Raw genomic sequence first — 115,343 nt, 5'->3', positions numbered from 1 at the left:
GAACAATGTGATGTAAATGATTGGAATAATGTTGTAGCGGTTGCGGCAGGGTGGCGTCGTACCATTGGCCTTAAACCGGATGGCACAGTAATAGCAGTGGGGCGAAATAAAGAAGGAGAATGTAATATAAGTAGCTGGAGAGATATTGTGGCGGTCACGGCGGGTGACTGGCATACAGTCGGTCTTCAAATGGACGGCACAGTGACGACTGTGGGTAATAATCGATATGGCCAATGCAATGTAAGTGGATGGCGTGGTATGGTGGAGTTGGCGGCAGGTTATCTTCATACTGTTGGTTTGAAATCGGATGGCAAAGTGATGGCAGTGGGTAATAATAAACTTGGTCAATGTGATGTAGGCAGCTGGAAAGATATTATGGCAATAGCAGCTGGTACGAATCATACAATCGGACTTAAATCAGACGGTACCGTGGTGGCAGTTGGCTGGAATGAGTATGGTCAATGTAATGTAAGCGATTGGCGTGATATTGTAGCGATAGCGGCGGGTTGTGCGCATACGGTCGGTCTGAAATTAGATGGCACGGTGGTAGCAGTAGGTGATAATACATACGGTCAATGCGATGTAGGTAGTTGGCGCAGTATCCGATTGCCCGGTAAATAGTTTTTAATAACTATTTGTTGATAGATAATTTACAATAAATCACTAGTAATATTATTCTGTTTTAGGAGTAATTATGGAATAGGATATGTAGATAAGAATCCCTTTTTAAAAGAGGTTCTTATTCTTTTTTCGTAAAATGAGTGTCTAAATGGAATTTTTGAACAAACTTTATTTCAAAGCTACAGTAGAAAGTATAAATTACAAATAAAGCATAGGAGAGCTGAAGAAATGCTTAAAAAGTTTTTGCTTTCTTTACCGGATGTTTTACTTGTATGCATTGTTATCTACATAACATACACAACTACTCTTAGTTTTGTACAGATGTTAGTAATTTCAATTGCAATCGGAATCGTCGGTGGTTTTGTTATAAGAATTTGTAAGGATGTATTCACGTATATAAGGTGGACAATTAAACAGAGGAAATCTTGAATACGTTGTATTGCTATTAGGAGGAGAGGAAATGACTAAGAAAAAAGTAGAGTGAAAAATGAAATAGCACTTTGGACATTAACAGCGGTTGTTCTCATCATTGTATGGTACTTTTTTCAAAGATAAAAATGCATCGTATTTAAAAGGTACGATGCATTTTTATTATTATTTTTGCCAATTTTCTTTTATAAAGTCTTCACGGCCAGATTCTTTTTGCTCAGTAGCATATTTCTCTGGATTCTTTTTATAGAAATGCTGGTGGTATTCCTCTGCTTCATAAAAAGGTGCAGCTGAGCGAATTTCAGTCACAATAGGACCTTTAAACATACCGCTTTCTGCTAGAGTTTGCTTTGATTTTTCTGCAAGCTCTTTTTGTGTTTCATTATGATGAAAAATTGCTGTGCGGTAAGATGGACCACGATCGAAAAATTGTCCGCCGTCATCAGTTGGATCAATTTGTGGCCAATATAAATCTAGTAATTTTTGATAAGGAAAAATAGAAGGATCGAATGTAATTTGTACAACTTCTAAATGTCCAGATGTTCCAGTTTTTACTTGTTCGTATGTTGGGTTTTCTACATGACCACCTGCATAGCCGGAAAGTACTTTTTGAATACCGGGAAGCTCATCAAATGGTTTTACCATGCACCAAAAACAACCGCCTGCGAAGGTTGCGAGTTCGTATGCTTTTTCAGACATTGCTGTAATCCTCCTAAATATATATGTTTTATACAGTATTATATAAAATGTTTTATTGCGCAATAAAAAAGATTTAGAAGTGAATAAAAATTGAAATATATTTCTTTATAAAGTCTTTAAAATTCCTTCAAAGTTTCTTTTTTTCTGAGTGTTATGATGTAAATCGAAGTGAATATGTGAGGTGATAGGCAATGAATCCACGTATGAAAATTAATAGTTTACAACAAAAAATGAAAGAGAGACTAATATGAAAAAGGAATTTATACAAAGTGATTTAAGAAATATATTGATTGCGGCATGCTTACTATTAGGGTTAGTTATTTTTGGATATTTTTTAATTAATAATTACCCAGGTACAAATGAAAAAAAGAAGTTAAGAGACGTAACATCTACTTCAGAATCAATTACATCTCTTACGAATTCAGATGCAGAAAATAGGGTTACAAAAACTTTTAATATTACGGCGAAAGTAGCAAGTGTAGATTTGGGAAATGGGAAAAAGGTAGATGCATGGACCTTTGATGGAACATCACCGGGTACTCAAATTCGAGTTAAACAAGGTGAACGTATTGTTGTAAATTTGAAAAATGAATTGCCAGAACCCGTTACAATCCATTGGCACGGATTAGATGTTCCTGCGGCGGTAGATGGTGTTCCAGGTGTTACGCAAAATGCTATAAAACCAGGTGAAACATATACATACGCATTTAATGCTGATCAGGTGGGGACATATTGGTATCATTCACATCAAAAAAGTGCAATACAAACGGAACGGGGACTATTTGGAACCATTGTTATTGAACCGAATAAACCAGCTGTAAAATATGAAAAGGATTATACAGTGGCGATCCATGAATGGAAAACAGGAGCCATAAAAACCGGTAAGCATAATGGCGAACAAGATAAAGATTGGGATAGCTATCCTAGCAATCATATTCGAAATGAAAAGGCGCAAACTTTAGAAGGACCGTTAATGATGCCAAGTAATGATCAACTCAAAGATTTATCTGATGAAGATGATTACGATGTATTTACATTAAATGATACAAGTGAGGGACTACGATTGGATGCAAAACCAGGTGAAACAGTACGCCTTCGCTTAATTAATGCTGGGAATAATACGCATTTAATGACATTAGTTGGGGCGCCATTTCAAATTATTGCATTAGATGGTCGTGACATAAAAGGTGGGGACGAGCTAGATAAAGCAATTCTTCCGATGGGAGCTGCACAACGTTATGACCTTGTTTTTAAAATGCCAGAAACAACGAGTGTAAAACTTATTAATGTTGATCCATCTAAGAAAATGAATCGAATGTTAACGACGACTATTGGGAACGGTTCTTTGCCGAAAAAACCTGTTGATATAAAGAGTTATCCATGGTTTGACTTTACGAAATATGGAGAAAAAGAAGTTGGCAAGTTTACGATAGATTCAAAGTTTACAAAAGTCTATGATATGGATTTGGCAGAAGGTGTGAAAGATGTAAATGGACAAGAAAAATGGGTGTATACGATTAATGGAAAGACATCACCTGACATTCCACCAATTAAAGTAGAGAAAGGGGATAAAGTTAAGATTCGATTTAAAAATAAGGGGGAAGAAATTCATCCAATGCATTTGCATGGACACACATTCCAGGTTATTTCTAAAAATGGTAAACCAATGGAGGGAAGTCCGATTTACTTAGATACAGTTAATGTTTTTCCGGGAGAAGAATATGAAATTGCTCTAGAGGCAAATAATAGTGGACTATGGATGGTTCATTGTCATCATCTCGTTCATGCGGAAAAAGGAATGCATACGATGATGAATTATGAGGGGGTAACTACTCCGTTTTCTACAGGAGATCACGCGGGTAATCATCCAGAATAATAATACGGAGGTTTTCATGCTTTATAGAATGATAGTATTTATTGTAATAAGTACAAGTATATTTTTATTTTCTCATAGTAGTGTATTTGCTCATACAAGTGTTGTAGGAGCCACCCCTAAAGAGGGTGAGGTTCTTACAGTACAACCGGAACAGATTATTCTTGAATTTAGTGAACCAGTTGCGGGAAATGTAGTTAATATTGAATTGCTAGATGCAAGTGCAAAGAGAGTGCAAGTATCAAAGGTTGAAATATTAGATAACCCAGCAAAAATAAAAGTGAAAATACCAAACTTAAATAATGGTACTTACACAGTAAGGTGGTCTATGATTTCTGCAGACGGACATCCGAGTGAGGGAGGCTATCCCTTTTCAATTGGAGAAGAAGTACAAACTAATGTAGTGGTAGAGGAAAATGCGAGTGGGAGTGGCTCAGTATTTTCAGATGTTATGATAGTAACACTACGCTATATTGTAGAGGGAATGATTTTAATTGGAGCAGGAGTAAAGTGGCTCGATATGTTTGTAAAGCGTTATAGATTACCTTCCATATTGCAAAGAATGAAGAATATGAAAAAGATTTTTTTCTCTATACTTGTAATAGGATTAATAGCCGAATTAATAGTGTATAAGTCAATTATTCCGAAGGAGAGTTTACTTATTCATTCGCCATTTTCAGTTATTATTATGATTCAACTGCTATTATTGATTCTTATGTCTTTGCGGCATATGGGGAACGAATGGTATGCGCTAATTTGGGGATTTCTTGTTGCGAGTTTTTCTTTCACAGGTCATGTATGGATTACTAATCCAAATTGGGCAGCAGTTATAATTAGAATGGTCCACGTAATGAGTATTGCAGTGTGGCTAGGAGCACTTATTTATTTAGCTCTTGTTATAGCGTGGACAACATTATACAAAATTACATTTGATCAAAAGAGTTTCCGTAAGCATTTTAGCATTATTGCTGGTACTTCATTTATTCTAGCATTTCTTTCTGGGGAATTAATTGTGTTTTTACAGACGAGGAATTGGGTACTTTTTAATTTTAATTCAATATGGACGAACCTTTTAAATATAAAGATTTTTACTGTATGTATAATTACAATTGTAGCATGGAGACAAACGAAAACATGGGGTAACGATATCGGAACAGTTAATCGCCGTTTATTGCTCTTAGAAATTGTTCTAGCTATACTCGTATTATTAGCTGGTATTTGGATGAGTCAAGTTTCGTTTCCGGTGAATTCTGTAACTAGCTAAAATTATAATGTTCATAGGAGTTCTGTAATGTCAATCCGTATTAGATTGCTGTTGTCGTATGTTGCGATGGTAATTATTCCAATCGTTTTTTGCGGTATAGCAGTTATGTTAATTAGTGTTACTTTATTTGGTGATATTCGTATTGCAAAAGCAATCATTGGTCTTGATCAAAATAGTCATTCTCTCATTGATAAAGAGCAGGAGGGAGCTATTCGTACAAAAGAAGATGAAGATGATATTTTTAGTAGGTTGAAAATTCTTTCATCGTATGCTCCAGATAAATTGGAGGATATAAATTTTTTAAAGGAAACTGATAAAGAATTAAATGATAATCAAGCAGGATTACTAATTCGAAAAAATGATGAGCTTAAATATTCATCCCCATATTTTAAAATCTCTTCGTTTGATAAATACCTACCCGCATTTGAAACGGAAGGACAAAGAAAGGGAATGGATGTGAAAATAGAGGGTAATTCTTTTTACTATAAGCAATTTGATTACTACGATGAAGAGAAGGATAAGGTTAGTATTTTTGTATTTGAGTATGTAAATCCTTTAGAAGAAATGATTAGAGAATTTTTCCCGTATTTCGTATTCTCTTTAATACTTGGGTTAATTATTACGAATGGAATATTAACATATTTTATATCACGGAGTATTATTAAACCATTGCATTCATTAAAGCAGGCAACGGAAAGAATTCAAAAGGGTGATTTAGATTTTCAAGTAAAGCCACTTGCGAAAGATGAAATAGGTGAATTAAGTTTATCGTTTGAAGAGATGCGTGGCAGGTTGAAGGAATCGGTCGAGTTGCAAATGCAATATGAAAAGAATCGTAAAGAGTTGCTTTCAAATATTTCTCATGATTTACGGACGCCAATAACGGCTATTAAAGGTTATGTACAAGGAATTAAAGAAGGTATCGCTCGAACTCCAGAACAATTAGATAAATATTTAACGATTATTTATCATAAAGTGTTTGATATGGATCAATTAATTGACGAGCTTTTTCTCTTTTCAAAACTTGATTTGAAAGAGGAACCGTTTCAATTTGAAGAGGTTGAAATTAATCAATACTTATCTGATTGTATAGAAGAACTACAGCTTGAATTGCAAGATAAGGGAATTGCAGTGAGTTGGGATGCTCAAAAGGATACTTCTATTTTGGTAAAAGGTGATCGTGAAAAATTACGTCGTGTTATTACAAATATCATTTGGAATAGTGTGAAGTATATGGATAAAGAAGAAGGATATATAGGAATTCGCATGACCGAATCTATTGATTATGTAACGATTTACATAAAAGATAATGGGATAGGAATAGAGGAGAAGGCGATGCCTTATATATTTGAAAGATTTTATCGTGCAGATCATTCTAGAAATTCTAAAACGGGTGGAAGCGGACTTGGTTTGTCAATTGCACATCAGATTATCACACAACATGGTGGTGATATTTGGGTAGAAAGCAAAAAAGGTAAAGGAACGACGCTGGCATTTACATTACAAAAAATCAATTAGAAAAAGGAGAGCATCTTGAAAAGAATTTTAATTATTGAAGATGAAGCTATTATAGCAGAGTTAGAAAAGGATTATTTAGAGGTTGCGGGGTATACAGTAGATATTGATTACTCTGGCGAAAAAGGTTTACAAAGAGTTCTTCTGGAGGATTATGACTTGTTAATTTTAGACATAATGTTACCGGGAATAGATGGATATGAAATTTGTAAACAAGTTCGATTGAAAAAGGACATACCAATACTTATGGTGTCCGCAAAACAAGAGGAAATCGATAAAATTAAAGGGTTAGGTTTTGGAGCAGATGATTATATTATAAAACCATTTAGCCCAAGTGAAATGGTGGCGCGTGTAAACGCTCATCTAGCCCGTTATGATCGTTTAACAGGGAAGCGAGAACAAATAAAAGATGAAATTCGTATTCGAGGATTGCTTATTGATAAATCGGCACGACGTGTATTTATAAATGGAACTGAGGTCATGTTAACAGGAAAAGAATTTGATTTATTAACTTGTATGGCGGAACATCCAAACCAAGTATTTAGTAAAGATCGTCTCTTTGAAACTGTCTGGGGGATGGATGTAATTGGTGATGCAGCAACGGTTGCTGTACATGTGAAAAATATTCGTCAAAAAATTGAACTCGATCCATTTGATAAATCATACATTGAAACAATTTGGGGAGTAGGATATCGTTTTACACACTAATAAAAAAGCCAGCATTTTTGCTGGCTTTTTTATTGTAAATGAATTTACAAACAAGATCCTCCGCTAACATCAATCAATTGTCCAGTAACCCAGCGACTATCAGGAGAAGCGAGAAATGCAGCAGTGTCGGCAATGTCTTCTACTTCACCTAATCGATTGAAAGCTGAAATGTTAGTAGCATATTGTTTCATCATTGGATCGCTCAAGAGTTCCGCATTCATATCTGTTTTAATGAAGCCTGGAAGTATTGCATTTACAGTAATACCTCGTGCGCCAAGTTGTTTTGCTAGAGTGAAAGTCATTGTGTTAATTGCACCTTTCGTCATACTATATGCAACGAAATCAGGTAAAGAAATGCGAGTTGCGGCTGATGAGATATTAACAATCCGGCTATTGTCACGTAAACGCGGTAGAGCTTGTTGGATGATGAAGAATGGTGCTTTTGCATTTACTGAAACGATTCTATCAAAAAATTGTTCAGTCGTTTCTTCAATAAAAGCACCAGGTCCAATTCCAGCGTTGTTTATTAAAATATCAAATTCCGTTCCACCAGTTCGCTTTTGCAATTCAGTATCTAAAGAATTATATAGGTTTTCTACACCGTGTAAAGATTCAAGATTTGCACCGATAGAAAAAGCTGATCCGCCATTTGATTGAATTTCATGAACAGTTTCTTCAGCATCTTCTTTTCGGTTACCATAATGAACAGCAACTAATGCACCATCGTTTGCTAAACGTTTTGCGATAGCACGTCCGATTCCTCGGCTTGCTCCAGTAACTAATGCTATTTTACCTTTTAACATAGTTCCCTCATCTCCTCATGAAATTTTTATATGTTTTAAGTTGTTTTTCTTTATGTAGAAAAGCAAACATACTTAAGTAATATATGAGTACGTGTAAGAAGTTCATTCCAATTTTGTTTTGAGAAAAATAAACAACCTTTTAGTGTATGAATTGAACTTTAAAAATGAATTTTTAAAAAAATGTTGACAATGAAAAGAACAAAGTCCTATAATACGTTTAACAAATAAAAGTCAATTATGAATTTTCAGACTTTATATTATGTATATGCAAAGAAGAGGAAAGTAGATGATTATGATCGTTTCAGAGAGCTACTCCAAGGCTGCGAGAGTAGTAAGCATCTAATCATTGAATATCACCTCGGAGCATCGCTTGCGAAAGGGAAACTGAGTAGAGGGCGGCGGTATCGTCTCCGGTAAAAGGACGGGGGTCTGGTTGGACCTACAAAGCTTATATTTCGTGAGAAGTGTAAGGAAGCTGAGTGGTAACGCGAAACTCTCGCCTCAGCAATCAAAGCTACTATTAAGTAGTAGTTGATTGCTGAGGTGAGAGTTTTTATTTTAAAAAATAGATTAAGTAAGAGAAAAAATGTGTAAGAAGGGATTTGACAAGATGAGAAGTGACATGATTAAAAAAGGTTTTGATAAAGCTCCGCATCGTAGTTTATTAAAAGCAACTGGTTTGAAAGATGAGGATTTTGATAAACCGTTTATTGCGATTTGTAATTCTTTTATTGAAATTATTCCAGGGCATAAGCACTTGAACGAGTTTGGGAAACTTGTTAAAGAAGCCGTTCGTGCGGCAGGCATGGTGCCATTTGAATTTAATACAATTGGAGTAGATGACGGTATTGCGATGGGTCATATCGGTATGCGTTATTCGCTTCCGAGTCGTGAAATCATTGCAGATTCAGTAGAAACGGTTGTAAATGCACACTGGTTTGATGGAATGATTTGTATTCCAAACTGTGACAAAATTACACCAGGTATGATGATGGCTGCACTTCGAATAAACATTCCAACTGTTTTCGTTTCAGGTGGTCCGATGGCAGCGGGGAAAACATCTAAAGGGGAAGTTGTCGATTTAAGTTCTGTTTTTGAAGGGGTAGGAGCCTATCAATCTGGGAAAATTTCAGAAGAAGAATTAAAGGATATTGAAGATCATGGCTGTCCATCTTGTGGTTCTTGTTCCGGTATGTTTACAGCGAACTCTATGAACTGTTTATGTGAAGTGTTAGGTTTAGCTCTTCCTGGTAACGGGAGTATTTTAGCGATTGATCCAAGACGTGAGGAGTTAATTAAACAAGCAGCAGAAAAATTAAAAATTTTAATTGAAAGAGATATTAAACCACGCGACATTGTAACAGAAGAAGCAATTGATGATGCGTTTGCACTTGATATGGCGATGGGTGGATCAACGAATACAGTATTACACACGTTAGCACTAGCACAAGAGGCGGGGTTAGATTACGATATGAACCGCATTGATGCAGTTTCAAGGCGTGTACCGCATTTATGTAAAGTAAGTCCAGCTTCTAATTGGCATATGGAAGATATCGATCGCGCAGGCGGGATTAGTGCAATTTTGAAAGAGATGAGCCGAAAAGAAGGGGTACTTCACCTTGATCGTATAACTGCTACTGGGCAAACATTAAGAGAAAACATTGCTCATGCAGAGATTCAAGATAAGGAAGTTATTCATTCTCTAGAAAATCCTCATAGTGAAGAAGGAGGATTACGTATATTAAAAGGAAACCTTGCGAAAGACGGAGCGGTTATTAAAAGCGGAGCAACAGAAGTAAAACGATTTGAAGGACCTTGCGTTATTTTTAATTCACAAGATGAGGCGCTTGCCGGCATTATGCTTGGGAAAGTTAAGAAAGGAGATGTAGTTGTTATTCGCTATGAAGGACCAAGAGGCGGACCTGGTATGCCGGAAATGTTAGCACCAACATCAGCAATTGCTGGTATGGGATTAGGAGCAGATGTTGCACTTTTAACTGATGGTCGCTTCTCTGGTGCTTCACGTGGTATTTCGGTAGGGCACATTTCACCAGAAGCAGCAGCTGGCGGAACGATTGCACTTCTTGAACAAGGAGATATTGTATGTATTGATGTTGAGGAACGCTTGTTAGAAGTGAGAGTTAGTGATGAGGAATTAGAGAAGCGTAAAAAAGGGTGGAAACGACCAGAACCAAAAGTGAAAACTGGGTGGCTTGGACGTTATGCACAAATGGTAACATCGGCGAATACAGGTGCAGTTCTGAAAATCCCGAATTTTGATTGAGCCAATATAAAAAGAGATAAGGATGATATAAAATGGTGCAAAATGTAAAGGAGAGAGTGAAAATTGAAGATATCTTAATGGCTCATAATTGCATGAAAGATATCGTTATTAAAACACCGTTACAACGAGATTCAGTTTTATCTGAGAAATATGAATGTGACGTATATGTTAAGCGAGAAGATTTACAAGTTATTCGTTCTTTCAAAATTCGTGGTGCGTATAATTTAATTCAAAGTTTACCGAAAGAAAAGTTACAAAATGGTGTTGTTTGTGCAAGTGCTGGTAATCATGCACAAGGAGTTGCTTATACGTGTAATTTATTGAAGATTCCGTCAAAAATTTTCATGCCGACAACGACACCTAAGCAAAAAGTATCACAAGTTGAATTTTTCGGTGGTGATTTCGCAGACATTGTATTAGTTGGTGATACATTTGATAGTTCTTTCCAAGAGGCGCAGCGCTATTGTGTAGAAAATAGGATGACATTTGTACATCCGTTTGATGATCCGTATGTCGTTGCTGGTCAAGGAACAGTCGCTGTTGAAATTATGCATGATATGGAGAAACCAGTTGATTATATATTTACAGCAATTGGCGGTGGTGGATTAGCATCTGGTATTGGTACATATGTAAAGGGGGTTAGTCCTACTACAAAGGTAATCGGTGTAGAACCGATGGGAGCTGCATCTATGAAAGAAGCTTTTCTTCAAAATGAAAATGTTGCATTAGATAAGATTGATAGTTTTGTTGATGGTGCAGCAGTTAAGAAGGTAGGAAAGTTAACATTTGAAACGTGTAAAGATGTAATTGATGACATTGTTTTAGTACCGGAGGGAAAGGTTTGTACAACGATTTTAGAACTGTATAAGAAAAATGCGATTGTAGCAGAGCCAGCTGGTGCGCTTTCTATTGCGGCACTTGATCTATACAGAGATGAAATAAAGGGAAAAACAGTTGTATGCACGTTAAGTGGTGGAAATAATGATATTGATAGAATGCAAGAAATGAAAGAACGATCCCTTATTCATGAAGGATTAAAGCACTATTTCATCATTGAATTTCCGCAACGTTCAGGAGCACTACGAGAGTTTCTTGATAAAGGATTAGGACCGGAAGATGATATTACTCGCTTTGAGTATATTAAGAAACATAATAAAGAAAATGGTCCAGCTTTAGTGGGGGTAGAATTAAAGCATAAGGAAGACTATGAAGCTTTAATTACTCGTTTTCAAGAAAATAACATTCAATTCGTGGAGCTTAATAAAAATCCTGTGCTGTTTGATTTACTTATTTAATAAAAGAAAAGAGTTAACATACAATTCTACTTGAAATAAAAAAGATAGATACAGGAGGGAAATCCTGCTTGTTCTATCTTTTTTATTCTTTGAAAGTTAAACGAAATACGCTCCATATTCAAGAAGGATAAAGCTAGTTAACCAAAAAAGTATTGCAATACGAATGATTACATACATTGTAAATTCAAAGGGAGTAAGTTTTCTCTCTCGCTTTATTTTTCTTAGAAGTCTAACAGAAAAAAATGAACATAAAAGCAGGATCGCTATAGATATTTTATACACGTTTTCTAACAGACTTATATTTTCTAATAAGTTTTTCAGCATATTCATCACCTATCCCGTAATGTATGTTACAGAGAAATGAATTTCGTGCTGTTTAGTTGCGTTTGTTTATTATTTTCCCAGTATCATCAATTTCTACATCAGTTGAAACCGTTTGTAAATATTGCAGTGCTTTTTTCTTTTCTTCTTCATTTACAGGAGAAACTTGGTTGTTGCGAATGATGTAAGGATTGAATGACATTTGGACATCCTTACCTTTAAAGGTTAAAGTTAATACGCCTGTTTCGGCACTCTTTCCATTTACATAATTCGGGAATAAAAAGTTTCCTAACGAGTATGCGATAGGAACTTTATTGTAATACTCAAATCCTTGTAACCAATGCGGGTGACTTCCAACGATTGCATCAGCACCCGCCTCTACCATTTTTGGAACATATTGTTTCTGGTATTCTATTGGACGATTAGATTTTTCGACGCCCCAATGCATATAGACGATTACATAATCAGCATCTTTCTTTTGCTCTTGAATCGTTTTTGTTACAAGATTTAGGTCATATCCGTTTGCAACGCCGGGTTTATTGTCACCAGCTACCCAATTAAAGTTGGGCATAAAGCGTACAAAGGAAAGAAATTTAAACTTTTTTCCTTTTACAGTTAGTTCACGAGCAGTATAAGCATCTTCAGCATTTTTTCCGGCTCCAGTGTAAGGTAGTTTTAATTTTTCGACGTGAGAAATGGTGTCTAGTAGTCCATCTTGCCCATAATCAAGCGTATGGTTATTGCCAATGTTCACGATGTCATATCCGGTGTTTTTAATGGCTTGTAGAGTGGATGGATCACTTTTAATCCAAAATTGTTGCCCAGGTACTCTTTTTTCTCTCGTTGTAAATGCTGACTCTAAATTAACAAAAGAAATATCAGCTTTCGTTATTTCTTCTTTTACGTGTTGGAATGGATAATCAGCCCCATTTTTTTCGATTACGGGACGTAATTGCCAATCGAACATTGTATCACCAGAGAAGGTGAGTGTGATTTCAGGGTCTTCGGTTTTCTTTTCGCTTTTTGAAGCTGTTTTACTAGATTTGTTTTGCATATCAGGTTTGTCTTTCGCTTTTGAAATAAAAGAGTAGTTGATTAATAAAACAATTGGTGTAATGAAAAAGGCTATTAACAGAAATCGTTTTAGTAAAGTTTTCATAAATACCTTCCCTTTTGAGTTTATCCCGCAATTAGATTAATAATGAATCTACTAAAGGCAATCGATCTTTGTATAGTTACAAAAAAATAGCGGGTTATGTAGTGAAAAACGTTTGTTAATATTCACAATATTACGTTAACATATAGGTAACCTGTAAATCAATGTATAAACCAAAATATAGAAATAAAGAATTCGAAGGGTGAAGAATGAGAAATGGTTATATTAGGAGCAGTTGTAAATGGGATTTGTATTATATTTGGTACTTTACTTGGTAAATTATTTAGTGTGATTCCAGAAAGTATGAAGGGAACAATTATGCATGCAATTGGTTTAGCGGTTACTGTACTTGGACTTCAAATGGCATTAAAAAGTGAAAATTTTCTTGTTGTCATACTAAGTTTAGTTATTGGTACGGTAATCGGAGAATGGCTACAATTAGAAGAAAGGTTAAAACTGTTAGGGGATTGGCTAGAAAATAAAGTTGGATCGAAAGGGAAAGGGAGCATATCAGAAGGCTTTGTAACAGCCACGCTTATTTTTGCAATCGGAGCGATGGGGATACTTGGTGCATTGGACAGTGGGATTCGCGGAAATCATGATATTTTATTTACAAAGGCGATTATCGATGGATTCATTTCTATTATATTAACGACAACTCTAGGAATTGGAGTGGTATTTTCAGCAATTCCAGTGATTTTATATGAGGGAGGTATTGCAGTTTTTGCAACACAAATTAATAGTTTTGTACCAGAGAAATTAATGAATCAATTTATAGTTGAAATGACAGCAACTGGTGGTATTATGATTTTTGCAATTGGATTAAACTTACTTGGATTCATTAAAATTAAAGTAGCAAATTTACTTCCAGGGATATTAGTAGTTGGAATAATTGTTTCAATTATATATATTTACGGCTTGATATCAAGTTATTAGGGGGAAGGGATGTATATGGAGGAATTTCAATTTACAAAACGTGCACATAAAATATTGGAGATTGCAACGCGAGAGGTTGAGTGTAATAAAGGTATTATTCATCCTATGCATCTATTTATAGGAGCTTGTAAGGAAGGTAATGGAGTTTGCGCGGAGTTACATATGTATTTATTTCACACGGTGGGTATGGATTTTTTAGCAAAAATATCATTGCTCCAACAATATTATGCAAATGAAATAGAATACATAAATGTTGGGGAGTTTAAAGTTTCAAATAAGACGATAGAAGTTTTACAAGTAGCAAAGAAACGGATGGACCGTTTTCAGCAAGTATTAATAAATGAAGGGCATGTTTTATATGCACTGTTTCAAGTTGATACAGTTATTGAAAAGGTTATAAGTAAAAACGTGCAAAAAGAGCTGTTGAGTATTACATCTGAGTCAAGAGACTTAACCGTTGATTTAAAAAGATTTAATCCTATTTATAATAATTTTAATGTTAGAAGAGCTGTCTTTTCTGATTTTGAAAAGTTGGCACGTTTTGTTAAGGATGAATTTGGTGAACGTTGGTTAAAATCTTTAGATTATGGATTTCGGACATATAAAGAGGAGTTACCTATTTTTATTGCTGAGCAGGAAGGAGCAATCATTGGTTTCGCTTGTTACGATGTTGTGAGAGGAAAAAAAGGGTTGTTTGGCCCGATGGGTACAGCGAAACATAATCGTGTGAACGGTGTTGGGAAGACGTTATTGAATCATTGTTTATATAACATGAAGAAAAGCGGATATGATTATGCAATTATAGGACAAGCAGGTCCGATTGAGTTTTATGAGAGGTGCTGTAATGCACGTTTAATACCCATAGGAGATAATTAACTCTATCCCTTTGCAAAGAATGCAAAGGGATAGAGTTTTATTATGTATAAATCAAATTACTAAACTTTTTCCAGGAAACGGTGTAGAATGGGTATCTAATGAAAGAAGGTGTGAAAATGGCCAGCTGGAAACGAAATTTAATGATTTGTTGGCTAGGTTGTTTTACCACTGCAGCCGGTATGAGTTTAGTAATTCCTTTTTTATCTTTTTATATTGAGGAATTAGGAGTGACTGGCACTTCTAGTATTGCACAGTGGTCGGGACTTGCATTTGGTGTAACATTTTTAATGGGTGCGATCGTATCACCGATATGGGGAAAGCTCGGTGATATACATGGACGGAAATTGATGCTTATACGTGCTAGCCTTGGTATGGCGATAATTATGACGCTTATGGGGTTTGTGACAGATGTGTATCAATTAGTCGCACTTCGGTTTTTAATGGGATCGGTATCAGGTTTCCTTTCTACAGCGATGACACTTATTGCTGCAGAAACTCCGCAAGAACATTCAGGTTGGGCAATTTCTACAATTTCAACTGGAGGCGTGAGCGGTTCATTACTTGGGCCGATACTCGGAGGTTATTTGTCAGAGTTAATTGGAATGCGCCATGTTTTTCTAGTTACAGGAGCTTTCTTATTCCTTTCCTTTCTTATCGTCTTTTTCTTCTTACATGAGGAGAAACATTCTGCTAAAGAAAAAAAGGCACAGCCGAAGAAAGTATGGACGATGGTCCCTGCAAAACATTTAATAATAAGTTTATTTGTAGCAACGTTTATTATTCAGCTTGCAAATATGTCGATTCAACCTATTATTACGTTGTATGTAAAGCATTTGGCAGGACCAGGAACAGATCATATTGAAATGCTTGCAGGTGCAGTCATGTCTGCGACAGGATTAGCAGTTATTTTAGCAGCTCCTAAGCTAGGAAGATTATCAGATCATATTGGACCTCAAAAAACGTTAGTTGTAGCGTTGTTTGCTGCAGGAATTATTTTTATTCCGCAAGCATTTGTAACCTCAGCTTGGCAACTATTAATTCTTCGCTTTTTATTAGGTATTGCACAAGCAGGACTATTACCTTCCGTACAAACTCTACTAAAACAACATACGCCAACCCATGTAACGGGACGAATATTTGGATATAATCAATCATTTCAGTTTTTAGGAAATATGATTGGGCCAGTACTTGGTGGACAAATTGCAGCTCATGCAGGCTTCCAATATGTTTTCTTCTCTACATCATCACTATTATTTATTGCGTGCATTTGGGTTTATTTTCATAGTAAGAACGAAGAGGTATCAGAGAAACGACATTTGGAAGTTAGTTAACTATGTGAATGAAAAACAGAAAAAGGATGAAGCAATATTGCTTCATCCTTTTTCATTAAAATTGAAGGCAAAGATAACTTAATGTACCAAGCTCGTAGCTACGGTGAATGACCGTACCGTCGTTCTCACCACTACCCATCGCGATAAATAGAGGAACAAAATGTTCCGCTCTTGGTACAGCTAATTGTGCATGAGGAGCATTTCTTTCCCAGTTAAACAATGCATCTTTATCGCTAGTATGCATATGATTTATAATCCAATCATCAAATTCAATCGCCCATTGTTCCGGAGTTGTTTCATTCCATTTTAATGCTCGTAAATTATGAACAGTAACTCCGCTGCCGATTACTAAAATATCTTCTTGTCCAAGTCCTTTTAGTGCTTCTCCAATTTCAAATTGTTCTTTTGCAGGAAGGAATGGATTTACTGATATTTGTACGACAGGAATATTGGCTTCTGGGTACATACGATGCAGGAGTGTCCATGAGCCATGATCTAAACCTCTCGTCATATTATGATGGACTGGAATGCCTTTGTTTTTAAATTTTGTTTCTAGCATAGACGCAATGCTAGAAGAGCCTTTCGCATGATATTTGATTTCGTATAACTCAGGAGGAAAACCTCCAAAGTCATAAATTGTTTCATATACTTCATCTGAAGAGGAGATCGTTAATACTTCACTTTCCCAGTGAGCGGTAAAAATAACAATAGCTTTCGGTTTATATGTTTCTCCAAGTGTCTTTAAAAAGCGTGTATAGTCTGTATCTTGAATAGCAAGCATAGGTGATCCATGTGCTAAAAATAGTGAGGGCATCATGATTAAAACCTCCTAAAAATATATTAATTACTTTATGTAAGTAACTATATAATTTTATTTTAAATTCGTCAAGATAATAGTTTAATATGTAATCGGAAAAATAGATCATTTGTCATAATGAAAGCAATTGCATATAATACATAATAAGAATAATGAATGTTTATTCATTATAAAAAAAGATATACATAATAGATTTGGAGGCTGTCGGAATGAGCATACAGGAAAATTTCGTTACGGCATTGGATAAATCGGAAATTTACTTGCGTAAATGGTTACCAGAAGGAAATCCGCGGGGAATTGTTCAAATTGCACATGGTATGACAGAACATGCAGGTGTTTATACAGAATTTATTGATGCTTTATTAGAAGCAGGATATGGTGTTTATGCTCATGATCATAAAGGGCATGGAAAAACAGTGAAAAGGGAAGAAGACTATGGTCATTTTGAACCAAATGTAGGTTGGAATCAGGCTGTGTCTGATGTTATCTTTGTTTCGGAAATGATAAAAGAAGAGCAGACATGCCCGTTATTTTTACTTGGACATAGTATGGGTTCTTTTTTATCAAGACGTGCTGTACAACTTAAAGGTGAATTATATGATGGATTCCTTATTTCAGGAACTGGTGGAAATCCAGGGCTTTTAGGAAGTATCGGTCATAAAGTAGCGACAATTGAGATGAAACTTCGCGGAAAGAAAACGAAAAGTCCGATGCTGAACTTCTTATCTTTCGGAAACTTCAACTCACACTTTAAGCCAAATCGTACGAAATTTGATTGGTTATCTTCAGATATTCATCAAGTTGATAATTATATTGCGGATCCGTTATGTGGATTCATTTGCACGACTAGTTTTTACCGAGAATTGTTTCATGGAGTTCTAGAAGTAAATAAAATAGAAGAATACAAGAAGACACCAAAAAATCTTCCAATACATATATTCTCTGGTGATCGTGATCCTGTTGGGGATATGGGGAAAGGTGTAAAAGAAGTATACGAAAACTATAAAAAATGTGGTGTGAAAGATGTAACACTTCGTTTATATGAAAATGGTAGACATGAAATGTTCCATGAAGTGAATAGAGAAGATGTATTTCAAGATTTGATTTCATGGTTAGATGAGCATATTGTATAAGAAGAAACCTCACTTCATGCTGAAGTGAGGTTTTTTGAAAAATTGGAGGATTGATTATGAGTGAATTTGTAAATAAAGAATATGTAGAAATAGATTTTCAAGATGTCTGGATAAAAGACGAGGAATTGAAAAATTGTACCTTTATAAAATGCCGTTTTAGAGGGATAGATGCATCAGAAGTTTTTACTAAAAATTGTAATTTCATAGAATGTGATTTTACTGGTACTCTTTTTAATGCTTCTATCCATCAAGGAACTACGTTTGCTAATTGTAGGTTTTTTGGTGCGAATTTATTTGTATCTAAGTTTGAAGAATGTAAAATGACTGGTTCGGATTTCGAAGAGGCGAATTTAGACGGAATAACAATTATATCAGGCGATTGGTCATATACGAATTTAAGGTTTGCAAACTTAAGTAAACAAATGTTAAAGGGTATTCGTTTAATTGAAGCTGACCTATATGAATGTAATTTAGAAAAAGCAGATTTGCGTGAAGCGGATTTAACGGGCGCACAATTAGGTAAGGTGAAACTTAGTGGGGCGGATTTAAGAGGAGCTGTAGTTGATAGAGTTGATTTTAAAGCTTTTGATTTAAAAAACGTGAAATTAGATATAGCGCAGGCGGTTGCAGTTGCGAGATGTTATGGAGCAAAGGTGAATTAAATCATTTGTAACACCGTTCAATATATTGAACGGTGTTACAAATAGTAATGATTTTTAAAAATTGCCTTTTACCGCTTTTATAATATGATGTGTGAAATTGCTAATGTCAGGAGATGCTGAATATGGATAGCATAAAGATTAAACAACTATATGAAGCATTAAGAAAATCTTGGTCAATAGAAACGAGTTCTAAGTGGACGAGCGAAAGCCCAGCAAAGGGACAATGTGGTGTAACGGCCCTTATTGTCCAAGAATTGTGCGGGGGAGAGATAATAAAGACGAAGATAGGTGAAGTATGGCATTTCTACAATAAAGTAGATGGGAAAAGGTATGATTTTACTAGGACCCAATTTCATGAAACATTAAACTATATGGACATGAAGTCGAGCCGTGAAGAAGCATTTGCAGATACAAATGAAAAACAATATAGCATTTTGAAGGAAAAGACAACGAAAAAATTAAAATTATCTTTTGACTCTTAATCTTCAATAAGTTACTATAATGGTGGTAACTAATTAAAGGGAACTTCATAGAGTTGAAAGGGGAAATACTTTTGAAAACAACTTATGTAAACGCTACAATTGCAACGATGAATGAACAAAATGAAGTGATAGAAAATGGATATATCATTGTAGAAAATGATCAAATTATAGATGTAAATAGCGGAGAATTCGCTAACGATTTTGAAGTAGATGAAGTAATTGACATGAAAGGAAAGTGGGTTTTACCAGGGCTTGTCAATACACATACACATGTTGTTATGAGCCTTTTGAGAGGTATCGGAGATGATATGTTATTGCAGCCATGGCTTGAGACGAGAATTTGGCCACTTGAAAGTCAGTTTACGCCAGAGCTTGCGGTCGCTAGCACGGAATTAGGATTACTTGAAATGGTGAAAAGTGGTACAACATCATTCTCTGATATGTTTAATCCTATTGGAGTAGACCAAGATGCAATTATGGAAACGGTATCAAGGAGTGGAATGCGTGCTGCTGTTTCAAGAACTTTATTTAGCTTCGGAACGAAAGACGATGAAAAGAAAGCAATTGAAGAAGCTGAGAAATATGTGAAGCGTTACTATAACGAAAGTGGTATGTTAACTACGATGGTTGCACCGCATAGTCCATATACATGTTCCACAGAACTGTTAGAAGAGTGTGCTCGTATTGCAGTAGAAAATCAAACGATGGTTCATATTCATCTTTCTGAAACAGAGCGTGAAGTACGTGATATTGAAGCACAGTATGGGAAGCGTCCAGTAGAATATGCAGCAAGTTGCGGATTGTTTAAACGCCCAACAGTTATTGCGCACGGTGTAGTATTAAATGAAAATGAGCGTGCATTTTTAGCAGAACATGATGTTCGAGTAGCTCATAATCCAAATAGTAATTTAAAACTAGGTTCTGGTATAGCGAATGTAAAAGCGATGCTAGAAGCAGGAATAAAAGTAGGAATTGCAACAGATAGTGTGGCGTCTAACAACAATTTAGATATGTTTGAAGAAATGCGTATAGCGACTTTATTACAAAAAGGTATTCATCAAGATGCAACAGCATTACCAGTTGAAACAGCTCTTTCACTTGCGACGAAAGGAGCAGCTGAAGTAATTGGTATGAAACAAACGGGATCACTTGAGGTTGGTAAGTGTGCTGATTTTATTACGATTGATCCATCTAATAAGCCACATTTACAACCGGCAGATGAAGTGTTATCACATCTTGTGTATGCAGCTAGTGGAAAAGATATAAGCGATGTAATTATTAATGGTAAACGTGTCGTTTGGAATGGTGAATGTAAAACATTAGATGAAGAGCGTATTATATTCGAAGCAAGTCGTTATAAACGAGGTTTACAAAGATAGGTATTTATATATCAGTTGAGAAAGCTATCCTCTTTTAAAAGGATAGCTTTTTTCTTGAACGAATAAATATTCAAAAAAATGTCGCATCTTTCTGTTAGTATTTCTGCTATAATATATAACGTTTTACAATATTATATTTTTAAGGAGAACAACTCATGAAGCGAAAAAAGAGCCATTTAATGGTAATGGCACTTGTTACAACTTTATTATTAACAGCTTGTAATAATAAAGCGAATAAAAGTGACACAGAGGCAAAAAAACAAGTATTAAATGTAACGGTATCAGAAGAAATTCCTTCTCTTGATACTGCGAAAACGATGGATGGTACGTCAGCGCACGTTATGCAAAACATATTTGAAGGGTTGTATGTATTAGATGATCAAGATCAGCCTATTCCAGCAGTAGCAAAATCGTTTGAAAGAAGTGAAGATGGTAAAAAATATACATTTGATTTGCGTAAAGATGCAAAATGGTCAAATGGAGACAGTGTAACAGCCAATGATTTTATGTTTGCGTGGAGACGTGCAGTTAACCCTGAAACGGCATCTCAATATGCATACATGCTCTTTTATTTAAAAAATGCGAAAGAAATAAATAAGGGAACAATGCCTCTTGATGAACTTGGGGTTAAAGTCATAAATGATTATAAGTTAGAAGTTGAACTAGAACAGCCAATTCCGTATTTTTTACAGTTGTTAGCGTTACCTATATACTTACCACAGCACGAATCATTTTTAAAAGAACAAGGAAAGAATTATGCATTGGAACCTAGTAATCTCATATATAACGGTCCATTTGTATTAGAGAAGTGGAAGCATGAACAAGAATTTCAATTAAAGAAAAATGATACATATTGGGATAAAAAGAAAGTGAAATTAGAAGAAATAAACTTTCAAATTGTGAAGGATACAATGACAGCAGTAAATTTATATGAAGCTGGCGATTTGGATCGAGTACCAATTAATTCTCAATTTGTAGACAAGTATAAAGGGAATAAGCAATTGCATATGTCGAGCGATCCTGGAATTGCAATGCTCCGTTTTAATGAAAAAAATAATGCGTTAGCAAATAAGAAAGTGCGTCAGTCTATCTCATTAGCGTTAAATAAAGAAGATTTTGTAGCTCACTTTATTAATAACGGGGCAAAACCTGCAAGTGGACTTGTACCAGTTGGTCATATAAATGAAGCGACTGGCAAAGATTTTAGAAAAGAAAACGGAGATATTTCTCCATACGACTTACAAAAAGCGAAAAAGATTTGGGAAGAAGCGAAAAAAGAACTTGGAGTAGAACAAATAAAACTCGAGTTTTTAACGTTTGAACAAGATAACGCAAAACGTATGGCGGAATATATAAAAGGTGACTTAGAGAAGAATTTGCATGGATTAACGATACAAATTAAACAACAGCCATTTAAGCAAAAGTTACAATTAGAACAAACAGGTGATTACGATATATCTATGGTAAATTGGGGACCAGATTATAAAGATCCAATTAGTTATTTAGAGCTATTTACGACAAGTAATCCAAATAATAAAATGAATTATTCTAATCCTCATTACGATGAGCTAATAAAAAAAGCTAAAAATGATCTTATACTAGATCAAAAGAAAAGATGGGAAGCGTTGCGAGGAGCTGAGCAGGTCATATTAGAGGATGCTGCGGTAGCACCGCTTTATCATATTGGTTCCGCTTATGTACAAAAGGATTATGTAAAAGGAATTGAAAAGCATCAATTTGGTGGCGTTTATACTTATAAGAATGCTTATATCGATAATAAGTAAAACTATTAATCAAAAAAGAAACCTTACTTTTAAAAGTGAGGTTTCTTTTTTTGGAATTATATCTATTAAACGGATTTTAATAAAGAATAAAAATTCGTATCATAGGGGATATCATCTTGATACATATAGTTTTTTAGAACTCCTTCTTTTTCAAAACCTAATTTTAATAGCACTTTATTTGAAGCCTCATTTTCAAGAAAGACAATTGCTCCGATACGTTTTAAATGAAGTGTGTGGAAACCGTATGATATAACTTCAGAAACCGCTTCAGTCGCATATCCATTTCCCCAGTGTTCAGGCAAAAAGGCATAACTTATATTTGCTCGTTTATGTTCGGAAGACCAATCATGAAAACCAATTGTTCCAATGAGCCCTTTCTTGTCTTTTAATTCGATTCCCCATTTAATGCCGCCTCTTGCGTTGTACCCCAATTTAAAATTAGTAAGGATTTGTTTTACTTGATCCAAATTTTGCAATGGTTTTTGGCCATAATGGCGCAGGACATCAGTATTAGAAAAGCATTGTAGTATACTCGGTGCATCTTCGTCGGTAAGTTCTCGTAAAATGAGTCGGTTGGTTTTTAATATAGGAAACATGCTTTCACTCCATTTCTTCTGAAACTAGAATGTGTTGTTATTATATAATCTAATCTGAAAATAAAGATTATTCAAGGGGTAAGGATGATTTTGAATCTATGGCTGTTAATCATATTTATTTACGACTAGATGAATCGGGGGTATTTTTGTTTCTTACACAAGTCGGTAACTCAGGAAGTTCAAGTGAACCACATTTACATATCCATCATCAAAGGCAGGATCCATCCAAGGTGAGTATGTTTTTCACGGAAGGCTTGCCACTTTATTTTCGAACTGAAAAACATAAGTGGTAAGTAGAAGGAAATCATTTCATACAAAAAGGGTATTCCAAATCAAATTTGGAATACCCTTCTTCATTACCCTACAAATGTTTGATACAGTAAGAAAATATTTAAAACGATAATAAGTGCAGCGATTAACCACGCGATAAATGTTGTAATGCGATGGTTGACGAGTGCACCCATAATCTTCTTATTACTTGTAAACATAATAAGTGGTACTAATGCAAAGGCAATACCGAAAGATAAGACAACTTGACTCATAACGAGAGCGTAAGTTGGATTTACACCTAAAGCGATAATAACGAGAGGCGGAATCATTGTTATAAATCGGCGTAAGTATAACGGAATATGCATTCGAATGAATCCTTGCATAATAATATCACCAGACATCGTACCAACAGAAGAACTAGATAAACCTGCTGATAAAAGTCCAATCCCAAATAATGCAGCCGATACAGGACCGACTAAATTACTGAACTGGTTAAAAGCAACATCAAGGTCTTCAACGTGCAAGCCGTTTTTAAAGAATAGTGCAGCTGCTACAATTAACATACTTGCATTAATTGCTCCAGCGATAACCATTGCAATAATAATATCGATGAATTCGAAGCGGAAAATCTTTTTCTTTTGTTCATCATTTGTTCCGACTACACGGCGCTGCGTTAAGGCCGAATGTAAATATATCGCGTGCGGCATTACTGTCGCACCTAAAATTCCAGCTGCTAAAAGGATGCTATCTACACCTTGGAATTTTGGAGTGAAAAGTCCTGAGAGTAGAGGGCTTAATTCCGGTTTTGCGTAAAAGACTTGGATACCAAAAGCGATAACAACGATAAAAATCATACCTGTTATGATAGCTTCTAATGGACGAAAGCCTCTGCGTTGAAATTCAAGAATAATAAATGATCCAACTGCTGTAATTAAAGCAGCTGGTAACATCGGAATTCCAAATAGTAAGTATAAGCCAAGTGCTGCCCCGATAAATTCAGCTAAATCTGTAGCCATAATAACGAGTTCCCCTTGTATCCATAAACCGATGGAAACTGGTTTGGGGAAGTTTTCGCGAGCTACTTCAGGAAGATTTCTCCCAGTAGCGATTCCTAATTTAGCTGATAAAGTTTGAATTAATACAGCCATTAAATTAGAAGCGAGTATTACCCAAAGCAATAAATACCCATATTGTGATCCAGCTGCGATATTTGTAGCGAAGTTCCCAGGATCAATATAAGCAACTGATGCGATAAAAGCAGGTCCTAAGAATGGTAACAGTCTTTTAAAGCCTTTTGTTTGTCCACTTAACGCTAAATGGGCTGATTGAACTGTTGTACTTTGAGAAGGGACTTGTTCATCTTTTGTTATATCTTTATTCATAGTAGTATTCCCCTTTGAAATCTTAACTTGATTAAAGTTTCACTTTATTCTTACTCGTTATTTCAATACGTTTAGATATATGATGTGGCAATTTCATTTGAACATAAAAGTTTCCTTAATGCAAATTATATGACTGTGTGCAATGAATGGTGTGACGATGCAAAAATATTTTGGGAGTTTATGGTTGCTGACTAAGGGAGAAGATAATAAATTATAGGGTTGTTTTTGAAATTTATGTGAACATACAGCCTATATTACAGCATATTAATTGATGGAAATGAAATTGTATGATATATAATATATTGGGATTACAACCTAACCGTAGTGTTTTGTTCTGTAATCTTGTTTTTATTTCTGTTAACTTATAGAAAAAATTGTAAATAGAAGAAAATAGGCTAAGTACAATTTAGTATGTATTTTCTTATTATATATGTTTTGATATGAACGTTAACTTATACATGATTTTAAAATTTAGATAGGTGGTAGAAATACATTGGCAACTACAAAACCATATAGAGTATTACTGTATTACATGTACACAACAATTGAAAATCCAGAAGAATTTGCTGAACAGCATTTAGAATTTTGTAAATCACTTGAGTTAAAAGGAAGAATTCTTGTAGCGACTGAAGGAATTAACGGAACTTGTTCTGGAACTGTTGAGCAAACAGAAAAATACGTGGAAGCGATGAATAATGATCCACGTTTTGCTGGAATCGTATTTAAAATTGATGAGGCAGATGAACATGCATTCAAGAAAATGCACGTACGTCCTCGTTCAGAGTTAGTTACACTTCGTCTAGAAGACGACATTAACCCGAAAGAAATTACTGGGAAGTATTTAGAACCAAAAGATTTTTATGAGGCAATGAAACAAGAAGATACAGTTATCATTGATGCACGAAATGATTATGAATTTGATTTAGGACACTTCAAAGGTGCGATTAAACCAGATATTGAATCATTCCGTGAATTACCAGATTGGATTAGAGAAAATAAAGAAACACTTGAGGGTAAAAAGATTTTAACGTACTGTACAGGTGGAATTCGTTGTGAGAAATTCTCAGGTTGGTTAGTTCGTGAAGGTTATGAAGATGTAAGCCAGCTTCATGGCGGAATTGTAACGTACGGAAAAGATCCAGAAGTACAAGGTGAACTTTGGGATGGTCAATGTTACGTATTTGATGAGCGTATCGCTGTACCAGTAAACCAAAAAGAACATGTTATCGTTGGTAAAGATCACTTTACAGGTGAACCTTGTGAGCGCTATGTAAACTGTGCAAACCCTGAATGTAACAAGAAAATTTTATGTTCTGAAGAAAGTGAAGCAAAACATTTACGTGCATGTTCTCATGAATGTCGTGTACACCCACGTAATCGTTATATCGTGCAACACGAATTAACAGAAGAGCAAGTAGCTGCTACATTAGAAAAAATCGAAGCAGGTAAGTAAGCATAATAGAAAACAGATGGTAGCATCGTGCTGCCATCTGTTTTTTAGTTACTTTGTACTATCCTTCTCTTTCACAGCAGATAATACAGTTTGTTTTACCCATGCTTTTCTTCTTTTATGTTGTACACTCCATTGGTATAAACTTTGTATACCTAAAATAAGTGAAATGACTATACCGCTAATCGCTATTAATAGAGCGAAAAATTCAAAAGGCGATGATATTTTGTTTGAATCGGTGTTTCTTAAAAGGTCAATCATAGTAAACCCTAACATTTGGCCTACAACAGAATAGAGCGTTAAAATTAATAATAAGAGGCTATCTTTTTTTGAAGCAACATTTTCTTGATATTTAAATAAACTATCGAGATTTTGTTTCGCGTTCGTGTACAGTACTTCAATGTTAAAAAGTTTTCTTAGACGAAAGAAAATATCTTCACTTTGTGATTGGGATACTAATTCTAAAGAAAAATAATTAGCTGTAAACGAATTTATTGAATAAATTAATTTCTCTATCTCATTTGTATCTTGTTCAATATTTAGTTCAGCATAAGCGTTTGCCATCTTTAATAAAACAACTTTATGAAATAAATTTAATAATAAAGCGTAATAAAACTCCCCGTACATTTGACTAGCAAGTTTAGTGACTGCTTGTTCACCTTCATTTGTAATACATGTGAAAATATGTTCTTCCATAATAAAGTAACGGTTAGGAGCCCATCTTTGATAAGAATGTTTTGTTAAATAATCGTGAATATAAGGAACATTATTTGCACTAATATATGGCTTACCATCATCTGATAATCCGGAAAGACTGGAAGTTCGATATACATCGATTATATGAAGGTCTGACTCTTTGTTTATGGATAATAGAGTTTGTACATACATTCGCTGGTCTTCAAAGAAAGGGAATGTTTGAAAATAAGAACTCCGCAATCTCTTGTTCTCAAAGAAGTCTGTTAAACCATGAAATAAATCACCGAATATAAGTTTTTCTACTTGTGAATATTTTTTTCCATCACATTCAATACAAATAGTCTCAGTCGTATCACTTTTAGTTTCAAGTACACGGAAGCGAGCCGCGAATTCAATTGCTTCTGATAATGTCATGTTAGGAGCGGTTTTTATTTCTGTCCGAATTGTTAAGAACCCAAGCTCATAAGGACAAAGTGTTACATCAATAGAATGTATCTTGAATGGAACGGAAATAAGGTTAGTTGTTAAATGTCCATTTAAATTAAGGTCTTTAGAATAGCGCTGTAATCCTTTTTGATGTTCTGAATGAGGAAAGAGAATTTTATTTGTAAAGGAAAGATAGTATGCTTCCATATTTTGATGTGAAACTTGAAATTTCCCGTAATATGTATTTTCATCTTCAAGATGATCGAGTCGAAAAGGTCGAAAATCATTTTTTTGTAAGAAAGGGAACATATTTTGTTCATATCCAGTTTTAAACGAAAACGGGAATATAAATTGAAATATAGCTGTTGTTACATCTTTTTCCTCGATTGTTTGTATTGCCTCCATTTACATTGTTTCCTTTCCGTATAAGCTATAGAAACAACATGCCCAATTTTTCTTGAAAATAACCTCTCTTGTTCATTAGATTAAGAATGAAAATTCAGCTTATTTAACAAGGGACATGTATAATGTTATGTATACTAAAATTAGTATAATTGTGTTAGAAAAAGGGGGATGTTGTATGCGTATTTTAGTATTAGGAGCTGGGGGCGTTGGCGGATTTTTCGGTGGCCGATTAGTAGAAAAGGGAGAAGATGTTACATTTCTCGTTCGCAGCAAAAGAAAACAGCAATTAGAAGAAAAAGGCCTTGTTATTCGTAGTGTTAATGGAGATTTTTCATTTCAACCGAAATTGGTAACGAAAGAAGATAGAACGACTCCATTTGATGTGATTTTATTTTCAACAAAAGCGTATCATTTACACGAGGCGACCATAGATTTAAAGCCGTTTGTAGGTAAAAATACTGTAATAATCCCATTGTTAAATGGTATCGCTCATTTATCACTATTACAAAAGGAATTCGGTGAAGAAAAAGTAATTGGCGGTCTATGCTTTATCGAGACGACATTAAACAATCAGGGAGAAATTGTACAAACGAGTGCTGCCAACAGACTTGTATTTGGAGAAATTAAGTCTCAAGATTCAGAGAGAATCAATCATATTTCCAAAGCATTTGCAGGTACGAAATCTAGTTTTGTTTTAAGTGAAAATATTACGCAAGATATGTGGCATAAATATTTATTTATTACTGTAATGTCAGGTGTGACAACATTAATGCGTGCACCAATAGGACCGATTCGCGAAAGCGAAGGTGGACGCGATTTTATCCAAAACTTATTTGAAGAATCTGTGCAAATCATGAGGGCATTAGGAGCTCCGGTAAAGGAAAACATTGTTGAGGAACATATGAAAACAATTGATAAAATTTCGTATGATATGAAGTCATCGATGCAGCGTGATATGGAAAAAGGTTCGTCCATTGAAGCGAAGTACTTACAAGGATATTTACTGGATTTAGCAGAGCAATTTTCTAAAGAAGCACCATTATTAGGAGCAGTATATCAAAATTTAAAAGTGTATGAAGAAATGGTCTTTAACAAATCGGCAATAGAATTGGATGTATGAAAAAATAAAAAAGAAAGCAATATATAAATGTATTGCTTTCTTTTTTATTTTTTATGACAAATTATTTATTTCTTTTAACTCTTTCTGTCAAGTTTATTTCTTGTTCGCGTTTCCCATACAACTGATTAATTTCATTTGCTAATGCATCTAAATAGGAATCGGAAAAAATAGGCTTCTTTTCTTTAGACATACGGGTCTCCTTTGTGGATTTTTAGTATTCATTATGTATATTTTTCGGTGGATTATGCGCAATCGTTTTAATTTTTTTCTTTTTTAAAATTTTTGTTTACTTTTTGAAAATAAAGGAGTATTATAATCCACAGTTTCAATTTTCTAAATCGCTGAAGCCGCATGGTGCGGGGGACCCGTTCTTATGGATTAGTACATAATCCAATGGGGTGAATCCTTGAAAAAGGTAGGGCTACTCATAGGCCCGAATCCGACAGCTAACCTCGTAAGCGTTATATTGAGAAGGAAGGTGGAGCTTGTGCGACAAAAAAAATAATGTCTACAAGTCTATTTCGTTATGGCTTGTAGACATTTTTTGTTTTCTGAAGAAATAGTTTATCCGCTGTAATTAGCAGAAAAATTCGTGCAAAATTATTGGAGAGTGGACAGCGTTGGTTTCATCTATCAAAAGGTTTTTAATTGGAAGACCGTTAAAATCAACTGAGTTAGGAGAGCAAAAACTTAATAAAACAAAGGCGCTAGCCATTTTATCTTCTGACGCATTGTCATCGGTCGCATACGGACCAGAGCAAATATTAATTGCACTAGCAGGCCTTGGAGCGGTAGCTTATTGGTATTCCATTCCGATTGCAATTGGGGTATTAGTATTATTGACAGCTCTTATTTTATCTTATCGACAAATTATTTTTGCTTATCCTCATGGCGGCGGAGCATATGTTGTATCAAAAGAGAATTTAGGGATGAATCCAGGCTTAATAGCAGGAGGATCTTTATTAGTTGATTACATTTTAACGGTTGCAGTAAGTGTATCTGCGGGTACAGATGCGCTCACATCTGCTTTTCCTAGCTTACATGCACATAATGTAATCATTGCGATTATATTTGTCATATTGATTACCATCTTAAATTTAAGAGGCGTAACGGAATCAGCTTCCGTTTTAGCATATCCTGTTTATTTATTCGTTTTAGCACTATTTATATTAATTGGTGTAGGGATATACAATATTTTAACGGGACACGTTTCGCAGGCTTTGCATTCGCCAATTGGAACGCCAGTTGCAGGAATTAGTTTGTTCTTACTGTTACGAGCATTTGCTTCAGGAAGCTCTGCTTTAACGGGTGTTGAGGCGATATCTAACGCAATTCCAAACTTTAAAGATCCTGCACCTAACAATGCAGCGAAAACATTGCTTGCAATGGGTGCATTACTTGCAGTTTTATTTTCTGGAATTGTCTTTTTAGCTTATTATTACGGAATTAATCCAAGTAAGGAAGTAACAGTCGTTTCACAAATTGCTGAACAAACTTTTGGACGTAATTTCATGTACTATTTCATACAAGGTACAACAGCTTTAATATTAATTCTTGCGGCTAACACAGGTTATTCTGCATTTCCACTATTAGCGGTTAATCTTGCAAAAGATAAGTTCATACCGAGAATGTTTACGATTAGAGGAGACCGCCTAGGTTATTCAAACGGTATTATTATACTTGGGATTTCTTCGATTATTTTAATTGTAGCTTTTCAGGGGAAAACAGAACACTTGATTCCGCTATATGCAGTAGGGGTATTTATTCCGTTTACACTTTCTCAAACTGGAATGGTACTAAAATGGCTTCGTGAAAAGCCTGAAGGATGGGCTTTAAGATTAACGGTTAATTTAATTGGTGCAGTCATTAGTTTTATCGTTATGAGCATGTTCTTTTTAACTAAGTTCGCACAAGTTTGGTCAATCCTTATTTTCTTACCTTTCATTATCTTCTTGTTCCATCGAATTAAGAAGCATTATGATGCAGTGGGCGATCAATTAAGTTTAAAAACTTGTGAACCACTTGTTCCGATTGAAGGGAATGTAATTGTCGTTCCTGTAGCTGGTATGACTCATGTAGTAGAAAATTCATTGAACTATGCTAAGGCTCTTTCTGCAGATCAAGTTATCGCTGTATATGTTGCTTTTGACAGAGAAGAGGAAAAGAAATTTGAAGAGAAATGGGAGAAGTGGCAACCTGAAGTAAGGCTTGTTACATTACATTCTCATTATAGAAGCATTATTCAGCCGCTTACAAAATTTATTGACACAGTGCAATATAAAGCGAGTGAATCAAATTACCGAGTTACGGTCGTTATACCACAGTTTATTCCGAAAAAAGGTTGGCATAACATTCTTCATAATCAGTCTAGTTTACTCATTCGTGCGTATTTACTCTATAAAAGAAATGTTGTTATTACGACAGTTCCATATCATTTGAAAAAGTAATAAGATTTTTTAAGGATAGCTTCACGAAAGTGAAGCTATCCTTTTTGTGTATATGCTATGCATAATTGCATATGGATTTAAAAAATATATTAGTATAATTTTAATGGTTATGAATATGTAGTGTTTCCTGTTGTGGTATATAGATAGTTTAATCGAGAAAGTGAATTGAATTTTATTTTGGGATAAGGACATGAGAGCTTGAAAATAAAGGGAATTAAAATACTTCTTTACGTTATATAAATAGCTGTGTTTAAATGACCTTACAGTACAAAACTTACATGAAAACAAAACGAAATTTCATACTTTCACACGTTAATTAGTTTAAAATGAATAATATTTTCATGTAATATATTCACTGTGTGAATGTGGAAATCGCAATAAAATAGAAAATTTATACAGTTTTATTCATACTAAGCACATATGAAAAGTTATGAAGTGTTTTATAACAATAAGTAAGTACTGTAGAAATAAAGTTTGAGAGAGGTGGTTCGTACATGACTCACGGTGAGAACGTTCTCTATTTTTAACCATCTCAAATCAATTGCAAGAAAATAGAATAATAAAATGCGATAGTAATAGTTGCTAATACATAGGAGGAGTTAAAGTGAAAAAGACTTTAATTACAGGGTTATTGGTTACAGCAGTATCTACGAGTTGCTTCGTTCCTGTAAGCGCTTACGCTAAGGAGGGGCAAACAGAAGTGAAAACAGTATATGCGCAAAATGTAATTGCTCCAAATACATTATCCAATTCAATTAGAATGTTAGGATCACAGTCACCGCTTATACAAGCATACGGATTAGTTATTTTGCAACAGCCAGACATTAAGGTAAACGCTATGAGTAGTCTAACGAATCATCAAAAATTTGCAAAAACGAATGTACGAGAGTGGATTGATGAATATAATCCGAAGCTAATCGACTTAAATCAAGAGATGATGAGATACAGCACTAGATTTAATAGCTATTATAGTAAGCTCTATGAACTAGCAGGAAAAGTAAATGAAGATGAACAGGCAAAAGCAGATTTTACAAACGCATATGGAAAATTACAATTGCAGGTCCAAAGCATTCAAGAGAGTATGGAGCAAGATTTATTAGAGTTAAATCGATTTAAAACGGTATTAGACAAAGATAGTAGCAACTTATCAATTAAAGCTGATGAAGCAATAAAAACACTGCAAGGATCAAGTGGAGATATTGTGAAATTAAGAGAAGACATAAAAAGAATTCAAGGGGAAATTCAAGCTGAACTAACTACTATTTTGAATAGACCACAAGAAATTATTAAAGGTTCTATTAATATCGGTAAACAAGTATTTACAATCACAAATCAAACTGCACAAACGAAAACAATCGATTTTGTTTCTATCGGTACTTTAAGTAATGAAATTGTAAATGCTGCAGATAGTCAAACGAGGGAAGCTGCTCTTCGTATTCAACAAAAGCAAAAAGAGTTATTACCACTTATTCAAAAGTTATCACAAACTGAATCAGAGGCAACACAAATTACATTCGTTGAAGATCAAGTAAGTAGCTTTACAGAACTAATTGATCGCCAAATTACAACTTTAGAGACGTTATTAACGGATTGGAAAGTTTTAAACAATAATATGATCCAAATTCAAGCAAATATTGAAGAAGGCACGTATACAGACAGTAGTTTACTTCAAAAACATTTCAATCAACTTAAAAAAGTAAGTGATGAAATGAATAAGCAAACAAATCAATTTGAAGATTACGTTACAAACGTTGAAGTACATTAAACAGAAAAATAATTAGCGATATAGGGAGAGAAGAAAAATGACAAAAAAACCATATAAAGTAATGGCTCTATCAGCACTTATGGCAGTATTTGCAGCAGGGAATATTATGCCAGCCCATACGTATGCTGCTGAAAGTACAGTGAAACAAGCTCCAGTTCATGCTGTAGCAAAAGCATATAATGATTATGACGAATATTCATTAGGACCAGAAGGCCTTAAAGATGCGATGGAAAGAACAGGTTCTAACGCTTTAGTAATGGATCTGTACGCTTTAACAATTATTAAACAAGGTAATGTTAACTTTGGGAACGTAACGTCAGTTGATACATCTTTAAAAGGTAAAGTGATTCAGCATCAAGATACAGCTAGAGGAAATGCGAAGCAATGGCTAGATGTATTGAAGCCACAGCTTATTTCAACAAATCAAAATATCATTAATTACAATACGAAATTCCAAAACTATTATGATACTTTAGTTGCTGCGGTTGATGCAAAGGATAAAGCAACTCTTACGAAAGGTCTAACTAGATTATCAAGTAGTATTACTGAAAATAAAGCGCAAGTAGATAAGTTAGTAGAAGACTTAAAGAAATTCCGAAATAAAATGACGTCGGATACTCAAAATTTCAAGGGAGATGCAAATCAAATTACATCTATCTTGGCTAGTCAAGATGCTGGAATTCCGCTTCTGCAAAATCAAATTACAACGTATAATGAAGCAATTAGTAAATATAATGCAATTATTATCGGTTCATCTGTTGCGACAGCTTTAGGCCCAATTGCAATTATCGGTGGTGCGGTTGTAATTGCTACGGGAGCAGGAACTCCGCTAGGAATCGCATTAATTGCAGGTGGAACAGCAGCAGTAGGTGGTGGTACTGCAGGAATCGTCTTAGCGAAGAAAGAGCTTGATAATGCACAGGCAGAAATTCAAAAGATAACAGGACAAGTTACAACTGCGCAATTAGAAGTGGCAGGACTAACGAACATTAAAACACAAACTGAATATTTAACAAACACAATTGATACAGCAATTACAGCGTTGCAAAACATTTCAAATCAATGGTACACAATGGGATCAAAATACAATTCTTTACTTCAAAATGTAGATTCAATTAGTCCAAATGACCTTGTTTTCATTAAAGAAGATTTAAACATTGCGAAAGATAGCTGGAAGAACATTAAAGACTATGCAGAAAAAATCTATGCTGAAGATATTAAAGTAGTAGATACGAAAAAAGCATAATCGAATACGAATCGTTAGAGCGTTAAGTATTGATGAATGAGTTGAAGCTCCTGTTCAGTTGTGAGCAGGAGCTTTTTTATATCCTTATAAAGAGAATGGGTGAAAAGTATGCAGAAAAGATTTTATAAAAAATGTCTTTTAACGATCATGATTGCTGGGGTGGCAACGAGTAATGCACTTCCTTTACATCCTTTTGCAGCGGAACAAAACGTAAAAACATTACAAGAAAATGCAAAAAATTATTCTCTCGGTCCAGCAGGATTCCAAGATGTAATGGCGCAAACGACATCGAGCATATTCGCAATGGATTCATATGCAAAATTAATTCAAAATCAGCAAGAGACTGATTTGAGTAAAATAAGTTCAATTAATAGTGAGTTTAAAGGAAATATGATTCAGCATCAAAGAGATGCAAAAATTAATGCGGCGTATTGGTTAAATAATATGAAGCCTCAAATTATGAAAACGGATCAAAATATTATTAATTACAATAATACTTTTCAAGCGTATTATAATGACATGTTAGCAGCGATTGATCAAAAGGATAGCGGTAAATTAAAAGCGGATTTAGAAAAGTTGTATGCGGATATTTTAAAGAATCAAAATGAGGTAGATGTACTATTAGGGAATTTGAAAGCTTTTCGCGATAGAATGGCGAAAGACACAAATAGTTTTAAAGAGGATACGAATCAATTAACCTCGATTTTGGCGAGTACGAATGCTGGTATTCCAGCTCTAGAGCAACAAATAAATACATATAACGATTCGATCAAAAAGAGTAACGATATGGTGATTGCTGGTGGTGTACTTTGCGTAGCGTTAATAACTTGTCTTGCGGGGGGACCGATGATTGCGATTGCGAAAAAAGATATTGCAAATGCAGAACGAGAAATAGCCAGTTTAAAGAATAGAATTTCTGGATCGCAAGCAGAAGTGGCAATTTTGACAGATGCAAAAAATAAAACAACTAATATGACAGAAACAATTGATGCAGCAATTACAGCACTGCAAAACATATCAAATCAGTGGTATACGGTAGGTGCGAAATATAATAATTTACTACAAAACGTAAAAGGAATCAGCCCTGAAGAATTTACCTTTATAAAAGAAGATTTAAATACAGCGAAAGATAGCTGGAAGGATGTAAAAGATTATACAGAAAAATTACATGAGGGTGTGACGAAATAAACAGTGGACTAGTTCCGCTGTTTATTTTTTTATCCCGTTTTTTGTGAGAGCCGAGCTTGTAATTTTACCCATAAGTTTGCCGTGTGTTTTATCAATGTAACTTTAGGATAATGTTTGGTCAAATTGATACTAATAACCTCGATAAACTCCTGATCACGCTTTTTATATTTAATATTTTAAGTAAAAAAGCTATACTATAGGCAAAACTGAAAATTGGAAAGGAGATACTAGAACATGGAAAATTATTTGTTATTTATCCTCACAGCAATCCTAATCATAATAATGCCTGGTCCCGGTTTTGCCTTAGTTACAAAAAACACTATCTCGCATGGTAAAAATGGTGGGATAAAGACCGTCTTAGGAACGGTATCTGGAATGATGATTCATACAATAATGGCTACACTAGGACTTTCTGCCATCCTAATGAAATTCTCTATGTTATTTACATTTATAAAATATGCTGGGGCTTTTTACTTAATTTACTTAGCTGTAAAGTCAATTAAAAGTGCCTTGTCTAAAAAAGAAGATATGTCAGGTTCAGTGGAAATGAACTCTAAGGATATTGGAACGATTAAAAGTTTTAGACAAGGATTTACCACGGCAATCTTAAACCCAAAAACTGCTGTGTTTTTCCTAAGTTTTCTACCCCAATTTATTGTGAGCAATCAAAGTCATCTCTTCCAATTTCTTTTGTTAGGACTCACATTTACGACTTTGACAGCAATATGGTATTTACTTTATATCTCACTAATACGTCAATTAAGAACTTTTTTAAGAAAAGAAAAAGTGAACCGTACAATAGAGGGTATTACTGGCACAGTATTATTAGTATTTGGAGTTAGGTTATTTTTCCAAAAATAAATATGTATATGAAAAGAGAAATAATCAATGGTGGTTATTTCTCTTATTCACTTATTCTAAAACTACCATTATAGATTTCTAGAGGTGAGATGATTTTTTGTTGGGTATTTATGTTACTATCACTGTAAAAATTGTGAAGAAATGTACTTAAACTAACGGGGCAGGATAGTTGAATAAGAATAAAAATATTTTTATAAGTTAAATTTATTGAATATCATAAAATATTTATAATTAAACTTTTTTCTAAATCAACACTCGATGGCGAGGTGGTGTTACCTCAAATATAATTATTTTATTTGAAGATTTCATTTTAATTTTTTCAAATCTTTTCATAGGTTGATATACAAAGACGTGTAGTGATAAGCCTATAACTGCAGTAATGTTTAAAATAATACTTATAATCATTAAAGACCATTCTATAACTGGAGAAAAGTATCCGTCCGTACTTAATGTAGAAGAACTTACATCTAGTATTAAAATAACTATTAGTATAAAGGTAAGTTTTTAACCAATTTGAATCCCCCCCTTTTAAGAGTAATATCTTTATATTATTATATTTAAAAAATAAATTATATAATTAATTATAAGATAGTTATCTATGAGAATTTAACTTGTTTTTTCGTTTTGGGGTGTTAAAAAATTCTTAAGTTGATGGGCATGGGATAGCACACCATGCCTATGAACTTAAGAACAGAAACTTACGCTTGAACATAATATCAAATTTAGATGAGCAAAGCTATTTCAAGTGAATAGAATCCACTCTTTAAGAATACATAAAATATATACATACAAGCTTAGTCTGATCACTACATCATTAGTGAAAGTAGGATTCTATAGATTTTGGAGGAAGAGATATGAAAAAAAAGGTTCTCCTGTTTACAGATTTGGGGATTGATGATGCGTTTGCTATACTGTACACTTTTTTTCGTAAAGACATTCAACTTGTAGGAATTGTAGCCGATTATGGAAATGTATCCAGAGAAAATGCAATAAGAAATATTAACTATTTGAAGTACATTGCGGGAAGAGAAGAGATACCCGTGTTCCTTGGTGCTTCTGTACCGTTGACAGGTATATTGATTCAGTATTTCCCTGAGGTACATGGGAAAGTCGGATTAGGACCTATCATTCCCCCTGAAATTTCATATCCAGTTTATCCTTTAAATGATATTTATCAAATTATAGAATCAAATTTAGAAGATCTTACAATTATCAATTTAGGAAGACTTTCTTCGCTAGCTACGACTTTTGTGTTGAATTTAGAAACAATGCGAAACGTAAGAGAATGTATTTGCATGGGGGGAGCTTTTTTCTATCCAGGTAACGTAACTGCTGTGGCTGAAGCTAACTTTTACTCAGACCCTTATGCAGCAAACTTAATTCTGCAGCATGCAAAGAACTTGACAATTATTCCTTTAAATGTGACTCAACATGCGATTGTTACACCCGAAATGGTCCAGCAAATCGATGCATTTCATCGGAATACACAGGATCTTGCAGGACTCATCATCAAACCTATGTTAGACTATTATTATAAATTCTACTCTAAGTCTAATCCTGGTATAAGTGGAAGCCCTATGCATGATTTTGTAACAGTGTGGTATTTGCTGAATCAAGAGGCTGTTGGCCTTTCAAGAGTACCCATTAAAGTAATTCCTGATCAAGGAGAAGGATTTGGTCAAAGTATTGCAGACTTTCGTTTTGCTACTAATCCAGGCTATAAAACGCATAATGTAGCTTTTCAGCTTGATTATAAAAGATTCAAGAAGGATATTATGGAAACGTTTTTAAAGAAGAGAGTGTAACAGACTTTATTAACTTCAGATAATAGGGATTATGTGAATGAAATGCCACTTCACTTAACGTACAGGAATTCGACTTTTTTAGGTTAAAATTCGCTTAGCATATAAAACTTCCAAAATGTTGGCTGTATCCCATCACTATCAAGCTAACAAAACAAAATCCCCCTAAAATGAAAAAATCCGCTGACTTCTCAAAGTAATTAACTGTAGTGAAAGAAAATTTTTATTTTTGGGGTACATTAAAACTTTAGCTTGACGGGCAGGGGGTCTCGTCACATAGCTTATCAAGCTAAGAAATTAGTTGTTCTCCAAAACGAAAAAATTAACTAAATCCCCATAAATAACTATAGGAAGATAAAAACACTGTAGCTTTCGAATAAAGTTTGATCAAAATTATGTAGTTGTTTGGTGATAATAAAATTGTTTCATTTATAATAAAATCATTTAAAAATTAATAGAGTTATTCAATTTATTCTGACGGTAATAATAAAGTAATTAAAAAGTGAAAATATTTGTTTGGAAAATACGGTTACTCATTTGCGATATTTACGTACCATGAAACAACTAATTACACTGTCTATAACTGAAATTCTCTTTGATTTCGAATGCTTTACAAACAAAAAAATAGCACGAATGTTCGTATGAAGGTATAATTATAAGTATCTTAAAATCAAAGGAGGTCTTGCCTTATGAGTCAAAGAATTTCCTACTATGATGTTGCACCTGATGGCATGAAAATTATGATGGATATGGAGAAGTACACTAAGAAATCTACAATTAATCGAATTACTAGAGAACTTATAAAGATTAGAGTCTCTCAAATTAACGGTTGTGCTTTCTGCATGGATATGCATACATCAGATGCCCGTAAGATAGGTGAAACCGAACAACGAATTTATTGCTTGAATGCTTGGAATGAATGTGATTTTTATACACCTGAAGAGAAAGTTGCTCTTGAACTATCTGAGCATATTACTCTAATTCCCACTAAAAGAGTTCCTGAAGACCTATATAAGCGAGTACGTGAACACTATGACGAGAAACAATATGTTGACCTTGTTCTGGTAATTAATCAAATCAACAGTTGGAATAGAATTTCTATTGCAATGGGAAATACAGCAACTAAAAAATAATTGCTCTCAACGAACGGTAAATAAGAATAAAATTAAAGATGTTTAAAAATCACAATACAATTGTTTCATTTTTCTTTATTACGCAGTTATCATAAACTGTAACATAACCAAATTTTTGAAATTTATTGGTTCATCCTTTATAGCTTTTATAATAATATTATCTTGAAACACGAAGGGACTGAACTATGCGCAGATATCAATATCTTGACCCCAAAATAAAAACATAATGGAGGTAAAAATATTGATTACAGAACTACAAACCGAAAGATTAGTTTTAAGAAAAATGAAAGTATCAGACTCAGCTAGCATGTTTACAATTTGGGCGGATCCAGAAGTTACAAAATTTATGAATATCAATAGTTTTACTGATGAAAGCCAAGCGGTAGATATGATTGAAATGCTTGATAAGTTATCTCGGGAAAACAGAGCTATTCGTTATTCAATAATTGAATTAGAATCAAATGAAATTATCGGTTCTTGTGGTTATAATTCATTTGATTTCAAAAACGCCAAAGCAGAAATTGGTTACGATATTAGTAAAGCTTTTTGGGGTAAGGGGTATGCGCCAGAAGCCATTCTCTCTTTAATGGATTATGCGTTTAGTACTTTAGAATTCAATAGAATAGAAGCAAAAGTTGAATCTGAAAACATCAATTCAATAAAAGTTTTACAAAAGTTAAACTTTACATTCGAAGGGACAATGAGAAAGTGTGAAAAATCTAATGAAAAGTTTATTGATCTAAGTATTTATTCAAAATTAATAACAGATTAACTTATATTACTTAGCCTACATTCCTTAAAATGTAGACTATTAAATACCCTCGAAGCATCCTTAATTGCTATTAATTGAAAGTGAGGGCTACGGCTCTCTTTTTTAATTCACAATTTCTAGTACAATTGAAATAATTAAGAAACGTATAGAGTAATCCGTCCGATCTTAACCACTGAAGAAAAATTAACAGAGGAAGAGATCATGAACTTTGCTGTTGAAATGAGGGAAAAGAAATAGAAGGACACAACTATATAATAAGAAAAATCTAGAAGATACGTAATATTTAAAAATGAACCGTCTCATAAAGAACATGTAGTAATTTCTACGTGTTCTTTTTTAATAAAAATGAAAGTAAACTGTTAAATAAAAATTTACTTTCAATGTCATATAAGAAGAACAAAAAATAAGTCGTCTTTTGCTCTTAACAGGGTCTTACCAGCAGCATCCGTTACTTTAGAAACACTCCTATGAGATATAATTATTGATGGTACTTTTTAGGTGATATACTGGAGGTAGATTACTCATCTAATGATGAAGGGAGGTTTACGCGTATGGAAGTAACATTTACAGTAAGTAAATGGGATGAAAAGCCAGTCAATGACACTAGAAAAGATTTCCCTATTAATATTGCCCATGTCGAATATGATATTGACGGTGAATTAAAAGGAAAAGCTTTTGTTGAATATTTATTATATTATTTAGAATCAACTATAGATGATGGTCACTTGGCTACTGCTAAAATTTCTGGATTTTTACATTTCGAAGGAATTTATAAGGGAAAACGAGGGACATTTATAGCTATAGAGCAAGGGATATTTGATAAAGGAAATCTAGATTCCCCTGCAACAATCATCAAAGCTACTGGTGAATTAGAAAGCCTGAAAGGGTCCTATAATTATAAGTTTACAGGTCAAACCAGTAAAATGATTCTAGACTTTGAATTCTAACAAAATATCTTATAATTTAGCAAAAAGGGCATCCACTGTAATACCAGGAATGTCCTTTTTAAAACTAAATTATACCGAAAAACAAGACTCAAAATTTTCAATGGGAGGAAATGATATGAGGATCACGATACAAGAATATGTGGTCAATGAAATAGATTCAGGACCATATGGAATAACCGTAGGAAAAGACGGAGCATTGTGGTTTACGGAACAGAAAGGGAATCGAATTGGTAGAATAAATGCTACTGGTGAAATAAATTCTTTTCCCATTCCGACAGCAAATGCAGGAGCTATGTCAATTATCTCGGACCAGACCGGTGACTTATGGTTTACGGAATATAACTCAAGCAAGATCGGTAAAATGTCGATGAACGGTCTTTTTGAAGAATATGTACTCCCTACAACGAACGCTGCACCTTTTGGCATAACGGAAGGCCCAGATGGAGCAATATGGTTTACAGAAATGAATAATGGTAGGATCGGAAGAATAACAAAGTCAGGGGAAATCACCGAGTTTGAATTGCCTAACTCCAAATCATTTCCCTCTTTTATTACTCTGGGATCAGACGGTGCATTATGGTTTACACAGAATCAGAACAATAGGATTGGGAGAATAACCACTAAAGGTGAGGTCAAAGAATATCCAATCCCAACACCCAACTCCGGGCCAGTTGGAATTGCGAGCGGCCCAGATGGAGCAATATGGTTTGTGCAAATCATAGGCAATAAAATTGGTAGAATTACGTTCGAAGGTGAGATCAAAGAATTTGTTATACCGACGCCGAACGCTCGTCCTCATGCCATAATACCTGGGAAGAACAGAGATCTTTGGTTCACAGAATGGGGAGGTAACCAAATCAGCCGTATTACAGTTGAAGGAGTTATTACGGAATATACGATACCTACAAATAATGCAGAGCCACATGGTATCACGTTTTGTCCGGATGGCGATCTTTGGTTCGCTGAAGAGTGTAATCAAATTGGACGTCTAACAATCATTACGTAATAGGGATATCGTCCATCGCTATCAAGCTCAGAAAAGTAAATATCCCATCACCATCAAGTTAAGAATTTGGTTGCTCCCCAAAACGAAAAAATGTGCTTTTTTGTTACAAGTAGCACAAAATTTCGTTCTGGGGGTACTATAAAATTTTAGCTTGATGGCGATGGGGTCTCGCCATCAAAACGTGAATTTCGCACGCTAAGGAATTTCTATATTAAAAAACTTGGCTTTACCGTACGTTAAGGAAGTTCCATAAACGATATTTAATGTTTGTTATTGTTACTACAGAAAGAACAAAAAGAATGAATTAAATATGAATCGATTTATCCCGCTATTTGCGGGCAGTAAGACTCCCAACTCAAAATTCGGCGAATACGAGGGAGTTAGGTGGGAGTCGGACTGCCCGTAAAAGCCCGATTGGTGAGGGCTAATAATCAGTGGGGGATGAACAAAACCCCCACTGATTAAAGTTTCACTTTATCTGATTCAAGATCATTTGTATCGAGTGTATGAAGCTAAAAAATAAAAGTTTCATTGTAAATCCTAAGTGGAGTAGAAGTTTAGGTTGATAAATAAGGGAGTCGAAATTTCTTGCATAAAGCTGTATAATGCTTGTAACGAAAAGGAAATACAGGAAAGGATATGTAATGAGTTACTATGGATAAGGATAAACAACAATTAAGCGTTGAAGTTGCAAGATTATATTATCAATCAGATTATAGTCAGCAAGAAATTGCTAACAAATTAAATATCTCAAGACCGACAATCTCTAGATTATTAAAGTACGCGAAAGAAAAAGGATTTGTTCAAATTAGTATAGCGGATCCATTTGCTGATTTAGATAACGTCGGGAACTTACTTAAAGAAAAGTACAACTTGTTAGAGGCGCATGTTGTATTTTCTCCAGTGCCAGAATATGCAACGATTACGGAGTATATTAGTAAATATGCAGCTGAGTATATGGAAAAGACAGTGAAAACTGGTGATATCGTTGGTGTAAGCTGGGGAATGACGATGTATGAAATCGCTAGAAAAATCGTACCGCAACATGTGAAAGGTGTAGAGGTTGTCCAGTTAAAAGGTGGCATTAGTCACTCAAGTGTAAATACATATGCGAATGAAACGATCGCGTTATTTGCAGATGCTTTTCAAACGACGCCAAGAAATCTACCTCTTCCAGTTATATTTGATAATGCGGTGACAAAAGAATTAGTGGAGCAAGATAGACATATTCATCACATTATTGAAATGGGGAAACAAGCAAATATTGCAATTTTCACTGTTGGAACAGTGCGTGATGAAGCGTTATTATTCCGATTAGGATATTTAGATAAGGATGAAACGAACATTTTGAAAGAACAAGCTGTCGGTGACATTTGTTCACGTTTCTTTGATGGAGACGGAAATATTAGTAGCGAAGAAATTAATAAGCGTACAATTGGAATTGAGTTAGAGGAACTTAAATTAAAGAAACGTTCTATTTTAGTTGCAGGTGGTAATAGAAAAATAAAAGCAATTGACGGTGCGTTACGTGGTGGGTATGCAAATGTACTAATTATAGATCAGCATACAGCGAAAGAATTGTTACATTATCAAAAAGGTTAGAAATAAAAGGCTTTCTCAAAATATTAATTTTGAGAAAGCCTTTTATTTTTAGTATGAATAAATCAATGTGTAGTACCTTGTAAAGTATTTGTAAGGAACGCTCTTTGATTGATCTTCTTTTTCAAAAATTAGTGAGTTAGCCATAATATCTCTATCTACAAAACTCCAGCCATCTTGCTCCATCATATCGATAAAAGGTTCCATTTTTCCGCGCTTTACTAAGTAGGGGTATTGATTATCTATCGGTTCTACTTCCACCATTTCTTTATCTTGAATAACCATCTTAGACATAGCTAAAGCAAATGGAACTGGGTTTCCTTCTTGGAAAATAACATCCCTTTTATAAAAAATAAATATGGATAGTGAGGTGCATACTAGCAATGTGAATATAAAGAATTTTGACTTAAACAAGTGGTTCACATCCTTTATTTACAAGCTTATACTACTTTCAATGTATTACTAGAAATTCCCTTCTAAAAAAGAATGAACAAAAGTTCAAAAGTGTATTTACATTTGTTCAACTAAGGGTTAGAATGAAGTTGTTAAAAGATATGAGGAGTGAAGATAATGAACATTGCAAAGTTAATTGATCATACAATTTTAAAACCAAATTCTACAAAAGAAGATGTTATGAAAGTAATCGAAGAGGCAAAGCAATACAAATTTGCTTCAGTTTGTATTAATCCTACATGGGTAAAGCTAGCTGCTGAAGAATTAGCTGGACATGATGTAGACGTTTGTACTGTAATCGGTTTCCCATTAGGAGCAAGCACTACTGAAACAAAAGCATTCGAAACAAAAGATGCTATCGCAAAAGGTGCAACTGAAGTCGATATGGTAATCAACGTAGGTGCTTTAAAAGATGGCGACAATGAGTTCGTTGAAAAAGACATTTATGAAGTAGTACAAGCAGCAAAAGGAAAAGCTCTTGTAAAAGTAATCATTGAAACTTGCCTTCTAACAGATGAAGAAAAAGTTCGTGCTTGTGAATTATCAGTAAAAGCTGGCGCTGATTTCGTAAAAACTTCAACTGGATTCTCAACTGGCGGAGCAACTGCAGAAGATATCGCATTAATGCGTAAAACAGTTGGACCAAACGTTGGCGTGAAAGCATCTGGCGGCGTTCGTACACGTGAAGATGCAGACAAAATGGTAGAGGCTGGAGCTTCTCGCGTTGGAGCAAGTGCTAGTGTTGCAATCGTATTAAATGATGCAAAAGGTGCTACAGATAACTACTAATTAATAAAGAGTGAAGAGCAATAGATACACAACGTATAGTGTATCTATTGCTCTAACAATTGAAAAAAATGTAAGCGGATACGAATGGGAGGAGACGGCTTATGAAATACTTAATCGGTGTTTTTGGCCTCGTATTGATTTTAGGTATCGCTTGGCTTGCTAGTAATGATAGAAAGAAAGTCAAATATCGCCCAATCATAACGATGGTTATATTACAATTCATTTTGGGGTTTTTATTATTAAATACAAGCGTAGGGAATATATTAATTAGCGGAATAGCAGATGGTTTTGGAGAATTATTAAAATATGCCGCTGATGGTGTGAATTTCGTATTTGGTGGATTAGTAAATCAAAAAGAGTTTTCATTCTTTTTAAGTGTATTAATGCCAATCGTATTTATATCAGCTTTAATAGGTATTTTGCAACACATTAAAGTATTACCTATTATTGTGAAATCTATCGGTCTAGTATTAAGTAAAGTAAATGGGATGGGGAAACTCGAATCATATAACGCGGTAGCTTCTGCGATTTTAGGACAATCTGAAGTGTTTATTTCAGTTAAGAAACAACTAGGATTATTGCCAGAGAAAAGAATGTATACATTATGTGCATCTGCAATGTCTACAGTATCTATGTCTATCGTTGGATCATATATGGTGTTATTAAAACCGCAATATGTTGTAACCGCTTTAGTGCTTAACTTATTCGGTGGCTTCATTATTGCTTCTATCATTAACCCGTATGAAGTTACTGAAGAAGAAGATATGTTAGAAGTACAAGAAGAAGAGAAAAAGACATTCTTTGAAGTATTAGGGGAATACATTATAGATGGATTTAAAGTTGCGATTACAGTAGCAGCTATGTTAATCGGTTTCGTTGCCCTTATCGCATTCATTAATGCAGTATTTAAAGGTGTAATCGGTATCTCATTCCAAGAAATTCTTGGTTATGTATTTGCACCATTTGCATTTATTATGGGTGTTCCATGGCATGAAGCAGTTAACGCAGGGAATATTATGGCGACAAAACTTGTATCAAATGAATTTGTTGCGATGACAGATTTAGCAAAAGGAAACTTTAATTTCTCAGATAGAACGACAGCGATTATATCTGTATTCTTAGTTTCATTTGCAAACTTCTCTTCAATTGGAATTATTGCTGGGGCAGTTAAGAGCTTAAATGAAAAACAAGGGAATGTAGTCGCAAGATTTGGTTTGAAATTACTTTTCGGTGCAACATTAGTAAGTTTCTTATCAGCAACAATCGTTGGCTTATTATTTTAACAGATTCATATAATATAAAAAGGAATGGTGATTGTAATGAGAATGGTAGATATTATTGCGAAAAAACGTGATGGAAAAGAATTAACAACTGAAGAAATTAATTTCTTTATTAACGGTTATACAGATGGAAGTATTCCTGACTATCAAGCGAGTGCACTTGCAATGGCAATTTTCTTTAAAGATATGACGGATCGTGAACGTGCAGATTTAACGATGGCAATGGTTGAGTCTGGAGAAACAATCGACTTATCAGCAATTGAAGGCATTAAAGTAGATAAGCATTCAACTGGCGGTGTTGGTGATACAACAACATTAGTATTAGGACCATTAGTCGCTGCTTTAGATGTACCAGTAGCAAAAATGTCTGGTCGTGGTTTAGGACATACGGGCGGGACAATTGATAAATTAGAAGCGGTAGAAGGATTCCACGTTGAAATTACGAAAGAACAGTTCATTGATATTGTAAACCGTGACAAAGTGGCTGTTATCGGACAAACAGGAAACTTAACACCTGCTGATAAAAAGATTTATGCATTACGTGATGTAACAGGAACAGTAAATTCAATTCCTCTAATTGCAAGTTCAATTATGAGTAAAAAAATTGCAGCTGGTGCTGATGCAATCGTACTTGATGTAAAAACAGGTGCTGGTGCATTTATGAAAACCGAAGAAGATGCAAAAGAATTAGCTCATGCAATGGTACGTATCGGAAATAATGTTGGACGTCAAACGATGGCAGTAATTTCAGATATGTCACAACCTCTTGGTTTTGCGATTGGTAACGCTCTAGAAGTGAAGGAAGCAATTGATACTTTAAAAGGCGAAGGTCCAGAAGATTTAACAGAATTAGTACTTGTATTAGGAAGCCAAATGGTCGTACTTGCGAAAAAAGCAAATACATTAGAAGAAGCTCGTGAAATGCTAATTGAAGTTATGGAAAACGGAAAAGCAACTGAGAAATTTAAAGAGTTCTTAAGCAACCAAGGCGGAGACAGCTCAATTGTAGACAATCCAGAAAAAATGCCACAAGCGAAGTATGTAATTGATGTACCTGCAAAAACTTCAGGTGTTATTTCTAACATTGTTGCAGATGAAGTCGGTATCGCAGCTATGTTATTAGGTGCAGGTCGTGCGACAAAAGAAGATGAAATCGATTTAGCGGTAGGATTAATGTTACGTAAAAAAGTTGGCGATGCAGTAAAAGAAGGCGAGCCATTCGTAACGATTTATGCAAATCGCGAAAATGTAGAAGATGTAAAAGCTAAAATTTATGAAAACATTTCTATCGCTGAAACAGCAGTGGCTCCTAAATTAGTTCATACAGTTATTACTGACTAATCATAATTACATTTACTTTGAGGAGGAAATAATATGGATAAGAAAAAATATATCGAAGAAGCAAATAAGATGTTGTCAAAAGCATATATTCCGTATTCTAAATTTCCTGTTGGTGCAGCATTAGTTACGAAAGAAGGTAAAATTTATACTGGTTGTAATATAGAAAATGCTTCTTACGGTTTATGTAACTGTGCAGAAAGAACAGCGATCTTTAAAGCCGTATCAGAAGGTGAGCGCGATTTTAGTTACTTAGTCATTACAGGCGAAACAGACGGACCGATTTCACCATGTGGTGCTTGTAGACAAGTTATTGCTGAATTTTGTGATCCGAAAATGCCTGTATTACTAACGAATGTAAAAGGTGATGAAAAAGAAGTGACTGTAGAGCAGTTACTGCCTGGTGCCTTTTCAATTGAAGATTTAAAATAAGTTAAAAGGCCATTCCGCAATGAATAGTTGTGGAATGGCCTTTTTTATTTCAAATAATAGAATGTAATAATCTGTTCATATTCCGTTCATAAACTTTGCGTAAAATGATTGCAGTGAATATGGAAAGTTTACAGCAGGAGGAATATGATGAAGAAATTATATAATGCAGCATTCATTTACTTAATTATTGGTTTATTATCAGGTGTATTTGCTAGAGAGTATACGAAAGCGCAAGGAATTAAAGGATCCACTATGTTGCAATTAGTGCATACACACGTATTAGTGCTCGGCTTCGTATTCTTTTTGATCGCTTTAGCTCTATTTAAAGTATTTAATGTCCGTGAAACAAAAAGTTTTCGTGCGTGGTTTGTTGTTTATAACATAGGACTTATTTTTACAATCGCTACAATGGTATTTAGAGGTATTCTACAAGTGAATGGAACTGACTTTAATGGTTTAAGCCATATGGCTGGATTAGGTCATGTCATTATAAGTGTTGGGCTCGTTTGGTTTATGATTTTGCTCAAAAAATCTTTTAAATAGATAGGAGTGGAGAGTATGAGTTTAGCACTTTTATCAAGTATAGTAGCGGTTTGTATGGCCGTTGGAGTTATGTTTCTTCGCTTTAAGTCAGCGAAAAAACCGGTAACGAAAAAGAAAATTATATTACCGCCAATTTTTATGAGCACTGGTGCAATGATGTACTTCTTACCAGAGTTTCGATTAACGTCTTTAGAAATAGTAGAGGCAATTAGCGTAGGACTTATTTTCTCTATATTTCTTATTAAAACATCTAAGTTCGAAATAAGAGGCGAAGACATATATATGAAACCATCAAAAGCGTTCATATTTATTTTAGTTGGTTTATTAGCTGTCCGGGTAGCATTAAAATCATATTTAAGTCAATCAATTGATTTAACCCAATTAAGTGGAATGTTTTTCTTACTCGCTTTTGCGATGATCGTATCGTGGAGAATTGCGATGTATCGCTCGTATACTAAATTAGAAAAGACAATAAAAAGAGCTGGAATTTCTATATAGGAATTTCAGCTCTTTTTATGTTTTATACGATTGTTTTTTTAGCTTTGATTTCATTTGCTTAATTTTAAACGGATTTGAGCATCTTGTAATGCAACTGGTGTAACGTTAAGACCATTTTGATCAACGATTTTTGTGTTTAATAAAATGGAATCTAAGCTCCCGCGAAATGTTTTTGTATAGTTTTGACGCAACATTTGTTGTTCTTGTTTTTCATCAACTGTTAATCCAGATGTTCTTTCTTTTTTTGATAATTCGTTAATACGGAATAAAATGTTTTTCATTTGTTTTCACCTCTAGTTAGATTTAATTACATTAGTTACTTACTAATGTATAGTTATTGTAACGTATCTTTTAATAAGTGTCAATGCCTGTAAACATGCCTTGTTTTGTAAGTGTATGGGGTGATAAAGAATGAAAAAACTACAAATACTTGAAATAGAAAAGATGTTAATATACAATACCTAAGTAGGGTATATAGGGTATTGTTTTAATTTATGAGAGTAATAAGCAAAAAGGAGTATGTAATAATGAATTCAGTAATTTCAAGGAAAGAAACAATCATATCATATAGCATTGCAATTCTATTTATATTAGCGATGGTTACAGCTGGTGTACTATTAGATGATCCAGAAGTAATTTTGCCGGAAATAGCTGCGATGGCAATAGCTTTATGGGTATATCGTGAGCCGGGATGGCTAAGACAACCAGAAAAAATCTTTATTGCGCCGTCAATAACAGCTGTTATTGGTTTTGCAGTGAATCAAATGGATATTTCCTATATAGGAAAAGTTAGCTTAACACTTATATTAATGATGTTGTTTTTACGTGTTATTCAATCCAATTTAGCACCATCTATTGCGACAGGTTTATTACCATTAGTAACAAATGCGACGGAATGGTCATTTGTTATCTCAGTCTTCGTTTTGACATTTATTTTAATGATTGGTGTTCTTATTTTTAAATTGAATAACGGTATTGAGAGAAAAGTTAAAATCCAATATAAATATATGGTTGTATTTCTATTTTTAAATTTTGTATGGATCAGTTTATGTTGGATAACTGGTTATGAACAATTAGCGGTTATTCCGCCAATTCTAGTCGTTGTGTATGAATCACTTCAAAAACCGATGTACAATGAAAAAATGGCATTTAAACAAATACTAGTATTAACTACATCAGCAACTGTTGGAACGTTATTGTACTTTGCGATTGATTCATGGATTGTAGTTACTTTATTAAATATGATATTAATGCTAATTTTATTAAAAATCGTTGGAGTGCGTATTCCAGCAGCTTATGCATTTCCATTACTTCCGCTCGTATTTCCTGATGAAATGATAAAAATGTTACCTGTAGGCTCATTCATTGCGGGGGTATTCTTATTTGGGGCAGTACTACTGTATAAAAAGTGGGAGATGAAGAAAAAGGGAACGCAAATGTAGAGAAGAAAATACAATCCCTAGTTAGCATAATAAATAGACACCCGCGGGTGTCTATTTTCATTAAATGAAATTTAGCTTAACTCATTTAAGCAATTCACAAGTTCTGTTGTTTTAGAAAAGAATGGTGAATGATCAGCTTCCAAAGTAATTATTTTTGTGCAAGTAGTTTCTGTATGCATTCGGCGCTGAAAATCAATCGGAATCGCTCTATCTAGAGTTGTTTCGATATAAATACGATTTACAGTTCCAAAGTTCTCTTCTGATATTTTCAGCTCTTTTTGGAACGGTCCTAGTGGTTGAGGACGCATTTGATTAAAAGATGCTCCTTTAATAGAACCGTCTTCTGTAGCATTTAAAAATGTTTGTTCAATCAACTCTGGTATAAGTTCTGCGGTCATGTCATTCTCATTTATAGAGAATTGTGGGCCAGCTTCTCCGTCTAACTTACTACCAAGACTTTCTCCATTTTGTGGCAAGAATGCACAAAGATATACTAATTTATCGATTTTATTTGGTATAAGCTCAGCGGTTTGAGTGATCACAATTCCACCCATACTATGTCCAACAAGAATAACTTTTTCATTTTGTTGATTTATAATAGTTGTTACTGCATTAACATAGGAATCTAATGTTATATTTTGTGATGGAGTTGTATCTTTCCCACTTCCAGGTAAGTCTAGTGTAATAACTGTATGTCCGAAAGCCTCTAGTTGAGGTTTTACTAAATCCCATGCCCATTCACCTTGCCATGCTCCATGTACTAAAACGTAAGTACTCATTTAATCAACACTCCTCTAATGTTTATATGTTTATTTTTTCGTAATATTGATGATGTATAATTAGTGTATATGAAGTGGGTTAATAAATATAATGAAGCTTATTTATAGATGATATAAATAACTTTTATATAAGGAGAACAGAATGAACGTTTTTGATTTTAAAGTTTTTAAATACGTGGCTCGTTTGAACAGCATTAGTTTAGCAGCTAAGGAGTTACATATGACACAGCCGGCCATAACTCATATCGTAAACAAATTAGAGAAACGATATGCTATAACATTATTTGATCGCTCTAGACAAGGAACTGTTTTAACTGAAAATGGAAAAGAATTTTTAGTTTGTGTAGATCGACTTCTAATGGAGTATGAAAACCTTGAAGAAACAGCTTTACAATTAAAAAATAATAACTTGTATAAGATTGTATTAGCTACATATCCTTCAGTTACTGTATATTGTTTGGCGGAGTGTATCGAACTAGGTAATTTTGATCAAAGTCAGTATGTGCTTGCAGTTCGAGAAGGAAGCTATCAAGAAGTGTTAGATTGGCTGTCTTCTGGAAGTGCAGATTTTTCTATTTCTATAAAAGAAAATTTAATACCAGGATTTCATTATGATGTAATTGGTGAAGATCCGTATGTTATGGTTTCTTCTAAGTCAGTTCCATCTGGTCTTACAATGAAAGAGTTGAAAAATTATCCTTTTATAATGCCGCTCTCTGGTTGTAAAGAAGTACTTGAACCATATTTGACGAAAAATGAAATAGTAGTTAATAAAGTGATGGAATCAGAGACCATTAGTTCAGCATTAGCACTGGCTTTACAAGTTAACGGTATAACAATCGTTCCGTTATCAGGACTTCATAAACAAATTATTCATGACTTCACCGTGCAACCGATTGAAATTAAAATTCCACGGCAACTAATAATGCAATGGTCACCTAAAAAAGAAAATGACCCATTGTTTCTGACGTTTGCTATGAATTTATTAGCGCAGTTACAAAAAAAGAAAAAATAATAACATGTTTGTAAAAAAGGTAAGTTCGACTCACTTGAACTTGCCTTTTTTATTTATACCCAATATAAGGATATATCATAAAGTCCGATTAAAATGAGTAGTACCCCTGCTATACGCTGAATGTTTTTTCCTGTTTTTCGGCTCTTTTTAAGTAGTGCTCCATTTAATCCAAGGTAGGAGATGATGAACATAAGTACAACGATAGGTAGAGCAGTTCCTATCGAAAAGAATGTCGGAAACAAGTATCCATAATTAGATGAGAAAGATAAAGGGATTAACGTTCCGAAAAATAGAACGAACATAGTCGGACAGAAGGCTAAGGAAAAAAAGAATCCAAGTAAAAATGAGCCAACCTCATTTTGTTTTCGTATAAATTTGATTGAGAAGAAACTTCTTCCTTTTATAATACCTGCCAACATTAGCCCCATTAAAATTAATAAAGGTCCAATTATTTTTCGTAACCATGGGAAATACAAAGTTAATATTTGCTGAATCTCTTTTCCTAAGAACCATACTAATAGTCCAAGTGTCGTAAAAGCTATTATTTTTCCTAAAATGAATAACAATATATGTTTCCATGCATGTCCCTTTTGTAAAGATTGATTGCCATAAAGTGAAACTTTGATCAGTGGGGGTTTTGTTCATCCCCCACTGATTATTAGTTGAACCAATCGGGCATTTACGGGCAGTTGATATCCCACCTAACTTCTTTGTACTATCCGAATTTTGAGGTGGGAGTTTTACTGCCCGTTAATGCGGGATAAAGTGTAATAGCGCTAATGTTTCCTGTTAATTGGCAAGGAGCAAGGGTACCTACAATGCCTAATAAAAACGCAAATAAAAGAGGAATTGATTTCGTAGCATTCGCGATATCCATTAAAGGAGACATGAGTTGATAACTCCACTCGCTAACTGTTGAAAACACGTTATATTCACCTTTCTAACTAGTTATATTGTAATGTTCCATTTTTAGTAATCTGCTTCCACGTTTTACCGTCATCCATAGAAAGAAAGACATTTGCTTTCATTGTAGCAAAAACTATTTCAGCTGAATTTTGAGGATTTTGTGATATGTACATAATTGTATCTTTAGAATCTAAAGATGGAATCTGTAAGTTTGTTTCTTCATTTGTAGCACTTGATTTCTTCGTAATCAGTTGCTCAGTTTGCTTATTAATAGAGGCATAGATAATGTCTTCATTACTTAATGTAACTGCGGTCGATTCAACTGGTTTAGAAAATAGTTCAAATGTATTTCCATAATCTGTAGACAAATATACACCGTCTTTAGCACTTACCGCGACTACACTAGATTGATCTGGATGTGCTGAAAAGGAATGGATTGTACTTGAAAGACCGTTTAATTTACTATTTTTCCAATCTTGTCCGTTGTTCGTACTGAAATAAAAACCTTGTTGTAATTTAGAATTTGGACGCTCATTGTATAAATAAATTGCTTCCGTATTATATCCGACAGCAAGGTTATGAAAATCAGATTCTCCATAAAACGCTAGCTTTTCGAGGGTATTACCGCCATCAGAACTTTTCATTAGCCCTAAAGGATTTTTTAAATTTGCACCTGGTTCAGGATGACCGCTGGCAACGAATCCATTCTTTGTTGCCTGAAATCCCATGTAATCATGTAGCTCAGTCGTAGTTTCAAACCATTTACCATCTTGATAAACTTTTATACCACTGTGAGTTGCGATAGAAACCCCAGGCATATTTCCCGCGTAGCCAATTCCATGAATGTGCTCGATTTTTCCAGAGGTAATTTCTTTATAGAAGTTTTGTGGAATCGTATTTGCTGTTTCTTTATTTTTTGGCTGAGATTGCACCGTTTCTTTTTTAGCTGGTGCTGTTTCAGCATTGCTAGAACATCCTGTAATTATTAATAAAGAAGTAATTGCTAACCCTGTTGCTACATAATGTTTCACTTTTGTAGACTCCTTTCCATATATATGAGATTTTAAGTATATGGAATAAATGTCAAGAAATTGTGGAGTGGTATGCATAATTTAGAGTGGAAGGGGCCCTAGTAATGAAGATTTTCTTTTCTCTATGAGCACTATTAATTGACGAAAAATTATAACAATAATAGAATGAATTATATTGGATAATCAGTTTCAAAATTATACATAGAATGCTAGGGGGATTATTATGAAATCAACATTTTTTGCTCAAAATAGAGAACGATTAGTAAACACATTACCGGATGAATCTATTACTATTTTATTTGCTGGGCAAGCACCTCATATGTCAGCCGATGCACATTATAAATTTGTGCCGAATCGAAATTTTTACTATTTAACGGGAATCGATGAGCCAAATGTTATTTTCATGTTGAAAAAGTTTGGAAATAGTGTGGAAGAAACTCTTTTCATTGAAAAATCAGATCCAGTAATGGAAAAATGGGACGGTAAAACAGTTTCTAAAGAAGATGCAGAACAAATTTCAGGCATAAAAAAAGTTGTATATATAGAAAGCTTTGAGAAGACAATGGCAAATACACTTTTCACAGAAAATGTGAAGCATCTGTATTTAGATTTAGAGCGTCGTGAGTGGAAGGGTACTGAGACGAAAACGTTAGCGTTTGCTAAATATGTAAGAGAACAGTATCCACACGTTTTAATTGGTAATGTATATCCGTATATTTGTGAATTACGAGTGTTTAAAACGGAAGAAGAAATTGAAATCATTAAAGAAGCGATTGTTGTAACTAAAGAGGGTATTTATAACGTGCTGAAGCATGCAAAAGCAGATGTGATGGAATATGAATTAGAAGCTCATTTTGATTTTACGCTTAAATCATCTGGAATTAAACATCATGCATTCAATACAATTTTGGCGAGTGGTAAAAATGCTACAGTCCTTCATTATGAAGATAATGATGCACAAATTCAAAATGGTGATTTAGTGCTGCTCGATTTAGGTGCTCAAAAAGATTACTACAACGCTGATATTAGTTACACATTCCCAGCTAGTGGAACATTTTCTAGTCGCCAAAAACAAATATATAATATAGTGTTAAAAGCATTGAAAGAAACAACTGAGCTTATTAAGCCAGGATTAAAGTTTACGGCATTAAATGAGCATACAAAAAAGGTACTGGCAGAAGAGTGTAAAGCAATTGGTTTAATTCAAGAAGATGAAGAGTTATCAAAATACTATTATCATGGCGTCAGCCATTTCCTTGGTTTAGATACTCACGATGTAGGAACATACAAAGATAGAGTGTTAGAAGAAGGTATGGTTATAACAATCGAACCTGGTCTTTATATTGAAGAAGAATCAATTGGAATTCGTATTGAGGATGATATCCTTGTAACAAAAGATGGGTATGAAAACTTGTCAAAAGATATCATTAGAGAAGTTGAAGAGATTGAAGAGTTTATGAGTGAAAATAATGTGAATGTAAAAGAAGATGAAGTTGTTACGAAATAATTATTAGAAGAGGCGCTCAATTTTGGGCGTCTTTTTATTTGGGCCGTTTTAAACCTCCATATTTTCTTGAAAATTGTCTTCTATAATAATCTTGAAAAAGAAAAAGGAGGGATTTTCAATGAAGAGATTTATATTAACAGCAGTTACAGTCTCCGTAATATCTTTAATTGCTGCATGTTCTGCGACCACAAATACAACAAATGATCATAAAAATATGGACGATAAAAAAACAACACAGACTGAAACGGCTACAAAACCATTGAAAGTTGTAAAAGGGCCAGAAGTTACTTTAGTAGCGAAAGAAGAAAAGCAAAAGCTAAGTAACGGTGTTATTGTTCCAGTCTGGACATTTAATGGCTCATCCCCAGGTCCAGAAATCAGAGTGGAAAAAGGTGAAAAGGTTAAAGTGACATTAAAAAATGAATTATATGCACCAGTATCTATTCATTGGCATGGGTATCCTGTCCCAAATAACATGGATGGAATTCCAGGTGTGACGCAAGATGCGGTTGAACCTGGAAAGAGTTTTACCTATGAATTTGAAGCGAACGTACCAGGAACATATTGGTATCATTCGCATCAAGATTCTGTGAATCAACTAGATAGAGGTTTATATGGTGCTCTCATTGTAGAAGATACTAATGAAAAATATGATAAAGATTACACATTAATGTTGGATGAATGGGTTACAGATAAAGAAGAAATTAATAAGCAGTTAAAAGAAATGACAAAAGGGCCAACAGGTAATAAATCTAAGGGTAATGAAAATACGAAAAAGAATGATGATATGAAAGGCATGGATCATTCCGGTATGGACAGTGATAAAAAAGACTCTAGTAATATGGCAGGTCATGATATGAGTATGTATGACTTATTCACAATCAATGGTCAAAGCGGAGATTTAGTAGAGCTGTTAAAAGTGAATGAAGGGGATAAAGTTCGTCTTCGACTCGTTAATGCTGGTTATCTATCACATGATATACATGTTCACGGTCATGATATAAAAGTAATTGCGACAGATGGTCAACCAATTAACGATCCAAAAGTTATAAAAGACAAAGTAATTTCAATTGCACCGGGTGAACGTTATGATATTGAATTTACAGCTAACAATCCTGGGAAATGGTACGTTGAAGACCATTCAGAAAGTAAAGGTGCAAAAGGAATGAAAGCTATTATTGAATATGATGGCAGCAAAGAGATGAAAGACAAAGCAGATGAAAAAGAAAAATTACCGAAATTAGATATGACGAAATATGGTGCTAAAAAATTAGGTAGTTTCACGTTAAATCAACAGTATATTGCCACATATAATATGGACTTGAATACACAAATGAATGGAAATGAAATGGTATATACAATTAACGGAAAGGTATTCCCAGATATTGACCCAATTTCAGTGAAAAAGGGTGACTTAGTAAAAGTAAAATTAGTAAATCGCTCTAAAGCGGACGATCATCCGATGCATTTACACGGTCATTTCTTCCAGGTGTTAAGTAAAGATGGAAAACCGGTAGAAGGTTCTCCAATTGTTAAAGACACTTTGAACTTAAAACCAGGAGAAGAATATGAAGTAGCCTTTGTAGCAGACAATCCGGGTGAATGGATGTTCCACTGTCATGATTTACACCATGCTTCAGCGGGGATGGTAACAGAAGTGAAATATACAGATTATAAATCTGATTATGTTCCAAACCCTAACATTCCTAATAAGCCAGAATAATATGAAGCAGTTATCCTATGGATAGCTGCTTATTTATTTTCGTTGCAAGTGTTAATGCATATGTTGATCGTGCCCGGATGAAGATGGGGGAGTATGGTCGGGGAATGTCACGAACACGGCAACGATAATTACCACACTAATTGAAAGTAATAATAAAAAACGCCGTTGGATAAAAGTAGAAAAGGTTTCTGATAAAAGTTGAATTATACATGACATAGTTATTGTTATAGTAAGTAAAAGACTAATGAACAGTATACTGTGGGCTTGTTGAGCGTTTAACATTTCTGTAATCATAGCTCCCATCATACTTGCCATTAATCCAGAGAACAGTCCTTCTAAAGCAGTATATAGGTGAAAACGTAGACCGACTAAAAAACCGATAAACCCACTAATCAAAATAGCAAGTAAAGTAGAATATAGTAATTCTCCTTTGAAGAGAATCCCTAAATAAAAACCTATACTTAAACCGATACACATACTAAAAGACATAATAAATACCATATACTCCATTAGGGTACCCTTACGTTTAGAAATATATGATGTAATAATAATCGAGATACAACAAAGTGTTAAGGCAGTTAACGTATAAGCGAACATCATGATACCTCCCTGTCCTATCATTCACTTCATCATATGTTCAAATGGAGAGTACTTATGCTAATATATATCTGCAAATTATCTGCACAATTTAAAAAAGGTAAGTTCAATATAATTTTCAAATAATGATGGTTCTCTTAGTGGACGATGCTTCATAAAGAATTGTTGTATTTTTATTTTGAAAGAATATATGTAAGCAAGTAGTAGTGAATGGAAAAGATGTTCGATTTTTGAGCATCTTTTTTGTCTATAAGCATGAGAAAGAAAGTGTTATATAATGAGTTTCTATTGTGAAGCTATAAAGAATAAGCGTATAATATTATAGGTCTCCCATTTGTGAGGCAAACCGCGAATGATAAATAAGATGGTTGTTTTATCATCGCTTCTAAACAGATAGACAATGAAAGTAACACTGGAATACAGATAGGGAGTTAGAAGATGAAATTAATTATTGCCGAGAAACCAGATCAAGGTTTGGCTCTTGTTTCACAGTTTAAATATCGCCGGAAAGATGGGTATTTAGAAGTAGAAGCAAATGAGTTATTTCCAAATGGAGCGTACTGTACATGGGCAATTGGTCATTTGACGCAGTTATGTAATCCAGAGCATTATCACGCTGAGTGGAAGAAATGGTCACTTAATACATTGCCGATGATTCCAGAGCGTTTTCAATTTGAGGTAACAAAGTCAAAGTATAAGCAATTTAACGTTGTGAAACAGCTGTTACATAATCCACAGGTAACAGAAATTATTCACGCGGGTGATGCTGGGCGTGAAGGGGAACTGATTGTAAGAAATATTATTAATCTTTGCAACGTGCAAAAGCCAATGAAGCGTCTTTGGATTTCATCTTTAACGAAGCAAGCTATTTATCAAGGATTTAAAAACTTACTAGATGAAGCAGATACGATTAATACGTATTACGAAGCATATACAAGATCTTGCGCTGACTGGGTCGTTGGTATGAATGCATCGCGTGTCTTTAGTATTTTGCTAAAGAAAAAAGGAATGAATGATGTGTTTTCCGCTGGTCGTGTACAAACACCAACATTAGCACTCATTGTAAAGCGTGAAAAAGAAATAGAGAACTTTAAGTCAGAGCCGTTTTGGGAAGTGTTCGCAACCTTTAATATAGAAGGAAAGAAATATGAGGGGAAATGGGAGAAAGATAATGAGTCCCGCTTAAATGACCCTGATTTGGCAAATAAAATTGCAGCGTTTTGTCAAAACAAACCGGCTGTAGTAAAAGAAATGAAAACGGAGCGTAAAGAGTTTCAGCCGCCGTTTTTATTTAATTTATCAGCACTGCAAGCGACAGCGAATAAAGCCTTTAAATTTTCACCAAAAAAGACACTTGATATAACGCAAGCACTATATCAAAAAGGGATTGTCTCTTACCCTCGTTCGGATTCTAACTATGTAACACAAGGAGAGGCAGCGACGTTCCCTGATATTTTACAGAAGTTAAGTCAGTTTGATGAATATAAAGGTTTATTGCCAGCACCAATTGAATCGATTATGAATAATAAGCGTTATGTGAATGAAAAGAAAGTTACAGATCACTACGCAATTATACCGACAGAGCAAGTTACAAATCCAAGCAAACTATCAGGTGATGAAAAGAAAATTTACGATATGATTGTAAGAAGGCTGATTGCGGCGCATTATGAAGTAGCAATCTTTGATTACACAACGATTACAACTCTTGTAGACGAACGTGCTGCGTTCATTTCGAAAGGAAAACAGCAAATTCAAGAAGGTTGGCGTAAAGTTATTTTCCAAGACGATAAAGATGACGAAACGATTCTTCCAATTGTAGCTGAAGGTGAACAAGGAAAAGTTGTAAAGGTGAAAGTGAAAGAAGGAAAAACACAGCCACCGAAACGTTATACAGAAGGACAACTCATTACGTTAATGAAAACGGCCGGTAAGTATTTAGAAAATGAAGAGCTTGAGAAAGTATTGAAGAAAACAGAAGGTTTAGGTACTGAGGCCACTCGTGCTGGTATTATTACGATGCTGAAAGACCGTAAATATATAGATGTACAGAAAAACCAAGTGTACGCAACCGATAAAGGGAAAGTATTAATTACAGCAATCGGTGATAAAATACTGGCTTCACCAGAAATGACAGCAAAATGGGAGCAACGCCTTGCGGAAATTGGAGAAGGTACAGCTTCACCAGCGACATTTATGGAGCAAACGAAAAAGCTATCAGCTAAAATTATTGAAGATGCGGTAGAAATGTCGGAGAAATGGGATTTCACCGGATTACATGTTGAATCGATTGAGCGAAAAGGATCGAAATTTACAACAGGTAAAAAGGTCGGGAACTGTAAAAAATGCGATGGCGATGTTATTGATAAGTCGACGTTTTACGGTTGTTCTAACTACAATACAACACAATGTGATTTTACCATCTCGAAGAAGATTTTAAGCAAAGCTATTTCGCAAAAAAACATGACGAAACTATTAAAAGGTGAGAAGACCGATTTAATTAAAGGCTTTAAAAAAGGCGAGAAAACGTTTGATGCGAAGTTAGAGTGGAAAGATAATAAGATTAATTTTGTGTTTGAGAATTAAGTGGTTTTAACAAATGAAAAAGCTCTTTCCCGAGTAAGATGTGCTGTATTAGGTTTGAAAATATAGATAGAAAAGAAAAAGCATGACAATTTTATGTCATGCTTTTTTATTTTATAATTACAGAGTTTTGTATACTAGCACTAAAATTTATTTGAAATAATTGTTTGAAAAGATGGTATGAAATAGTGTTAAGTAGCAATAAAGTCTTTTAAAATATAAAAAAGTTGTTTAAAGATCCTTCTTTAACTAAACGGCAGGTTAGTTTTAATACAATATTTGTTTTATCATTTAACCAAAGTGATAGAAGGTCAAAGAAAAGGCAGTAATAAAGAAGTGCCATTCCTAATGTGGACTGGCACTTGGTAAGGTGTAAAATTCATTATTTGATTTCGGCTGAGGAATTTGATTCATCTATTTTTCCTGTACTTTATTATGATTCCTTAGACAGCCTTTTCTGTTTTAAATACCCATTGTTGGAGAGGTGGTTGATAATACGGTATCATCCACCCTAAAATTTTGCCGATAAAATAGGCGGCAATTAGTGTGCCGATTCCGATTGAGCCTAATGATTGAATGAAAACTATACAGATTGCACCAGCCACACAAATGTTTATTAAATCGCTCAAAATTTTTGCTTTACCGAATTTTAAATTAAATTTTTCACTAATTGCATAAGTTAACGCATCATACGGCATTAATGGCAGTTTCGCTGTTGTATAGCCCATTAAACCGACCGCTATAACAAATAAACTAACAATCAAATATACACTTCGAGCAAGGAGAGTTTCAGGTGCAGGGAAAAGTTGTACAAGGAAGAGCGTTGCATCCATGAAAAAACCAAATAAAAACGAAATAATGAATTGACTCACAAATTCATTTAACTCCATTCGTTTACTTAATATCACTTGAATAATAATGTATAAAACATTTGCAAGCGCCATTGTCACACCAACCGATAAACCAATCGTTAGCGTACTTGCATATGCTAATGATGACACAGGCGATACACCAAATCCTGCTTGAATCGACATGCTAATGCCAATCGACATAAAAAATAACCCGAGCACGTATAAGATGATGCGCTTCAAGGTTCTACTCCAATGATTCATAGTATCTCTCACTTTCTAGTTAATATTATCAATATAAAGACTATAGCTATAGAATTAAATATAACGCTAAATTCGACATATGAAAAATATATATATGATAAACTAATTATATCAAAAAACATATGACGGAGAGATACAATGGATTTCAGGCAATTATATTACTTTAAAGAAATTGTGAAACAAGGAAGCATTTCTAAGGCAGCAGAAGTGCTCCATATCGCGCAGCCCCCACTTAGCCAATTATTAAAAAAGCTTGAAACTGATCTTGGCACAACTTTAATTCATCGATATCGTCAAAAATGGGAGCTTACAGCAACAGGTGAAATACTATACCAATATGCCAATCAAATGTTAATGCAAATTCAAGATGTAAAGCAGCAAATTCAAGAAATTGAACAAGGTATAGGCGGAACAGTAAGTATCGGTGTATCGTCTACATGTTCGAATATGCTCATTGACTATGTTAGTACGTTTAGAACACAATACCCTAATGTCAAAATAAAAATAGTAACTGGAAATTCAGAAGAATTATTAAAAAGACTAGAACAAAGAGAAATTGATGTTGCCTTACTTTTAAGATTGGGCAATAGTGAACAATATGAGATGAAAATATTAAAAAAACAACCAACCGCTGTGATTATTCCATCAAGTTGGGCAACATCGTTTTCATCACAGCATGTGACGATTGAACAGATTGCCCAGTTTCCATTCATTATGCTAGGAGCAATGGAAGGACTCTCCTTCAATGAAGACCTTTTCAAAGTATTTGATGAACATCAAGTCAAGCCAAATATCATTATCGAGTGTAAAGATATAAGGATGGTTGTAGCACTTGTTAGTAGAGGACTAGGATTATCCGTTATTCCAAGAATGGATTACACATCATCATTTTTAGAACATACAACGCTTTTTGAATTGAAACAATTTGATTTTCAGTTAGAGCCTGTAATAGTAAAATTAAAAGACCAAAGAATTTCCAAAGTAGCATCTCAATTTTGGGAAATGGTTGATTAGGAGATATGAACAAAGCAAAAATAGCCTTCAATCAAGTAATAAAGACATCTTACGAAAAATTGAGCCGGGATAAAAAGTTCTTTACTTGAGGAAGTTTCAAAACTGACTGTAGCTATATAAATAAAAGGTAAAAAGTTCTTTACTAATTTGAAAAACGCAGTAATTACATTACTTATTAGTAAAGAACTTTTTATACAAGGACATAAGTGGTTTCAACAAATGAAAAAGCTCTTTCCTGAGTAAAATGTGCTGTATTAGGTTTGAAAATATAGATAGAAAAGAAAAAGCATGACAATTTTATGTCATGCTTTTTTATTTTATAATTACAGAGTTTTGTATACTAGCACTAAAATTTATTTGAAATAATTGTTTGAAAAGGTGTTATTAAATTGGACGTTTATATCATTTTGATCATTTCTTTGAATGAGGAATGCTTTTTGTTTTTGCTTGGAATAAAAATATACAACAAAAATACTATCTAAAATAATAAAATTTTATTGCAAAACGATAAATTCTATATTAAAATCAAAAACATAATAAATAAGTGTGGTGCTTTTTATGGAAAAGGTAACAACTTTATTTTTTAAAATAGAGGAGGTATAAATATGGAGGTTAACAATTTAATAATTGAAAATATGGATAACCCTCATGAGTTGGAGAGACTGTATAGAAAAGACCCGAAAGCTTTTAAAAAGTCATTCTCACAAGCATGGGATGAAAACCCTGATTCTCAGCTTCTAGCTGCTTGGTATGAAAGGATGCATTTCAAGGAAACGGAAAATGCAGAAAAAATATCGCTGTTTCAAAAAGGTTTCTTATTCATGGGCATGTTAGCTATTCTAGCTGGGCTAAGCACCAGAATCATTTTTCACTTTGTCGAGCAGGAAGCAATTGCTCCAATTAACCTAGCTTTTGGTGTAATTCCTTTTATTGTTGCTTATTTTATTTACAATAATACTCCGAAAAAAAGTATTATTTATTTCCTTGCGGCGTTGTTCCTAATTTCCGGGTTGTATCTTAATATGTTGCCATTAACTTATAAAGACAGCATTATCCTTGCTTATTTACATCTTCCTATATTGTTATGGGTCTTAGTAGGGTTTGCGTTTACAGGAAATGAATATTCAAAAGGAAGTACGAGATTAGCTTATATTAAATTTAATTTGGAATATGGTATTCTCTACGCCAGCATGGCAGTGAGCGGAATGGTACTAGCAGCATTAACCATGCAGTTATTTAGGTTTGTTGACTTGAATATAGAAGACTTCTATTTTAGTAATGTTATTTTATTTGGTGCTGCCGCTCTCGCTATTGTGGCTGCATACTTGGCATCAATGAATCTTAAACTTGCTAAGAATATTACACCATACATATCTAAAATTTTTAGTCCTCTCGTCCTGATCACATTGTTGATTTATCTTATAACGGTTATATGGGTCGGGAAAAATCCGTTCTTGGACCGCAATTTCCTAATGGCCTTCAACGGAATACTCCTTGGTGTATTGGCTGTTACCATATTTTCCATTGTTGAGAGTGAATCAGACGAGAAAAAGAACATTTCAGATTATATCAATTTTGCCTTAATTGTTCTTGCGCTTATTATTGACACTGTAGCTTTGTCAGCCATCGTATTCAGACTTTCTTCTTATGGGATTACACCTAATAGACTTGCTGTTTTAGGAGTAAACATACTGATTTGGGCAAATCTCATTTGGATTATGTTATCCTATATGCGTTTTCTACAAAACAAATCAGGACCGACAGCTATCCAAGACGCCGTTACGAAGTATTTGCCAATCTACGGACTTTGGGCAGCTTTCGTTATATTTACTTTTCCTATAATTTTTAATTAGAAAGACTTTGTTAACGTAACGACAAGCTAATTTTCTATAACGTATAAAATCCTTAGAGCTGATAAGTATCGTTACTTCTATACTTTCTCGACAATAAAAAAAACGTCCCAAAGTAGGACGTTTTTTTATGTGTATTGCTGTTTTTTCTTAATAAGTAATAACACTTGTGACACACACGCTAGTACTGGTAGTTCTATTAACGGTCCAATCACTAATGCAAGCGCGATAAGAGGTTCGTCTGGAAAAGCTGTTACAGCAATAGCGAGTGCAACAGGCGAGTTTCTCGCTAATGTTGTTAAGCTTAGGCTTACAGTGTCTTCATAGGATAAATGCATCATACGTCCTACAAACTGTCCTAGTATAAAGTTAATTATGAAGAACAGTAATACTGGTATAAGTAACAATAAAACAACATTCATATTTTGTAATAAGTACTTACCTTGTGAGGCAAACATCGCTACTATTGCTAAACTTAAAAATACAATTTGCGCAGAGCTGAAAAACGGAATGAGTTTATTCTCGAGTGTTTCAGCTTTTTTCATTTTATTCATAATGAATTTTGTAGCGTGTGCAAGTACAAATGGTAAGACGATTACGATAACAATGCTTTCCACTAAAACAGAAAACGCTACAGTCTTCATGACACCAGCAAATAAAAATAAATAAATGGGAAGGAGTAGTACTTGCAATATTAAATTTACAGGTAAAATTGCAGTAGAAAGTGCTACATTTCCTTTTGCTATTTCAGTAAAGATTAAGTACCAATCTGTACATGGAGTAACCATTAACATAATAAATCCAACCCAAAGTGCCGGGTGATCTGAAAGAAATAGTGCTCCTAACCCCCAAGCGAGTAAAGGTGTCCATAAAAAATTAATGGTGAGGCTCGTTCCAGCGAATTTTAAATTACGGAATCCATTTTTTATTTCTTTCAATGGGATGCTGAGGAATAATCCATAAAGCATGAAAAATAAGAAGGGAACAATAAATTTTTCCGAATACATATGTATCATATTAAATTGTCCTAATATAACCCCGAATATAACAGCTGCAAGAATGATAAAGGTTTGAATCTTTTCTAAAGTACTCATTAATAAATCCTCTCTATAGATGAATTTCTCTCTCTAGTTGTATTATACAAGGGATTTCACTTATGTGTTTTTGAATTAATCATTTTGAATGAGGAAATATATTTCTTTATTCTTTTTAATCCGAGATATTTTTCTTTTTAAGAAGTTACTTGACTAAAGTAAGTGAATGTATTACAATCACTTACATAAGGTAATTAAATAACAAAAAGTTTTGAGTTACTTAGGTTAAGGTATCTATTGGAACTTTTTATTAGAATAAGAATTTTTATGATGATGAATAATGAATATGATAAGAAAGTTTAGGTGAAGAAAATGGGATTATTTAGCTCGTTATTTGGTAAAAAAGAAGAAAATACAAAAGTAGAGGAGAATAAAACAATGTCAAAAGTATTATTTGTAAAAGCAAACGATCGTCCAGCGGAGCAAGCGATTAGTTCAAAAATGTATGAAACATTTGTAAGTGCTTATAAGGAAGCAAATCCGAATACAGAAATTACGGAGTTAGATTTATTCGCATTAGATCTTCCGTATTACGGAAATATCGCTATTTCAGGTGGATATAAACGTAGTCAAGGAATGGAGATAACAGCTGAAGAAGAGAAGGCAGTTGCTACAGTGGATAAGTACTTAAACCAGTTTTTAGAAGCTGAAAAAGTAGTATTTGCATTCCCATTATGGAACTTTACAGTACCAGCACCATTAATCACGTATATTTCATATCTTTCTCAAGCGGGAAAAACGTTTAAATATACAGCGAACGGTCCAGAAGGTTTAGTTGGTGATAAGAAAGTAGTTGTTTTAGGTGCTCGTGGTTCAGATTACTCTTCTGAACAAATGGCTCCTATGGAAATGGCTGTTAATTACGTTACAAACGTACTTGGGTTCTGGGGAATTGCAAATCCAGAGACAGTTGTAATTGAAGGACACAATCAATATCCAGATCGTTCACAGCAAATTGTTGAAGAAGGTTTAGATAACGTTAAGAAAGTAGCGGCGAAATTTTAATTAATGATAGTAAATGTAAAACCAACATGGATGACCATGTTGGTTTTTTAGTCTAATTTCCATGTTAAAAAATGTATATTCATAAAATAAATGAAAAGTTTGAAAATAGTATTGCAAAATATTATATAACAAACTATAATGAGTTCAAGAATAGTTGATACTTAAATTAAATATTCAGAAAATTCAATTAGTTAAAATTGGAAATGAGATAAGGAAATTTGAATGGGGGTTATATTATGACGAATAAAGTACCGTTTTCGTTCATAGTAGTTATCGGATTAATGTTATTTGCACTATTTTTTGGAGCAGGAAATTTAATATTCCCAGCGATGCTTGGTCAATCGGCAGGAGAGAATGTATGGATTGCTAACGCTGGATTTTTAGTAACAGGAGTAGGTTTACCATTACTAGGTGTATTAGCATTTGGGATTTCAGGTAAAGAAGATTTACAGTCATTAGCAAGCCGAGTGCATCCAGTATTCGGAATTGTATTTACGACAGTTTTATACTTAGCAATCGGTCCGTTATTCGCTATTCCTAGAACAGGAAGCGTTTCTTATGAAATTGGTATTAAACCTTTCGTGCCAGAAGGCTTAAGTTCTACAGCGCTAATTCTTTTTACAATTGTATTCTTTAGCATCACTTGTTTTTTTTCGCTAAATCCTGCGAAAATTGTCGATATTGTTGGAAAAATCTTGACGCCAATTAAATTAACGTTTATTGGAATTTTGGTAGTCTTTGCTTTTATTCATCCAATGGGAGAAATGCAAGCACCTGCAGAGGCTTATACATCACATGCGTTCTTTAAAGGGTTCCAAGAAGGATACTTAACAATGGATACGTTAGCATCATTCGTATTTGGTATTATCATTATCAATGCTATTAAAGAAAAGGGCGCAAAAACAAAAAAAGAAATTATGATTGTTTGTGCAAAAGCAACATTGATCGCTGCATCTATTTTAGCAATAATTTATTCAGCACTTTCATTTATGGGAGCTTCAAGTGTTGCAAAACTTGGTCACTTAGATAACGGTGGTGCAGTGTTAGCAAAAGTTTCAAGCTATTATTTTGGTTCATATGGCGGAGTTATATTAGGTATAATGGTTATAGCAGCGTGTTTAACAACTAGTGTTGGACTTGTCTCAGCGTGTTCTTCATTTTTCCATAAGCTATTCCCAAGTATTCCATATAAAACGATTGCAATTATGTTATCAGTTTTCAGTGCAGTTGTTGCAAATGTAGGTTTAACACAATTAATCTCAATTTCAGTTCCTGTATTAACAGCGATTTATCCATTAGCAATCGTATTAATTTTCCTAACGTTCCTTCACCCATTGTTCAATGGAAGAGCTGAAGTGTATCAGGGAAGTTTATTAGTAACATTTATTGTAAGTATGTTTGATGGATTAAGTGCTGCTGGTGTGAAATTAGCAGTAGTGAGCGATATTCTTACTAAGTTACTTCCAATGCATGAGGTTGGATTAGGCTGGGTGTTACCAGCAGTAATTGGTGGATTAATTGGATACGGCATTAGCGTTGTGAAAATGAAAAATGGAGTTCGCCCAGCAGCTAGTGCGAATAAGAAAATAAGTTAAATGAAAAAAGTTATAGAATTTGATTCTATAACTTTTTTTGTTACTATTGATAAGAATAGAAAAAATAAAGTAATAGGGGAAATAAAATGAAAAAAACAATTGACCATATCGGGATCGCAGTTCGTGATATAGATAGTACGATACAGTTTTATGAAAAGGTTTTATCAGGAACTTTAATAGATCGATACGTAAGTGAAGCACCTGGTGTTGAAAGCGAAGTAGCTATTCTTGAAGTTGATGGTGATAGAATCGAATTACTTGCGCCAACGAATAATTCGACTTCTCCAATAGCACGATTTATAAAGCAAAAAGGGAAAGGTGTCCATCATGTTGCGTATCGTGTAGACGATTTAGATGTAGCTTTAGAAGAATTAAAGGAACAAGGGATTCGAACGTTAGAACATACGCTTCGAATTAATAAACATGGTAGACGATTAATTTATCTTAACCCAGCGGATACAGAGGGAACAATCATTGAGTACTGTGATTATCCGGAAGAGAAGTAAAGGAAGTTTATCCTTGAGAAAAGGTGTTACGTAATAACGTAACACCTTTATAATGTGAGCTTTTAATTTTTAGTTTTTTAATCATCCCCTTTGTAGAGGAAGAGTGCAGCAGCGAAAAGATCCGCCAGATTTTATAATTTCTCCAAAGTCGATTTCAATAACCTCATAACCTCTAAGTCTCAGCTCTTTATTTGTTGTAGTATTAATGGGTAAACTAATCATCTTTTTATTGCCTAAAGATAATACATTGGTTGCTAAAGTAAATTGCTCTTTTTTAGATACTTCTATTAAATTATAACGATCTGATAACATTTTTAATGTACTATTACTAAATGCATGTGGATATATTAAGGCTTCTTCCTTTGAAATGATATTAAAAACACAATCTAAATGTAAAAAATCTTTGGAAAAAGGAACAGGAATTATTTTATAGTGTGTGAGCAACTGTTGAAGTTTTATTACAGAGTTAAATAACGTTCGATTGCTTACGCCAATATATACAATATCTTGATCGATAATGACGTCGCCGCCTTCTATATGACTATTAATACAATCTATATAAGTAATATCTTTTTCTAATAATATTTTCTTGAAAATTTGCTCTTCTCCTTTACGAACTTCATTTTTCATGTTAGAAATGAAAACAGTTTCCCCTACAGTAAAACCGATATCTCTCGTGAAAACTTGTTCGGGAAAGCGTACTTCAGGAGGTAGCATTAAAGTGTGTATTCTATTTTCTTTAAGTATATCAATAAATTTTGAGTATTGTTCTCTCGCTAGATTTACATTAAAGCCTAAATTGATAAAATATTTTTGGGTCTTGTTTATACCGCTAGAAATATTCATATATAATGGTTCGCATAGTACAACTTTTTTTAACGTACTATATTCACTTGAGCAATATGACTTTAAAATACTCATTCTAATAATCCTCCAATATAGGTGATTTTTAAATTGTTATACGATGATTGAAGCTTAAAATATTTTTGGATACAGAAGATAAAACGTAATAAAATATGAACTTAAAAAAGATTGAGCTTATAATAATTAAAGTGATTATTATAAGTTGTTATTTTTCTGTATTTTCAGTTTTTTATAACGGCGGGTGTATCATTGCTCTAGAAAAAACGTAAAATAATTATAGGAACTCAGAATAATCTAGTATCTTTATAGATGAATTGTTTATCTGTTCCAAATCTGTATAACAAACCGCGATAGTGTAATTTTGCTCTAACCGATTTAGGCAGAAATAGAATTGACTAAAATCGGAATTAGTGTTCCGTAAGGTTATTTTATTTTGGGACCAATCGTCCATATTGAAGCCAAAACTATCTAATGGATATAGAAGTCCTTTTCCAATTGCTTTAACAAATGATTCTTTTAGAGTCCAAATATCAAAGAAAAACGATAACTGTCTATCGTGAGGAATATACTGAAAATAGTCAATTTCTTCTTGAGTAAAGCATAGTTCGGTTACGGAAAGATCTATAGGTTGAATTTTTTCAATGTCTACACCAATTCGTCCAGTTGAAGCAAGTCCACATATAATCCATTCTTCAGAATGAGATAAATTAAAATCCCCCTTCCAACCATGATATTTATTTAAAAAAGGGCGGCCTGTTCGATCTCTTTTAATAGAGATAGTATCTGCAGGTATGAGCAATAATCTTTGCAAACGTTTTCTGATGCATAGATGAGCTAATAATGTTCTTTGTTGATCTTCTAATTTATGAAATCTTAAAATTCTTTCCCTTTCATTTTTAGGTAATTCTGTGAGTTTCAGCTCTATGTCTTTGTAGGGTAGTAAAATTCCTAATTTAACTGCAATAATTTCTAAGTAACTATCAATTTTTTTCATAATGACCTCACTAACAATATAAATAATAGTCTCAAGAGAATTTAAATGTATAATTAATTTTATTATTTATCAACTACCATTAAATTATAGAGAGCGATATAAGATTTATTGAGAAATCATGTGAATTATATTAAGTGTTATTGTATAGCTATTTTGAAGAAATGAACAAACTTATGTTTTATTTTTTTTTTTTGAAGTCAATTCAATTATTAAAAAAGTTTCTCAAGGTTTGTTATGTATTTTAGATTGCTTTGAAAATTAAATGAAGTTACAATTAATCCTGTTTAATAGTTGGAAAAATCAGAAAAATAAAAGGGGATTGGGTAAGTGATAATTTCTGGAGAAATAAAAGAATTTATAAAGAATTATGATGATAAATTACCATTCTCAGGTGCGATTTTAATTCAAAATAAAAAAAAGATCTTTGAAGATGGATTTGGATATGCGAATAGAAGTGAACAAATTTTTAATACATCACGTACTCGGTTTGGTATGGCTTCTGGGTGTAAAATTTTCACTGCAGTGGCAATATGTCAATTAGTTGAAAAGGGTGTTTTAACTTTTGATACCTGTTTGAAAGAGTGTTTAGAAGACTCATTCCCACATTTTTATGAAGGCATTACAATTCATCATTTATTAACTCATACTTCGGGCATACCAGATTATTTTGATGAAGAAGAAATGGATGATTTTGAAGATTTATGGAAGGATACCCCAATGTATTCTATTAAATCTCCTGCAGATTTTCTGCCTATGTTTCAAAATTATCATATGAAGTTTAATCCTGGAAGTAAATTTTCTTATAGTAATGCAGGTTATATTTTACTTGGGTTGATTGTAGAAAAATTGACAGGGATGAAGTTTGCAGAATATGTAAAAGAGAATATATTTCAGGTTTGTGGCATGTCAGATTCAGGATATTTCCGGATGGATCAACTGCCGGAACGAACTGCACTTGGATATATAGATAATAAAGATGATAACACTTGGAGAACTAATATCTATTCGGTCCCTATAGTTGGTGGGCCAGATGGAGGGGCTTTTACAACAGTTTTAGATTTAGGAGAATTTTGGAATGGATTATTTAATGGGAAACTCCTAAATAAAGAGTACACTAATCAGTTGTTAACTCCTTATGTGAAAAATAATAGTTTACATTATGGATATGGTGTTTGGATTTCAATGGAAAATGATGAGATTCTCAAATATTTTGTATTTGGATTTGATCCAGGTGTGAGGGTTCATTCATCTGTAAATGCAAAGTCTAAGATACAATTCCATATTATGTCTAATGTGGAACGAAATGTAGTTCCTCTTAAAAGTGGGATTGATAAATTAATTTCTGAAAAAAAGATTTAGTTTTTGAGATTCATGGATGTTTTTTGATACCTACAAAATAAAAAAGGATATGAATATTTAACTAAGAGTTAATATGCTTATAAAAACTGTTGGATTGTTCGCTTTAAATGATTAATTAGAGTATAAATTTTGAGAGCCTAAGGGTGTTTGTTAAGGATTTAAATGAAGGATTCCTGATATAAATCAACAGCATTAATTTCTATATAAAGGAGTTAATAATATGATTAGAGGAACTACCGATTTAGGGGAAAGTCAAAAGAAAGAGTTAGAGAAGCATCGTTTTTCGAAAGAAATCAACTTGGAAATTCGCGAATTACAAAAAACCAACAATTGGTATAATTTTTTTGCCATAGGATTGGATTGGGGTATTGTGTCCTTAGTAATTGCATTGAATTATTTTATCCCTACTATGTGGATGTATTTGATTAGTATTGTTATCATTGGTAGCCGTATGCGTGGCCTTGATATTATGATGCATGAGTCAAGTCATCGTATGCTTTTTAAAAATCGTAAATTAAATAAGTGGGTTGCATGTTTCTTTGCTGCTTATCCGATAATGATTTCTTATAAAGCATATTGTAAGAGTCACATGAATCACCACAGGTATTTATGGAGTGAGATAGACCCTGATAAGCAAAGGTATCAAATTGTTGGGTTAGATAAACCGACTAAAAATAAAATGGAATTTTTTATTCAGCATTGCTTAAAGCCTTTGTTCTTAGTACATGTGCCGAATTATTTGATTGGAATGATCAAAGTAACAGCATATGCAAAAGAGGAACCTAGATTTGATCAAATAATCAGGACTCTATATTGGGGCGCTATCATTATTTGTTCAATTGTTTTCGGTTTCTGGCAAGAGTTGATTTTATTTTGGGTAGTTCCGTTTTTAACAACTTTTCAAATGTTAAAATATTGGGCTGAAATGGCCGAACATGCAGGACTAGAATCGGAAAATGAGATATTTGCATCAAGAAATTCTTTTGGGAATTTTTTTGAGCGTTTTCTCATTCATCCTCATAGAAACTCATACCATTTGGTACATCACTTGTTCCCTGCTGTTCCACACTTTAATATAAAGAAGGCTCATCTTATTTTAATGAAAGATGAAGAATATCAAAAAGCGCATCATTGTACAGGGTTCTTTTTTTCCACTGCACCAGGATTCTCTTCTGTAATAGATGATATACAAGGACGTATACCATTTTGGAATAAAGTGAAAGGGAAATAGATCATTATACATGTTGTGCTACATAGGCTGTATGGAAATTTAATGGTTTACCAAAGATAATTCCTGATTGCACCCTAAAATATAAATGGGAGCTAGATTAATAAAAAAAATTGGGAGATGTTAGGTGGCTAATTAAGTTCTATAGAGCCTTTTAAAATTTAGTAAATAATTTTGATTCATAGGAAAGGAGAGTATATGAATAATACGATTCTTTTTTGTTTTCCTTATGCTGGTGGATCCGGTTCGATATATAGTAAGTGGAAAAATTACTTACATCCTAGTATTGAATTGAAACCAATTCAATACGCAGGAAGGGGTAAAAGATTTCAAGAAGATTGTTATGATGATATGAATCACGCGATTAATGATATATTCGAATGTATATATAGAGTTGTAGGTAATTGCGATTACGCGTTTTTTGGTCACAGTATGGGCGGGCTTATCGCTTATGAACTTTGTAAGGAAATAGAAAGTAGAAATCTTAATGCTCCTGTGCATATTTTTCTATCAGGTGTAAAGCCCCCAAATTTTATTAGAGAACAAAAAGTGTCTAACTTACCAGAAAAAGAATTTAAAGATGTGATATTAAATTTAAATGGTACTCCAAAAGAAATTCTTAATAATCAGCAGTTAATGGATATATTTATCCCAATTTTAAGATCTGACTTTAAATTGATAGAAGAATATAAATTCAGTAATGAATTGTACAAGTTAAATACGTGTATTACTGCAATGTACGGTAAGCTGGATGATGTTACTGAGGAATACATGAAAAAATGGTGTGAGTTTACTTCGAGAGATACTATTGTTTATGGCTATCCAGGAGATCACTTTTTTATTAATGAAAATTACATTGATATTATAAATCTTATTAATTCAACATTGGTTGGGAGAGGAGATTATTATGAGCAATGATGTTTATAATGCAGATTTGTTAACTAAAGAGGAGAAGTTTTGGTTGGATCAACTATCAACGGATTTAGAAATGAGTAGTTTTGTAAATTTTAATAAAAAAGTTGGTGTGAAAAATCAGGAAGAAAAAATATTTACATATAGATTATCAGAAAACATATCACATAAAATTAGTGAAATAAGTAATCATTCTGAATATGGAATGCTTATCATTTTGATTGCTAGTGTGAAATATTTGCTCTCAATATACACGGATAGTAAAGATATTTCTATTGGAACGCCAGTAATTCAATCAAAATCTGGCACAGCATATTATGATCATCTTTTGATTATAAGAAGTAATGTCCATAGTAATATGACATTTAAAGAGCTTCTATTAAAAGTACAACAAAACATTACAGAGGCAAATAAAAATCAGAAAGTATCGCATAAGCGATTAGCAAAACTTTTAGGAGATGAGAATGCAAATTCTAATAAACTGAATCCTCGTACAGTCATACAGTTTGAAAATATTCAACATAATATTTCTAATCATTATACAAATGCAGATACCGTCTTTAATTTTACATGGCATGGAGATAAACTAGAGTGTTGTATCACTTGTAAAGAAAGTGTAGGAGACTTGATTGAAAGAGTTATAAATCAATTGACTCATTTGTTAAAAGCAGTAGTAGCTAATCCGAGTATAAGGCTCTCTGAAATTGATATTTTATCCAATGAGAGAAATCGTATTCTAAATGAGTTTAACAACACAAAAACAGGTTTTCCTAAGGATCAATCTGTTGTTGACTTGTTTGAATTTCAAGTAGCTAAAAGTCCCCATAAGCTAGCAGTCTTTTACCAAAATCAAAATTTAACTTACGAGGAATTAAATATAAGAGCAAATCATATAGCACATAAATTAGTTGAATTAGGAGCTAAAAAAGATTCTGTAATAGGAATTATGTTAGATAGATCGCTCGAACTTCCAATTGGTATATTAGGTGTTTTAAAGGCAGGAGCTGCATATTTACCCATTGATCCAAACTATCCAAATGAACGAATTAATTATCTTCTAAGTAATTCTAATGTAGATATCATATTGAAGTACAGCAATAATGAATTTAATTTTATAAATGAAAACACTAGATTTATTGATATAGATACAACTTTGAGAGACGGTACACCTATAGAAATGAGTGGGAATTTAGAATTGAAAATCCCATTAGAGAGCTTAATGTATGTTCTTTATACATCTGGAAGCACTGGTGACCCTAAAGGAGTTATGGTGAAAAGAAATTCATTTATGAATTTGCTCAACTGGTATACCAATGAATTTGATATGAATCCAACCGATAATGTATTATTAATTGCCCCAATTAGTTTCGATACAGCGCATAAAAATTTATTTGCTCCATTGATAAAAGGGGGGCGATTGCACCTTTTTGAGTCAGGTATGTATGATTACAATAAAATGTCTGATTATATAAATATTCATAAAATCACGAGCGTTAATTGTACCCCAAGTGGTTTTTATCCATTGGTTGATTATAATGAGAGAACTAATTTTAGCAGGTTAATCACGTTGAAGCGTATTTTTTTAGGTGGTGAATCGATAAATTGTAAAAAACTCAAACCTTTAGTTAAATCAATAAATTTCAAGAGCGAAATTATAAATACGTATGGTCCCACGGAATGCACGGATTTAGCCGCTTTCTATAGAATTAGTAATCAAGAGATAGAACAATTGAAGGTGATTCCAATCGGGAAGCCTCTTAATAATGTCGAAATATACATTGTTGATCAAGAAATGAATCTTGTACCTATTGGTGTAACAGGAGAACTGTGTATTGCTGGGGTTGGATTGGCACGTGGGTATTATAATGCTCCAGATTTAACGAGAGAAAAATTTGTAGAGTTTCCGAAAATTACCGAAAAAAAAGTTTATAAAACAGGAGATATGGCAAGGTGGATGCCTGATGGGAATATTGAATTTATTGGAAGGAAAGATAATCTTACGAAAATAAGGGGGTTTCGGGTAGAAGTTGGGGAGATAGAGACTGGTCTTATGAAGCATCCAGATGTAGATGAGGTTGTTGTTGCAATCGAAGATACTTTCGGTACGAAAGTATTAAGTGCTTATTTTGTTGCCAATGTGAATATAACAAACTCAGAATTAAGAAATTTCCTTATTAAAAGTTTGCCGAATTTCATGGTGCCAACCTACTTCACTCAACTGAAAAAAATGCCACTCAATCAAAACGGGAAAATTGATCGTAAAGCATTGCCAGTGTCCAACTTGGATCCAGTATCAGACTTCGACTATGTTGCACCAGAAGGCGAATTGGAAAAAAAGGTTGCACATATATGGAGAGATGTTCTTAATATTCAAAAGATAGGAGTGTATGATAATTTTTTTGAGTTAGGTGGGCATTCTTTAAATGCTGCTTCGATTATATTGAAAGTTAACCAAGAATTTGACGTGAATATACACTTAAGTGAAATGTTTAAAAAGCCAACTATAAAAGAATTTACAACTCTAATACTGGATGGGGAACAACATAAAAGTTCAATTATATTACCTGTTGAAGCAAGAGAATACTATCCTGTTTCATCACAGCAAAAAAGGCTATTTATTATGTGGCAACTTAATCGTGATTCAGTAGCTTATAATTTACCGTCGGGGACAATCATAGAGGGTGATCTCGAATATGATATGTTGGTGAGAGCTTTCCAACATCTTGTTGATCGTCATGAATCTTTACGTACATCGTTTTCATTCATCAATGGACAAGTGGTGCAGTATGTACATCCTAAATTAAAGGTTATTGTTGATATCGTTGAAGCATCGGAAGAAGAATTAATGGAGTATGTACATGGGTTTGCTACACCTTTTAATCTGGGACAACCTCCTCTATTTAGAATCAAAGTTATTAAAATCAGAGAAAATAAGCATTTGCTGTTAACTGATGCTCACCATATTGTCTTTGATGGTATATCGATGGACATAATTATGGAGGAATTTTATGATAGTTATTTAAATAAAGATTTGCCTCCGATTAAATTACAATATAGAGACTATGCAGTATGGCAGGCAGAATTTTTTCAGACTGATGATTTTAAGAGTAAAGAAAAGTATTGGCTAAACATATTTAAAGATGAACCTCCATTACTGGAGTTAAATACAGATTATCCACGACACCCGGTGCAACTTTATGATAGTGATTATGTACCAATTATGGCGGGATACGATTTGACAAAGCGTTTGAAAAAGATAGCGAAGGAGAATGGGACAACCCTATATACGGTGCTACTTGCTGCTTTAAATGTATTGTTTTTAAAATATACGGGTCAAGAAGATATTACGATTGGTACCCCTACAGCTGGCCGATCTCGTCCAGGTTTGGAACGGACTATTGGTATGTTTGTGAATACGGTAGTAATAAGAAATTTCCCATGTCGCAAAAAAACATTTCTGAATTTTCTGGATGAAGTGAAGGATAATACAATAAAAGCCATTGATCATGAGGAATATCCGTTTGAATTGTTAGTAAATCAAGTAGATGCTTATCGAAATACAGGGAGAAATCCAATATTTGATATTATGTTTTCTTTGGATAATGATGAGTATTTCTTTAAGGATAAAGGGGAATTAACTTTCCGAAAATTCCCATTTGAAAGTAGTATGACTCAATTTGATATGTTCATTCATGTATTAGAAATTAATGAAGATATGCATTTTAAGTGGAAGTATCGTAAGGATATATTCAAGAAGGATACAGTACAAAGATTAGCAGAACATTTTATTTATCTACTTGATGAGATTACCGAAAAGATGGATATACCATTACAAGATATCCAGATGATGTCTGAATCAGAGATGAAAACCGTTCTTTATGAATTTAATAATACGACGGATGAATATTCGTATCAAATGACGGTGCATGAGATATTTGAGCAGAAAGTGAAAGAAGGTCCATCAGAAAATGCCATCGTGTATAAAGAAATGACACTAACGTACTCTGAGCTGGATGCAAGGGCAAATCAACTGGCCCGCACTTTAAGAAAAAAGGGAGTGCAAAGAAATAGCGTTGTTGGACTTATTGCAGAGCCTTCCTTAGAAATGGTCATAGGAGTTCTCAGTGTGCTAAAAGCAGGAGGGGCATTTTTACCGATTGATCCCACTCTTCCAATAAGCAGGATAAAATATTTTTTGAGAGACAGTGATTGTCAGTTGGTTCTGGCCCGAAATAATATGAAGGAACGCTTTACTTTTGAACAGGAAGTAATTAGGTTGGATGATGAAATAAACTGTAAAGAAGATGGTTGTTATCTTGAAAACATAAACCAGCCCGACGATTTGGCATATGTAATTTATACCTCTGGAACAACCGGTAACCCTAAAGGGGTTATGGTCGAACACAAGAATATTGTGAATCAGTTGATAGGACTCATTCGGAAATTAAAATTTAATCAAGAAATGAATCATTTATTGCTAGCAAAAATCACATTCGATGTTTCTGTTCAACAAATCCTTCTCCCGATTCTCTCTGGGGGTAGGTTATATATTCCTGAGGAAGAGCTAATCGCTGAGCCAAGAAATATGTGGAACTTTATTGAGAAAAACAAAATTAATGTCTTGGGCGCTGTACCTACCCATTTGAAAGTTTTAATAGATAATATTGTCATAAGTCAACCTCTTAACTATGTTCTTGTAGCCGGTGAGGTCTTTACAAAGAGTCTTTATGATCAATTAAAGAGTACTGTTAATGCTGAGATGATTATTAATCTGTATGGTCCAACCGAGACGACGATTTTTTCAACATACTATATTTGTCGTGAAAATGAAGAGGGTTCGAGCATACCAATAGGTAAGCCTCTAAGTAACTATAGGGCATATATTTTAAATCAAGATTATTATCCTGTACCTATTGGTGTGACTGGGGAATTATATATTGCTGGGGCAGGTGTAGGAAGGGGATATATCAATAAGTCAGATTTGACAGATGAAAAATTTATGTCCAATCCATTTATTCCAGGTGAGAAAATGTATAAAACGGGAGACCTTACAAGGTGGCTCCCTAATGGGGACATTGAGTATCTTGGAAGGATTGACCATCAGGTAAAGGTTAAGGGAGTCCGAGTAGAGCCAGATGAAATAAAAAACCACATTTTAAATCATGAATATATTGATAACGCAATTGTTGTTGCGAAACAAAATCAAAGTAATGAAAGCTATTTGTGTGCGTATCTAATTACAAACCAAGAGGTTACCAGTACAGAATTAAGGGAGTATTTGAGGAATAAGTTACCTGAATATATGATTCCGTCACATTTTGTGCAATTAGAGAGTATGCCTGTAACGAATAACGACAAAGTCGACGTAAGAGCCTTGCAAGAAAGGGATGATGAGAATTATATATCGTTAGGTACTACTTATATAGCACCTGGAACGAATCTAGAAAAAATGATAGCGGAGATCTGGAAACAGGTACTTGGGGTAAATCAGGTCGGTATTTATGATCATTTCTTCGAACTTGGTGGGAATTCACTGAATATTATTCAAATAAATGAACGGTTGAAAAATGATTTGAACATCGACATAACTGTAATGATGCTATTTAGATATCCTACAATTTATTCTCTATCCCAGCAATTAAAGATGACCGCTGAGAGCAGGGTACAGGAAAAAATGAATTCAAATAGAGTTCAGGTAATAAAGGAATCGAAAAATAGGTTAAAACAAAGACGTCAAAGAAAGAGGGATTCGAATGAATGATAGTGCACAGGAACCGATAAGAAATGGTATAGAGATTGCTATTATTGGAATGTCTTGCAGATTTCCTGGTGGAGATACTATAAATGAATTCTGGGAAAATTTGAAGAATGGTGTAGAATCGGTAACCTTCTTCACAGATAAGGAGTTACAGAATGGAGGAATTGATCTAGAAACGATCCAAAATCCCAATTATATAAAGGCTGGTGGGGCTATTACAGGAACAGAATGGTTCGACAATAAATTATTTAATTACTCACCTAGGGAATTAGAGGTAATGGATCCACAGCTGAAAATTTTGCACGAGTGTGCCTGGGAAGCATTAGAGAGTAGTGCTTACTTTTCGGATAACTTTAATGGTTTAATTGGTACTTATATTGGAGCATCTACAAACTTATATTGGTTAGAAGCGGTATATGATGGAGCGAAAGATTTTATAAAAGAAGCAGAATTTTTAAATGGTTCTCAATTTTTCGGCACCAGATTATCACATAAATTAAATTTGAAAGGTCCTAGTTATACAGTTCAAACTGCATGTTCCTCTTCATTGGTTGCTGTGCACTTGGCATGTCAAGCTCTATTAAGTGGAGATTGTGACATTGCTTTGGCTGGAGGGGTTTCACTTACATTACCTGAGAAAAGAGGGTATTTATACAAGGATGGCATGATTCTTTCACCAGATGGACACTGTAGACCTTTTGATGATAATGCTAGGGGAACGGTCAATGGAAATGGAGCGGGAATTGTTGTTTTGAAGCGTATGGAGGATGCGATTGCTGATGGAGATTTCATCCATGCTGTTGTGAAAGGATCCGCAATAAATAATGATGGCGCTGATAAGGTTAGTTTTAATGCGCCAAGTGTAGAAGGACAAGCTGCTGTTATTAGAGCAGCTCATCACATGGCCGAGGTAGAATCTGAAAGTATATCATATGTAGAGGCTCATGGTACTGGAACAATGCTAGGTGACCCGATTGAGGTTGAAGCCTTGAAATTGGCATTTAATACAGAGAAGAATAATTTTTGTGGTATTGGATCGGTTAAAGGGAATATTGGTCATCTTGATAACGCTGCAGGTATAGCAGGTTTGATAAAAACTGTAGTTGCTTTGGAGAATCGCATGATTCCACCAAGCATTAACTACGAGAAAGCAAATGAAAAAATTAATTTTGGTAATAGTCCATTTTATGTACAGGATACATTGGCGGAATGGAAGAACCAAGAGTTTCCTTTAAGAGCAGGAGTAAGTTCATTTGGTATGGGAGGAACAAATGCCCATGTTGTACTTGAGGAACCTCCCCAAAGAGAAGCTTCTGAGCGGAGTAGGAGATATCAATTACTTTCTTTTTCTGCACAAACGAAAAAATCTCTTGAAGAGCAAACTGAAAAGTTAGCTGAATATTTAAATCATAACAATAATGTGAATTTGGCTGATGTAGCTTATACACTTTTAAATGGAAGGAAAAATTTAAAATATCGAAGAGCATTAGTGGTTTCGGATATAGAGGAAGCGAAGCGAGAATTTTTTATTCAAAATTCTGCTAAGGTTCAAACTAACATTTGTGATGGCGGTAGTAAGCAAATAATTTTCATGTTTCCCGGGCAGGGTGCACAATATGTAAATATGGGATTGGATTTATATAATGAAGAGAAGAGATTTCGAGATGAAGTGAATCTTTGTTGTGAGATTTTAGAAGAGATTAGTGGGATTGATTGGAAGGAAGTCTTATATCCAAAGGACCTGGAAGCTAGAATGAGAGATGATATAAATCAAACATCTAATACACAGCCTGCAATATTTATTTTTGAATACTCATTAGCAAAAACACTAATGGAATGGGGCATCTATCCGGACGGCATGATTGGACATAGTATAGGGGAATATGTGGCTGCTTGTTTGGCGGGAGTGTTTTCATTAAAGCAAGCGCTTCAGTTGGTGTATGAGAGGGCGACCTTAATGCAACAATTACCTAAAGGCAGCATGATAAGTGTAATGGCTTCGGAAAATGAAATTTTACCACTAATGAATCAAGATGTATCTATTGCCGCAGTGAATAGTCCAATATCATGCGTAATCTCAGGTTCTGATGAGGCAATCTATACTTTTGAGGGGGAATTGATTAGGAAAGGTTTTCAGTTTAAAAAACTTACAACTTCCCATGCCTTTCATTCATCCATGATGGACTCAATTTTAGATACCTATGGAAAGAAGTTAAAAGAAATTAATTTCCAGGACATTAAAATACCATTTATATCCAATTCTACAGGAGAATGGATTACGGAAGAACAAGCAAAAAGTGCAGATTATTGGGTGAATCATCTGCGAAATGTAGTGGAATTTTCTGAGGGCATTAAGCATCTACTATCGGGTACGGAAAGTATTTTTGTGGAGGTTGGACCAGGTAGAACATTAAGTAGTTTTGTTAGACAACATACTCAAGGAGAATCAAAATGCCCAATTATTAATACTGTAAGGCATCCTAAAGAAAAAATTTTTGATGACAATTACTTGCTTCAAAATATTGGTAAGTTGCATATTCATGGCGTGAAGATTAACTGGTCCAAGTATTTTTCGCAAGAAAGAAGATATCGTGTTCCACTCCCTACGTATCCTTTTGAACGGCAGTTCTTTAGCCTTTCTAAGGATATTGAAATGGAAGAGAGTTCCCCTTTATCGCAAAGTGACTATGTAGAAGAGCTAAAGAGGAATGTTGTTCCGAAAGATGATAAACAGCGGAAAATTATAGAATCATATAAGAGAGTTACGGGAGTAAAACAAGTTAGTATCCATGATGATTTCTTTGAATTAGGAGGTAGCTCATTAACGGCTATCAATGTTGTTTCGAGCTTACAGAAGGATTTTGATATTTCTATTAATCATTTATTTGAATACCCTAGAGTCTCTGATCTAGCGCAGCATATGACATATAAAAAGGAGAAGACCATTCCAGATGCATTAGCAACTTATCTGATTGCTAGAGGAGAAAGGCATCGGTTAATGGAGGAGAAGATAAGAGGCGACATAGCGATACGAAGTTTATATGATGATAGAAACAAAAAGTATTACGAAATCAACCTTTCTTGCCAAACCGGTTATAAGGAAGTTCTATTGACAGGAAGCACGGGATATTTGGGCGTTTACTTATTACATGATTTATTAACTGAATTAGATTGCAATGTACATTTGATTGTAAGAAGTGACAATTGTATAAAAGCAGAAAATCGCATTAAAGAAAAAGTTTGCTCTTATTTTGGAACATCTTTTTATGATAAGTATAAGAAAAGAATTTTTGTATATAGTGGCGACCTGACAAAAAAATATATGGGCTTAGATTTGCCGAACTATCAATATTTGAGTGAAACAATCCAATGTATTATACATTCAGCAGGCAGTGTTAGTCATTATGGGAAATATGAAAAATCCTATGAAGCAAACGTTCTAGCTACGAGAAATGTAATTGATTTTTCGCTTAAGGGAGTAAAGAAAGATGTGAATCATATTTCTACATTGGCTGTAGCTTCTGGTGTAGTAAAGAATAACGAAGATATATTGTATACGGAGTATGATAATGATTTAGGGCAAATTATTGAAAATCCTTATCCAAAGACAAAGTTAGAAGCTGAAAAGATTGTACTGGAAACGAGGGATAAGGGAATAAATGTAAATGTTTTTCGAGTGGGAAACATTGGTTTTGATTCTAAAACAGGAAGGTTTCAAGAAAACATAGAGCAGAATGCATTATACTCAATGATGAAATCATATATAAGAATTGGATTGGTTCCAGAAATGGAAAGAGATATAGATTTTGCATGTGTGAATGATGTTAGTCAGGCAATTATTAAGTTGTTTAATAAAAAAGAATTAATGAATGAGACTCATCACATTTTCAATCCTAACTATGTAAGCTTATCAGCTCTTTTAACAACGTATGGATTAGACATAGATGTAAAAGAAACTTCAATTGATAAATTTATAGATTATATCTTTGATGAAAAGCAATTTAATCAATATGCATCAGATATATATAATTTACAGCTGCATTGTATAGGAGATGAATTGAAAACATTTAATGATGTCGAACAAACATTATTCCATATAATGGGGGATAAAACGAATATGCTGTTAAGAAAAACGGGTTTTGTATGGAATAATATTACGGATGAAATGACGAAAAAAATGATTAGATATGGTCAAAAAGTTAATTATTTCGAAAAACATTAAATATAAAGGGGTGATAATTTGAAGTATAGAGAATATTTTTCACTAACTCATCCTCAACAAAGGATTTGGTATATGGAGAAAATTAATCCTCATCAGCCATTGCATAATATTGGGGGAACAGTAAAGATACAAGGAGAAGTGGATTTTGATTGTCTTGAGAAAGCAATTAATTATTTTATAAAAAAAAATGATGGAATCAGGCATCGATTTGTAGAATCGGATGAGAAGGTTCATCAATATGTGGAGAAATATCATAAATATCAAGTTCGATATACTATTTTTAATAGTCAGAAGGATTTAGATGCCTGGGTTCAGCAGGAAGCTGCAAAACCTTTCGATATCAATGAACAAGACTTATTTGATTTTGCTTTGTTCAAGTTACAAGATACTAAAGAAGGGGGATATTTCGTTAAGGTCCATCATATAATTTCTGATGGTTGGTCTATGAATCTTTTAACTGAACAGATTTGTAATGCATACACTCAAATTTTGAAAGGTGAAAAAATAACAGATCAGCTTAATAGTACCTATATGTATTGCCTTGAGAAGGAAGAATCCTATTTAACTTCAAAAAGATTTATGAAGGATAAAAATTTTTGGAATGAGAAGTTTAGTAAGCTCCCAATTGTGAAGCGGAAGAACGAAGTAGATTGTGCAAAGGCAAATAGAAAAACATATTCTTTAACAAATAATCAATCGGATGAAATTAAACAATTTGCTACTGACATAAATGTTTCTGTGTACGCATTCTTTGTTGCCCTATATTATATTTACTTAAATAAAGTAAATGGGCAGGATGATTTAATTATTGGAATGCCTGTACTTAATCGAGCGGGGAAAAATGAAAAAAATATTGTGGGGATGTTAACAAGTACTATGCCATTTCGTCATACTGTTGATAGTGAAATGACAGTCATAGATTTTATAAAAGGCATTAATCGTGAATTGGTTCGCTGTTATTATCATCAAAAATATCCATATGATGTATTGGTGAAAGATTTGGAATTAAAGAAAAAGGGATACGGTGATTTATTTGATACATGTATTAACTATTACAATACAAAACTTCCTACTGAAATTAATGGTACACCAATAGAAAATGAAGAATTTTACAATAGGAATCAGATTTATTCAATTCAATTGATTATTCGAGAATGGTCTAGATTAGGAGGATTTAATCTAGATATAGATTATAAGGATCATATGTATACAGAAAAGCAAATTGAACAAATGTATCTTGGAATCAGTCATTTACTAAATCAGATGTTGGAGTCGCCTAATAAAAAGTTGATGGAATTAGAAATTTTACCAGAAGATATGTGGAATAAATTGATATATGAATTTAATGCAACGAATAGGGAGTATCCAAAGGACAAGACAATCCATCAGCTTTTTGAAGAACAAGTAGAAAGGACACCAGATAGAGTTGCGATTTGCCTGGAAGATAAGGAACTTACGTATCGTGAATTGAATGATAGATCTAATCAATTAGCGAGATATATATTAAAGAAAAATGTAACAAAAGGTACAGTAATAGGAATATCAACTACGCATTCTCTAGAAACAATTATTGGAATTTTAGGAATTTTAAAAGCGGGAGCGGTATATTTACCTATTGATCCACAATATCCATCTGAACGGGTCAATTATATGCTGCAAGATTCAGATATCAATATTCTGTTCACTAATTTTGATATTTCGCATCAATGGGATCTTTCTTTGTATGCGGTTGAGGTTATCCATATAAGTGCAGCTCATATTTATATGGGAGATACTTCTAATATTAAAAATAGAAGTGAGCCGACTGACCTTGCTTACATCATATATACATCGGGTTCTACGGGAAACCCTAAAGGTACAATGATTGAACAGAAAGGATTGGTTAATTATATTTCCTGGGCAAATCAAGTATATGTAGGCGCAAGTGAAAATGAAGTTTTCCCATTGTATTCATCTCTTGCTTTTGATCTTACTGTTACAACTATATTTACCCCATTAATTAGTGGTAATCAGATTATTATTTATCCTGCTGATGCAAACGAATATGTATTATATAGGATATTTAAAGAAAAAAAAGCAAGTATTATTAAATTAACTCCATCTCACCTGTTTTTATTGAAAGATTCAGACTTTGTTGGGTGTTCAATTAAAAAAATTATTGTTGGTGGAGAAAATTTAACAGTAGACCTTGCCGCAAACATACAGAAAAAATTAGGTAGAGAAACAAAAATATATAATGAATATGGGCCCACAGAAACAGTTGTAGGATGTATGATTCATCAATTCGATATTGAAAAAGATAAAGGGGTATCTGTTCCTATTGGTGTACCTGCACAAAATATGAAAATATATGTGTTGGACTCCGAACTTCGCCCAGTACCAATGGGAGTTGTTGGAGAAATTTATATTTCTGGGGAAGGTGTTGCAAGAGGATATTTTAACAATCAGGATTTAACAAGAGAGAGATTTATTGTAAATCCATATTCGGAAAAAGAGCAGATGTATAAATCGGGTGATTTAGCTAGATTTATTGAAGGAGATAAGATTGAGTATTTGGGAAGGAAAGATGATCAAGTAAAAGTTCGTGGGTTCCGCATAGAACTAAAAGAAATCGAAATAAACTTGCAAAAATATCCGAGCATTAAGGAAGTGGTAGTGATTGATCAAGAGGATTATGATGGAAACCACTATCTTTGTGCCTACTATACTGAGAATGCTAAGGTGAAGACATCCGAACTATTTAGATTCTTAAAAGAGATCTTACCAGTTTATATGATTCCTTCGTATTTTATTGTGTTGAAAGAAATACCGTTGACGTTTAACGGAAAGCTGGATAGAGAGGCCTTGCCGAAACCTGAAGTTAAAATAGAGAAAAAAACTGAAGGTGAGATAGAAAGTGATTTAGTAGGTATTATACGTGAAGTATTAAATGTTGAAAAAGTAAGTATAAGAGACAACTTCTATCATCTAGGCGGGGATTCCATTAAAGCAATTCAAATTTCTTCTAAGATACGTGAGAAAGGGATTAAAATAAAAACAAAGGATATTTTGGCTAATCCAGTTATTGAAGATATGATTTTATATTTAGAAATGACTAGCACAAAAGAGCAGAAGAGTAATCAACAATGTGTTGGTAGTATTGAAACGATACCATCTATCTCATGGTTTTTTTCGCAAGATTTGAACAATATAAACCATTATACACAGTCAGTGTTAGTCAAAGTAAAGGATGACGTTGAGGTTGGGATACTTGAATCGGCATTTAGCTTATTAGTTTGTCATCACGACGCTTTTCGCTTGAATTACCGGATGGAAACGAAGGAATTATTTTATAATCAAAATAATTACAATAAAAAAATAAAAATAGAATCATTAGATTTATCCGAATTATCAAAAACAGAGCAAGGTATTCGTATTGCTAGTATTGGAGAAATATTGAAATCGAGCTTTAATATTGAAAATGAAATTCTTCTTAAAGTTTGTATATTTGATTTGGGCGATTTTGGTAAAAGATTATTAATGACAGCTCATCATTTAGCTGTTGATGGTATATCTTGGCGAATTATTTTTGAAGATATAAATCAATTATATAAACAGATAGAAAATAAGCAGAAAACTTCTTTGCCGCCAAAAGATAATTCGGTACAGGATTGGGCAATTGAGTTAAAGAGAATGAGTAAAAAAATTCCAGAATCAGAAAAGCGATACTGGGAGCATGTATATCAATATGAAGAGAATTCATTTAAGGATTTTGATTTAGGATTGGATCGTATGGAATTTTGCGAGAAAATGATTAAGAAGTTAACAGAAGAAGAAACTATGCAGCTGTTACAAAAAGCAAATGAAGCTTATCGAACAAAAGGTAATGAACTAATGATTATAGCGCTATCATTGGTAATGGCTAAGTATATTAAAACAAATGATGTGATTATTGAAATTGAAGGGCATGGGCGTGAAGAATTAAATGATGAAATTGATGTATCGCGAACTATTGGATGGTTTACGAGCCTATTTCCAATTCGGTTACAATTTGAGGATGTAGATATATCACAACAAATTAAACAATTAAAAGAGCAATTGCGTAGCGTTCCAAGTAAAGGTCTAAATTATGGAGTTTTAAAGTATATTTCGAAGGAATTAAGTTCCGAATCTCGAAAGTATGTTCGTTTTAACTATTTAGGTGATTTTAATGCTACATTTTCCAATGGAATTTTTGAATTTGCGTATGAAAATTCCGGTCAAGATAACAGCAATAAAAATGAGATGGATTGTTTGCTAGATATCGTTGCGTATACAGTAGATAAAAAGTTGAATTTGTCGATTACGTATAGCAAAAACAAATTTAAACAAGAAACAATATCGCAATTTTTCATGGAGTATATGAATCAATTGAGAGATTTGATTCAACATTGTTGTCAGAGAAAACATGCTGAATTCACCCCATCTGATTTTGAAACGGCAAACCTCTCGAGTGAAGATCTTGAAAATATATTTAATATATGATATTAGAGAGGAGTCATTCAATCATGATGAGAGTAAAAGTTGTTTTGATTACCCTTGTAATATTATTAAATGTACAGATGCTATTTGGGATTCAAATAGCAAATGCAGAGAATGATAGAATGTTTACGGAAAACGATAAAGAACAACTAGACTCGCTTATAAAAAAACAAATGCAAGAAGCCAAAATTCCTGGAATGTCAGTGATAGTAGTCAAAGGTGATCAAGCTGTATATAAAAAAAGTTTTGGCTATTCAAATCTTGAGACAAAGCAACGTGTAACGGAAAAAACATTATTTGAAATCGGTTCGAATAGTAAGGCGTTTACAGCTCTCGCAATATATCAACTTGTTCAAAAGGGGTTAATTGATTTAAAGGACCCTGTTAGCAAATATTTGCAGTGGTTTCAAATGATATATGAAGGTAATTATAAAGGACAACAACTTAATAAAAATGTTGAAATAACTCTTGAACAGCTTTTATATCATACGAGTGGGATCCCTTTTCATACCATTGGGGACATACCTATCTCAAATGACAATGATGCGTTGGAAAATACAGTTAGAGAAATATTAAATCAAAAATTGGAGACATATCCAGGAGAGCAATTCAATTATGCCAGTATTAACTACGATATTCTAGGATTAGTTATACAAAAAGTTACCAATCAATCTTTTGAACAATACGTTCAGAATAATATATTAAACCAATTTAATATGGATAATACTTTTTTGTTTAGAAAAGATGTCGCTAAATATGATATGTCAAAGGGATATAAAATAGGTTTTTTAAAGCCTATAGAGTTTAATGCACCTATTTATCGAGGAAATACACCCGCAGGTTATTTTATCTCAAATAATGAAGACATGGAAAAGTGGCTTCGTATGCAGCTTGGGATATATGGACTAAGTGATGATCACCAAAAGGCAATTTATAGTACACATATACCAAACAGATCAGTTCCACCATCTGAGGATGGCTCTTCTTATGCCGGAGGGTGGCAAGTTTTTCAAAATGGTCCTGGTGAAATATCACATGCAGGAAGTAATCCGAATTTCTCCTCTTTCGTTGTATTTCATCCTCAAGAGAAGTTAGGAGTTGCGGTGATGGCTAACATGAACTCCGATTACACTCAAAATATTGGCCAGGCTATTATGGACACACTTGTGGGGGAGAGTGTGGTGACAAACGGTAAAGATACGTATAAGAGTATTGATGCCTTTTCTGTTACTGTACTTTTGTTTATGGTTCCTTTTTCAATTATTACTCTATACTTCATTTTCATAGTTATGATTCAGGTGTATAAGAAAAAAAGGAAGTTGGAAAAAAATAAATTTAAAAGTATTTGTATTCCCTTTATAACGTTTCTGTTTGCGTTCTTAGCTGGGTATGCCCTTTATAAAATTCCATTTGTATTTTTCGGGAGACTTTCTTGGGATTTTGTTAATGTTTGGTTACCTATCAGTATGAGTTTTGCGGTATGGGCTACTTTAATTAGTATTGTACTGTTCTGCCTATATTTATCTTTAATAACTGTTTTTCCTTTGCATAATAAGAAAAATTTTTTTCCGATTTTTGTGTTGAGTGTAACCAGTGGTTTTGGAAATGCGATGATTATTTTTATTATTAATGAAGCTTTAACTAGAAGTAATTATTCAAGCAACAATAGTTTATTTTTATATTTTTTGCTAGGAATTATTACTTATGTATTAGCGCAAAAATTGGTACGGACGCAGTTGATTACCATTACAAATAATCTGATTTATGAAAAAAGGACCCAGTTAATTAACGATATATTAAAAAATCCTTATGAAAAAATTGAAAAAATAGAGTCAGAAAGAATTCAAACCACCTTAAATAATGATACAGAAGCTATCAGTAATTATGCTGCCACCATAATTACTGGTTTGACTGATTCAATTACACTTTTATGTTGTTTGGTTTATTTGGGAGTAATTAATGTTTATGGACTGCTTGTTTCTATTGCAGTTATTTTGGTTGCAGCAGGTATGTATTATGTAGCTGGAAAATCAGCTAATAATCTTTGGGAACAAACAAGAAACATCCAAAACACTTTTTTTAGATATATAAACGATCTCATTGGCGGTTATAAAGAGTTAAGCATAGGAAAGTCAAAACGAGAAGAGTTTGGACAAGGGATGCAAGAGAGCTGTGAGGATTATAAGGATAAGCGGATTCAAGGTGGTCTTAAGTTTGCTAATGTTTTTATTATTGGTGAATTGCTGTTTGTTATGGTAATTGGGGCTGTTACATTTTTATTTCCGCTTTTATTTAAAGGGGTACAGAGTGAGTTTTTAAGAAGCTATGTTTTTGTTTTTCTTTATATGACAGGACCTCTACATAGTATACTCAATACTATCCCTAATGCGATTCAAATGAAAATTAGTTGGAAGAGAATAAATGATTTTTCAAGGTATTTAAAAACCGAAACTAATAAGACAGACGTAAACAGTACTTTGATACCTCAAAGTAAAATAAACATGGAGATTAAAGAGGTAGTATATCAATACGAAAGTGAACATGGAGAACCTTTTCAAGTTGGGCCAATTAATTTTGAACTTAAATCAGGAGAGGTTGTATTTATAACCGGTGGCAATGGTAGTGGTAAATCAACTCTTGCTAAACTAATTACAGGTTTGTATTCTGCAAATAGCGGAAACATATTTGTTAACAATCAAGAAATAAATCAGGAACAGTTAAGAGAGCTATATTCCGCAATATTTAGTGATTTTTATTTGTTTACAAAAGTCTATGGTATTGACTATAGCTCAAAGGAAGAAGAAATAAAAAAATATTTGAAAATATTACGTATCGATGAAAAAGTACAAATTCAAAATGGAGAATTTAGTACAACTAAACTTTCAACAGGACAACGAAAAAGACTAGCACTATTAATTAGCTATTTAGAGGATAAATCTATTTATCTATTTGATGAATGGGCGGCAGATCAAGACCCTGAATTTAGACATTTTTTCTATACAGAACTATTGGCTGAATTAAAGGAAAAAGGAAAAGCTATCATTGCTATTACTCATGATGATAGGTATTTTCATATCGCGGATAAAGTTATCAAGATGGAAAGAGGAGAAATTATAGAAAATATGAAGAAGCATAATTATTTAGATTCATTTGATTGTCTCAAGGAGGAGCTCAATGATGATAAAATTGGATAAACAAAATTTGGAAGATATTCTTGGTTTAACACCAATACAGGAAGGGTTGTTATTTCACCACTTAAAAAATCCTCAAAGTGATGAGTATTTTGAACAGATATGTTTGGGGATTTTAGGTAGAGTTGATGCAGGATTGTTTACGAAAGCTTGGGACGCGGTTGTCCAAACAAATGAGCAGTTACGTACACTATTTCGTTGGGGAAAAGTGAAAACTCCTGTTCAAATAGTATTGAAAGAACATACCCCTCATATTAAAATAATTGATCTTACACACAAGAGTGAAAGTGAAAAAAATATTTTACTAGAAGAGATAAAAGTTAAAGATCGTGAAAAAAAGTTTAATCTTCGAGAAATACCATTCAGGGTTACTTTGTGCATATTAGCAGAAGAAAGACATGAAATGATTATAAGTAATCATCATATTATATATGATGGCTGGAGTAATGGAATTATTTTAAAAGAATTCCTAAACGCATATCGATGCCTTAGTGAATCAGAAACTTACAATCTGCCTACTAAAAAAAAATATAAAGATTTTATTAAATATATTCAAAAACAGGATAAAGAAGGGCAGAAAGTATTTTGGCAAGAGTATTTAAAAGGATTTAACTCGCAAAATAGATTGGAAGTAACAAAAAAGAAACATAAATCAATTCGAAAAGATCATCAGTATCGTATTCAATTTTCAAGGGATAAGTTGGAAGGATTTGCGAAGGGAAATGAAGTTACTCTTGCCGCCCTTGTTTATAGTTTATGGGGAATTGTGCTACAAAAGAATCATAATATCGATGACATTATTTTTGGCGCAACTATTTCGGGTAGAGCAGGAACATTTAATGGGATTGAAGAAATGGTAGGCCTATTTATAAATACAGTTCCATTAAGAGTTAAAAAGGATTCTGGCGAAACATCTATAGAACTTATCAAAAAGTTAAATAAGACATTGCAGGATTGGGAATTGTATGGGACATCATCTTTAGTAGATATAAAAAAATATAGTGAATTGGATACGGAAATCGACCTTTTTGATACTATTGTTGTTTTTGAAAACTACCCTTTAGATCAGACGATACTGACAAACAAAAATAGAATCGCTTTGAACTCATATTCCACCTTTGAAATGACTAATTATGGCTTATCTATTAGTATAAGTTTGCACAAAGATATTGAGATATGTTTCAGTTACAACGAACAATTATATGAATCATCTAAAATTGAGCGTTTAGCTCAGCATTTTACTATAATTGCAGAAGCAGTCATAAAAAATCCTCATAAAAAAATAGAAGAGATTGATATCGTATCTATTGAAGAGAAAAAACAAATCCTTTTGGAATTTAATAATACTCGTAAAACATATTCACATCAGTTGACGATTAGTCAGTTGTTTGAGCAACAAGCGATGAAAACCCCGGATAATGTTGCGATTGTATATAAAAATAGGACTATGACTTATGAAGAATTAAATGACATATCCAATAGCTTATCAAATGAACTGCTTAGAAAAGGAGTGAAAAAGGGTGAGATTATTGGAATCATGACGGATCCATCAATTGAAATGCTAATAGGGATAATTGCTATTTTAAAAGTCGGAGCTGCATACTTGCCAATTGATCCAGAATATCCAGAGTCAAGGAAAATGTATATGATACAGGATAGTCAAACAAAGTTCATATTGACCAGTAAGGATGTAAGTAATAAAAACGACTATGTAATTGGAAAATTCAACAATGATTGTATTTTTATATTGGATAATAGTAGAAAATTTTCGGGTGAGACTCTTCTACCAAAAGTAAACCTTAGTCCGAATGATTTATTTACGGTTTTGTATACTTCAGGTACTACAGGAAAACCTAAAGGTGTAATGATAGAAAATCGAAATGTTGTTAATCTTGTTCAGTGGTTTGGAAAAACATTTAATATAACGGAAAAAACAAATCTATTACAACTAACAAATTATGTGTTTGATCCGAGTATTGAGGATTTTTTCGGTACATTACTTTATGGAGCGACATTACATATAGCCGAAAAGAATTTAATTTTAAATAAGAAGCATTTTTGTGATTATGTTGATCAACATGAAATTCATATTATTAATTTCATACCGACTGTATTAAAAGAATTATTATGTCATGATCGCAAATTGCAGAGTTTACACACAGTTATTTCAGGTGGAGAAAGACTAGAAGAATCATTAAAAGATGCACTGATTGATAGAGGATATAAATTATATAATAATTATGGTCCAGCAGAAACGACAGTGGATGCTTTAAGTGTTGAATGTTCAGAAAATACCGTCTCTTTAGGGCGGCCGATTTCAAATGTTAGATGTTATATATTAGATAAAGATAAAAATATTAGTCCAATAGGTGTTCCTGGTGAGTTGTATATTGCTGGAGACGGTGTAGGAAGAGGGTATTTGAATCTACCAGAATTTACAAATGAAAAGTTTATGAATGATCCCTTTAATCCAAATGATCGTATGTATAAAACAGGGGACTTAGGAAGATGGCTTCCAAACGGAGAAATCGAGTTTCTTGGAAGAGAGGATCATCAGGTGAAAATCAGAGGGTATCGGATTGAACTTTCAGAAATTCATAATTTAATATTAAAAAGGAACTACATTGAAGATGTTGCTGTAATTGATTGGGAAATTAATAATGGGAAAAAAGTTATCTGTGCATATATCGTTTCCCATGTTCAGGTTAACATGGAGGAACTTAAGGGATTTTTAGCAAAAGAATTACCAGATTATATGCTTCCGTCATACTATATTCAGCTAGAGAGTCTGCCCTTAACTTCCATAGGAAAGCTTGATCGAAGGAACTTACCAACTCCTCAAATTCATACTTATAAAGGTTACGTTGCTCCAAAAAATAAAGTTCAAGAAGAACTAGTAGAGGTATGGTCTGCAGTATTGGGTCTACATCAGGGGGAGATTGGTATACATGATAACTTCTTCGAGTTGGGAGGAGACTCAATTTTAAGTATTCAAATAGTAGGTAAAGCGCTTCAAAAGGGTATAGAGATTACCGTGAGTCAGATGTTTGAGAACCAAACGATAGCAGAACTGGCGGATTGTATTGCAGATATTAAAGAAAGCTATAGTGAAGATCAAATAGAAGAACCTGAGACTGGAGAAGTGCTTCTTACACCGATTCAAAAGTGGTTTTTTGAGCAAGATTTGGAAAATTATCATCATTGGAATCAATCTGTGCTATTGGAAACACGAGCAGGTATAAATCCGAATTTGTTGCATGAAAGTTTTCGTATACTTACAAATTATCATGAGAGTTTTAGGCTCCGTTATTATCAAAGGGCTGGAGAATGGATTCAAGTTTATTCAGAGTCCGATGAGAATGTGCTATTTGAATTACATGATTTTAATAATAGTCATATGCATGAAATTTTATCAAAATTGCAGTATGAATTAAACATTACAGATGGGCCATTAATTAAAGTTGCATATTTTGATTCCGGGGATCAGGAAAAAGGAAGGTTGTTTATAACAGTACATCATCTTGTAATAGACGGATATTCATGGCGACTTATGCTGGACACTCTACAGATGATATATGAACAGCTTACAAATAGTGGCTCTGTTCAACTTCCAGTGAAAGGCCTCTCTTTTAAAAAATGGTCTGAGCATCTCTATGAATATGCTTATTCCAATCAATTAAAAGATGAACTTGCTTTTTGGAAGAACAATGTCCCTTCTTCTGTAAATACTATACCTATTGACATGGAAGGGGGGAGAAATGATGAAAACTCTGCTCGTACACTTTCTTTTATGTTGACGGAGAAAGAAACAAAGTATTTACTGCATGACACGTATCAATTATTTAAAATGAGAATTGATGATATTCTGCTTTCCGCACTTTCAAGTACATTAGCAAATTGGAGTGGTGAAACACTAGTTGATTTGGAGGGCCATGGTAGGAATCCTTTGTTAAAAGAGTACGACACTTCAAGAACTGTAGGATGGTTTACTTGTGTATATCCTATTGTTATGGGCGACATTGAAAAAGAGAAGGGCATAGCAGAAATATTGAAGCAAGTAAAAGAGCGGTATCGTGCTATACCAAATGGTGGAATTGGTTATGAAATTTTATATTACTTAGCAGAGAAAGAGATGCGAGGGCAAATTTCGTCTAGGAAAAGGGCACAAATAAGCTTTAATTATTTAGGACAGTTCGAACAAGCAATTAAAAAACAGCAGTTATTTAATATAGCGGATGTGAATACAGGACCAACCCGTGATTTGAATGGAATTAGAAGTCACTTGCTTGAAATTGAATGTATGATCGTTGATAAAAAATTATGTGTAGAATGGAAATATAGTGCGAATAGTCATTTGGTTGAAACCATTCAAGGCTTGGCAAAGGATTTTGTCAACAATTTGAAGGATATAATTGACCACTGTCAAACAAAAGAAGGTACATATTTGACGCCTTCAGATTTCCCACTTGTCTCCATAGATCAAAAGAAAATTGATGAATGGATTGAGGTATATAAAAATATAGAAGATATATACATGCTTTCACCAGTACAACAAAGTATGGTTTTTCATCATATCTATTCACCAAAATCGTCAGTAACTGTGGAGCAAACAATATTTTCAATAAAATCAAAACTAGATATTGAGATATTTGAAAAGGCTTGGCAAAAACTTTTAGATAGACATGAAAGTTTAAGAACATCATATCATTGGGAAGGACTAGAAGAACCTGTACAGATTGTTCATAAAGATTTAAAAATTCCTTTTCAAGTTTTAGATTGGACAAATTTTTCGAAATCTGAAGGATTGCAAAAGTTAGAACAACTTATTGAGGAAGATCGTAAGAAGGGATTCGACCTTTCAAAACCACCACTTATGAGAATTTTGGTCATTAAGCAAGAAGAGTATGCCTATGATGTAGTATGGACGCATCATCACCTTCAGTTAGATGGTTGGTGTAATAGCATCCTCTTTAAGGAACTGGGTCAGTGTTATGAAGCATTATGTGTTGACGAAAAGATAACATTTGGACATGTATATTCATTTAAAGATTATATCGACTGGTTACGTAGGCAAGACAAGAAGAAAGCGGAACGATTTTGGAGAACCGAGTTAGATGGATTTAAAACACCTATACGATTCAATAATATTTTTCCTGCAAAAAATTCAAATCAGTTATCTGCTTTTGGAGATGTAGTATACGAAGTGTCTGAAGACAAACAACAGATAATTCAAGACTTTACTAGAAAGAATCGGATTACACTAAATACTATGATTCAGGGGGCTTGGGCAATTCTTTTAAATCGCTACTCCCAAGAAACAGATATTATTTTTGGGGTAACTTCATCAGGGCGTCCGGCCGAGTTAGAAGGTTCGGATTCAATAATTGGTTGCTTTATGAATACTCTTCCTTTTAGGGTAAAGATAAATAAAAATGTAAATTTGATTAAATGGCTTAAAGATGTACAACTGAAGCAGGTTGAAATGCGTCAATATGAATATACCTCACTCGTTGATATAAGAAGTTGGATTGATATGCCAAGAAGCTCTGCCTTATATGATTTGTATGAGAGTATTGTAATTGTTGAAAACTATCCATTCGATGTGAAATTGAAAGACGGAATTGGTTCATTACAAGTGAAATCAGTACGTATAGATGAACAAATGGATTATCCTTTGGTTGTTTATTGTAATCTACAACCAAAGCTTCAATTGAAGCTACTATTCAATAGTTCCTTTTTAAATGAAACAGAAGCAAATCAGATACTTTCACATTTAATCAATATTTTGTGGGAAATGCTTGTTAGCGAAGATGGTAAGTTAGAGAATATCTCAATGATTTCCGAAAAAGAACTTACACATATTTTAAGTGATAATAATTCTACTTCATTGGATTATCCTAAGAATCAATGTTTTCAGGATTTATTTACTGATCAAGTAAAATTAAATTTAAACAAACCTGCTGTTATACAGGGGAATGAAAGTTTATCTTACACAGAATTAGATATACTTTCAAACCAGTTAGCGCATAAGCTAATTAAATTAGGGGTAGGGCCTGAAATACCTGTGGGAGTGTATGTTGAACGTTCACCTAAAATGATTGTAGGAATTTTAGCTGTTTTAAAAGCTGGTGGAGCTTTTCTACCTATAGATATGGATTATCCTGGCGAAAGAATAAATTTGATGTTGAAAGATGCCCAAGTACCTATATTACTCACCCAAAATAATTTACAGTCGAAGATTAGAGAGTATCAGGGGCATACCGTTTGTCTTGATATAGAATGGGATTCAGTGCGCGAAGAACCAAAAAACCAACCGAGTGTTAGAATTGAACCCCAGAATTTGGCATATATCATCTATACTTCGGGTTCTACTGGTCGACCAAAAGGTGTAATGATGTCTCATGAAGCAGTTGTAAGCCACTCCATTGATATTTGCAAACGTTATGAGCTGACACCGGAGGATCGTGTTCTTCAGTTTTCTTCGATAAGTTTTGATATTTCACTTGAACAGATTTTTACAACACTAGCTGCAGGAAGTTCTCTTGTTTTGCGTGATAAGAATATATGGACTCCTTATCAGTTTTCTCAGAAATGTGTTGAACTTGGACTCTCAGTTGTTAATCTACCTACAAATTATTGGGGCGAAATTGTACAAGAATGGTATACAAGACCAGAAATAATTCCAGATAGTAACCTCAGACTCGTTATAGTTGGTGGGGAACAAATGCCAGCGGAGAAAGTAGGGATGTGGGAACAGTTACCTTTAGAAGATATTATTTTGTTAAATGCATATGGACCTGCTGAAACGGCGATGACAAGTACTTTATATGAAGTGTCTGGAAAAAGAACTAAAAGTGCCGACTTAAAAGTTATTCCCGTGGGAAAACCACTTGCTAACAGGCGCATTTATATCCTTGATGAGAACATGCACCCTTTGCCGATTGGAGTGAAGGGGGAAATATTCATAGGTGGCATACCTTTAGCTAGAGGTTATATTAACAATTCTAAGTTGACGAAGGATAAGTTTATTCGAGATCCGTATTATCATAATTATGGAAAAATGCTTTATAAAACAGGAGATATGGGGAAATTACTTTGCAATGGTAACATTGAGGTTCTGGGGCGGAAGGATGACCAAACAAAAATACGAGGGCATCGAATTGATATAGGAGAGATTGAAGTTGTTTTAAACAAATGTGATAACATAAAAAACTCTATAGTTGTCGTGAAGAATGGAGTAGCAAATGATAAGTATCTTGTTGCATTCTATGATTCCCCCTCACATGGTACAAATAATCAATGCAGTATAAGGGGGTTTTTGCGGAAAAAACTTCCTGAATATATGATTCCTTCTTATTTTATTCAACTAGGAAGCCTTCCGCTCAGTCCGAATGGAAAAATTGATCGGAAGTCCCTAGAAAATATGGAGATTAAAGTACAGTTTGATGAAGAGTATCAAAAACCTTATAATACGATACAACAAAAACTTGTAAGTATTTGGAGAAAGATACTGGGAACTGATGGTGTAGGCATTAATCATCATTTCTTTGAAATTGGGGGACAATCATTAAAAGCAATAACACTTGTTTCTGAAATTCATAGGGAATTTGAAGTTGAACTTCCACTTGGAAATATATTTGCATTTCCTACTATTAAGGAATTGGCTGTAATCATTGAAGAAATGATGGGGAAAAAAGAAACATATGAAGTGATTCGTCTAGCACCACCACAGGAGTATTATGAAGTCTCTCCAGCACAAAAAAGTATGTATATTGTTAGTCAATTGAATGGTGCATCTACAAACTATAATATTACCGGAGCAGTATTTCTTGAAGGGGAAGTTAATATAGTACAGATAGAAAAGGCATTGCAAGCTTTAATTAATCGCCATGAAAGCTTGCGAACATCATTTAAACAAGTACAAGGGAAAATAGTTCAAAAAATCCATCAGAATCCTGAATGGAATATGCAACACTTGTATGCAGATGAACAAAATTTTGAGAGTGTTGTTGAAACATTTATTAGACCATTTGATTTAGAGAAAGGGCCCTTGTTCAGAGCAGCAATTGTGGAGGTGCTACCATCATCGAAATATTTGCTTGTTTATGATATGCACCATATTATATCCGATGGTTTATCAATGGGAATTTTAATTAGAGAGTTTGCATCTCTTTATCAAAAAAATAATTTGCCAGACGTAAGAATTCAATACAAAGATTTTTCAAACTGGCAAAACAAAATGATAGAATCCGGGAACTGGAAACTAAAAGAACTGTACTGGCTTGAAATATTTTCAAAAGAAATACCATTACTCAATTTACCAACTGATTATCCAAGGTTAGATGAGCCAATGTTTGAAGGTGATGTAGTTCAATTTAATTTGGATGCATATTATACATCTAAATTAAATGAAATCTCAAGCCAAAAAGGAGCTACTCTGTACTCATTATTACTTTCGGCATTCAATATACTACTGTTTAAATATAGCGGACAAGAAGACATTATAATTGGAAGCCCGGTAGCAGGAAGACTGAATTCTGAATTAGAAAATGTGGTAGGTATGTTTGTTAATACACTTGCGCTCAGAAATTATCCTACTTCAGAGAAACGGTTTGAGGATTTTTTGAAAGAAGTTGCAAGCCACACACTTCAAGCTCTCGAACATCAGGAATATTCATTTGAGATGCTCGTTGATAAGCTACAATTGCGAAAAAATGTGAATCGTCATCCTCTGTTTGATGTGATGTTTGCTTTTGAAAATGTTGATGCAGTAAGGGCGGAAATAGGTGATTTTGAAATTAAACCGTACGAGTATACGAATCGTACATCTAAATTTGATTTAGAGCTGAAAGTAACTGAGCAGGATGGACAACTTCGTTTTATATTTGAATATAGTACAGGTTTGTTCCGTAAAGAAACGATAGAACGAATGGCGGAACATTTCGTTAAAATTATTGATACTATCATAGAGGACATTACTATTCCAATTGAGGAAATTGATCTAGTAACCATGAAAGAAAAAAATAGAATAGGTGTTTTTAATAATACTGATACTTTGTATCCAGAAGAAAAAACGATTAAACGTATATTTGAAGAACTGGTGGAAAAACATCCGAATCGTACTGCTGTAGTGTTTGGACAGAGAACAATAACTTATAAGGAATTAAATGATAAAGCAAATCAATTAGCTAAACACTTGATTAAGAAGGGGGCAGGAAGTGATACAGTAATCGCTTTATTAGCTGAGCCTTCTATTGAAATGATCATTGGACTATGGGGTATTATTAAAAGCGGGGCAATTTATTTACCTCTTGATCCGGAGTTTCCATTAGAACGAATAAATAGCATGATTGAAGACAGTGATACAATTCTTCTTTTGACTCAGTCTCACTTAGTAACTTCTAATGATTTTACTTGTGAGGTTATGGAATTGGAAGATAAGAGCTTATTTTTTGAATGTCCTTCAAATATAGAGGAAAGAAGTACAGTTGATAATCCAATATATATTATTTATACATCTGGTACCACTGGGCTCCCAAAAGGGGTACCGATTAAGAATCAAAGCTTGGTAAATTATATTTCATGGTTCACACGAGAAGCAAGTATAACGTATAGGGATAAAACACTACTATTATCTTCCTTTGCATTTGATTTAGGATATACAAGTTTGTATACAGCTTTATTAAATGGGTGTGAGTTACATTTAGTTCCAAAAGAACATTATATGCTCCCAGAAACCCTTATCACATATTTGAAAGAGAAAAAGATAAGTTATATAAAACTGACTCCTTCACTATTTAATTATTTAGTTAACCATCGTATGGTTGAAGATTATGAGAATTGCATGGCGCTAAGGTTAATCGTATTGGGCGGTGAAGAAGTGAAGTCGGCTGATATTAGTAAGTTTAATAGGGTGTATCCGCAAACTGTAATTATGAATCACTATGGACCTACAGAAACTACTATTGGCGCTCTATTTCACAAATTTAATGCTACTGATTTTGACCTTGTATCCAAGGGAACGGTTATTGGAAAGCCAGTAGATAACACGAAAATATTCATTTTGGATAGAGGTCAAAAACTTGTTCCACTTGGAATGGCTGGTGAAATTTGTATTGGGGGAGTAGGAGTGACAGAAGGTTATTTGAATCAAATTGATTTAAATAGCGAAAAGTTTATTACGGTTTCACCTTTGGGACATGAAAAAATCAAACTCTATAGAACGGGAGACTTAGGGAGGCTCACATGCCATCAAGAAGTAGAATTTCTCGGAAGAATTGACAATCAATTAAAAATTCGAGGATATAGAGTGGAGTTAGAAGAAATAAATTCAGTACTGTTGCAACACGATATGATACTTGATGCAATTGTTGTTCCAAAAAAAGATAAAGAAAATAATAATATACTATGTGCTTATATTGTGTTGAAAGAGAATGAGAATGGGTGGGGAATAAGGGAATACCTTTCAAGTAAGATTCCTTACTACATGATGCCCTCTATCTTTATTAAGTTAGATAGAATTCCTTTGACTCCAAATGGTAAGCTAAATGTTAAAGCACTCCCAGAAATTAAGGATGAATTATTGATAAAAACTAATTATGAACTGCCTGAGGATCCAATTGAAAAAACTGTTGCACAAATGTGGGAAGAAACTCTTAATGTTAAGCAAATTAGTATGAATGACTCGTTTTTTGAAATGGGTGGAAACTCATTGTCGTTAATGCTTTTAATGGCAGAAATTCACAAAAAGTTTAGTGTAGATATATCGTTAAGAGAAGCGTTTAAAGCACCAACAGTAAGAGGTATAAGTAAGCATATAAAGAAAAGATCTGAAAGTAAGTATGTGTCATTACAACCTGTAGAAAAGAGCGAATATTACGACCTTTCTTCAGCTCAGAAAAGGATATATACACTACAACAGATGGAAGGGATTGGAACTAGTTACAATATGCCAAGAGCAACCTTACTAGAAGGTGAAATCAATCTGGATAAATTGGAAAAAGCTTTTTGTGAGATTGTAAAGAGACATGAGGCATTTCAAACATCTATTGAAGTAGTAGATGGTGTGCCCAAACAACGAATTCAGGGAGAAGTGGATATAGAAATTAGTTATTCTGTTTTAGATGAACATTTATGTTCTAATCCATCAAGTAAGCTGAATGTCGAACTGGAAAATATAATTGATGAATTTATTGAACCTTTTGATTTAAGTAAAGCCCCTTTAGTAAGAGTTAGGATCATTCGCTTAAGTAGTCATAAACATGTGCTCTTAACAGATATGCACCATTTGATTTCAGATGGATATTCAGTCAATATTTTACTGCAGGAGTTATCAGAATTATATCAAGGAAAACTGTTACAGGAAAACCCTATTCAATATAAAGAATTCGTTTATTGGCAGAATGAGTTTTTAAAGACAAGTGCTGCAAGTATACAAGAAAAATATTGGTTAGATGTACTTTCAGGGGATCTTCCAGTATTAGATATGCCTACGGATTTTCCTAGACCAATTATACAAAGCTTTGAAGGAAATAGTTTTATTTTTGAGGGAGGAAATGAATTAAAGCAACGTTTAGACAATTTATGTTTAGAAACAGATACGACATTGTACATGATTTTGTCTGCAGCTTATAGTATTTTGTTATCAAAATGTTCCTCGCAGCACGATATAATTGTAGGAATGCCTATTTTAGGGCGGACACATTCTGATTTGAAAAATATCATTGGTATGTTTGCAAATACTATTGCAATTAGAAGTTTCCCTATTGAGAAAAAAAACTTTACGGAATTTTTGTCAGAGATTAAAGAACAGTTAATTAAAGCGTATGATAATCAAGATTACCAGTTTGATATGATTATTGATAAGTTAAAAATTAAGAGAGACTTAGGGAGAAACCCTATATTTTCTACAATGTTAGCTTTTCAAGAATCTCAAATCAATGAAAGTATAATGGGGAATTTGAAAATGACGCCTGTTCAATATAGAAATAAAATTTCGAAATTTGATTTAACCTTATTTGTAGAAAAAGGAAAAAAAGAGTTGTTTTTTGAATTTGAATATGCAAGTAGTTTGTATAGAATGGAAACTATAAAAAAATTAGCGGAGAATTTTTTAGGTATCTTAGACACGATTAGTTCAAATAAAGAAATAAAATTAGAAAATATTGAGATTGAAGGGTTAGTAATCGAGAATACAGAAATTGAAAATGTCAAATTTAATTTTTAAGATAGATAAGATATTGGTTATTGAGGCTATTCCTAATATGATACTTTAGGAATAGCCGTTTCATATAAATGCATTCTTTAAATATCTATAAAAAATAAAAGGATATATTGTATAGAAAAGCTTAGCTTTTAATTATAATTAAAACGATGATATAGAAGTGGCGATATAAAGGGAGTTCTCTATCATGGAGAGACTTAAATAAGTGTTTCATTTTGTTTAGGATAGCGGTATCGTAGTTCATGATCTAGATAGTTATACGTTTTTACGAAAAGGTTTGGTAAGGAACAGTAATAGAGCGTTACGTAAGTGAGGTGCTAGGTGTGGAAGGAGAAGCAGCCATTCTTGAAGTGGATGGTGATAGAATTGAATTACTTACACCAACGAATACTATACCTTCTCCAATGGCACGATTTATAAATAAAAAGGTGTTACGTAATAACGTAACACCTTTTTATTTATGTATTTCACATTTTCTTCACAAATGATTCACGAGAACTTTTCTTCTTAGGAAACTTACATAAATATATTTTATGATATAATAACAATCGACTTTAAAAATGTAAGTTGTTTTAATTAAAGTAGCTGCTATTATATTAGAAGTTTAAAGGTGGGGAGAAAGAAAGCGTCATGTTGTATAAAAAAATACTTAATTAGGTTAATATTTCGTCAGGGAATCAAACTAGGAAGTATAAAGTAATGAAAGTGTAGCGAGAAAGAAGAAAGAAGTGAAATGATTGTGAAAGTAATACGAAGGTTAGGGGCATGGCTATTAATAGCGTGCGTGTTTATCATATTGATACCAAAAAGCGCATCTGCTCATGCGTATGTTGTGAAATCAAATCCTGCTGAAAATGAAACGTTAAAGAAAGCACCATCTGTTGTGAAAATTGAATTCGATGAGGACATACAAGTTTCAAGTTTTAATACATTGTTCGTAAGAGACACCTCAGGTAAAAGAGTAGATTTAAAAGATGCACATATTGATAAGAAAAACAAAAAAATATTAGAGGCTGGGTTAAAAGAGAATCTCAAAAATGGTCTTTACTCTATTCAGTGGAAAGCTATTTCAGCTGATGGACATCCGATTCAAGGAGTTATTCCATTCCGTATTGGATTAGCAGAAGCGGGAACAGATGATATACAAGTAGAAGAGATGGGCTATGTTCCGCAAATCGATATGATTATGGAACGTGGGGTTCTATATACAAGTTTCTCACTATTTTTAGGAGTTCTATTCTTTAATCTTATTATGTATAAAGGGAATGCAACCTCAGTTCAATCAAGGAGTAAGAGAATAATATGGATATCATTATTTGGGATATTTATTAGTTTACTATTCAATCTACCATTGCAGGCGAAAATAAATGCTGATGTTTCATGGTTAGAAGCATTCGATCCTTTATTATTAAAAGAAACATTACAGCTATCTGTTTTTGGTTATGTATGGATCACTCAAATGGCTCTTATTAGTACGCTTATAATTGTTACATATTTTGCAGTGAAGAGTGAGAGGCTTTCGTCGTTTAAAGTATGGAGCATTCCAATTGTATTATTTATGGGGTTACTGGTTATGAAAGCTTTCAATAGTCATGCATATGGATTAAAGTTTAAAGAAATTGCTGTCGTTATGGACTTTCTACATTTATTCGCAGCTTCGTTATGGATTGGGGGGCTATCATCGATTGTTCTTCTTTTACGTAAAGAGGATGACAAGTGGACTATGTATTGGGATGCGATTAAGCGTTTTTCACCATGGGCAACAGGTACTGTCATAGTGATTTTATTAACGGGTCTTTTTAACAGTACATTTTTTATTCCCACGATCCATTCCCTATTTGATACGAAGTATGGATTGGCCTTATTAGCAAAGATACTTTTATTCGTGTGTATGGGGATATTGGGAATTATTCATTATGTGAAAGGGAGAATGCGAGCGCAGCAAAGGTTAGGAGCTACGGTGAAAGTAGAGTTTATCATTGGAATTATCGTTTTCATAATCGTAGCGTTTATGACAAATGTACAAACGCCGCCGATGCCTCCTACGGGACCTTTTACAGAGAGTAAACAATTAGATAATGGATATGAACTTACTTTACATGTAAGTCCTAATAAGGTAGGACAGAATACATTTCATATTACTTTGAAGGATGAGAATGGACAGCCTGTTACTGATATGGAACAAATTGTATTGACGACTCAATCTTTAGATATGAATATGGGCAAAGGTTCATTTAAAGTTTCGGCAGTGTCACCGGGAGAATATGAAGCGGAAGGTATGTATATTAATATGATAGGAAACTGGAATATACAAGTTCACGGATTAACAAAATCTCTTGATAGTTTCGATGCGGATTATAAATTTATTGTAGGTGGCAGATAAAAAAGACGTTATAAATGAAAAGGAGTTTATAGAAAATGAAACGTATAAAAAAATTAGGAACAACAATGATCGCAACAATAATTGCAATGGGGATTTTTTCGTTACCTGTTAGTGCTCACGTAACTGTGAAACCAGCAACTTCTGACGTTGGCTCTTGGGAGACTTATACAATAAAGGTACCTGTTGAAAAGAATATGGCAACAACAAAAGTCACACTGAAAATACCGTCTGGAGTCGAGTTTCAACAGTACGAGCCAGTGCCAGGGTGGAAAGTGGAAGAACAAAAAGATGCAGCTGGAAAAGTTAAAACTGTAATATGGGAAGCAACAGGAGAAGGGATTTTACCTGGTCAGTTCCAACGATTTACTTTCGTTGCTAAAAATCCAGATAAAGAGCAACAAATAGCTTGGAATGCATATCAACAATATAAAGATGGAGAAATTGTTGAATGGACAGGCGATGAGAAAGCTGAAAAGCCCCACTCACTTACTACGATTGCAAAAGGTACATTATTAACAGGAGAACATGGTGAAGTATCTAGTGTGGAAAAAAATGAAAGTACAAGTAATATGCAAACAATAACAATTGTCTTATCAGTTTTAGCGATTGTATCTTCCGTAGGTACGTGTGTTTTTGTAGTACGTCGTAAAAAGTAGGGAACATTGAAAGGTCTCATTGAAAGTAATGAGACCTTTGTTAATAAAATTTTGAGATTAAGCAGCTTCGAGGGGGATTAGAGCTACAAATACAACATGGTTTATTAAGATAAGGAACTCAATTGACTGTCATTACTTCTTCTGGTAGGTTATCATGCTTAAGCCAGTTTTCAATTAAAGTATTAAATAGTTTGGGATTTGCTAAAGGGATTCCATGACCGATTTTAGGAATGATAATACCTGTGCAATTAGGATTGCTTTCAAGGATTACAGTCATCGAGTCTTTCATGATTCTTTTTTCGTTTTCTCCAACAGTCACTAATATATTGCTACTAGCATTCTCGAAACCTTTTGGTATTGTAAACGACATATTTTCTTCTAATATCCTCACAAATATATTTTTACTTATTTGACAACTTTCATGATAATAGTTATCAAATTGTGTTTCATCTATGTACATTGATTTTGCTTGTATTTTGGAAAATGTCTTACTCTTTATAAGTGGATAGGTTAAGCCAAGGGATCTTATTAATGTTTTAGCGAAAGGAATTGGTTTAACTAATGCGCTATTTATCATAGCGTATTGAATTAAGTTTGGTTTCATGCTGAGCATTGTAATTAATACTTGAGCACCTAACGAAAAACCGATTACTATAACAGTTTTACCTTGTCCTTTTTCTTCAACTAATTCAATGATTTTTTCAGCACTAAAGTGTATTGAAAAATGATCCTTACTACTATTTTCCCCTTGCTCGGGTAAATCAGGAACAAGGCAGTGAAAGTTAGTAAAATGTTTAATTTGTTTGTCCCACATCCATCCACTGACTCCGCCCCCATGAATATAAACCATAAGTGGAGAGCTTGAATCTCCAAATTCTTTATACTGTAAAACCATATAATTCCCCCTTATGATTAGAAGTGTTAGTCCATACATATGTATTAGAGATACTATTTTCTACTTAATTATCATCATACAATAAAAAAGGGAAATTTTCCTTTTGCTAAGATGTTAAGTGACTGTACTGATAAAATGGTAAAAAAGAAAGAGCCTACAAGTGGTAGACTCTTTCTCATATCTATTTATTTCACTTCAACTTGCTGCCTTACAGCAAGTGCTTTCGGCTTTATATTTACAAAACAAATGCTTACGATAATAAATAAAAGTCCGATGAATAAGCTAATTGTAATGGCCTCATGTAAGAAAATAGAGCTTACAATAATAGCGATCAGTGGGATAAGGAACGTATAAGCCCCAACTTTACTTGCCTCACCAGCTCCTACAAGTGTAAAGTAAGCGAGCCATCCCATTGCAATAACAAAGAACGAGATGAATAGTAGTACACTTACAAATGGTATACTCCAAGCGATGTTAGACCAGCTCTCAAATTCTGAACCAAATCCGATTAAGCAAAGTCCGCCAATAATAAGCTGAAGTGTTACCATCCAAATGGCATTAACACGGTGTCCAGTTTTCTTAATAAATACTGTGCCGAGTGCCCAGCCGATAGCGCACCCTAAAGCAAGTAGTACACCGATAATAGAAATATGTCCAGTTAAACTACTAGAGCTAATAACCCCAACACCAATAAATCCAAGAATAAGTCCGAAAATTTTCAAGCCGTACATAGATTCTTCAAGCCAAATCCATGAGAAAATGCCGAGTAAGACAGGTTGGAGAAATACGATTGCGGAGAAGAGTCCGGCGGGCATATACTGAAGTCCGACAGTTTGTAGTCCGTAAAACAAAATAATATTGAGTAAAGATGAAATAAAGTATAAATGCCAAGTTTCCTTTAAATTTAATTGTTTGTATTTCGGTAATGCGAAAGTAAGTAAGATAAATCCTCCTATTAATGTTCTAATCCCTGCAAAGAGTACGGGTGGTGTGTAATGCAGAGCGAATTTTGATAACGGCCAATTAATTCCCCACATAATAACGAGAAATGTAAGGATTATGGCCGTCTTAGTTCGAGAAAGCTGTGTCACTGTAATCCCTCCTTGTTGTATTCCATTTCACTATGATATGATATCGACTATGATAAATAAAATGAATCTTTTTTATAAGGAGTATAAGTGATTAGTTATGACCATTACACAACTTCAAGTTTTAATTAAAACGGTTGAATTAGGGAGTTTTACGAAGGCTGCCGGGATGTTAAATATGACACAACCAGCTGTAAGTCATGCGATTTCAAGCATTGAGTCAGAGTTAGGAGTTACCATTCTTATACGCGATAAACGAAAAGGGCTAATCGTTACGGATGTTGGAAATAGAATTCTTGTACATATTAGAGAAATCTTAAACGGCGTTGAGAAGATTGAACAAGAAGTAGCGATGGAGAAAGGGCACGAAGTTGGGACGATTCGAATTGGGAGTTTTCCGAGTGCTTCTGCACATTTCTTACCCAAAATGATAAATCTTTTTAAGGAGAAGTATCCGAACTTAGAAGTCGTTCTTTGTGAAGGCACGATTAAAGAAGTTGAAGATTGGTTAGTATCGAGGGTTGTTGATATAGGAATTGTTATCTTGCCTAATAAAGATATGGAGATCGTGCCCTTAACGAAGGGGAAAATGGTTGTTGTCTTAAGAGAGGATCATCCTCTTTGTAAGAACGATTCTATTACAATAGGTGATTTAGAGAATGAACCGATCATATTATGTAAGGGTGGGTACGAACCACCCATTATCGATATGTTTAAACAAGCGAACGTACCACTTCGGGCTGAATATATAATTTCCACAGTTACAACAGCTTTAAATATGATTCAAGAAGGATTAGGAATCGCAATTTTGGCTGAGTTATCTTTAACGAGTTTACCAAAGAATATACAAACGAGAGAATTGGAACCACAAGTATGGAGAGAAATTGCTTTAGCTGTTCCTTCATTAAAGGATTCTTCAATCGCTGTGCAGCTATTTATTGAAGAATTTCAAGACTTGTTTGCAGAATAAGAAGAGGTGTCTCATATATTGTAATGGGGCACTTTTTTATTTGCTTTAAAAAATTTGTAAAAAGGATTGACTTATACTCTAGTTGTAACTATAATGATTACATCGAGGTGGTAATCACAATGAAAATTAGTAGCCGCTTTTCTATAGCTGTTCATATTTTATCTATTTTGAAAAACAATCCATCTTCAGTTTGTACTTCGGACTATATGGCCGAAAGTGTAAATACAAATCCGGTAGTAATTCGAAAAATAACGTCTTACTTGAAACAAGCTGAGTTTGTATACGTCAAACGCGGTCCGGGTGGCGCGGGATTATTAAAGGATTTACATGAAATCACATTATTAGATGTGTATCATGCAGTGAATGTAGTGGAAGAAGACAAACTATTTCACATTCATGAAAAACCGAATCCAGACTGTCCAATTGGGGCGAATATTCAAGCTGTTTTAGAGGTTATTTTAGTTCAGGCGCAATCTGCGATGGAAGAAGTGTTGAGAAATATTACGATGGGGCAGTTATTTGAATCTTTACAACAAAAAATGAATGCATAATATGATAATTGCAAGTCTCTAAAAGGGAATGCATATTTTTTTCTCAAAATTGTAACCGTTTCGGTTACACCTAAAAATAAAAAGAAGGTAAGGTGCAAATAATATGACTGTGAAAATGAAAGTATACTCAGATTTTATATGCCCGTTTTGCTTTTTAGCAAAAGGTCCATTAGATGAAGTAGCGAAAGAGAAAGATGTAGAAATCGAATGGATGCCATTTGAATTGCGTCCAAGTCCATATTCTAAAATAGATCCTTGGAACGAGCCAGATAAGTTAGGTTCATGGGATTCTTTCATTCTTCCTACTGCAAAAAAATTAGGGGTTGAAATGCGTCTGCCACGTGTTTCTCCGCATCCATATACACATTTAGCTTTTGAAGGGTGCCAATTCGCGAAAGAGCGTGGACTTGGAAATGAGTATCATCACCGAGTATTTACTGCGTTTTTCCAAGAAGAGCAAAACATTGAAGATATTGATGTATTAACGAAATTAGCGGTAGAAGTAGGGCTTCCTGAAGCTGAATTTAAAGATGCTTTAGTAAATCGTAAATATAAAGAAAAACATCAAGAAGCAATTCAGCATGCATATGATGAAGCAAATATTATGGCTGTTCCAACTGTCATGATTGGAGATGAAGTTATTCAAGGACTTGCTAGTAAAGAAACGTTACAAAGAGTAATTGATAAAGAAATCGAAAAGGATAAAACAAATTCATTTGAAGGTATGCAATGTAAGACGGATGGATATTGCTAATTCGTCTTGCATGAAAGAATCAAGTTGATTTGTTTAAATAAAAATAATAAAACATATATTTGGAGGAATTAAAATGTCAGCAACTACAACAAACTTAAAAGAAGCAATCGTGAACCGTCGTTCAATTCGTAAAGTAACAAAAAACGCTACAATTACAAAGGAAAGAATTGAAGAAGTATTAAAAACAGCTTTACATGCACCAACTTCTTTCAATATGCAAAGTGGCCGTATGGTCGTATTAATGGATGGAGAGCATGAAAAGTTTTGGGATATCGTAAAAGAAACGCTTAGATCACGCGTACCAGCAGAAAACTTTGAAGCGACTGTAGAAAGACTAAAAGGTTTCCATGCAGGTGTAGGTACCGTTTTATTCTTTGAAGATCAAGCAACTGTAGAAAAAATGCAAGAAAATGCACCGTTATATAAAGATCAATTCCCATTCTGGTCTCATCAAGGAAATGCAATGCTACAACATACTGTATGGATGTTATTATCAGCTGAAGGAATTGGCGCATCATTACAACATTACAATCCAATCGTAGATGCTGAAGTGAAAGAAACATGGAATATTCCAGCGGAGTGGAGTTTAGTAGGACAAATGCCATTTGGTGAGCCAAATGAACAACCAGGGGAAAGAACATTCTTACCTACTGAAGATGTAGTGAAATTTTATTAAGAAATTTAATATATACAGAGTTAAATAAATGAAAGGAGAGTACATATATAGCTATATATGTACTCTCCTTTCGTATGTAATGTTTAAATGCGATTGTGGAAAAGGTTACTGCAAGAATAATTTCTTTCATATGAATCGAAGTTTTCCCTACAATTAAAAATCTATCATGTTTTTGAAATGACAGTAAACATCCCCGTCATGTTTGGTGAGTAATTTTTAAAATCAAATTTTTCATAGAACGATTCTTTACCTTGTGATGCAAATAAACCGACAAACGCCTTATCAGGGGCATTCTCATTTAAGTATGCAACCAAAAGATGCATTATTTCTTTCCCAATACCATGTTTCTGATAATCCGGATGAACCACTATATCTTGAATATAGAAATAGATAGATCCATCACCAACAATTCTCCCCATGCCCACAATTTTTTCATTATCTTTGACCGTGATGCAGTGAATAGAATGCTTCAGTGAAGTATCCGCTACTTCAAAATTCATATAATTAGTCCATCCAACAGAATCACACAAATATTTGTACTCTTCCAATGTTGGAATGTTATTTTTAAACTCATATTTTTTCAAAATGTATCCTCCAAGTCCTCAAATTCAACAAGTATAATAAATTCGACATTTTTCTATCTATTCCTCTTACGCAACAGAACTCCTTTTAGTTATTGAATTTAGTGTAGTTTCCTTATTTGTATTTGTGTTAATTTATAAGAGTTTAGGGAAGAAATATAAGAAATAATCCGGTGAGAAAGGAAGTAGAAAAATGAATGATGAGAAAAAATATACAGTGGTAGGTACTGATGTTGATGAAGTGAAACGTTTAAATAAAAATTCAGGATTAACATATAATCAGGTGAAGGAATTGTTAGCAAAGCAAATGCAAAAAAAAAGTAATTAGATTGAAATCTTTCATTTTTTCATTTAGCATTTTGATTGGAGAGAGTTAAGTAAAAGGTAACTCTCTTTTTTATATAAATGAGCAACTTTTAGAGTGGAGGAAGCAACATGAAAAAATGGGTAAAGATAACGTTGTCTATCGCCGGAGGTATTGTTCTATTGGCGTGTGCCGGAGGATATTACGTGTATAAAAATTATTTTCCAAAGGAACCTGAGCGTATTGTATATGATAAAGACAGAGTGTTAAAACCGATACATAATCAGCTTAAAGGGATCGACATAGATAATATAAAGATAAAAGAAAAAGAAGTTGTAAATGCGACTGTGGATGAGCTTCAAAAAATGGTTGATGATGGGAAATTATCATATGAAGAATTAACGAGTATTTATCTTTTTAGAATACAAGAACATGATCAAAATGGAATGACATTAAATGCTGTTACAGAGATTAATCCTAATGCGATGGAAGTAGCACGAAAGTTAGATAAAGAGAGAGCGTTAAAGAAGAAATCGAACTTATATGGCATTCCTTTCATTGTAAAAGATAATATACAAACGGAAAAAGTGATGCCGACAAGCGCAGGAACTTATGTATTAAAAGATTGGATTGCAGATGAAGATGCGACGATCGTGAAGAAGTTGAAAGAAGAAGGTGCTTTTGTTTTAGGAAAAGCGAATATGTCTGAATGGGCAAATTATTTATCTTTTACAATGCCAAGTGGATATAGTGGGAAGAAAGGACAAAATTTAAATCCATACGGTCCGATTACGTTTGATACATCGGGATCAAGTTCTGGATCTGCTACAGTAGTTGCAGCTGATTTTGCACCGCTTGCAATCGGGACGGAAACGACGGGATCCATAGTAGCACCGGCAACGCAACAATCAGTAGTTGGGTTACGTCCGTCTTTAGGTATGGTTAGCAGAACAGGAATTATCCCGTTAGCTGAAACACTTGATACAGCAGGGCCAATGGCAAGAACGGTCAAAGATGCAGCAACGCTATTTAATTCAATGGTAGGTTATGATGGAAAAGATGCTATGATAGAAAAAATGAAAGATAGAGATAGAATGGATTATACGAAGGAGTTATCGATAGATGGATTAAAAGGGAAAAAGATAGGGATTCTTTTTTCTATAGAACAACAAGATGAAATTAGAAAAGCAGTAGCGAAAAAGATTAGAAAGGACCTTGAAGATGCAGGTGCAATATTGACTGATGATGTTCAGTTAAACAGCGAGGGTGTAGATAATCTGCAAACATTAGAATATGAGTTCAAGCATAATGTTAACGATTATCTTTCACGGCAAAAAAATGTGCCAGTAAAATCGTTAGAAGAGATTATAGCGTTTAATAAAAAGGATAGTAAACGACGAATAAAGTATGGACAAACATTAATTGAGGGTTCTGAGAAATCTGCTATAACGAAAGATGAGTTTGAAAAAATAGTTCAAACGAGTCAAGAAAATGCAAGAAAAGAGCTAGATAGGTATTTAGTAGAAAAAGGTTTGGATGCTCTTGTGATGATTAATAACGATGAAGTTCTTCTATCAGCTGTGGCTGGTTATCCAGAATTAGCAGTGCCGGCAGGATATGATTCTGATGGTCAGCCGGTAGGTGTAGTGTTTGTTGGGAAACAGTTTGGTGAAAAAGAACTTTTTAATATTGGATATGCGTATGAACAGCAATCTAAAAATAGACGATCTCCTAAAATATAGAGTTGATAAAGTAGTTTTTAGAAAAGTAGTAGATAAAAAAATCCGACAATAAAAAAGAAAAAAAGGAATCTTTCCAATTAGTAAGAAAGATTGTCTATAGAAGTTCATAAAATGTAATATATCCAATTTCCATCCATTGAAGGGGGAGGTTAATTCTTAATGAATGAAGTGAAAAATTTCTTTCGAAGCAGAGGGTTTCAACGGTTTCTCGTTTTAATAATATTAGTGCTTGTATTGTATGGATTAAAAAGTATGATTAATTTAATATTAATTACGTTTATTCTCACGTTTTTGATGGATCGATTTCAAAAGTTTATTTCAAAAAAATTGAAAGTAAATAGGAAAGTGGTTATTGCTGGTTTATATATTGTGTTAGTGACGTTTATTGTAACTACACTATATAAATATTTGCCTGTACTAACGATACAAATTTCACAATTAATTTATCAATTTAAATTGTTTTTTCAAAACCCACCTGATAACGAGATAATTAAATATGCACTTTCGACAATTAATGGAATGGAAGTATCGAAATATATCGAACAAGGTGTAGATGTCATTTATCAATCGATAGCAAACATAGGAAAAGTCAGTTTACAAATACTACTTTCTCTTATTTTAAGCTTATTTTTCTTATTAGAAAAAGAACGCATTATAGCATTTACTTCGAAATTTAAAGATAGTAAGCTGAAAATTTTTTATGAGGAGATTGCATATTTCGGTGAAAGGTTTGCAAGATCGTTCGGAAAAGTGATTGAAGCACAGTTTTTAATTGCGGTTGTAAATTGTGTGCTCACTGTAATTGCACTTGTCATTTTAGGATTTCCACAGCTTCTTGTATTGGCTGTCATGGTCTTTCTACTCGGTTTGATTCCAGTTGCTGGTGTTATCATTTCATTGTTTCCACTTTGTATCATTGCCTAT

At 33.8% G+C, this 115,343-nt stretch carries 84 protein-coding genes, 4 pseudogenes and 1 riboswitch (2 of these 89 only partly in view); of the genes and pseudogenes, 64 read left to right on the top strand and 24 right to left on the bottom strand.

Annotated elements, in window-relative coordinates; genetic code table 11:
• Both AC1DS7_RS07790 and AC1DS7_RS07785 read left to right on the top strand, forming a co-directional pair.
• On the top strand, nt 1-621 hold the 3' portion of the coding sequence (locus AC1DS7_RS07790) for an RCC1 domain-containing protein (protein ID WP_016103128.1). Its footprint begins 276 nt before the window's first position; 621 of the gene's 897 nt are visible here — the last part of the coding sequence; the start codon falls outside the window, past its left edge; the stop codon is at nt 619-621.
• A gap of 228 nt (nt 622-849) precedes the next feature.
• The gene (locus tag AC1DS7_RS07785) at nt 850-1,050 is read left to right on the top strand and encodes a hypothetical protein (protein WP_002141267.1); all 201 of its coding nucleotides are present in this window, start codon (nt 850-852) and stop codon (nt 1,048-1,050) included.
• 165 nt (nt 1,051-1,215) lie between these two features.
• On the opposite strand, the gene msrA is transcribed toward AC1DS7_RS07785, so the two are convergent.
• Nucleotides 1,216-1,749 carry a peptide-methionine (S)-S-oxide reductase MsrA gene (msrA, locus tag AC1DS7_RS07780; RefSeq protein ID WP_372488540.1) on the bottom strand — a complete coding sequence of 178 codons (534 nt, stop codon included), beginning with the start codon at nt 1,747-1,749 and terminating at the stop codon, nt 1,216-1,218.
• A 247-nt stretch (nt 1,750-1,996) separates the two neighbouring features.
• On the opposite strand from msrA, the gene AC1DS7_RS07775 reads away from it, so the two are divergent.
• From AC1DS7_RS07775 to AC1DS7_RS07760, 4 genes are read left to right on the top strand one after another with little or no spacing between them, the layout of a single operon-like run.
• Nucleotides 1,997-3,625 carry a multicopper oxidase family protein gene (locus AC1DS7_RS07775; protein ID WP_476998889.1) on the top strand — a complete coding sequence of 543 codons (1,629 nt, stop codon included), beginning with the start codon at nt 1,997-1,999 and terminating at the stop codon, nt 3,623-3,625.
• Nucleotides 3,626-3,641: 16 nt separating this feature from the next.
• Nucleotides 3,642-4,886, top strand: a complete 1,245-nt coding sequence (locus AC1DS7_RS07770; protein WP_476998888.1) for a copper resistance CopC/CopD family protein — start codon at nt 3,642-3,644, stop codon at nt 4,884-4,886.
• 27 nt (nt 4,887-4,913) lie between these two features.
• Complete coding sequence (locus AC1DS7_RS07765) at nt 4,914-6,404, top strand: sensor histidine kinase (protein WP_002141272.1); 1,491 nt, start codon at nt 4,914-4,916, stop codon at nt 6,402-6,404.
• 15 nt (nt 6,405-6,419) lie between these two features.
• Nucleotides 6,420-7,109: a response regulator transcription factor gene (locus AC1DS7_RS07760; protein WP_002031197.1), complete on the top strand. Its 690-nt coding sequence runs from the start codon at nt 6,420-6,422 to the stop codon at nt 7,107-7,109.
• A 44-nt stretch (nt 7,110-7,153) separates the two neighbouring features.
• Here AC1DS7_RS07760 and AC1DS7_RS07755 read toward each other — a convergent pair whose 3' ends face one another.
• A complete protein-coding gene (locus AC1DS7_RS07755) occupies nt 7,154-7,912 on the bottom strand; it encodes an SDR family oxidoreductase (RefSeq protein WP_002141274.1) in 759 nt (252 codons plus the stop codon).
• Nucleotides 7,913-8,522: 610 nt separating this feature from the next.
• On the opposite strand from AC1DS7_RS07755, the gene ilvD reads away from it, so the two are divergent.
• Nucleotides 8,523-10,196 carry a dihydroxy-acid dehydratase gene (gene ilvD, locus AC1DS7_RS07750; protein WP_002012150.1) on the top strand — a complete coding sequence of 558 codons (1,674 nt, stop codon included), beginning with the start codon at nt 8,523-8,525 and terminating at the stop codon, nt 10,194-10,196.
• A gap of 32 nt (nt 10,197-10,228) precedes the next feature.
• A complete protein-coding gene (ilvA, locus tag AC1DS7_RS07745) occupies nt 10,229-11,491 on the top strand; it encodes a threonine ammonia-lyase IlvA (RefSeq protein ID WP_098778987.1) in 1,263 nt (420 codons plus the stop codon).
• Between the two features lie 96 nt (nt 11,492-11,587).
• Here ilvA and AC1DS7_RS07740 read toward each other — a convergent pair whose 3' ends face one another.
• Both AC1DS7_RS07740 and AC1DS7_RS07735 read right to left on the bottom strand, forming a co-directional pair.
• A complete protein-coding gene (locus AC1DS7_RS07740) occupies nt 11,588-11,815 on the bottom strand; it encodes a hypothetical protein (RefSeq protein ID WP_012260734.1) in 228 nt (75 codons plus the stop codon).
• A 52-nt stretch (nt 11,816-11,867) separates the two neighbouring features.
• Nucleotides 11,868-12,971, bottom strand: a complete 1,104-nt coding sequence (locus tag AC1DS7_RS07735; RefSeq protein WP_215588937.1) for a CapA family protein — start codon at nt 12,969-12,971, stop codon at nt 11,868-11,870.
• A gap of 213 nt (nt 12,972-13,184) precedes the next feature.
• On the opposite strand from AC1DS7_RS07735, the gene AC1DS7_RS07730 reads away from it, so the two are divergent.
• The 3 genes from AC1DS7_RS07730 to AC1DS7_RS07720 all read left to right on the top strand — a co-directional run bounded on the left by AC1DS7_RS07730 (nt 13,185) and on the right by AC1DS7_RS07720 (nt 16,111).
• A complete protein-coding gene (locus AC1DS7_RS07730) occupies nt 13,185-13,904 on the top strand; it encodes a DUF554 domain-containing protein (RefSeq protein ID WP_215588938.1) in 720 nt (239 codons plus the stop codon).
• Nucleotides 13,905-13,919: 15 nt separating this feature from the next.
• Nucleotides 13,920-14,780: a GNAT family N-acetyltransferase gene (locus AC1DS7_RS07725; protein ID WP_149190359.1), complete on the top strand. Its 861-nt coding sequence runs from the start codon at nt 13,920-13,922 to the stop codon at nt 14,778-14,780.
• A 116-nt stretch (nt 14,781-14,896) separates the two neighbouring features.
• On the top strand, nt 14,897-16,111 hold the full coding sequence (locus tag AC1DS7_RS07720) for a multidrug efflux MFS transporter (protein WP_002086285.1): 1,215 nt from the start codon (nt 14,897-14,899) through the stop codon (nt 16,109-16,111).
• A gap of 55 nt (nt 16,112-16,166) precedes the next feature.
• Here AC1DS7_RS07720 and AC1DS7_RS07715 read toward each other — a convergent pair whose 3' ends face one another.
• Nucleotides 16,167-16,928, bottom strand: a complete 762-nt coding sequence (locus tag AC1DS7_RS07715; protein WP_002012144.1) for a DODA-type extradiol aromatic ring-opening family dioxygenase — start codon at nt 16,926-16,928, stop codon at nt 16,167-16,169.
• Nucleotides 16,929-17,137: 209 nt separating this feature from the next.
• On the opposite strand from AC1DS7_RS07715, the gene AC1DS7_RS07710 reads away from it, so the two are divergent.
• The 5 genes from AC1DS7_RS07710 (at nt 17,138) to AC1DS7_RS07690 (ending at nt 22,368) form a co-directional block, all read left to right on the top strand.
• On the top strand, nt 17,138-18,061 hold the full coding sequence (locus AC1DS7_RS07710; protein ID WP_002189191.1) for an alpha/beta fold hydrolase: 924 nt from the start codon (nt 17,138-17,140) through the stop codon (nt 18,059-18,061).
• A 56-nt stretch (nt 18,062-18,117) separates the two neighbouring features.
• The gene (locus AC1DS7_RS07705) at nt 18,118-18,723 is read left to right on the top strand and encodes a pentapeptide repeat-containing protein (RefSeq protein ID WP_002031189.1); all 606 of its coding nucleotides are present in this window, start codon (nt 18,118-18,120) and stop codon (nt 18,721-18,723) included.
• A 122-nt stretch (nt 18,724-18,845) separates the two neighbouring features.
• Nucleotides 18,846-19,205, top strand: a complete 360-nt coding sequence (locus tag AC1DS7_RS07700; RefSeq protein WP_002031187.1) for a YunG family protein — start codon at nt 18,846-18,848, stop codon at nt 19,203-19,205.
• Between the two features lie 53 nt (nt 19,206-19,258).
• The gene (locus AC1DS7_RS07695; RefSeq protein WP_012260737.1) at nt 19,259-20,584 is read left to right on the top strand and encodes a bifunctional S-methyl-5'-thioadenosine deaminase/S-adenosylhomocysteine deaminase; all 1,326 of its coding nucleotides are present in this window, start codon (nt 19,259-19,261) and stop codon (nt 20,582-20,584) included.
• Between the two features lie 155 nt (nt 20,585-20,739).
• Nucleotides 20,740-22,368 carry a peptide ABC transporter substrate-binding protein gene (locus AC1DS7_RS07690; RefSeq protein ID WP_215588939.1) on the top strand — a complete coding sequence of 543 codons (1,629 nt, stop codon included), beginning with the start codon at nt 20,740-20,742 and terminating at the stop codon, nt 22,366-22,368.
• Between the two features lie 65 nt (nt 22,369-22,433).
• On the opposite strand, the gene AC1DS7_RS07685 is transcribed toward AC1DS7_RS07690, so the two are convergent.
• Nucleotides 22,434-22,964 carry a GNAT family N-acetyltransferase gene (locus AC1DS7_RS07685; protein ID WP_002086278.1) on the bottom strand — a complete coding sequence of 177 codons (531 nt, stop codon included), beginning with the start codon at nt 22,962-22,964 and terminating at the stop codon, nt 22,434-22,436.
• A 53-nt stretch (nt 22,965-23,017) separates the two neighbouring features.
• Here AC1DS7_RS07685 and AC1DS7_RS07680 point away from each other — a divergent pair.
• Nucleotides 23,018-23,257 (top strand): annotated as a pseudogene (locus AC1DS7_RS07680) (M23 family metallopeptidase); the annotation flags it as partial.
• 63 nt (nt 23,258-23,320) lie between these two features.
• Here the strand turns inward: AC1DS7_RS07680 and AC1DS7_RS07675 are convergent.
• Entirely contained in the window at nt 23,321-24,616 is a 1,296-nt protein-coding gene (locus tag AC1DS7_RS07675; protein WP_001030684.1) for an Nramp family divalent metal transporter, read from the bottom strand.
• A 493-nt stretch (nt 24,617-25,109) separates the two neighbouring features.
• Here AC1DS7_RS07675 and trhO point away from each other — a divergent pair, with 493 nt between their 5' ends.
• Complete coding sequence (trhO, locus tag AC1DS7_RS07670) at nt 25,110-26,069, top strand: oxygen-dependent tRNA uridine(34) hydroxylase TrhO (protein WP_002086277.1); 960 nt, start codon at nt 25,110-25,112, stop codon at nt 26,067-26,069.
• A 48-nt stretch (nt 26,070-26,117) separates the two neighbouring features.
• Here the strand turns inward: trhO and AC1DS7_RS07665 are convergent, their stop codons facing one another.
• A complete protein-coding gene (locus tag AC1DS7_RS07665; RefSeq protein ID WP_016103142.1) occupies nt 26,118-27,593 on the bottom strand; it encodes a hypothetical protein in 1,476 nt (491 codons plus the stop codon).
• Nucleotides 27,594-27,768: 175 nt separating this feature from the next.
• Here AC1DS7_RS07665 and panE point away from each other — a divergent pair, with 175 nt between their 5' ends.
• Nucleotides 27,769-28,713: a 2-dehydropantoate 2-reductase gene (gene panE / locus AC1DS7_RS07660; protein ID WP_002141289.1), complete on the top strand. Its 945-nt coding sequence runs from the start codon at nt 27,769-27,771 to the stop codon at nt 28,711-28,713.
• Between the two features lie 61 nt (nt 28,714-28,774).
• Here the strand turns inward: panE and AC1DS7_RS07655 are convergent, their stop codons facing one another.
• Nucleotides 28,775-28,903: a hypothetical protein gene (locus AC1DS7_RS07655; RefSeq protein ID WP_000031870.1), complete on the bottom strand. Its 129-nt coding sequence runs from the start codon at nt 28,901-28,903 to the stop codon at nt 28,775-28,777.
• 139 nt (nt 28,904-29,042) lie between these two features.
• Nucleotides 29,043-29,189: riboswitch (cyclic di-AMP (ydaO/yuaA leader) on the top strand.
• Between the two features lie 144 nt (nt 29,190-29,333).
• Here AC1DS7_RS07655 and AC1DS7_RS07650 point away from each other — a divergent pair.
• The 5 genes from AC1DS7_RS07650 to AC1DS7_RS07630 all read left to right on the top strand — a co-directional run bounded on the left by AC1DS7_RS07650 (nt 29,334) and on the right by AC1DS7_RS07630 (nt 36,220).
• Nucleotides 29,334-31,160, top strand: a complete 1,827-nt coding sequence (locus AC1DS7_RS07650; RefSeq protein ID WP_002141290.1) for an APC family permease — start codon at nt 29,334-29,336, stop codon at nt 31,158-31,160.
• Nucleotides 31,161-31,764: 604 nt separating this feature from the next.
• Nucleotides 31,765-32,925, top strand: coding sequence for a non-hemolytic enterotoxin NHE subunit A (gene nheA / locus AC1DS7_RS07645; RefSeq protein ID WP_016103146.1), 1,161 nt, complete (start codon nt 31,765-31,767; stop codon nt 32,923-32,925).
• A gap of 37 nt (nt 32,926-32,962) precedes the next feature.
• Nucleotides 32,963-34,171: a non-hemolytic enterotoxin NHE subunit B gene (gene nheB, locus AC1DS7_RS07640; protein ID WP_016103147.1), complete on the top strand. Its 1,209-nt coding sequence runs from the start codon at nt 32,963-32,965 to the stop codon at nt 34,169-34,171.
• 108 nt (nt 34,172-34,279) lie between these two features.
• Nucleotides 34,280-35,359 carry a non-hemolytic enterotoxin subunit C gene (gene nheC, locus AC1DS7_RS07635; RefSeq protein ID WP_033708128.1) on the top strand — a complete coding sequence of 360 codons (1,080 nt, stop codon included), beginning with the start codon at nt 34,280-34,282 and terminating at the stop codon, nt 35,357-35,359.
• 234 nt (nt 35,360-35,593) lie between these two features.
• Nucleotides 35,594-36,220, top strand: a complete 627-nt coding sequence (locus tag AC1DS7_RS07630) for a LysE family translocator (protein ID WP_000432973.1) — start codon at nt 35,594-35,596, stop codon at nt 36,218-36,220.
• 243 nt (nt 36,221-36,463) lie between these two features.
• On the opposite strand, the pseudogene AC1DS7_RS07625 reads toward AC1DS7_RS07630, so the two are convergent.
• Nucleotides 36,464-36,732: pseudogene (locus AC1DS7_RS07625) on the bottom strand (hypothetical protein).
• A gap of 342 nt (nt 36,733-37,074) precedes the next feature.
• Here AC1DS7_RS07625 and AC1DS7_RS07620 point away from each other — a divergent pair.
• The 6 genes from AC1DS7_RS07620 to AC1DS7_RS07595 all read left to right on the top strand — a co-directional run bounded on the left by AC1DS7_RS07620 (nt 37,075) and on the right by AC1DS7_RS07595 (nt 43,482).
• The gene (locus tag AC1DS7_RS07620) at nt 37,075-38,025 is read left to right on the top strand and encodes a nucleoside hydrolase (RefSeq protein WP_002126827.1); all 951 of its coding nucleotides are present in this window, start codon (nt 37,075-37,077) and stop codon (nt 38,023-38,025) included.
• Nucleotides 38,026-38,711: 686 nt separating this feature from the next.
• Nucleotides 38,712-39,155 (top strand): carboxymuconolactone decarboxylase family protein, encoded by a 444-nt coding sequence (locus AC1DS7_RS07615; RefSeq protein ID WP_000083030.1) that lies wholly within the window; start codon nt 38,712-38,714, stop codon nt 39,153-39,155.
• A gap of 241 nt (nt 39,156-39,396) precedes the next feature.
• The gene (locus AC1DS7_RS07610) at nt 39,397-39,927 is read left to right on the top strand and encodes a GNAT family N-acetyltransferase (protein ID WP_002126830.1); all 531 of its coding nucleotides are present in this window, start codon (nt 39,397-39,399) and stop codon (nt 39,925-39,927) included.
• 551 nt (nt 39,928-40,478) lie between these two features.
• Complete coding sequence (locus AC1DS7_RS07605) at nt 40,479-40,874, top strand: DUF3224 domain-containing protein (RefSeq protein WP_002141295.1); 396 nt, start codon at nt 40,479-40,481, stop codon at nt 40,872-40,874.
• Between the two features lie 115 nt (nt 40,875-40,989).
• A complete protein-coding gene (locus AC1DS7_RS07600; RefSeq protein WP_001223216.1) occupies nt 40,990-41,880 on the top strand; it encodes a Vgb family protein in 891 nt (296 codons plus the stop codon).
• 654 nt (nt 41,881-42,534) lie between these two features.
• Nucleotides 42,535-43,482, top strand: a complete 948-nt coding sequence (locus tag AC1DS7_RS07595; protein WP_000356572.1) for a sugar-binding transcriptional regulator — start codon at nt 42,535-42,537, stop codon at nt 43,480-43,482.
• Between the two features lie 48 nt (nt 43,483-43,530).
• Here AC1DS7_RS07595 and AC1DS7_RS07590 read toward each other — a convergent pair whose 3' ends face one another.
• On the bottom strand, nt 43,531-43,893 hold the full coding sequence (locus tag AC1DS7_RS07590; protein ID WP_215588941.1) for a hypothetical protein: 363 nt from the start codon (nt 43,891-43,893) through the stop codon (nt 43,531-43,533).
• 156 nt (nt 43,894-44,049) lie between these two features.
• On the opposite strand from AC1DS7_RS07590, the gene deoC reads away from it, so the two are divergent.
• The 6 genes from deoC (at nt 44,050) to AC1DS7_RS07560 (ending at nt 48,812) form a co-directional block, all read left to right on the top strand.
• Nucleotides 44,050-44,721: a deoxyribose-phosphate aldolase gene (gene deoC / locus AC1DS7_RS07585; RefSeq protein ID WP_002012110.1), complete on the top strand. Its 672-nt coding sequence runs from the start codon at nt 44,050-44,052 to the stop codon at nt 44,719-44,721.
• Nucleotides 44,722-44,822: 101 nt separating this feature from the next.
• On the top strand, nt 44,823-46,004 hold the full coding sequence (locus tag AC1DS7_RS07580) for a NupC/NupG family nucleoside CNT transporter (RefSeq protein WP_002012109.1): 1,182 nt from the start codon (nt 44,823-44,825) through the stop codon (nt 46,002-46,004).
• Between the two features lie 36 nt (nt 46,005-46,040).
• Nucleotides 46,041-47,342, top strand: coding sequence for a pyrimidine-nucleoside phosphorylase (locus tag AC1DS7_RS07575; RefSeq protein WP_016103150.1), 1,302 nt, complete (start codon nt 46,041-46,043; stop codon nt 47,340-47,342).
• 33 nt (nt 47,343-47,375) lie between these two features.
• Nucleotides 47,376-47,771 (top strand): cytidine deaminase, encoded by a 396-nt coding sequence (locus AC1DS7_RS07570; RefSeq protein WP_000358532.1) that lies wholly within the window; start codon nt 47,376-47,378, stop codon nt 47,769-47,771.
• A gap of 147 nt (nt 47,772-47,918) precedes the next feature.
• The gene (locus tag AC1DS7_RS07565; RefSeq protein WP_085310454.1) at nt 47,919-48,314 is read left to right on the top strand and encodes a DUF2871 domain-containing protein; all 396 of its coding nucleotides are present in this window, start codon (nt 47,919-47,921) and stop codon (nt 48,312-48,314) included.
• Between the two features lie 15 nt (nt 48,315-48,329).
• Nucleotides 48,330-48,812 carry a CcdC family protein gene (locus AC1DS7_RS07560; RefSeq protein ID WP_016103152.1) on the top strand — a complete coding sequence of 161 codons (483 nt, stop codon included), beginning with the start codon at nt 48,330-48,332 and terminating at the stop codon, nt 48,810-48,812.
• 50 nt (nt 48,813-48,862) lie between these two features.
• Here the strand turns inward: AC1DS7_RS07560 and AC1DS7_RS07555 are convergent, their stop codons facing one another.
• Nucleotides 48,863-49,093: a DUF896 domain-containing protein gene (locus tag AC1DS7_RS07555; RefSeq protein ID WP_002035023.1), complete on the bottom strand. Its 231-nt coding sequence runs from the start codon at nt 49,091-49,093 to the stop codon at nt 48,863-48,865.
• Nucleotides 49,094-49,339: 246 nt separating this feature from the next.
• On the opposite strand from AC1DS7_RS07555, the gene AC1DS7_RS07550 reads away from it, so the two are divergent.
• Entirely contained in the window at nt 49,340-50,254 is a 915-nt protein-coding gene (locus AC1DS7_RS07550; RefSeq protein WP_113708722.1) for an HPP family protein, read from the top strand.
• A 71-nt stretch (nt 50,255-50,325) separates the two neighbouring features.
• Here the strand turns inward: AC1DS7_RS07550 and AC1DS7_RS07545 are convergent, their stop codons facing one another.
• Nucleotides 50,326-51,033, bottom strand: a complete 708-nt coding sequence (locus AC1DS7_RS07545; RefSeq protein WP_002189214.1) for an alpha/beta fold hydrolase — start codon at nt 51,031-51,033, stop codon at nt 50,326-50,328.
• A gap of 142 nt (nt 51,034-51,175) precedes the next feature.
• Here AC1DS7_RS07545 and AC1DS7_RS07540 point away from each other — a divergent pair, with 142 nt between their 5' ends.
• The gene (locus tag AC1DS7_RS07540) at nt 51,176-52,048 is read left to right on the top strand and encodes a LysR family transcriptional regulator (RefSeq protein ID WP_476998887.1); all 873 of its coding nucleotides are present in this window, start codon (nt 51,176-51,178) and stop codon (nt 52,046-52,048) included.
• A 53-nt stretch (nt 52,049-52,101) separates the two neighbouring features.
• Here AC1DS7_RS07540 and AC1DS7_RS07535 read toward each other — a convergent pair whose 3' ends face one another.
• The 3 genes and pseudogenes from AC1DS7_RS07535 to AC1DS7_RS07525 form a co-directional block, all read right to left on the bottom strand.
• Complete coding sequence (locus tag AC1DS7_RS07535; RefSeq protein ID WP_080118357.1) at nt 52,102-52,674, bottom strand: urease accessory protein UreH domain-containing protein; 573 nt, start codon at nt 52,672-52,674, stop codon at nt 52,102-52,104.
• Nucleotides 52,675-52,762: 88 nt separating this feature from the next.
• Nucleotides 52,763-52,973, bottom strand: a pseudogene (locus tag AC1DS7_RS07530) (hypothetical protein); the annotation flags it as partial.
• A gap of 19 nt (nt 52,974-52,992) precedes the next feature.
• Entirely contained in the window at nt 52,993-53,985 is a 993-nt protein-coding gene (locus AC1DS7_RS07525) for a F510_1955 family glycosylhydrolase (RefSeq protein WP_016103157.1), read from the bottom strand.
• Nucleotides 53,986-54,208: 223 nt separating this feature from the next.
• On the opposite strand from AC1DS7_RS07525, the gene AC1DS7_RS07520 reads away from it, so the two are divergent.
• Both AC1DS7_RS07520 and AC1DS7_RS07515 read left to right on the top strand, forming a co-directional pair.
• Nucleotides 54,209-55,492: an aminopeptidase P family protein gene (locus tag AC1DS7_RS07520; RefSeq protein ID WP_016103158.1), complete on the top strand. Its 1,284-nt coding sequence runs from the start codon at nt 54,209-54,211 to the stop codon at nt 55,490-55,492.
• 118 nt (nt 55,493-55,610) lie between these two features.
• Complete coding sequence (locus tag AC1DS7_RS07515; protein ID WP_016103159.1) at nt 55,611-57,215, top strand: multicopper oxidase family protein; 1,605 nt, start codon at nt 55,611-55,613, stop codon at nt 57,213-57,215.
• Nucleotides 57,216-57,266: 51 nt separating this feature from the next.
• Here the strand turns inward: AC1DS7_RS07515 and AC1DS7_RS07510 are convergent, their stop codons facing one another.
• Nucleotides 57,267-57,812, bottom strand: a complete 546-nt coding sequence (locus AC1DS7_RS07510) for a hypothetical protein (protein ID WP_002141309.1) — start codon at nt 57,810-57,812, stop codon at nt 57,267-57,269.
• A gap of 438 nt (nt 57,813-58,250) precedes the next feature.
• Here AC1DS7_RS07510 and topB point away from each other — a divergent pair, with 438 nt between their 5' ends.
• Nucleotides 58,251-60,395, top strand: a complete 2,145-nt coding sequence (gene topB, locus AC1DS7_RS07505) for a DNA topoisomerase III (RefSeq protein WP_002012275.1) — start codon at nt 58,251-58,253, stop codon at nt 60,393-60,395.
• A gap of 440 nt (nt 60,396-60,835) precedes the next feature.
• Here the strand turns inward: topB and AC1DS7_RS07500 are convergent, their stop codons facing one another.
• Nucleotides 60,836-61,504 carry a YczE/YyaS/YitT family protein gene (locus AC1DS7_RS07500; RefSeq protein ID WP_033708127.1) on the bottom strand — a complete coding sequence of 223 codons (669 nt, stop codon included), beginning with the start codon at nt 61,502-61,504 and terminating at the stop codon, nt 60,836-60,838.
• A gap of 138 nt (nt 61,505-61,642) precedes the next feature.
• On the opposite strand from AC1DS7_RS07500, the gene AC1DS7_RS07495 reads away from it, so the two are divergent.
• Together AC1DS7_RS07495 and AC1DS7_RS07490 are read left to right on the top strand one after the other, a co-directional pair.
• The gene (locus AC1DS7_RS07495; RefSeq protein WP_000347551.1) at nt 61,643-62,518 is read left to right on the top strand and encodes a LysR family transcriptional regulator; all 876 of its coding nucleotides are present in this window, start codon (nt 61,643-61,645) and stop codon (nt 62,516-62,518) included.
• A 605-nt stretch (nt 62,519-63,123) separates the two neighbouring features.
• Nucleotides 63,124-64,371 (top strand): DUF4153 domain-containing protein, encoded by a 1,248-nt coding sequence (locus AC1DS7_RS07490; protein WP_002031260.1) that lies wholly within the window; start codon nt 63,124-63,126, stop codon nt 64,369-64,371.
• A 125-nt stretch (nt 64,372-64,496) separates the two neighbouring features.
• On the opposite strand, the gene AC1DS7_RS07485 is transcribed toward AC1DS7_RS07490, so the two are convergent.
• Nucleotides 64,497-65,462 (bottom strand): arsenic resistance protein, encoded by a 966-nt coding sequence (locus AC1DS7_RS07485; RefSeq protein ID WP_002031262.1) that lies wholly within the window; start codon nt 65,460-65,462, stop codon nt 64,497-64,499.
• Between the two features lie 312 nt (nt 65,463-65,774).
• Between AC1DS7_RS07485 and AC1DS7_RS07480 the strand changes: the two genes are divergently transcribed.
• The 3 genes from AC1DS7_RS07480 (at nt 65,775) to AC1DS7_RS07470 (ending at nt 68,568) form a co-directional block, all read left to right on the top strand.
• Complete coding sequence (locus AC1DS7_RS07480) at nt 65,775-66,467, top strand: FMN-dependent NADH-azoreductase (protein WP_016092819.1); 693 nt, start codon at nt 65,775-65,777, stop codon at nt 66,465-66,467.
• A 236-nt stretch (nt 66,468-66,703) separates the two neighbouring features.
• Nucleotides 66,704-68,062 carry a branched-chain amino acid transport system II carrier protein gene (gene brnQ, locus AC1DS7_RS07475; RefSeq protein ID WP_016103162.1) on the top strand — a complete coding sequence of 453 codons (1,359 nt, stop codon included), beginning with the start codon at nt 66,704-66,706 and terminating at the stop codon, nt 68,060-68,062.
• A gap of 86 nt (nt 68,063-68,148) precedes the next feature.
• Entirely contained in the window at nt 68,149-68,568 is a 420-nt protein-coding gene (locus AC1DS7_RS07470; protein ID WP_002141316.1) for a VOC family protein, read from the top strand.
• An 81-nt stretch (nt 68,569-68,649) separates the two neighbouring features.
• Here the strand turns inward: AC1DS7_RS07470 and AC1DS7_RS07465 are convergent, their stop codons facing one another.
• Both AC1DS7_RS07465 and AC1DS7_RS07460 read right to left on the bottom strand, forming a co-directional pair.
• Nucleotides 68,650-69,489, bottom strand: a complete 840-nt coding sequence (locus tag AC1DS7_RS07465) for a dimethylarginine dimethylaminohydrolase family protein (RefSeq protein ID WP_002141317.1) — start codon at nt 69,487-69,489, stop codon at nt 68,650-68,652.
• A gap of 217 nt (nt 69,490-69,706) precedes the next feature.
• Nucleotides 69,707-70,426: a 4'-phosphopantetheinyl transferase family protein gene (locus AC1DS7_RS07460; protein ID WP_002141318.1), complete on the bottom strand. Its 720-nt coding sequence runs from the start codon at nt 70,424-70,426 to the stop codon at nt 69,707-69,709.
• A gap of 327 nt (nt 70,427-70,753) precedes the next feature.
• Here AC1DS7_RS07460 and AC1DS7_RS07455 point away from each other — a divergent pair, with 327 nt between their 5' ends.
• From AC1DS7_RS07455 to AC1DS7_RS07405, 11 genes and pseudogenes are all read left to right on the top strand, one after another.
• The gene (locus AC1DS7_RS07455) at nt 70,754-71,785 is read left to right on the top strand and encodes a serine hydrolase domain-containing protein (RefSeq protein WP_016103163.1); all 1,032 of its coding nucleotides are present in this window, start codon (nt 70,754-70,756) and stop codon (nt 71,783-71,785) included.
• A gap of 220 nt (nt 71,786-72,005) precedes the next feature.
• On the top strand, nt 72,006-73,016 hold the full coding sequence (locus tag AC1DS7_RS07450; protein ID WP_002141320.1) for a fatty acid desaturase family protein: 1,011 nt from the start codon (nt 72,006-72,008) through the stop codon (nt 73,014-73,016).
• A gap of 195 nt (nt 73,017-73,211) precedes the next feature.
• A complete protein-coding gene (locus AC1DS7_RS07445; RefSeq protein WP_476998886.1) occupies nt 73,212-73,931 on the top strand; it encodes a thioesterase II family protein in 720 nt (239 codons plus the stop codon).
• Complete coding sequence (locus AC1DS7_RS07440; RefSeq protein ID WP_476998885.1) at nt 73,921-79,686, top strand: amino acid adenylation domain-containing protein; 5,766 nt, start codon at nt 73,921-73,923, stop codon at nt 79,684-79,686. Before AC1DS7_RS07445 ends, AC1DS7_RS07440 begins: the two co-directional genes overlap by 11 nt.
• Nucleotides 79,679-83,905: a beta-ketoacyl synthase N-terminal-like domain-containing protein gene (locus AC1DS7_RS07435; RefSeq protein WP_476998884.1), complete on the top strand. Its 4,227-nt coding sequence runs from the start codon at nt 79,679-79,681 to the stop codon at nt 83,903-83,905. Before AC1DS7_RS07440 ends, AC1DS7_RS07435 begins: the two co-directional genes overlap by 8 nt.
• Nucleotides 83,906-83,923: 18 nt before the next feature.
• The gene (locus AC1DS7_RS07430; RefSeq protein ID WP_215588951.1) at nt 83,924-88,408 is read left to right on the top strand and encodes a non-ribosomal peptide synthetase; all 4,485 of its coding nucleotides are present in this window, start codon (nt 83,924-83,926) and stop codon (nt 88,406-88,408) included.
• 23 nt (nt 88,409-88,431) lie between these two features.
• The gene (locus tag AC1DS7_RS07425) at nt 88,432-91,599 is read left to right on the top strand and encodes a cyclic peptide export ABC transporter (protein ID WP_476998883.1); all 3,168 of its coding nucleotides are present in this window, start codon (nt 88,432-88,434) and stop codon (nt 91,597-91,599) included.
• The gene (locus tag AC1DS7_RS07420) at nt 91,583-103,822 is read left to right on the top strand and encodes an amino acid adenylation domain-containing protein (RefSeq protein ID WP_476998882.1); all 12,240 of its coding nucleotides are present in this window, start codon (nt 91,583-91,585) and stop codon (nt 103,820-103,822) included. The genes AC1DS7_RS07425 and AC1DS7_RS07420 overlap by 17 nt, the downstream gene beginning before the upstream one ends.
• A gap of 229 nt (nt 103,823-104,051) precedes the next feature.
• Nucleotides 104,052-104,247: pseudogene (locus AC1DS7_RS07415) on the top strand (VOC family protein); the annotation flags it as partial.
• A 305-nt stretch (nt 104,248-104,552) separates the two neighbouring features.
• A complete protein-coding gene (locus AC1DS7_RS07410) occupies nt 104,553-106,202 on the top strand; it encodes a copper resistance CopC/CopD family protein (RefSeq protein WP_098635403.1) in 1,650 nt (549 codons plus the stop codon).
• Between the two features lie 35 nt (nt 106,203-106,237).
• A complete protein-coding gene (locus tag AC1DS7_RS07405) occupies nt 106,238-106,858 on the top strand; it encodes a YcnI family copper-binding membrane protein (RefSeq protein ID WP_215588954.1) in 621 nt (206 codons plus the stop codon).
• Between the two features lie 118 nt (nt 106,859-106,976).
• Here AC1DS7_RS07405 and AC1DS7_RS07400 read toward each other — a convergent pair whose 3' ends face one another.
• Nucleotides 106,977-107,753 (bottom strand): alpha/beta fold hydrolase, encoded by a 777-nt coding sequence (locus AC1DS7_RS07400; RefSeq protein WP_215588955.1) that lies wholly within the window; start codon nt 107,751-107,753, stop codon nt 106,977-106,979.
• Nucleotides 107,754-107,938: 185 nt separating this feature from the next.
• Nucleotides 107,939-108,844, bottom strand: a complete 906-nt coding sequence (locus AC1DS7_RS07395) for a DMT family transporter (RefSeq protein WP_002086216.1) — start codon at nt 108,842-108,844, stop codon at nt 107,939-107,941.
• 97 nt (nt 108,845-108,941) lie between these two features.
• Here AC1DS7_RS07395 and AC1DS7_RS07390 point away from each other — a divergent pair, with 97 nt between their 5' ends.
• The 4 genes from AC1DS7_RS07390 to AC1DS7_RS07375 all read left to right on the top strand — a co-directional run bounded on the left by AC1DS7_RS07390 (nt 108,942) and on the right by AC1DS7_RS07375 (nt 111,792).
• Nucleotides 108,942-109,811 carry a LysR family transcriptional regulator gene (locus AC1DS7_RS07390; RefSeq protein ID WP_002012297.1) on the top strand — a complete coding sequence of 290 codons (870 nt, stop codon included), beginning with the start codon at nt 108,942-108,944 and terminating at the stop codon, nt 109,809-109,811.
• Nucleotides 109,812-109,930: 119 nt separating this feature from the next.
• A complete protein-coding gene (locus tag AC1DS7_RS07385) occupies nt 109,931-110,362 on the top strand; it encodes an Rrf2 family transcriptional regulator (protein WP_002012300.1) in 432 nt (143 codons plus the stop codon).
• Nucleotides 110,363-110,465: 103 nt separating this feature from the next.
• Complete coding sequence (locus tag AC1DS7_RS07380; protein ID WP_012260760.1) at nt 110,466-111,116, top strand: DsbA family oxidoreductase; 651 nt, start codon at nt 110,466-110,468, stop codon at nt 111,114-111,116.
• A 73-nt stretch (nt 111,117-111,189) separates the two neighbouring features.
• Nucleotides 111,190-111,792 carry a nitroreductase family protein gene (locus AC1DS7_RS07375; RefSeq protein WP_002012304.1) on the top strand — a complete coding sequence of 201 codons (603 nt, stop codon included), beginning with the start codon at nt 111,190-111,192 and terminating at the stop codon, nt 111,790-111,792.
• A gap of 164 nt (nt 111,793-111,956) precedes the next feature.
• On the opposite strand, the gene AC1DS7_RS07370 is transcribed toward AC1DS7_RS07375, so the two are convergent.
• On the bottom strand, nt 111,957-112,376 hold the full coding sequence (locus AC1DS7_RS07370) for a GNAT family N-acetyltransferase (RefSeq protein ID WP_476998881.1): 420 nt from the start codon (nt 112,374-112,376) through the stop codon (nt 111,957-111,959).
• A 190-nt stretch (nt 112,377-112,566) separates the two neighbouring features.
• Here AC1DS7_RS07370 and AC1DS7_RS07365 point away from each other — a divergent pair, with 190 nt between their 5' ends.
• From AC1DS7_RS07365 to AC1DS7_RS07355, 3 genes are all read left to right on the top strand, one after another.
• Complete coding sequence (locus AC1DS7_RS07365) at nt 112,567-112,701, top strand: hypothetical protein (protein ID WP_002012306.1); 135 nt, start codon at nt 112,567-112,569, stop codon at nt 112,699-112,701.
• A gap of 107 nt (nt 112,702-112,808) precedes the next feature.
• The gene (locus AC1DS7_RS07360) at nt 112,809-114,419 is read left to right on the top strand and encodes an amidase family protein (protein ID WP_476998880.1); all 1,611 of its coding nucleotides are present in this window, start codon (nt 112,809-112,811) and stop codon (nt 114,417-114,419) included.
• A 159-nt stretch (nt 114,420-114,578) separates the two neighbouring features.
• Nucleotides 114,579-115,343, top strand: partial view of an AI-2E family transporter gene (locus tag AC1DS7_RS07355; RefSeq protein ID WP_002031308.1) — the 5' portion only. The gene runs 255 nt beyond the window's last position; only the first 765 of its 1,020 coding nucleotides appear in the window; the start codon lies at nt 114,579-114,581; the stop codon falls past the right edge of the window.

This window comes from Bacillus sp. P4_E1 (genome assembly GCF_056401715.1).
This window is presented reverse-complemented; position numbering and strand designations above follow the sequence as displayed.

What these genes read in the sequence shown, in the direction of transcription:
- AC1DS7_RS07785 (WP_002141267.1), top strand. Translation starts at nt 850, where the DNA reads ATGCTTAAAAAGTTTTTGCTTTCTTTACCGGATGTTTTACTTGTATGC.
- msrA (WP_372488540.1), bottom strand. Translation starts at nt 1,749, where the DNA reads ATGTCTGAAAAAGCATACGAACTCGCAACCTTCGCAGGCGGTTGTTTT.
- AC1DS7_RS07775 (WP_476998889.1), top strand. Translation starts at nt 1,997, where the DNA reads ATGAAAAAGGAATTTATACAAAGTGATTTAAGAAATATATTGATTGCG.
- AC1DS7_RS07770 (WP_476998888.1), top strand. Translation starts at nt 3,642, where the DNA reads ATGCTTTATAGAATGATAGTATTTATTGTAATAAGTACAAGTATATTT.
- AC1DS7_RS07765 (WP_002141272.1), top strand. Translation starts at nt 4,914, where the DNA reads ATGTCAATCCGTATTAGATTGCTGTTGTCGTATGTTGCGATGGTAATT.
- AC1DS7_RS07755 (WP_002141274.1), bottom strand. Translation starts at nt 7,912, where the DNA reads ATGTTAAAAGGTAAAATAGCATTAGTTACTGGAGCAAGCCGAGGAATC.
- ilvD (WP_002012150.1), top strand. Translation starts at nt 8,523, where the DNA reads ATGAGAAGTGACATGATTAAAAAAGGTTTTGATAAAGCTCCGCATCGT.
- ilvA (WP_098778987.1), top strand. Translation starts at nt 10,229, where the DNA reads ATGGTGCAAAATGTAAAGGAGAGAGTGAAAATTGAAGATATCTTAATG.
- AC1DS7_RS07740 (WP_012260734.1), bottom strand. Translation starts at nt 11,815, where the DNA reads ATGCTGAAAAACTTATTAGAAAATATAAGTCTGTTAGAAAACGTGTAT.
- AC1DS7_RS07735 (WP_215588937.1), bottom strand. Translation starts at nt 12,971, where the DNA reads ATGAAAACTTTACTAAAACGATTTCTGTTAATAGCCTTTTTCATTACA.
- AC1DS7_RS07730 (WP_215588938.1), top strand. Translation starts at nt 13,185, where the DNA reads ATGGTTATATTAGGAGCAGTTGTAAATGGGATTTGTATTATATTTGGT.
- AC1DS7_RS07725 (WP_149190359.1), top strand. Translation starts at nt 13,920, where the DNA reads ATGGAGGAATTTCAATTTACAAAACGTGCACATAAAATATTGGAGATT.
- AC1DS7_RS07720 (WP_002086285.1), top strand. Translation starts at nt 14,897, where the DNA reads ATGGCCAGCTGGAAACGAAATTTAATGATTTGTTGGCTAGGTTGTTTT.
- AC1DS7_RS07715 (WP_002012144.1), bottom strand. Translation starts at nt 16,928, where the DNA reads ATGATGCCCTCACTATTTTTAGCACATGGATCACCTATGCTTGCTATT.
- AC1DS7_RS07710 (WP_002189191.1), top strand. Translation starts at nt 17,138, where the DNA reads ATGAGCATACAGGAAAATTTCGTTACGGCATTGGATAAATCGGAAATT.
- AC1DS7_RS07705 (WP_002031189.1), top strand. Translation starts at nt 18,118, where the DNA reads ATGAGTGAATTTGTAAATAAAGAATATGTAGAAATAGATTTTCAAGAT.
- AC1DS7_RS07700 (WP_002031187.1), top strand. Translation starts at nt 18,846, where the DNA reads ATGGATAGCATAAAGATTAAACAACTATATGAAGCATTAAGAAAATCT.
- AC1DS7_RS07690 (WP_215588939.1), top strand. Translation starts at nt 20,740, where the DNA reads ATGAAGCGAAAAAAGAGCCATTTAATGGTAATGGCACTTGTTACAACT.
- AC1DS7_RS07685 (WP_002086278.1), bottom strand. Translation starts at nt 22,964, where the DNA reads ATGTTTCCTATATTAAAAACCAACCGACTCATTTTACGAGAACTTACC.
- AC1DS7_RS07675 (WP_001030684.1), bottom strand. Translation starts at nt 24,616, where the DNA reads ATGAATAAAGATATAACAAAAGATGAACAAGTCCCTTCTCAAAGTACA.
- AC1DS7_RS07665 (WP_016103142.1), bottom strand. Translation starts at nt 27,593, where the DNA reads ATGGAGGCAATACAAACAATCGAGGAAAAAGATGTAACAACAGCTATA.
- panE (WP_002141289.1), top strand. Translation starts at nt 27,769, where the DNA reads ATGCGTATTTTAGTATTAGGAGCTGGGGGCGTTGGCGGATTTTTCGGT.
- AC1DS7_RS07655 (WP_000031870.1), bottom strand. Translation starts at nt 28,903, where the DNA reads ATGTCTAAAGAAAAGAAGCCTATTTTTTCCGATTCCTATTTAGATGCA.
- nheB (WP_016103147.1), top strand. Translation starts at nt 32,963, where the DNA reads ATGACAAAAAAACCATATAAAGTAATGGCTCTATCAGCACTTATGGCA.
- nheC (WP_033708128.1), top strand. Translation starts at nt 34,280, where the DNA reads ATGCAGAAAAGATTTTATAAAAAATGTCTTTTAACGATCATGATTGCT.
- AC1DS7_RS07630 (WP_000432973.1), top strand. Translation starts at nt 35,594, where the DNA reads ATGGAAAATTATTTGTTATTTATCCTCACAGCAATCCTAATCATAATA.
- AC1DS7_RS07620 (WP_002126827.1), top strand. Translation starts at nt 37,075, where the DNA reads ATGAAAAAAAAGGTTCTCCTGTTTACAGATTTGGGGATTGATGATGCG.
- AC1DS7_RS07615 (WP_000083030.1), top strand. Translation starts at nt 38,712, where the DNA reads ATGAGTCAAAGAATTTCCTACTATGATGTTGCACCTGATGGCATGAAA.
- AC1DS7_RS07605 (WP_002141295.1), top strand. Translation starts at nt 40,479, where the DNA reads ATGGAAGTAACATTTACAGTAAGTAAATGGGATGAAAAGCCAGTCAAT.
- AC1DS7_RS07600 (WP_001223216.1), top strand. Translation starts at nt 40,990, where the DNA reads ATGAGGATCACGATACAAGAATATGTGGTCAATGAAATAGATTCAGGA.
- AC1DS7_RS07595 (WP_000356572.1), top strand. Translation starts at nt 42,535, where the DNA reads ATGGATAAGGATAAACAACAATTAAGCGTTGAAGTTGCAAGATTATAT.
- deoC (WP_002012110.1), top strand. Translation starts at nt 44,050, where the DNA reads ATGAACATTGCAAAGTTAATTGATCATACAATTTTAAAACCAAATTCT.
- AC1DS7_RS07580 (WP_002012109.1), top strand. Translation starts at nt 44,823, where the DNA reads ATGAAATACTTAATCGGTGTTTTTGGCCTCGTATTGATTTTAGGTATC.
- AC1DS7_RS07575 (WP_016103150.1), top strand. Translation starts at nt 46,041, where the DNA reads ATGAGAATGGTAGATATTATTGCGAAAAAACGTGATGGAAAAGAATTA.
- AC1DS7_RS07570 (WP_000358532.1), top strand. Translation starts at nt 47,376, where the DNA reads ATGGATAAGAAAAAATATATCGAAGAAGCAAATAAGATGTTGTCAAAA.
- AC1DS7_RS07565 (WP_085310454.1), top strand. Translation starts at nt 47,919, where the DNA reads ATGAAGAAATTATATAATGCAGCATTCATTTACTTAATTATTGGTTTA.
- AC1DS7_RS07560 (WP_016103152.1), top strand. Translation starts at nt 48,330, where the DNA reads ATGAGTTTAGCACTTTTATCAAGTATAGTAGCGGTTTGTATGGCCGTT.
- AC1DS7_RS07555 (WP_002035023.1), bottom strand. Translation starts at nt 49,093, where the DNA reads ATGAAAAACATTTTATTCCGTATTAACGAATTATCAAAAAAAGAAAGA.
- AC1DS7_RS07550 (WP_113708722.1), top strand. Translation starts at nt 49,340, where the DNA reads ATGAATTCAGTAATTTCAAGGAAAGAAACAATCATATCATATAGCATT.
- AC1DS7_RS07545 (WP_002189214.1), bottom strand. Translation starts at nt 51,033, where the DNA reads ATGAGTACTTACGTTTTAGTACATGGAGCATGGCAAGGTGAATGGGCA.
- AC1DS7_RS07540 (WP_476998887.1), top strand. Translation starts at nt 51,176, where the DNA reads ATGAACGTTTTTGATTTTAAAGTTTTTAAATACGTGGCTCGTTTGAAC.
- AC1DS7_RS07520 (WP_016103158.1), top strand. Translation starts at nt 54,209, where the DNA reads ATGAAATCAACATTTTTTGCTCAAAATAGAGAACGATTAGTAAACACA.
- AC1DS7_RS07515 (WP_016103159.1), top strand. Translation starts at nt 55,611, where the DNA reads ATGAAGAGATTTATATTAACAGCAGTTACAGTCTCCGTAATATCTTTA.
- AC1DS7_RS07510 (WP_002141309.1), bottom strand. Translation starts at nt 57,812, where the DNA reads ATGTTCGCTTATACGTTAACTGCCTTAACACTTTGTTGTATCTCGATT.
- topB (WP_002012275.1), top strand. Translation starts at nt 58,251, where the DNA reads ATGAAATTAATTATTGCCGAGAAACCAGATCAAGGTTTGGCTCTTGTT.
- AC1DS7_RS07500 (WP_033708127.1), bottom strand. Translation starts at nt 61,504, where the DNA reads ATGAATCATTGGAGTAGAACCTTGAAGCGCATCATCTTATACGTGCTC.
- AC1DS7_RS07495 (WP_000347551.1), top strand. Translation starts at nt 61,643, where the DNA reads ATGGATTTCAGGCAATTATATTACTTTAAAGAAATTGTGAAACAAGGA.
- AC1DS7_RS07490 (WP_002031260.1), top strand. Translation starts at nt 63,124, where the DNA reads ATGGAGGTTAACAATTTAATAATTGAAAATATGGATAACCCTCATGAG.
- AC1DS7_RS07485 (WP_002031262.1), bottom strand. Translation starts at nt 65,462, where the DNA reads ATGAGTACTTTAGAAAAGATTCAAACCTTTATCATTCTTGCAGCTGTT.
- AC1DS7_RS07480 (WP_016092819.1), top strand. Translation starts at nt 65,775, where the DNA reads ATGGGATTATTTAGCTCGTTATTTGGTAAAAAAGAAGAAAATACAAAA.
- brnQ (WP_016103162.1), top strand. Translation starts at nt 66,704, where the DNA reads ATGACGAATAAAGTACCGTTTTCGTTCATAGTAGTTATCGGATTAATG.
- AC1DS7_RS07470 (WP_002141316.1), top strand. Translation starts at nt 68,149, where the DNA reads ATGAAAAAAACAATTGACCATATCGGGATCGCAGTTCGTGATATAGAT.
- AC1DS7_RS07465 (WP_002141317.1), bottom strand. Translation starts at nt 69,489, where the DNA reads ATGAGTATTTTAAAGTCATATTGCTCAAGTGAATATAGTACGTTAAAA.
- AC1DS7_RS07460 (WP_002141318.1), bottom strand. Translation starts at nt 70,426, where the DNA reads ATGAAAAAAATTGATAGTTACTTAGAAATTATTGCAGTTAAATTAGGA.
- AC1DS7_RS07450 (WP_002141320.1), top strand. Translation starts at nt 72,006, where the DNA reads ATGATTAGAGGAACTACCGATTTAGGGGAAAGTCAAAAGAAAGAGTTA.
- AC1DS7_RS07445 (WP_476998886.1), top strand. Translation starts at nt 73,212, where the DNA reads ATGAATAATACGATTCTTTTTTGTTTTCCTTATGCTGGTGGATCCGGT.
- AC1DS7_RS07440 (WP_476998885.1), top strand. Translation starts at nt 73,921, where the DNA reads ATGAGCAATGATGTTTATAATGCAGATTTGTTAACTAAAGAGGAGAAG.
- AC1DS7_RS07435 (WP_476998884.1), top strand. Translation starts at nt 79,679, where the DNA reads ATGAATGATAGTGCACAGGAACCGATAAGAAATGGTATAGAGATTGCT.
- AC1DS7_RS07425 (WP_476998883.1), top strand. Translation starts at nt 88,432, where the DNA reads ATGATGAGAGTAAAAGTTGTTTTGATTACCCTTGTAATATTATTAAAT.
- AC1DS7_RS07420 (WP_476998882.1), top strand. Translation starts at nt 91,583, where the DNA reads ATGATAAAATTGGATAAACAAAATTTGGAAGATATTCTTGGTTTAACA.
- AC1DS7_RS07410 (WP_098635403.1), top strand. Translation starts at nt 104,553, where the DNA reads ATGATTGTGAAAGTAATACGAAGGTTAGGGGCATGGCTATTAATAGCG.
- AC1DS7_RS07405 (WP_215588954.1), top strand. Translation starts at nt 106,238, where the DNA reads ATGAAACGTATAAAAAAATTAGGAACAACAATGATCGCAACAATAATT.
- AC1DS7_RS07400 (WP_215588955.1), bottom strand. Translation starts at nt 107,753, where the DNA reads ATGGTTTTACAGTATAAAGAATTTGGAGATTCAAGCTCTCCACTTATG.
- AC1DS7_RS07390 (WP_002012297.1), top strand. Translation starts at nt 108,942, where the DNA reads ATGACCATTACACAACTTCAAGTTTTAATTAAAACGGTTGAATTAGGG.
- AC1DS7_RS07385 (WP_002012300.1), top strand. Translation starts at nt 109,931, where the DNA reads ATGAAAATTAGTAGCCGCTTTTCTATAGCTGTTCATATTTTATCTATT.
- AC1DS7_RS07380 (WP_012260760.1), top strand. Translation starts at nt 110,466, where the DNA reads ATGACTGTGAAAATGAAAGTATACTCAGATTTTATATGCCCGTTTTGC.
- AC1DS7_RS07375 (WP_002012304.1), top strand. Translation starts at nt 111,190, where the DNA reads ATGTCAGCAACTACAACAAACTTAAAAGAAGCAATCGTGAACCGTCGT.
- AC1DS7_RS07365 (WP_002012306.1), top strand. Translation starts at nt 112,567, where the DNA reads ATGAATGATGAGAAAAAATATACAGTGGTAGGTACTGATGTTGATGAA.
- AC1DS7_RS07360 (WP_476998880.1), top strand. Translation starts at nt 112,809, where the DNA reads ATGAAAAAATGGGTAAAGATAACGTTGTCTATCGCCGGAGGTATTGTT.